This window comes from Ktedonobacter sp. SOSP1-52 (assembly GCF_016587395.1).
In genome coordinates, this window is sequence record NZ_BNJH01000003.1 from 1,355,001 (window position 1) to 1,470,343 (window position 115,343).

At 53.4% G+C, this 115,343-nt stretch carries 95 protein-coding genes and 1 rRNA gene (2 of these 96 cut by a window edge); 48 read left to right on the top strand and 48 right to left on the bottom strand.

The window, feature by feature from the left end:
* From JMJ16_RS31200 to JMJ16_RS31210, 3 genes are all read left to right on the top strand, one after another.
* Positions 1 to 351 (top strand): 23S ribosomal RNA (locus JMJ16_RS31200); it begins 2,616 nt to the left of the window's first position.
* 275 nt (positions 352 to 626) lie between these two features.
* Complete coding sequence (locus JMJ16_RS31205; protein WP_201387947.1) at positions 627 to 1,349, top strand: M24 family metallopeptidase; 723 nt, start codon at positions 627 to 629, stop codon at positions 1,347 to 1,349.
* Positions 1,342 to 1,815 carry a Xaa-Pro peptidase family protein gene (locus JMJ16_RS31210; protein WP_201387949.1) on the top strand — a complete coding sequence of 158 codons (474 nt, stop codon included), beginning with the start codon at positions 1,342 to 1,344 and terminating at the stop codon, positions 1,813 to 1,815. Before JMJ16_RS31205 ends, JMJ16_RS31210 begins: the two co-directional genes overlap by 8 nt.
* Positions 1,816 to 1,897: 82 nt before the next feature.
* On the opposite strand, the gene JMJ16_RS31215 is transcribed toward JMJ16_RS31210, so the two are convergent.
* From JMJ16_RS31215 to JMJ16_RS31280, 14 genes are all read right to left on the bottom strand, one after another.
* Positions 1,898 to 3,469 (bottom strand): (Fe-S)-binding protein, encoded by a 1,572-nt coding sequence (locus tag JMJ16_RS31215; protein ID WP_201387951.1) that lies wholly within the window; start codon positions 3,467 to 3,469, stop codon positions 1,898 to 1,900.
* Between the two features lie 39 nt (positions 3,470 to 3,508).
* The gene (locus JMJ16_RS31220; protein WP_201387954.1) at positions 3,509 to 4,600 is read right to left on the bottom strand and encodes an SAM-dependent methyltransferase; all 1,092 of its coding nucleotides are present in this window, start codon (positions 4,598 to 4,600) and stop codon (positions 3,509 to 3,511) included.
* Positions 4,597 to 5,931, bottom strand: a complete 1,335-nt coding sequence (locus tag JMJ16_RS31225) for an FAD-binding oxidoreductase (protein WP_201387956.1) — start codon at positions 5,929 to 5,931, stop codon at positions 4,597 to 4,599. The genes JMJ16_RS31220 and JMJ16_RS31225 overlap by 4 nt, the downstream gene beginning before the upstream one ends.
* A 99-nt stretch (positions 5,932 to 6,030) precedes the next feature.
* Positions 6,031 to 7,500: an FAD-binding oxidoreductase gene (locus tag JMJ16_RS31230; protein WP_201387958.1), complete on the bottom strand. Its 1,470-nt coding sequence runs from the start codon at positions 7,498 to 7,500 to the stop codon at positions 6,031 to 6,033.
* Between the two features lie 444 nt (positions 7,501 to 7,944).
* Entirely contained in the window at positions 7,945 to 9,126 is a 1,182-nt protein-coding gene (gene tnpB, locus JMJ16_RS31235; RefSeq protein ID WP_201387961.1) for an IS200/IS605 family element RNA-guided endonuclease TnpB, read from the bottom strand.
* A 280-nt stretch (positions 9,127 to 9,406) separates the two neighbouring features.
* Positions 9,407 to 9,589, bottom strand: coding sequence for a hypothetical protein (locus JMJ16_RS31240; RefSeq protein WP_201371909.1), 183 nt, complete (start codon positions 9,587 to 9,589; stop codon positions 9,407 to 9,409).
* A 21-nt stretch (positions 9,590 to 9,610) separates the two neighbouring features.
* A complete protein-coding gene (rsfS, locus tag JMJ16_RS31245) occupies positions 9,611 to 9,970 on the bottom strand; it encodes a ribosome silencing factor (RefSeq protein ID WP_201387963.1) in 360 nt (119 codons plus the stop codon).
* Between the two features lie 252 nt (positions 9,971 to 10,222).
* Positions 10,223 to 10,786 (bottom strand): 2-amino-4-hydroxy-6-hydroxymethyldihydropteridine diphosphokinase, encoded by a 564-nt coding sequence (gene folK, locus JMJ16_RS31250; protein ID WP_201387965.1) that lies wholly within the window; start codon positions 10,784 to 10,786, stop codon positions 10,223 to 10,225.
* Positions 10,787 to 10,844: 58 nt separating this feature from the next.
* The gene (locus JMJ16_RS31255) at positions 10,845 to 12,674 is read right to left on the bottom strand and encodes a serine/threonine-protein kinase (protein WP_201387967.1); all 1,830 of its coding nucleotides are present in this window, start codon (positions 12,672 to 12,674) and stop codon (positions 10,845 to 10,847) included.
* A 212-nt stretch (positions 12,675 to 12,886) separates the two neighbouring features.
* On the bottom strand, positions 12,887 to 13,702 hold the full coding sequence (locus tag JMJ16_RS31260; protein WP_201387969.1) for a PIG-L deacetylase family protein: 816 nt from the start codon (positions 13,700 to 13,702) through the stop codon (positions 12,887 to 12,889).
* Positions 13,703 to 13,833: 131 nt separating this feature from the next.
* Positions 13,834 to 14,817: an A/G-specific adenine glycosylase gene (locus tag JMJ16_RS31265; protein ID WP_201371914.1), complete on the bottom strand. Its 984-nt coding sequence runs from the start codon at positions 14,815 to 14,817 to the stop codon at positions 13,834 to 13,836.
* A 6-nt stretch (positions 14,818 to 14,823) separates the two neighbouring features.
* Positions 14,824 to 15,096: a hypothetical protein gene (locus JMJ16_RS31270; protein WP_201371915.1), complete on the bottom strand. Its 273-nt coding sequence runs from the start codon at positions 15,094 to 15,096 to the stop codon at positions 14,824 to 14,826.
* Positions 15,097 to 15,294: 198 nt separating this feature from the next.
* The gene (locus tag JMJ16_RS31275) at positions 15,295 to 16,056 is read right to left on the bottom strand and encodes a class I SAM-dependent methyltransferase (protein ID WP_201378804.1); all 762 of its coding nucleotides are present in this window, start codon (positions 16,054 to 16,056) and stop codon (positions 15,295 to 15,297) included.
* 162 nt (positions 16,057 to 16,218) lie between these two features.
* Positions 16,219 to 16,512: a hypothetical protein gene (locus tag JMJ16_RS31280; RefSeq protein WP_201387971.1), complete on the bottom strand. Its 294-nt coding sequence runs from the start codon at positions 16,510 to 16,512 to the stop codon at positions 16,219 to 16,221.
* 140 nt (positions 16,513 to 16,652) lie between these two features.
* On the opposite strand from JMJ16_RS31280, the gene JMJ16_RS31285 reads away from it, so the two are divergent.
* The 4 genes from JMJ16_RS31285 to JMJ16_RS31300 all read left to right on the top strand — a co-directional run bounded on the left by JMJ16_RS31285 (position 16,653) and on the right by JMJ16_RS31300 (position 20,482).
* Complete coding sequence (locus JMJ16_RS31285; protein ID WP_201387973.1) at positions 16,653 to 17,210, top strand: hypothetical protein; 558 nt, start codon at positions 16,653 to 16,655, stop codon at positions 17,208 to 17,210.
* A gap of 136 nt (positions 17,211 to 17,346) precedes the next feature.
* Complete coding sequence (galT, locus tag JMJ16_RS31290) at positions 17,347 to 18,255, top strand: galactose-1-phosphate uridylyltransferase (RefSeq protein WP_201387975.1); 909 nt, start codon at positions 17,347 to 17,349, stop codon at positions 18,253 to 18,255.
* Positions 18,256 to 18,259: 4 nt separating this feature from the next.
* Positions 18,260 to 19,537 (top strand): galactokinase, encoded by a 1,278-nt coding sequence (gene galK, locus JMJ16_RS31295; protein ID WP_201387977.1) that lies wholly within the window; start codon positions 18,260 to 18,262, stop codon positions 19,535 to 19,537.
* Between the two features lie 117 nt (positions 19,538 to 19,654).
* The gene (locus JMJ16_RS31300) at positions 19,655 to 20,482 is read left to right on the top strand and encodes a M55 family metallopeptidase (protein WP_201387979.1); all 828 of its coding nucleotides are present in this window, start codon (positions 19,655 to 19,657) and stop codon (positions 20,480 to 20,482) included.
* Between the two features lie 46 nt (positions 20,483 to 20,528).
* Here the strand turns inward: JMJ16_RS31300 and JMJ16_RS31305 are convergent, their stop codons facing one another.
* Entirely contained in the window at positions 20,529 to 22,544 is a 2,016-nt protein-coding gene (locus tag JMJ16_RS31305) for an FHA domain-containing protein (protein WP_201387981.1), read from the bottom strand.
* Positions 22,545 to 22,848: 304 nt separating this feature from the next.
* Here JMJ16_RS31305 and JMJ16_RS31310 point away from each other — a divergent pair, with 304 nt between their 5' ends.
* Positions 22,849 to 24,516, top strand: coding sequence for a glycosyltransferase 87 family protein (locus JMJ16_RS31310; RefSeq protein ID WP_201387983.1), 1,668 nt, complete (start codon positions 22,849 to 22,851; stop codon positions 24,514 to 24,516).
* Between the two features lie 86 nt (positions 24,517 to 24,602).
* Here the strand turns inward: JMJ16_RS31310 and JMJ16_RS31315 are convergent, their stop codons facing one another.
* The 4 genes from JMJ16_RS31315 to JMJ16_RS31330 all read right to left on the bottom strand — a co-directional run bounded on the left by JMJ16_RS31315 (position 24,603) and on the right by JMJ16_RS31330 (position 30,234).
* The gene (locus JMJ16_RS31315) at positions 24,603 to 26,327 is read right to left on the bottom strand and encodes a phospholipid carrier-dependent glycosyltransferase (RefSeq protein WP_201387986.1); all 1,725 of its coding nucleotides are present in this window, start codon (positions 26,325 to 26,327) and stop codon (positions 24,603 to 24,605) included.
* Between the two features lie 76 nt (positions 26,328 to 26,403).
* Positions 26,404 to 28,149 (bottom strand): glycosyltransferase family 39 protein, encoded by a 1,746-nt coding sequence (locus JMJ16_RS31320; protein WP_201387988.1) that lies wholly within the window; start codon positions 28,147 to 28,149, stop codon positions 26,404 to 26,406.
* A 210-nt stretch (positions 28,150 to 28,359) separates the two neighbouring features.
* Positions 28,360 to 29,457: an RNA polymerase sigma factor RpoD/SigA gene (locus tag JMJ16_RS31325; protein WP_201387990.1), complete on the bottom strand. Its 1,098-nt coding sequence runs from the start codon at positions 29,455 to 29,457 to the stop codon at positions 28,360 to 28,362.
* Positions 29,458 to 29,913: 456 nt separating this feature from the next.
* Positions 29,914 to 30,234 (bottom strand): DUF2171 domain-containing protein, encoded by a 321-nt coding sequence (locus JMJ16_RS31330; RefSeq protein WP_201387992.1) that lies wholly within the window; start codon positions 30,232 to 30,234, stop codon positions 29,914 to 29,916.
* Positions 30,235 to 30,708: 474 nt separating this feature from the next.
* On the opposite strand from JMJ16_RS31330, the gene JMJ16_RS31335 reads away from it, so the two are divergent.
* The gene (locus tag JMJ16_RS31335; protein ID WP_201387994.1) at positions 30,709 to 33,117 is read left to right on the top strand and encodes a valine--tRNA ligase; all 2,409 of its coding nucleotides are present in this window, start codon (positions 30,709 to 30,711) and stop codon (positions 33,115 to 33,117) included.
* A gap of 55 nt (positions 33,118 to 33,172) precedes the next feature.
* On the opposite strand, the gene JMJ16_RS31340 is transcribed toward JMJ16_RS31335, so the two are convergent.
* Positions 33,173 to 33,889, bottom strand: coding sequence for a zinc ribbon domain-containing protein (locus JMJ16_RS31340; RefSeq protein WP_201387996.1), 717 nt, complete (start codon positions 33,887 to 33,889; stop codon positions 33,173 to 33,175).
* Positions 33,890 to 34,140: 251 nt separating this feature from the next.
* Between JMJ16_RS31340 and JMJ16_RS31345 the strand changes: the two genes are divergently transcribed.
* On the top strand, positions 34,141 to 35,076 hold the full coding sequence (locus JMJ16_RS31345; protein ID WP_201387998.1) for a LysR family transcriptional regulator: 936 nt from the start codon (positions 34,141 to 34,143) through the stop codon (positions 35,074 to 35,076).
* A 70-nt stretch (positions 35,077 to 35,146) separates the two neighbouring features.
* Here JMJ16_RS31345 and JMJ16_RS31350 read toward each other — a convergent pair whose 3' ends face one another.
* Positions 35,147 to 37,444, bottom strand: coding sequence for an ATP-dependent helicase (locus tag JMJ16_RS31350; protein WP_201388000.1), 2,298 nt, complete (start codon positions 37,442 to 37,444; stop codon positions 35,147 to 35,149).
* Between the two features lie 361 nt (positions 37,445 to 37,805).
* Between JMJ16_RS31350 and JMJ16_RS31355 the strand changes: the two genes are divergently transcribed.
* Genes JMJ16_RS31355 through JMJ16_RS31370 form a run of 4 tightly spaced genes read left to right on the top strand, consistent with a single transcriptional unit; the run spans position 37,806 to position 41,373 of the window.
* On the top strand, positions 37,806 to 38,579 hold the full coding sequence (locus tag JMJ16_RS31355) for a hypothetical protein (RefSeq protein ID WP_201388002.1): 774 nt from the start codon (positions 37,806 to 37,808) through the stop codon (positions 38,577 to 38,579).
* Positions 38,576 to 39,430, top strand: coding sequence for an energy-coupling factor transporter ATPase (locus tag JMJ16_RS31360; protein ID WP_201388004.1), 855 nt, complete (start codon positions 38,576 to 38,578; stop codon positions 39,428 to 39,430). The genes JMJ16_RS31355 and JMJ16_RS31360 overlap by 4 nt, the downstream gene beginning before the upstream one ends.
* The gene (locus tag JMJ16_RS31365; RefSeq protein ID WP_201388005.1) at positions 39,423 to 40,295 is read left to right on the top strand and encodes an energy-coupling factor transporter ATPase; all 873 of its coding nucleotides are present in this window, start codon (positions 39,423 to 39,425) and stop codon (positions 40,293 to 40,295) included. Before JMJ16_RS31360 ends, JMJ16_RS31365 begins: the two co-directional genes overlap by 8 nt.
* 40 nt (positions 40,296 to 40,335) lie before the next feature.
* Positions 40,336 to 41,373 (top strand): energy-coupling factor transporter transmembrane protein EcfT, encoded by a 1,038-nt coding sequence (locus JMJ16_RS31370; protein ID WP_201388006.1) that lies wholly within the window; start codon positions 40,336 to 40,338, stop codon positions 41,371 to 41,373.
* Between the two features lie 524 nt (positions 41,374 to 41,897).
* Here the strand turns inward: JMJ16_RS31370 and JMJ16_RS31375 are convergent.
* From JMJ16_RS31375 to JMJ16_RS31385, 3 genes are read right to left on the bottom strand one after another with little or no spacing between them, the layout of a single operon-like run.
* Positions 41,898 to 42,608 carry a response regulator transcription factor gene (locus JMJ16_RS31375; RefSeq protein WP_201388007.1) on the bottom strand — a complete coding sequence of 237 codons (711 nt, stop codon included), beginning with the start codon at positions 42,606 to 42,608 and terminating at the stop codon, positions 41,898 to 41,900.
* Positions 42,559 to 43,689 carry an ATP-binding protein gene (locus tag JMJ16_RS31380; RefSeq protein WP_201388008.1) on the bottom strand — a complete coding sequence of 377 codons (1,131 nt, stop codon included), beginning with the start codon at positions 43,687 to 43,689 and terminating at the stop codon, positions 42,559 to 42,561. Before JMJ16_RS31380 ends, JMJ16_RS31375 begins: the two co-directional genes overlap by 50 nt.
* A gap of 39 nt (positions 43,690 to 43,728) precedes the next feature.
* The gene (locus JMJ16_RS31385) at positions 43,729 to 44,217 is read right to left on the bottom strand and encodes a FixH family protein (RefSeq protein WP_201388009.1); all 489 of its coding nucleotides are present in this window, start codon (positions 44,215 to 44,217) and stop codon (positions 43,729 to 43,731) included.
* Between the two features lie 766 nt (positions 44,218 to 44,983).
* Here JMJ16_RS31385 and JMJ16_RS31390 point away from each other — a divergent pair.
* Positions 44,984 to 46,219 carry a glycosyltransferase family 4 protein gene (locus tag JMJ16_RS31390; RefSeq protein WP_201388010.1) on the top strand — a complete coding sequence of 412 codons (1,236 nt, stop codon included), beginning with the start codon at positions 44,984 to 44,986 and terminating at the stop codon, positions 46,217 to 46,219.
* Here JMJ16_RS31390 and JMJ16_RS31395 read toward each other — a convergent pair.
* Complete coding sequence (locus JMJ16_RS31395; RefSeq protein WP_201388011.1) at positions 46,143 to 47,018, bottom strand: DUF72 domain-containing protein; 876 nt, start codon at positions 47,016 to 47,018, stop codon at positions 46,143 to 46,145. The two genes, JMJ16_RS31390 and JMJ16_RS31395, sit on opposite strands and share 77 nt — an antisense overlap.
* Before the next feature lie 248 nt (positions 47,019 to 47,266).
* Between JMJ16_RS31395 and JMJ16_RS31400 the strand changes: the two genes are divergently transcribed.
* Positions 47,267 to 47,662, top strand: a complete 396-nt coding sequence (locus JMJ16_RS31400; RefSeq protein ID WP_201388012.1) for a hypothetical protein — start codon at positions 47,267 to 47,269, stop codon at positions 47,660 to 47,662.
* 272 nt (positions 47,663 to 47,934) lie between these two features.
* Complete coding sequence (locus JMJ16_RS31405) at positions 47,935 to 48,861, top strand: C39 family peptidase (RefSeq protein WP_201388014.1); 927 nt, start codon at positions 47,935 to 47,937, stop codon at positions 48,859 to 48,861.
* A gap of 104 nt (positions 48,862 to 48,965) precedes the next feature.
* On the opposite strand, the gene JMJ16_RS31410 is transcribed toward JMJ16_RS31405, so the two are convergent.
* The 3 genes from JMJ16_RS31410 to JMJ16_RS31420 all read right to left on the bottom strand — a co-directional run bounded on the left by JMJ16_RS31410 (position 48,966) and on the right by JMJ16_RS31420 (position 52,219).
* Positions 48,966 to 50,078, bottom strand: a complete 1,113-nt coding sequence (locus JMJ16_RS31410) for a L,D-transpeptidase (protein WP_201388016.1) — start codon at positions 50,076 to 50,078, stop codon at positions 48,966 to 48,968.
* Between the two features lie 147 nt (positions 50,079 to 50,225).
* On the bottom strand, positions 50,226 to 51,026 hold the full coding sequence (locus JMJ16_RS31415; RefSeq protein WP_007904804.1) for an inositol monophosphatase family protein: 801 nt from the start codon (positions 51,024 to 51,026) through the stop codon (positions 50,226 to 50,228).
* 116 nt (positions 51,027 to 51,142) lie between these two features.
* Positions 51,143 to 52,219: a DNA methyltransferase gene (locus tag JMJ16_RS31420; protein WP_201388018.1), complete on the bottom strand. Its 1,077-nt coding sequence runs from the start codon at positions 52,217 to 52,219 to the stop codon at positions 51,143 to 51,145.
* Between the two features lie 187 nt (positions 52,220 to 52,406).
* Between JMJ16_RS31420 and JMJ16_RS31425 the strand changes: the two genes are divergently transcribed.
* Together JMJ16_RS31425 and JMJ16_RS31430 are read left to right on the top strand one after the other, a co-directional pair.
* Positions 52,407 to 53,732: a hypothetical protein gene (locus tag JMJ16_RS31425; RefSeq protein ID WP_201388020.1), complete on the top strand. Its 1,326-nt coding sequence runs from the start codon at positions 52,407 to 52,409 to the stop codon at positions 53,730 to 53,732.
* Positions 53,733 to 53,771: 39 nt separating this feature from the next.
* A complete protein-coding gene (locus JMJ16_RS31430; protein WP_201388021.1) occupies positions 53,772 to 54,170 on the top strand; it encodes a hypothetical protein in 399 nt (132 codons plus the stop codon).
* A gap of 74 nt (positions 54,171 to 54,244) precedes the next feature.
* Here JMJ16_RS31430 and JMJ16_RS31435 read toward each other — a convergent pair whose 3' ends face one another.
* Positions 54,245 to 56,665, bottom strand: coding sequence for a S9 family peptidase (locus JMJ16_RS31435; protein WP_201388022.1), 2,421 nt, complete (start codon positions 56,663 to 56,665; stop codon positions 54,245 to 54,247).
* A 287-nt stretch (positions 56,666 to 56,952) separates the two neighbouring features.
* On the opposite strand from JMJ16_RS31435, the gene JMJ16_RS31440 reads away from it, so the two are divergent.
* The 5 genes from JMJ16_RS31440 to JMJ16_RS31460 all read left to right on the top strand — a co-directional run bounded on the left by JMJ16_RS31440 (position 56,953) and on the right by JMJ16_RS31460 (position 61,270).
* Positions 56,953 to 57,699 carry a CBS domain-containing protein gene (locus JMJ16_RS31440; RefSeq protein ID WP_201388023.1) on the top strand — a complete coding sequence of 249 codons (747 nt, stop codon included), beginning with the start codon at positions 56,953 to 56,955 and terminating at the stop codon, positions 57,697 to 57,699.
* Entirely contained in the window at positions 57,689 to 58,363 is a 675-nt protein-coding gene (locus JMJ16_RS56155; protein WP_201388024.1) for a hypothetical protein, read from the top strand. The genes JMJ16_RS31440 and JMJ16_RS56155 overlap by 11 nt, the downstream gene beginning before the upstream one ends.
* Positions 58,246 to 59,715 (top strand): hypothetical protein, encoded by a 1,470-nt coding sequence (locus JMJ16_RS31450; RefSeq protein WP_255553255.1) that lies wholly within the window; start codon positions 58,246 to 58,248, stop codon positions 59,713 to 59,715. The genes JMJ16_RS56155 and JMJ16_RS31450 overlap by 118 nt, the downstream gene beginning before the upstream one ends.
* A gap of 488 nt (positions 59,716 to 60,203) precedes the next feature.
* Entirely contained in the window at positions 60,204 to 60,839 is a 636-nt protein-coding gene (locus JMJ16_RS31455) for an RNA polymerase sigma factor (RefSeq protein ID WP_201378732.1), read from the top strand.
* Between the two features lie 116 nt (positions 60,840 to 60,955).
* On the top strand, positions 60,956 to 61,270 hold the full coding sequence (locus JMJ16_RS31460; protein WP_201388026.1) for a hypothetical protein: 315 nt from the start codon (positions 60,956 to 60,958) through the stop codon (positions 61,268 to 61,270).
* A 262-nt stretch (positions 61,271 to 61,532) separates the two neighbouring features.
* Here the strand turns inward: JMJ16_RS31460 and JMJ16_RS31465 are convergent, their stop codons facing one another.
* The 4 genes from JMJ16_RS31465 to JMJ16_RS31480 form a co-directional block, all read right to left on the bottom strand.
* Complete coding sequence (locus JMJ16_RS31465) at positions 61,533 to 61,721, bottom strand: hypothetical protein (RefSeq protein WP_007904785.1); 189 nt, start codon at positions 61,719 to 61,721, stop codon at positions 61,533 to 61,535.
* Between the two features lie 29 nt (positions 61,722 to 61,750).
* Positions 61,751 to 62,260, bottom strand: a complete 510-nt coding sequence (locus tag JMJ16_RS31470) for a response regulator transcription factor (protein WP_201378729.1) — start codon at positions 62,258 to 62,260, stop codon at positions 61,751 to 61,753.
* A 196-nt stretch (positions 62,261 to 62,456) separates the two neighbouring features.
* Positions 62,457 to 63,242 (bottom strand): response regulator, encoded by a 786-nt coding sequence (locus JMJ16_RS31475; RefSeq protein ID WP_201378728.1) that lies wholly within the window; start codon positions 63,240 to 63,242, stop codon positions 62,457 to 62,459.
* A 298-nt stretch (positions 63,243 to 63,540) separates the two neighbouring features.
* Complete coding sequence (locus JMJ16_RS31480; RefSeq protein WP_201388029.1) at positions 63,541 to 66,264, bottom strand: PAS domain-containing protein; 2,724 nt, start codon at positions 66,262 to 66,264, stop codon at positions 63,541 to 63,543.
* 768 nt (positions 66,265 to 67,032) lie between these two features.
* On the opposite strand from JMJ16_RS31480, the gene JMJ16_RS31485 reads away from it, so the two are divergent.
* The 10 genes from JMJ16_RS31485 to JMJ16_RS31530 all read left to right on the top strand — a co-directional run bounded on the left by JMJ16_RS31485 (position 67,033) and on the right by JMJ16_RS31530 (position 83,219).
* Positions 67,033 to 67,437, top strand: a complete 405-nt coding sequence (locus tag JMJ16_RS31485; RefSeq protein WP_201388031.1) for a hypothetical protein — start codon at positions 67,033 to 67,035, stop codon at positions 67,435 to 67,437.
* Between the two features lie 150 nt (positions 67,438 to 67,587).
* Entirely contained in the window at positions 67,588 to 69,729 is a 2,142-nt protein-coding gene (locus JMJ16_RS31490) for a TOMM precursor leader peptide-binding protein (protein ID WP_201388033.1), read from the top strand.
* Positions 69,730 to 69,733: 4 nt separating this feature from the next.
* Entirely contained in the window at positions 69,734 to 71,746 is a 2,013-nt protein-coding gene (locus JMJ16_RS31495; protein WP_201388035.1) for a TOMM precursor leader peptide-binding protein, read from the top strand.
* A gap of 237 nt (positions 71,747 to 71,983) precedes the next feature.
* Positions 71,984 to 74,002, top strand: coding sequence for a hydantoinase/oxoprolinase family protein (locus JMJ16_RS31500; RefSeq protein ID WP_201388037.1), 2,019 nt, complete (start codon positions 71,984 to 71,986; stop codon positions 74,000 to 74,002).
* Positions 73,999 to 75,585 (top strand): hydantoinase B/oxoprolinase family protein, encoded by a 1,587-nt coding sequence (locus JMJ16_RS31505; RefSeq protein ID WP_201388039.1) that lies wholly within the window; start codon positions 73,999 to 74,001, stop codon positions 75,583 to 75,585. Before JMJ16_RS31500 ends, JMJ16_RS31505 begins: the two co-directional genes overlap by 4 nt.
* 194 nt (positions 75,586 to 75,779) lie before the next feature.
* Positions 75,780 to 76,574 (top strand): sugar phosphate isomerase/epimerase family protein, encoded by a 795-nt coding sequence (locus JMJ16_RS31510; RefSeq protein ID WP_201388041.1) that lies wholly within the window; start codon positions 75,780 to 75,782, stop codon positions 76,572 to 76,574.
* Between the two features lie 110 nt (positions 76,575 to 76,684).
* Positions 76,685 to 77,269 (top strand): hypothetical protein, encoded by a 585-nt coding sequence (locus JMJ16_RS31515; protein WP_201388043.1) that lies wholly within the window; start codon positions 76,685 to 76,687, stop codon positions 77,267 to 77,269.
* A gap of 421 nt (positions 77,270 to 77,690) precedes the next feature.
* Positions 77,691 to 80,462 carry a hypothetical protein gene (locus JMJ16_RS31520; RefSeq protein WP_201388045.1) on the top strand — a complete coding sequence of 924 codons (2,772 nt, stop codon included), beginning with the start codon at positions 77,691 to 77,693 and terminating at the stop codon, positions 80,460 to 80,462.
* A gap of 313 nt (positions 80,463 to 80,775) precedes the next feature.
* Entirely contained in the window at positions 80,776 to 81,447 is a 672-nt protein-coding gene (locus JMJ16_RS31525; protein ID WP_201388047.1) for a YitT family protein, read from the top strand.
* Positions 81,448 to 81,596: 149 nt separating this feature from the next.
* Positions 81,597 to 83,219, top strand: coding sequence for a hypothetical protein (locus JMJ16_RS31530; RefSeq protein ID WP_201388049.1), 1,623 nt, complete (start codon positions 81,597 to 81,599; stop codon positions 83,217 to 83,219).
* Between the two features lie 529 nt (positions 83,220 to 83,748).
* Here JMJ16_RS31530 and JMJ16_RS31535 read toward each other — a convergent pair.
* The 8 genes from JMJ16_RS31535 to JMJ16_RS31570 form a co-directional block, all read right to left on the bottom strand.
* Positions 83,749 to 84,186, bottom strand: a complete 438-nt coding sequence (locus JMJ16_RS31535; protein ID WP_201388051.1) for a hypothetical protein — start codon at positions 84,184 to 84,186, stop codon at positions 83,749 to 83,751.
* A gap of 186 nt (positions 84,187 to 84,372) precedes the next feature.
* Positions 84,373 to 85,923, bottom strand: a complete 1,551-nt coding sequence (locus tag JMJ16_RS31540; protein ID WP_201388052.1) for an ammonium transporter — start codon at positions 85,921 to 85,923, stop codon at positions 84,373 to 84,375.
* A gap of 501 nt (positions 85,924 to 86,424) precedes the next feature.
* Positions 86,425 to 86,655 carry a hypothetical protein gene (locus JMJ16_RS31545; protein ID WP_201388054.1) on the bottom strand — a complete coding sequence of 77 codons (231 nt, stop codon included), beginning with the start codon at positions 86,653 to 86,655 and terminating at the stop codon, positions 86,425 to 86,427.
* Positions 86,656 to 86,719: 64 nt separating this feature from the next.
* Complete coding sequence (locus tag JMJ16_RS31550; RefSeq protein WP_201388057.1) at positions 86,720 to 87,547, bottom strand: ACT domain-containing protein; 828 nt, start codon at positions 87,545 to 87,547, stop codon at positions 86,720 to 86,722.
* Positions 87,548 to 87,660: 113 nt separating this feature from the next.
* On the bottom strand, positions 87,661 to 89,241 hold the full coding sequence (locus JMJ16_RS31555) for an APC family permease (RefSeq protein ID WP_201388058.1): 1,581 nt from the start codon (positions 89,239 to 89,241) through the stop codon (positions 87,661 to 87,663).
* A gap of 463 nt (positions 89,242 to 89,704) precedes the next feature.
* Positions 89,705 to 90,496, bottom strand: coding sequence for a metallophosphoesterase (locus JMJ16_RS31560; protein WP_201388060.1), 792 nt, complete (start codon positions 90,494 to 90,496; stop codon positions 89,705 to 89,707).
* Between the two features lie 130 nt (positions 90,497 to 90,626).
* Positions 90,627 to 91,622 (bottom strand): serine/threonine-protein kinase, encoded by a 996-nt coding sequence (locus tag JMJ16_RS31565; RefSeq protein ID WP_201388062.1) that lies wholly within the window; start codon positions 91,620 to 91,622, stop codon positions 90,627 to 90,629.
* Positions 91,623 to 91,742: 120 nt separating this feature from the next.
* Positions 91,743 to 92,708 (bottom strand): LysR family transcriptional regulator, encoded by a 966-nt coding sequence (locus JMJ16_RS31570; RefSeq protein ID WP_236601756.1) that lies wholly within the window; start codon positions 92,706 to 92,708, stop codon positions 91,743 to 91,745.
* A 75-nt stretch (positions 92,709 to 92,783) separates the two neighbouring features.
* Here JMJ16_RS31570 and JMJ16_RS31575 point away from each other — a divergent pair, with 75 nt between their 5' ends.
* The 4 genes from JMJ16_RS31575 (at position 92,784) to JMJ16_RS31590 (ending at position 95,303) form a co-directional block, all read left to right on the top strand.
* Positions 92,784 to 92,954: a hypothetical protein gene (locus JMJ16_RS31575; RefSeq protein WP_201388064.1), complete on the top strand. Its 171-nt coding sequence runs from the start codon at positions 92,784 to 92,786 to the stop codon at positions 92,952 to 92,954.
* A gap of 273 nt (positions 92,955 to 93,227) precedes the next feature.
* Positions 93,228 to 93,641: a two-component system response regulator gene (locus tag JMJ16_RS31580; RefSeq protein ID WP_201388066.1), complete on the top strand. Its 414-nt coding sequence runs from the start codon at positions 93,228 to 93,230 to the stop codon at positions 93,639 to 93,641.
* Between the two features lie 145 nt (positions 93,642 to 93,786).
* Complete coding sequence (locus tag JMJ16_RS31585) at positions 93,787 to 94,629, top strand: polyphosphate kinase 2 family protein (protein WP_201388068.1); 843 nt, start codon at positions 93,787 to 93,789, stop codon at positions 94,627 to 94,629.
* A gap of 41 nt (positions 94,630 to 94,670) precedes the next feature.
* Positions 94,671 to 95,303, top strand: coding sequence for a DUF1684 domain-containing protein (locus JMJ16_RS31590; protein ID WP_201388070.1), 633 nt, complete (start codon positions 94,671 to 94,673; stop codon positions 95,301 to 95,303).
* A gap of 21 nt (positions 95,304 to 95,324) precedes the next feature.
* Here the strand turns inward: JMJ16_RS31590 and JMJ16_RS31595 are convergent, their stop codons facing one another.
* The 3 genes from JMJ16_RS31595 to JMJ16_RS31605 all read right to left on the bottom strand — a co-directional run bounded on the left by JMJ16_RS31595 (position 95,325) and on the right by JMJ16_RS31605 (position 97,148).
* Entirely contained in the window at positions 95,325 to 95,597 is a 273-nt protein-coding gene (locus JMJ16_RS31595) for a hypothetical protein (protein WP_201388072.1), read from the bottom strand.
* Between the two features lie 82 nt (positions 95,598 to 95,679).
* On the bottom strand, positions 95,680 to 96,330 hold the full coding sequence (locus JMJ16_RS31600) for a CYTH domain-containing protein (RefSeq protein ID WP_201388074.1): 651 nt from the start codon (positions 96,328 to 96,330) through the stop codon (positions 95,680 to 95,682).
* The gene (locus JMJ16_RS31605) at positions 96,327 to 97,148 is read right to left on the bottom strand and encodes a radical SAM protein (protein ID WP_201388075.1); all 822 of its coding nucleotides are present in this window, start codon (positions 97,146 to 97,148) and stop codon (positions 96,327 to 96,329) included. Before JMJ16_RS31605 ends, JMJ16_RS31600 begins: the two co-directional genes overlap by 4 nt.
* A 671-nt stretch (positions 97,149 to 97,819) precedes the next feature.
* Between JMJ16_RS31605 and JMJ16_RS31610 the strand changes: the two genes are divergently transcribed.
* The 3 genes from JMJ16_RS31610 to JMJ16_RS31620 all read left to right on the top strand — a co-directional run bounded on the left by JMJ16_RS31610 (position 97,820) and on the right by JMJ16_RS31620 (position 100,679).
* Positions 97,820 to 98,884 carry a sugar-binding transcriptional regulator gene (locus JMJ16_RS31610; protein WP_201388076.1) on the top strand — a complete coding sequence of 355 codons (1,065 nt, stop codon included), beginning with the start codon at positions 97,820 to 97,822 and terminating at the stop codon, positions 98,882 to 98,884.
* Positions 98,885 to 98,947: 63 nt separating this feature from the next.
* Positions 98,948 to 99,925, top strand: a complete 978-nt coding sequence (locus JMJ16_RS31615; protein ID WP_201388077.1) for a hypothetical protein — start codon at positions 98,948 to 98,950, stop codon at positions 99,923 to 99,925.
* A 241-nt stretch (positions 99,926 to 100,166) separates the two neighbouring features.
* The gene (locus tag JMJ16_RS31620; RefSeq protein ID WP_007904707.1) at positions 100,167 to 100,679 is read left to right on the top strand and encodes a YggT family protein; all 513 of its coding nucleotides are present in this window, start codon (positions 100,167 to 100,169) and stop codon (positions 100,677 to 100,679) included.
* 115 nt (positions 100,680 to 100,794) lie between these two features.
* On the opposite strand, the gene JMJ16_RS31625 is transcribed toward JMJ16_RS31620, so the two are convergent.
* Positions 100,795 to 102,303 carry an amidase gene (locus tag JMJ16_RS31625; protein WP_201388078.1) on the bottom strand — a complete coding sequence of 503 codons (1,509 nt, stop codon included), beginning with the start codon at positions 102,301 to 102,303 and terminating at the stop codon, positions 100,795 to 100,797.
* A 328-nt stretch (positions 102,304 to 102,631) separates the two neighbouring features.
* On the opposite strand from JMJ16_RS31625, the gene JMJ16_RS31630 reads away from it, so the two are divergent.
* The 3 genes from JMJ16_RS31630 to JMJ16_RS31640 all read left to right on the top strand — a co-directional run bounded on the left by JMJ16_RS31630 (position 102,632) and on the right by JMJ16_RS31640 (position 105,972).
* On the top strand, positions 102,632 to 104,314 hold the full coding sequence (locus tag JMJ16_RS31630; protein WP_201388079.1) for an ATP-binding protein: 1,683 nt from the start codon (positions 102,632 to 102,634) through the stop codon (positions 104,312 to 104,314).
* 86 nt (positions 104,315 to 104,400) lie between these two features.
* Positions 104,401 to 105,027 carry a bifunctional 4-hydroxy-2-oxoglutarate aldolase/2-dehydro-3-deoxy-phosphogluconate aldolase gene (locus JMJ16_RS31635; protein ID WP_201388080.1) on the top strand — a complete coding sequence of 209 codons (627 nt, stop codon included), beginning with the start codon at positions 104,401 to 104,403 and terminating at the stop codon, positions 105,025 to 105,027.
* Positions 105,028 to 105,063: 36 nt separating this feature from the next.
* Positions 105,064 to 105,972 carry a sugar kinase gene (locus tag JMJ16_RS31640; protein WP_201388081.1) on the top strand — a complete coding sequence of 303 codons (909 nt, stop codon included), beginning with the start codon at positions 105,064 to 105,066 and terminating at the stop codon, positions 105,970 to 105,972.
* 71 nt (positions 105,973 to 106,043) lie between these two features.
* On the opposite strand, the gene JMJ16_RS31645 is transcribed toward JMJ16_RS31640, so the two are convergent.
* Positions 106,044 to 108,599: an efflux RND transporter permease subunit gene (locus JMJ16_RS31645; protein WP_236601757.1), complete on the bottom strand. Its 2,556-nt coding sequence runs from the start codon at positions 108,597 to 108,599 to the stop codon at positions 106,044 to 106,046.
* A 540-nt stretch (positions 108,600 to 109,139) separates the two neighbouring features.
* On the bottom strand, positions 109,140 to 109,424 hold the full coding sequence (locus JMJ16_RS31650) for a hypothetical protein (RefSeq protein ID WP_201388082.1): 285 nt from the start codon (positions 109,422 to 109,424) through the stop codon (positions 109,140 to 109,142).
* A 465-nt stretch (positions 109,425 to 109,889) separates the two neighbouring features.
* Between JMJ16_RS31650 and JMJ16_RS31655 the strand changes: the two genes are divergently transcribed.
* From JMJ16_RS31655 to JMJ16_RS31665, 3 genes are all read left to right on the top strand, one after another.
* Positions 109,890 to 110,099 carry a helix-turn-helix domain-containing protein gene (locus tag JMJ16_RS31655; protein WP_201388083.1) on the top strand — a complete coding sequence of 70 codons (210 nt, stop codon included), beginning with the start codon at positions 109,890 to 109,892 and terminating at the stop codon, positions 110,097 to 110,099.
* A 71-nt stretch (positions 110,100 to 110,170) separates the two neighbouring features.
* Positions 110,171 to 111,556 carry a hypothetical protein gene (locus tag JMJ16_RS31660; protein ID WP_201388084.1) on the top strand — a complete coding sequence of 462 codons (1,386 nt, stop codon included), beginning with the start codon at positions 110,171 to 110,173 and terminating at the stop codon, positions 111,554 to 111,556.
* Between the two features lie 265 nt (positions 111,557 to 111,821).
* On the top strand, positions 111,822 to 112,397 hold the full coding sequence (locus tag JMJ16_RS31665) for a hypothetical protein (RefSeq protein WP_201388085.1): 576 nt from the start codon (positions 111,822 to 111,824) through the stop codon (positions 112,395 to 112,397).
* Between the two features lie 496 nt (positions 112,398 to 112,893).
* On the opposite strand, the gene JMJ16_RS31670 is transcribed toward JMJ16_RS31665, so the two are convergent.
* Positions 112,894 to 114,588 carry a DNA methyltransferase gene (locus tag JMJ16_RS31670; RefSeq protein ID WP_201388086.1) on the bottom strand — a complete coding sequence of 565 codons (1,695 nt, stop codon included), beginning with the start codon at positions 114,586 to 114,588 and terminating at the stop codon, positions 112,894 to 112,896.
* A gap of 260 nt (positions 114,589 to 114,848) precedes the next feature.
* On the opposite strand from JMJ16_RS31670, the gene JMJ16_RS31675 reads away from it, so the two are divergent.
* Positions 114,849 to 115,343 carry the beginning of a tyrosine-type recombinase/integrase gene (locus tag JMJ16_RS31675; RefSeq protein ID WP_201388087.1) on the top strand. The gene runs 519 nt beyond the window's last position, so only the first 495 of its 1,014 coding nucleotides appear in the window; its start codon is at positions 114,849 to 114,851; its stop codon lies beyond the right edge, outside the window.

Genomic DNA, 115,343 nt, shown 5'->3' on the forward strand with positions numbered 1-115,343 from the left:
GCTGTTCGCCCATGAAAGCGGCACGCGAGCTGGGTTCAGAACGTCGCGAGACAGTTCGGTCTCTATCCGTCGTGGGCGTCGGAAAAGTGAGGGGAGTCATCTTCAGTACGAGAGGACCGAGATGGCTTGACCGCTAGTGCGCCAGTTGGGGGGCCTCCTCCAGAGCTGGGTAGCTACGTCAAGAAGGGATAAGCGCTGAAAGCATCTAAGCGCGAAGCCGACCCGAAGATAACTTTTCCCACTCTCTAGAAGAGTCAAGATCCCAGGAAGAAGACCTGGTGGATAGGCTGCGCGTGGACGCCTGGTAACAGGTGGAGCGGAGCAGTACTAATGATCGTACGGCTTGTTTCCCATTCTGTTTCTTCATCAGTGAAGTGAGTCCTTGTGGTGTGAGTGAGAGCGGTCTAGGATCGGATCTGAGCACGAGTGAGAGGGCGAGCGGCACGGGGAGCAGGAGCAGGTCAGCGTGGCTCAGCAAAATTGAGGGAGTACTTCTTTGGCAGGTATCGACAAGAGCGTGATTTCATCAGCAGACACTTGATGGAGTCACGCTCTTTCTTTTTTTGATCTTGATTTCACCGTGATATACTGGAGCTACCATCTTACATCCCCAAAGGAGAGCTCCCATGACTGATGTGACTTTGCAACGTGAGAAGATAAATCAGGCAATACAAATTCTTGATGAGCTTCAGCTTGATTGCTGGCTGACTTTTGTACGTGAGACGGGTGAACAACCAGATCCTGCGCTCAAACTTATTTTTGACCAGGAGTTGACCTGGCATTGCGCTTTTATCTTGACGCGCACTGGTGAAAAGATCGCGATAGTTGCGCGCTATGACGATGACCTGGTTAAGCAGGGAAACCTGTACGATACCGTGATTACCTATACCGATAGCTTTGCCTCTGTCCTGGTTGAAACATTGACGCGGCTCAATCCTTCCTCCATTGCATTGAACTATTCTATCGATGATGTGGCGGCCGATGGCTTGACGCATGGCATGTACCTCCAATTAGTGGAAGCATTGAAAGCCACTCCTTTCCCAGAGCGTTTTACCTCCTCTTCTCCCCTTATCTCTCGCCTGCGTAGCCGTAAGACTTCCCAGGAATTGGTGCGTATGCGCCAGGCCATCCAGGAGACGTATGGCCTCTTTGACTTGATTACACGCTCCCTTAAAGCTGGAGTGACTGAGCGGGAGATTAGCGATCTTGTCCATGCTGAGATGGCGAGTCGCTCGCTGGGAAGCGCCTGGTCTTATGATAGCTGTCCAGGCGTTAAATTTGGCCCCAATACGCTCTTTGGGCATGGGAATACCTGGAAGAATCGAAATCGAGCCAGGATTCGTGGCTAGCGTCGATTTAGGGGTATCATATGAGGACTACTGCTCTGATCTCCAACGTATGTGGTATCTGCGCAAACCTGGAGAGCAGAATGTGCCCGAGGTTGTCTCCCAAGCCTTTGCCGCTGTTAAGGGGGCTATCGAGGCTGGCAAGGCTGTGCTTAAGCCAGGTGTTCAGGGGTGGCAGGTAGATGCCGCGGCACGCGAGTATCTCGTGCAGGCTGGTTATCCTGAGTACCAGCATGCGCTGGGACACGGCGTTGGTCGCTATGCTCATGATGGTGGACCCATTCTAGGGCCACGTTGGGCTCGTTATGGCGAAACACCCTATTATACGATTGAAGAGGGGCTTGTATTTACTCTAGAACTGGGTGTTATGACCGAGCGTGGATATGTGAGCCAGGAAGACGAGGTTATTGTCACAGCACAGGGCTGTGAATGGTTCTCACAACCTCAAAATGCGATTTACGTGGTTTAAGCGCTTGTTATAAAAGGGTGCGGCTCTGAGCGGGAAGGCTTAGAGTCGCACCCTTTGGCGTTTGAATCGGCCATGTGGCGGTTTATTTCTTACGCCTCCCTAGCAGGAATAGCCCCAGCAGAAAACCTAGCCCAATGCCTATGAGCAACGTCTGTCGCTGTTTCTGGCGCTGCCTCTCTGATGAGCGATGCTCCAAATTCGCTTGCTGGGCTTGGTCGTAGAGACCACCTTGTTGATATGCCTCGTCGAGAAGTTGAATAGGATGGACAACTTTCATGGCGAGGCCGCGCTGGCGTACTCCCATGTCGATCTGCATCATACATCCCGGGTTGCCTGTGGCGATGATCTCCGCGTCAGTCGCGGCAACATTATTCATCTTTCGCTCGAGCAGTTCATTGCCCATCTCCTGATTGACGATATTGTAGATGCCGGCGCTGCCGCAGCACCAATCGGCCTCTTTGAGTTCAGTCAGTCGTAAGCCAGGAATGGATTTGAGCAACTGGCGTGGTTGCTGCCTGATTTTTTGCCCGTGTGCCAGGTGGCAGGCATCATGATAGGCGACGGTCCGTGAAATCTCGCCCATTTGTGGATTGAGCGTGAGTCCAGCTAGAAACTCGCTGATGTCTTTTACCTTGTGGCTAAAGGTCTTTGCTCGCTCGGCATAGGCGGGATCATCGCGTAGCATGTGATCGTACTCTTTGAGGGTTGAGCCACAGCCAGCGGAATTGATGATAATGAAATCACAATTATACTGCTCAAAGGTGTCGATGTTGCGCCTGGCCAATTCGCGTCCGCGTGCAGCCTCGCCTCCATGTACATGCAACGCTCCGCAGCAATTCTGTTGAGGTGGCGTAATCACCTCGCAGCCATTGGCGGCCAGTACACGGATGCTTGCTTCATTGATATCGCGAAAAACCTGGTCCATAATACAGCCGCTGACGAAACCAACGCGATAACGCCTTACTCCGATTGCGGATGTTATCTCGGGGAGGAGATCAGGAAATAGGTCTCCCGAGGCCGAGTTCATGAGCTGTTCAGGAAGTTTCAGCTTGCCTTGAAATGGTGTGGGAAGCCCATTGGCCACATCGATGAGGCCTGTGTTGCGCGCAAGCTTCTGTAGCCCACTCCTTTGGTAGATCTTTAGCCCTGAGAAGACAAGCGTCGTTATCGGACGTGATGGGAGCATGTAGTCAAAGAAGAAGCGATGAAGCAGTTTACCAGCCACTGATCCCTGTGCATTGGGGCGCTCCTCTTCCGGCTCGGTTGCTGGAACAGTCTGGGTACGCGCCTCGGGCTGCTTGTCGGCTAGCTGAATCTGCTCGCGAGCCGCTTCAATCAGCTTGCCAAATTGCACGCCTGATGGACAAGCGGTTTCACAGGCGCGGCATCCCACACAGCAATTCATATGCTCAATGAAATCATCAGAGATGTCCAGGCGCCCTTCCGCCACTGCCTGCATCTGATAGATGCGCCCACGAGGCGAGTCCATCTCTACGCCCAATACTGCGTAGGTAGGGCAGGTAGGCAGGCAGAAGCCACAATGGATGCATTGACGCATCAGGTCATACGTGTGCGTATCGCGGCGCAATGGCCCCTCTGTGGGGGGAGTGGTCTCTGGATATGTCTCATGCCTAATGATCGGCTCTGATGCCATGAGGGGACCTCCATATGATGAAAAAAGGCGTGCATTCCTTTATCTACGCGTAGGAAGCGGCTGCGCCGCCGCAACGGTGATCTCTTGCCTGTTATGAAACAACTGGTGTGCTCGCACTATATTGAAGTGTTTACGCATCGTTTTCAAGGCTTCGTTCACTGTTTTGAGTGGGTTAATGGTCTCGGTTGCGTGAGGCAACTTAAACACACTGATAATAAAACCCTCTGGTCGTAACTGCGCTGAGGCTCGCACCAGGAGTCTCGCGGCTTCCCGTGCATCCATTTTCATATCATTGACGATCAGGTCAAAGCGCGTAAAATGCTTCAATTGAGCCTGGGCGTCGAGATAGCGTTCGGTATATCCTTGATAATGTTCGAGCCCTCTATAGGCGCGTAAGCGTGGATCCAGATTTGCTGGGTCGACAGCGACGACATCCAGTCCTGCGTTGAGCAGCAGGCGTGTCCAGCCACCTGGGGCGGCCCCTAGGTCTAGTGCCTTGCCTTGCTCGGGAAGCGTAATATGAAACACCTCCAGCGCTTCAAGTAGCTTAAACTCGGCCCGGCTGATTTGCTCATCTGTCTGGGCGTAGTGGCGCGCTCCTCCAGGCCAGCTGCTCAGGTTATCTTCGACGTTTGAGATACCGACGTAGCACTGGTGGGAAGCGCAGAGAAGAGAGACCACCACTTCGGGTTTTTTTATATCTTCGATGGCGCCTGTCTCTTCCGCGAACGCCATGGCTAATTCACGATTGAGCATGCCACTACTGTAGGGGCGTTTGCCCTGTTGTTTGTCCGTCTGAATAAAGCGTGTTTGTACGGCGAAATGAATCCCACGCTCGATGCGTGCAAAGCCTGGTAGCTCTGCTATCGCTGTGGCAATGTTGCCTAGATCCTGTTCACTATTGTGTAGCGCAACTATGTCCTGTACAGGCGCCAGGTGGCGTACAAAGATAAGCTGGGCCTGGCTGGCGCGTCGCATAAGTACTGCGCTATCAGGCACGCTACAGTGCAGGATGCCTGGCACAAGCTCTTCCAGAACTTCGATCTGTTTCTCTAATATGCGCAACTCATCTATGGCAGCCTGGGTAAACTCAGGCTGCGTTGTAATAAGCAAAGTATTCTGACTACTCACAATCCTCCCAAAAACCGTCCTTTAATAAATGTTTCCTGTGGATCAAACTGACTTTTGAGGCGCTGCATCATCGTGAAGGCGGCTCCAGGCTCGCCCCAGACATCAATATGTTGTTTCAACTGAGTTGGACAGTGCTCTATTACTAGACTACCACGTAGGGCTTGAACAGCGCTACGTAGCGCTGTCAGGGTGCCAACCAGGCGCGGTGTAGCATCGACAGGTTGGAGTTCTGTATAAACAATGCCGTTGCCAGCGTGCGCAATGTTGGTGGCCTCAAGATCATATTGGTGACAGGTTGAGGACAGTATACGCAGATAATGGGGTATTTGTGAAGGGAGGAGATTTATTTTGCAGGTAAGCGTTCCCTGTGTTTGTTGGCGAATAGTCTGCCAGAAGTGCTCTTGCGCGTGATTAGTAAGATCTTCTCCCAGCAGGGCATGTTGTCTACGCGCCAGGAGACGGGTCTCATTGATCTGCCGTTCTATGGTCGAGAGACTGCCCTCAAAATTTACGGCCAGAGTATAGCCATTCACAGGCAGGTTGATGCCGTGAAAGTCGCTCATGACGCTGGCTGCACCGCTATCAATTAACTCAAGGGCTGTAGGTGTGATTACTGAGCCGAGTAGCTGGGTAACAGTCTGCATAGCATCTTCTACATTGGTATAGGTCAACAGGAGTGTATGCTCCGCTGGTGGCAGGGGTTGGAGCTTAAAGTTCGCCTCAACAATAATTCCCAGCGTGCTTAGGGAGCCGATGAAGAGTTTATTCAGGTCATAGCCCGCGACATTCTTCACGACCCGTCCGCCGCTCCTGGCGATCTCTCCATTGGCTTGAATGACGCGTAAGCCAATGACGAGATCACGGGCTGTTCCATAAAGAAGGCGTTTAGGTCCGCTGGCATTGGCCGCGAGAAGCCCTCCAATAGTTGCCTGCTCAGCATGGGGTGGGTCAAGGGGTAATCTCTGCCCCTTACGTGCCAGCAAGGCCTGAAGGGTTGCTAGTGGCATGCCAGCCTCAACCCGGCAGGTCAAATCGCCCGCCTCATGCTCAAGGAGATGATCAAGCCTGGTTGTAAGCAAGACGGTATCAAAGGGGCTGGGAATGCCGCCGAGATGTATGTAAGTGCCGTTTCCACGTGCCTGTATGGTTCCCCCATATTGGTGAATAAGCGCGACCGCCTGGGCTGCCTCTTCAATCGTATCTGGTATGAGGATGAATTTTGGCGCAACGTCATCGACTGCATAGGTGTGTCGCTGCTCAGCCGCTTGTAATAGCGTTAAGCTGGGTAGATGTGTTTGCAGGCTCTGCGCGAGCAAGATGCTCTCTCCCATCAGTTTTTCAGCTCCTCATCAAAGAAATATGTGCAGGGTGTAGCGTCTGGTATGCGAGAATAAGGCATACCAGAGTAGTTATGGCTGGTGCTAGCGCTGTTAGAGTTGTTTCATGTCAGCGCAACGTCCTGGTAGGGGAAAGAGTTTTCCTGGATTGAAGAGCTGATCGGGATTGCAGGCCTGGCGAACCTGTTGCATGACGCGTAAGTCTGTGTCATTGAAGATAAGCGCCATTTCGGCCTGCTTTTCAATCCCTACCCCATGCTCACCTGTAATGGACCCACCAACGTCAGCGCATACCTGGAGAATCTCGTGTCCGGCCTGGCGCACGCGTTCAACCTCGCCAGGGATATGGGAGTCGAAGAGGATGAGTGGATGCAGGTTTCCATCGCCAGCGTGAAAGACGTTTCCGACTCGTAAGCCATAATGTTGACAGATCTCATTCACGCGCCGTAGGACATAGGGGAGCTGTGTTCGAGGTACCACGCCATCCTGCACATAAAACTCCGGGCTAATGCGTCCCACCGCGCCGAAGGCATTTTTGCGCCCAGCCCAGAAGCGCTGGCGTTCTATTTCGTCGGCAGCAATGCGTACCTGACGGGCGCGATGCTTTTCACAGATGGCGACGATCTGTTGTTGCTGCTCCTCAACACTTTCGTATAGTCCTTCTGTTTCTATCAGGAGGACAGCCGCGGCGTCCAGGGGATAGCCTGCGGGAGTATCAGCTTCAACTGCCTGCAAAATCACCTTGTCCATCATTTCAATGGCGGCTGGAATCACTCCGTGCGCGATGATCTCTGTGACCGTATTAGATGCATCCTGCATGGAGTCAAAGATCGCAACTATTGTCTTCACAGCCTCGGGCAGGTGAACGATGCGTACAATAATTTTGGTAATGATGCAGAGCGTGCCTTCAGAGCCGATGAGTAGACCAGTCAGATCATAACCAGGGGCATCATATGTCCAGCCGCCAACCTCGACGATTTCGCCCTCGGCAGTGACCAGTTCAACGCCCAGGACATGATTTGTGGTGACGCCGTAGAGGAGGGTGTGTGGCCCACCTGCATTCTCGCCCACGTTCCCACCAATCGTGCAGGAGCGCTGGCTACTCGGATCAGGGACATAGTAGAAGCCATGTGGATTAAGAGCATGGCTCAAATGCAGATTGACCAGCCCGGGTTGCACGACTGCGCGCAGGTTTTCGTAATCGACCTCTAGGATCTGATTCATACGCGTGAAAACTATTACGATTCCTCCATAGCGTGGAATAGCTCCACCGCTCAGGCCCGTCCCTGCACCGCGTGGCACAACGGGTATATGATAACGACGCGCACATTTGACGATGGCAGCTACGTCTTCGGTGCTGGCTGGAAAGACAACAACATCTGGCCGACCTCGTTCGATGGAGGCGTCATACTCATAGAGCGCGAGATCATAGGGGGAGTGGAGAACATGTCGCACACCAAGAAGCTGTGTAAGCTCTCTTACCAGCGCTTCTTTGGTTTCCGGAGTCACCCGTTCATAGACTGAAGCGGTGGTCCCGGCTGTTGGTCGTTCTGCAATACTCATAATCCCCTCCTTGCGGTGATGCTGCGTTGCAGGCAATAGAAGCGCTACACATGCACTCTCCTGCCATTTTCTAGCGTTACTCTGCTACTGTTTGTCTTCTTCGACTACATCCCTTGGATAGATGATACCATGCGCTCTCTAGCTTGTGAAGCTGAACAGTTGTAAGACAAGAAAATGGTAGTAGAGATGTGCTATCGCTTATGAAGCGTGAACATGCAATGTTTATTGTGCTATGAATTTACCCATGCTTATGATTGGTTTTTTTGTTGGGGATCAGATGTAGGTTGCTTCGCTGGACGTATTAGCCAGCGGCGTGCGCCCCAATATATGCCAGCCGCCAGGATAACTGTTAGCCCGCTAAGGAGAAGTTTGCGCGGCGTTGTATCAGGTGTCGTGGATGACATTGACATCTTCCCCACGGCTTGAGCCGGGGGATTCCTCGAGTCACCTCGAGGGTTTCCTGCTTCGCGGAGTCTTGCCAGAACGAGACAAAACCCGTCCAGGTCTTACAGCCTCTCCACAGGCATTGAGGACCGTGAGCCCCACGGACCTAATATTCTTGGCAGCGTTGATATCGCGGTCGTGGTGGACAGCACACGCTGGGCACGTCCACTGACGAACATCAAGTGCTAAGGAGTCGAGGAGGTGACCACACTCGAAACAGCGCTTGCTGGAGGGATACCACTTGTCAATTTTGACAAGATCTCGACCGTACCAGTCGGCTTTGTATTCCAGTTGGGCCACAAACTCACTCCATCCCACATCGCTGATGGCTTTGCTGAGGGTTGGATGCTTGACCATGTTCTTGACCTGCAAACTCTCCACGCAGATCGTTTGGTTCTCACGGATCAAGCGTGTAGAAAGTTTGTGCAGAAAATCACGGCGGCGATCAGCGATGCGAGCATGAATGCGAGCCACCTTGAGACGCGCTTTGCCTCGGTTCTTCGAGCCTTTTTTCTTCCTGGCATGACGGCGTTGGGCTTTGGCCAGGTTCTTTTCATCCTTGTGAAAGAACTTGGGGTTGCCTACCACTTCACCGGTCGAGAGCACCACAAAGGACTTCAAGCCAAGATCAGCGCCTACCGAGGTCTCGATGGAGGGCATGTGCTCAATCTCATCCTCAACAAGGATGCTGATGAAGTAGCGATTGGCACAGTCTTTGGAGATGGTCACACTCGAAGGGGTTGCCCCATCTGGCAGGGGACGCGACCATCTGATCTCAAGGGGTTCACTCATCTTGGCGAGGGTCAGGTGCCCATCCTTCCATGTGAAGGCACTGCAGGTGTATGTGGCAGATTGCTTGTTCCGCTTTTTATGGGACGTCGGATACTTTGCACGTCCCTCAAAGAAATTCAGAAACGCTTTATCGAGATGACGAAGAGCTTGTTGCAGAGGCACGCTCGAAACGTCATTGAGCCATGTCGTTCCCTCTTGCTTTTTCAGCTCGGTCAGCATCGTGCTCAGGTCTTTATAGTAGAGGCGTTGCTGTTCGTTGTAGTAGGCATCAGTCTTTTGGCGCAGCGCCCAATTGTAGACGAAACGACAACACCCAAAGGTACGAGCAAGCATATGCTGTTGTTCTGGTGTCGGGTATATCCGATACTTGAAAGCGCGTTTCTGTTTCATACTTACATGATAGCAGAAAAGATGTAAAAAATCAACCATTCCACATCCACCCCAAACAAGAAACGCGCCATTCATCCCCATGTCTAAAGAACAGGGGCCTTCTGGCGCGCATATGATGGTGCGTAGGAGTTGAATAGGAGAAATAGGTGTAAGACAGAAAAATCCATTAGTTATGGCATTGGACATAACTAATGGATTCAAGTTCTGCTTATCGCTGGAGGGTTCCTCGGACCAGGGTAGACGCTTGAGAAACCCCAAAAATTGAGAAAGAGCAGAGAAACTATTGGGAGAGGTATTTAAACGGCACCTTGTTTCTGTTGGGGAGGCGCGTATCAATGGCGCGGCGAAGTGCCCCTACGCTGCTTTCACCAAGCGTGAAGGCAATGATAGAGCCGATGATAAGCCCACAAATGCCGCCGAGGGCAATTCCTTCAAGAAACATGCGGTTGCGAAAAAATGTCATCGTCGTCACCTTTTCTAATTTTTATTGGAGGTACACAACTGTTTTGGCATCGCTCCAAAGTCGCTCCAATCGGTAATATTCGCGTTCTTTAGGTGCGAAGATGTGTACAACGACGTCGCCAAAGTCCAGGAGAATCCACCCTGTGTCTGCTGTCCCTTCGCGGTGCAGCAACCTGGCTCCTTGTTTTCCCAACTCCTCGTCAATTGTGCTGGCGATTGTCTGGATCAACCTGGGGTTGCTACCGCTACAGATGACAAAGTAGTCGGCAAAGACAGTAACCTCTCGAATATCGAGGAGTAAAATGTCTGATGCTTTTTTATCAGACGCAATATCGACTGCGGCTTTCGCTAACTGTGCTGGATCTAGCAGAACTCCCTCCACAAGTACTCCCTTGCTTACTTATAAATGACCCGACACGACGTAGGTCACACATGGTTTTCGCCTAATATAATTTCTATACGTATCTACCAGCCCTTGAGTTCACAACCAGGAAAAATAGGCGGTTCCTTTGGGTTATGGTAAAGACCAGTGACACTGTATTCGTGTATGGGTCCTTAAAGACCTACATGCCCTGGTACGAGTATATTCACATTGTATTTTGTATCCGCATTATAGCATGCTGGGCAAGGCTTGTTAAGTAGTGGGAGATCCTGGTGAGATTGAGACTGGTTGGTCGATGCGAAGAATGCCCTGCTGTGAAACCACCTCAAGTAATTCACTCATGTTCTTGCCAAGAGCAGGGTGCTTGAGGTCTGGGGCGATCTCGGCCAGGGGAGCCAAGACGAAGGCGCGCTCAGCGAGTCGCGGATGTGGAAGCGTAAGCCCTTCTTGCTGCCACTGCTCCTGGTCATAGAGGAGAATATCGATGTCAATGAGTCGTGGCCCGTTGCGAAACGTAGCCTGGCGACCTAGTGTCTGTTCTATGCCCTGGGTGGCCTGTAGGAGCTCTGGTGCGCTTAATACAGTCGTTCCGCTACAGGCCATGTTCAGGAATTTCGGCTGGTTGGCGTAGCCTACTGGCTCGGTTTCATAAACTGAGGAGATACGCTCTAATTGAACGTGTTCGCACAGGAGGCGCAAGGCATACTCCAGGTTGTGGATGCGCTCGCCCAGATTCGTGCCAAGCGCCAGGTAGACGTGATGCCTGGCAGGGAGGGCTGTACTTGCTGGTTGCTCTGAAAAATGTGAATGGGGCATGCCTGAAGAAACCTCGCGAACTCTTTCTATCTCCAATGTCGCATGTGTGGAGAACATGCTACTTCTCAAATATCCATAGATTGCGGAAGACGGCTTCGCTATCACTCTCCTGGTCGCTGCCGGTTAGGAAGCCAACCATCCCCGAGGTATAGGCGTTATCCACAACATTGGAAAAAATAAGCTGCTTATTGATGTAAAACGTAAACCGCGTCCCCTGCATAATTGCGAGCAGGGTATTAAGTTGCCCATACCCATTTATAATAGCACCTGAATGCGTCCAGTCAATAAGAGGTAGCCAGGTGGCCGGGTCGCTGCCATGGGCGCGGACAAAGCGGTATGAGCCTGTATTATTGAGTTCGAGCACATAAAATGACTGGCTCTCTGGTTGCAGGCGGAAGATAAGCCCATAGATGGTACCGCGTGATAGGCGAGCCTGGACCGTAATAGCCATGTTCGTAAAGGAGGGGGCATTCGTATAGCACCAGGCCAGGGCCCGGCTGGCGGCGTAGACATGATATCCTTGAGGCGTGAAATAGCACTGTTGACCATCATTGAGCCAGCCACCGCCTGGCGAGGTGAGGTCATGTGTATAGAGGATGGGACCAGCCCCAATATCTGAGGTAATACCGGCTGTCGCCTGGACACGTGCGCGTGCTGCCAGCGTTGCCTGAGCTGGATTGCCGCCTTGCAGGAATCCCTGCGAGGATTGGTTGGCGAGAGAGAACAGGGAGTTTGGTGCTGCCTGCCAGCGGATACTGTACCAGAACATAAGCAGTGGCAAGGCCAGGAGCAGGAGCAAGAGGCTAATGAGTGTGAAGAGGAGGGGGCGGCTAGGGCGATGTGCGTGGCGTAATTGGTTTGGTGAAGGCCAGCTAGCCATCGGCATCTGCAGGGGGAAGAGTGGTGTTGGGACCTCTGAGAGCACGAAATCTGGGTCCACTGGTGGCTGGAGCTTCGTTGTCTTCTTGATTAGTGGCGAGGCGTCCTCAGCAGGCTCTGTTGGCTCGGAAATAGTGAGCATGAGATCTGTTTGGGTGAGTGCCAGGGCATTCTCAAGCGAGCAGGTGGGTATCGCTTTTTGCAGTGCTTGTAGATAGGCGTTGGAAAAGGCACGTGCGCTCTGGTAGCGCTGCTCGGGATCCTTGGCGAGAGCCTGGAGCATGACGCTTTCGACGATGGTGGGGATGGCATCATTGAACTGGCTTGGAGGGGGAGGCGGGACCTGGATATGTTTTAAGGTGATGCCGACCGGTGTCTCTGCGCTAAAGGGAACGCGGCCGGTAAGCATTTGATAGAGAATGATACCCAGGGCGTAAATATCGCTGCGATAGTCGCTGATGCCATTAGACTGTTCGGGTGCCATATATTCAGGCGTGCCAACCGTCGCGCTGGAGTGGTTATAGGCGTCCGCCTCAATTTTGGCTTTCGCCAGGCCGAAATCGGCAAGATACGCGTACCCATCGGGACGCAGGAGAATATTGGATGGTTTGACATCACGATGCAGGATATCATGATCATGCGCATATTGCAGCGCGGATGCGATCTGATAGAGATAGCTGCCAGCTTCGTCAAGAGGGAGACGTTCACGATGATAGAGATAGTCGCGTAATGTGCCGCCTTCGATGAAAGGCATCACGAGATAATACCAGGGGCTTTGCTCGCCGAAATCGTATAGAGGGAGAATATGGTTATGGGAAAGCGCGCCAATTGCCAGGGCTTCGCGTTCGAAGCGACGGACGAATGGTTCATTACTCCCGTAGAGGACCTTGATGGCGACTCGCCGTTTGACACGACGATCAAAGCCTAAGTAGACCTCAGAGGTTGATCCTTGTGCTACACGCCGATGTAGCTCATATCTGCCGAGGGTTGTTCCTTCTATGCCCTTCATCTATCCACACTCCTGCTGTTCCCTCTTGTTCAAGTTGCGCTGCGCTGCGCGGTGCCAGATCGAGCATTTGGTATTCGCCGTTGTGAGGAAATTTTGCTGGCGATTGGCGGTGAATACGCCCGACTGGACGTTTTTCCTGTCACTCTTCAGGATACCACGCAAGGCCATGACAGGCGTTAGAAAACGCCTGTCAATAGCACAGATGAGTAAGTTTAGCGGCGGTAGGTCCAGTAGCGCTCCAGGTAAATGGTTTCTACGGGACGAATATTGTGCGTGTAGTGTGTCATGGCCTGGCGCATCTGCTCGGAGCCGCCAAAGTTCTGCTGGGTTTGTGTCGCGTATGCCTCAGCCGCCTCAATGCGCAGCTCAAGCATTTCTGACATCTCAACCAGGGTGGGTTCGAGCGGGAGGTCCAGCTCTTTCAAACGCGCGTCCAGGGCGCCGCTCTGGGTCACATAGGGGAAATCCTCGTAGAAGTAGACCTTTGCCCCGTGCTGTGCCAGGCTATCGGCCACGGATGCCACAATCTGGTGATCGACATGGCGTCCAACGCCAAGTGGCGCGTACCACACTGTATCGGGAAGGCGATTGTGCAGTGTGAGCAGGCCATTGAGCAACTGGCGCTCGATCTCGGCGTCGGCGGGATGTACATCACTACCCATCAATTGCGAATCGCTGTTGTAATAGGTTGGGGTGCCGCGATAGATGGCATCCTGGTAGTCGAGCCAGAGATAGTCGGTTGGGAAGAGATCAAGCGCCTTGGCATCCTCTTTACGGCGTATCTCAATAATGTCCTGGACCGTGGTTGTGCCACCAAAGCCGCGCTGGCGATGCACCTGTTGGGCGAAGGGGCTGAGGGTACCTGTGGTTGGGGCGCCGCCAAAAACGGTGATGACCAGGGGACGCAATCCGCTGCTCAACTGTACACCCAGTGTGCCTCCACAGGAGTAGACCACGTCATCATAGTGTGGTGAGAGAAAGATGTGGCGATGATGCGTTTGTATATCGTTCAAGCTTGTTAGTCGCAACTGCTCGTTCCTCCAAGTAAAATATAGTGCCTCTCAGAAAACCTGAGCGCGCGAGCGGCGTTAGTTTTCGTATAAGGAGACCGGCTCCAGGTAATGAATAAAACAGGTTTCTTTGGTTACCTACAGGTGGGTTAGGGTAAGCGGACTCCATCCTCTGCATAGTCGACCAGGCCGTCTTTTGCCAGACCACTCACCAGACGTTGTAGCCAGGGTTGGTCCGCATCGCTATACTCAGGCTTGATTTTTGGTCCGAGAAGAGTGAGCGTGATGCGCTCTCCCGCTGGCAACGAACGAAGCAGATCAACGATCCGCCCACGAAAGTAGCGATTGGTGCTTGTGAAGGGTTGGCTCTGATAACTGGTTTTCTTTTCCGCCACCTTGCGCATCTGTCGTAGAACCACGCCGGACGGGAAGAGGCTATGCTGGCTCATCTCCTGATAAGCTTTGCATGGCTCTTGTAGTGGGCATGCCATACAGCGCGGATTGTTACTTGTACAGATCGTTGCCCCCATATCCATCAGGGCCTGATTCCAGTTGTAGGCCTCGCCAGGTGGCAAGACCTGTTCCGCAAGCGCCAGCATAGCCGCGTCGTTCAATGCTGTCTCTGGCTGCTCAACACCAATGAAAATGCGATGGAGCACGCGGCGAATGTTGGTATCAACGGTGGCTACTTGCTTATGATAAGCGAAACAGGCAATGGCACCAGCCGTATAGCGGCCAATCCCTTTGAGAGAGAGCAATCCCTCGACAGTATCGGGAATACGCCCATCATACTGAGCCATAACCTGTTGCGCAATGGCTTGTAGGCGCACCGCACGCATGTTGTATCCCAGGGGAACCCACACGTTGATGACATCGGCGGTAGGAGCCACGGCCAGGTCTGCAAGCGTCGGGAACGCGCTCAGAAATTGTTGATATTTGGGCAACACGCGATCAACCTGGGTCTGTTGGAGCATTATCTCTGACACCAGAATCGCATAGGGATCGCTGGTGCGACGCCAGGGTAGATCACGTTGCTCTGCTGCATACCAACGCAGTAAGTCACTCTGAGCGCGTGTAATATGGTCAGGCGCGAGCTGAGAAGAAATAGATGAGGGCTGTGAATCCATGCTCATGCAGATCTAAACTTTGCTCTTCTGTGCGCTTGCTTCTGGTGACGATGCCTGGTCAGCACTGCGCTTGCGCGGCGTAATGTTGAAGAGCGTTTCGCCGCCCTCTTTCCAGCATTGCGCGTCGGGAGCAGGCAGGTTTTCGCACAAGACCCAGTCCCTGGCATCTTTGAGAACATGGCCCTTGACGCACTTGGCATACATAATGTGCTCGTTCAGGTCGGGGTCGCCCGGCTTGATGTTTGCTGAGGCAATTTTAGGAATGAAAAATCTACACCACGGCACGGCTAGGTACCTTCCTTAATTTTGATTAATTCCGATCCGAACACCCTGAGCGCGAAGCGCTAGGCACGCCAGTGCCGTTGGGTTTCGGAATAAGATCTGAATAAAGACACTTGAAACACCACCGCTCTATTCCTTCATTTGACTATGGTGGCACTGCCAATTATAACGCATTATGTTTGATAGCGTCTAGAGCACTCGTTATTGTGATGGTGTAGGTTTCTGGCTGACGATGACGAGCCGGCTATCGAGTGTCAGGGCGTTACCATCCAGGTCGCCATAATAGCCTGTGACCTGTAACCCTGCTTGATTGATCAGGCTGATGAGTTCGGTAAGTGTATAGATGCGTATGGATTGACGATGTTCGATGCGCTCGCCATTGGGATGAAGCAGGGTGATGCGGACGTTATTGCGGCTCTTGAGCAGATCGATCTCACGCTCTTCCATGACGATTAAGCCATTGTCGTAGCGAATCATACTTTGAGGGGTAAAGGCACGTACGACTCGTGGTTGGTAGACGGTTTCTAGCAGAAAGATGCCTCCGGGCGCGAGTGCTTTGTGAATCTCTTTGAGCACCAGAAGATCATCTTCTTCCTGCTCAAAATAGCCAAAGGAGGTAAAGATATTGATAGCTGCGTCAAAGGTGTCTTCATAGGGGATGGAGCGCATATCTTGCTGTAACCAGTCGATGTTGAGGTGTAGCCTGGCGGTCTCCTGGCGTGCTCGATCAAGGAGGGCCGCGCTAAGGTCTAGCCCGGTAACAGCATATCCGCGTTGCGCTAACGGGAGGGCATGGCGTCCATCTCCACAACACACATCTAAGATCCGCATGCCTGGCGTGAGGTGAAGTAGCGCTTCAATGGCACTGACCTCATGTTGGGTGCGAGATGCAGGTAGGAATGGGGAGTAGATCTGTAGATAGTCTTCGCCAAAAAACGTTTGGTACCAGGGCTGGCTACTCATGCTCAACTCCTTTGACCTGTGCTGGGTATGTCTGTTTGAAGGTGTCTTATACTAAATCTTCTACTAAGAATAAACGATCTTATATCCTCTTTTTGTGGGAACCACGTATCTACCTCTTTACAAGATGTCCTCAGCGTCTGCGATGCTTAGCAGGAGTAGCGCTTACGGCAAAAGTGTCAGGCGGACCCACCAGGTGCAGGCTTTGAAGGCAAGGAGGCCGTAGAGTACCCCCCACACTTCGTGCAGCAAGGCGTAGCTGGTGGCCATCGTGAGGAGGAAGAGCAGGGCCAGGCCAGCGGTTTGTTTCATGTATAGGGCGCGCTGGTAGCGGCGAAAGCCGCTCGGTGGCGAGTCGCGGAAGTGCCAGGTAATAATCCATAATCGGGAAAGTAGTACTATAATCCCAGTCGGCCCTATAATATGCAGGCAGAGCGAGAGCACTGAAAGATAGGACATCTGCGTCTCCTGGTTAGACCATGTGACGACTAATAGTATAGTAGAACGCGCAAACACGGCTGGAATGTATTATAATTGAGACGGCCTGAGAACCGGAAATGGGCCTGATTGATCTCTTATTTTGAAAGGCAGTTGTACGTGTGTTTGCAGAAGAATTAGTGGTGATAGATACTGACTCGGCATTATGGGAGGCGGTCAGGCCTTTGGTAGCCGCTGCGCTACGACTTGATCAACAGCAGGAGCCATCCTGGCATGGGTGGAATAAGGAGCAGATAACCACGTTCTTACGCACGCTCCCAGAGCACTGTACCCTTGTCTGCGGGGTATGGGATACGCTGACTGATGAAGAGGGCGATGAGCGCGAGGTGCTGGTGTTGGGATGCGTGTGCGAAGTGCAAAGGGGGGAGGTGCTGACGGTGAGGACGTTTGAGGCGCTACAGGACGAAAAGCTTCCCCCACTACAGGAGTTGGAACCGGGTTTTGAACACGCGCGTGAAATTATGCGCACCATAAAAGCCCAGATTGCTCCCGTGGCCTGGGCTTTGTTTACCGATAAGACGACCTGGGATGAATGGTTGCTGGCTGAGGGTAATGAGGGGGGCGTAGCCGATAAAAAAGCGCTACTTTCGCTCTTTGCCCAGCAGGGGCGCTGTGTACTTATGGGCAGCCTGGCCGCGCATCACTCTCATCATCCATAAATAGAGACTTGCTCCTCTGATAGGTGGTATGGTGGGTCGTGGCGGCCTGTGGCTGTTACGATCCACCATACTACCCATCCCGAGATATGTTGCACACAAGATTCATAGAATATAAAGCAAAGAATTTGGGAATAATATGGAACAGAAGACGCCTTTAATTTGGAATCCAATTCTACGGCAATATTTGGTGAATGCACCTCATCGTATGAGCCGCCGCGAAGGAACGACGCAATGCCCGTTTTGTGCTGACATTATCGAAGGGCGTGTAAGTGAGGATACGCAGGTATGGCTCCATCCAAATGATTTCCCTCCCTTGCAACCTCCAGTTGGTGAGGCGGTTGTAGTTATTTATAATCGCGACCACGAGAAGACCTTCACCCAGCTGACCGTGGATGAAGTGTTCGCGGTGACGAAGCTCTGGCGCGAACTATATAATGATTTCTCTTCGCGCTACCCGGCGGTAATGATCTTTGAGAATAGCGGTGAAGCTATCGGCCAGACGCAGCACCACCCTCATGGACAGGCCTATGGCGTCTCTGTCTTACCTCCTGTTCTGGAGCGTAAGTTGGAGACAACGGTACTCGAATACGAGGCTGGCCGCGGGTGCCCTTTCTGCCGCGTGCGCGATGAATTGACGGACACCGATTTTGAGGTGGCCCACAATGAGACCTGGCAGGCATTTTTGCCCCCCTATGTGCGCTATCCCTACGAGACGCATCTCTATTTGAAGCGGCATGTGCCTAGCCTGGCACAAGCAACCGATGAGGAACTGCGCGACCTCGCTGCCATGCTCCTGAAGGTCATTCGTGGCTATAACAATCTCTTCGATGGCGCGATGGCTCCGATGCCTTACCTGCTAGGTCTGCATCAATTGCAGGATGAGCGGTTCCACTTCCACGTTGAGATTCTTGCCATTGGACGTGCGCCGGGTAAGCTTAAATTTGCCGCCTCCTCAGAGTCTATCTGGGGCATGTGGACCAACGACTCCGCTCCGCAGCAGAAGGCGCTGGAGCTGCGACAGGCTATTGAGAAAGAGATGGAGTAGTAGCATGGAGAGAAAGCAGTATCCACAACCCGCCCTTGAGGCGGCCCAGAAGTTCGCTACGGTTTTCCAGGACGATGGCGTGTACGCGGGTCCGCTCAGTGCAGCCTGGGCGCCGGGTCGTGTCAATATTATTGGTGAGCATACCGACTATAATGACGGCTTTGTCTTGCCATTGGCGGTCGACCGTGTCTCAGCCTTTGCGGGCCGCACACGCCAGGACCAGGAGGTGCGCCTCTGGTCAGCGCATTTTGAGGAGTATGCGCAGTTTTCGCTTGAGCAACTGCCTGGCTCATTTGAGCAGCAGCGCCAGGGACTTCCCGGCTGGGCGCGCTACGTCCTGGGTGTGGTGGCCGAACTGGTACGCGCGGGCTTTGCGCTCAAGGGCTTTGATGCGGTTGTGGCTGGCGATGTACCCCTGGGTGGTGGCATGAGTTCTTCAGCGGCCCTTGAGGTGGCGACGGTCTATGCCTGTGCTCAGTTCTCGGGTGGGCAGCTCAAGATTGGCGATGGCGAGGAGAGCCGGTTACAGAAAATGGAGGTTGCGGCGCTCTGCCAGCGTGCTGAACACATTGCCTCTGGCCTGCGCTCGGGTATTCTGGACCAGGCGGCCTCATGTCTGGGGCAGCCCGGGCAGGCGGTCTTGCTGGATTGCCGCTCGTTTGCGTACCAGTATTTCCCCTTCTCTGACCCAGAGGTCGCGATTGTAGTCATTGATACCAGCGTGCGTCGTGAACTGGCAAGTACGGCCTATAATGAGCGTCGCCAGCAGTGCGAGGAGGCAACGAGCCTGTTGCGCGAGGCGATCTTGCGCGATGAGCCGGAGAACGCCCAGGCGCGCGAGATCAAGGCTCTCCGCGATATTACGCCTGAGCAGTTTGCACGTTACAAAGATCAGCTTCCTGAACTGCTACGTAAGCGCGCGGGCTATGTTATCGCCGAGGACGAGCGTGTGATGCAGGTTGTGGAGCTGTTAAAACGCAATGATTTTGAAGCTGTCGGCCAGGTGCTCTGGCAGGGCCACGCGGGCCTACGCGATGAGTATGAAGTAAGCTGTTCAGAACTGGATGCCCTGGTGGATATCGCGCATAGCGTTCCCGGTGTGCTCGGAGCGCGTATGCTGGGTGGTGGCTTTGGTGGCTGCACGATTAACCTGGTGCGTCAGGAGGCGGTCACCGCGCTGACGCAGGCCGTCGAAGAGCAGTATCCCGAGCGCACGGGACGCCAGGCCAGCATCGACATCTGTCGCGCGGCAGGCGGTCCCGGCATGGTAATCATGGAGTAAGCTACCTGCCTGGCTGTAGCCTGTCGAACGACGTCCACAGGTGCTCCGTGTTCCTCATGTTGCACGATGCGTGTGAAGAGGTGGCGCGGAGCACCTGGCTTTAGTAAGGGAGTTGCTATGAAGCTTTTTCTTTCGACCGATTTTGAGGGAACAAGTGGGATCGTGGCCTGGGAGCAGATCATCGAGGGCAATCCTGAGTACGCCCAGGGACGAAAATTGCTGACCGACGAAGTCAACGCTGTAATCGCTGGCGCTCAGGAGGCTGGCGCGCACGAGTTTGTCGTCAATGATGCTCATCATGCGATGCGCAACCTCCATCCCCAGGACTTGCTGGGGCGGGCGACCCTCATCACTGGTCGGCATAAGCCGCTGTATATGATGCAGGGATTGGATGCCTCCTTTGATGGCGTCTGTTTCGTCAGCTATCACGGTTCGATTGGGGCCGAGCGCGCGATTCTCTCGCATACCTATAATCCTGGGGCGATCTGGGAGGTGCGCATCAATGACGAGGTCGTGGGCGAGTCTGGTTTGAATGCCCTGGTCGCGGCGCATTATGGTGTACCTATTATTCTGGTGAGCGGTGATGCGGCAACCGCCCAGGAGGTGCAAACCTTTGCTCCCCAGGCTGAAACGGTCGTAGTGAAAGACTCCATTGGACGTTTTGCCGCGGTCAACCTGCATCCAGAGGTAGCCTGTGAAATGCTGTATGCAGGGGCAAAACGAGCTGTTGAGCAGCTCGCACAGACACAACCTCCCCATTTCAAACTGCCCGTCACGCTGGAGATAACCTTTCTGGTGGCGGACATGGCGGATATGGCGCTCTGGATTCGTGGGGTGGAGCGCGTCGGCCCCCGCACCGTGAAGGTTGTGAGCGAGCAACTGTTAGACCTCTACCGCACCTTTGTGACGATTGTCACTCTAACGCGCTCGCTAGTGGATCGCTAACGTTGAATTGTAGGGTCCAAGCTAGCTTGGACCCTACAACAACTCTCTAGGCGTGTTCGATTTCGACAAGAGGAGCTGTCTGGGGTGTGGTGACGCCAGCTTGCTGGAAGAGCAGGCTGTATCGGCCAATCTGGATATTGTCTCCGTGATGCAGGGGATAGCCAATGCCGCTGGTAAGCTTGCGTCCATTGATGAACACTCCTTTGGCGCTGCGCTGGTCGAAGAGCACAAACTGGTCATTGACACATTTGAGTAGCGCGTGGTGGCGCGAGGTAAGGTTATCTTGCTCCAGAAGAATATCGCTGGAGCCAGCGCGTCCCAGGGTGATGGTCTCGGCTGGCTCTAGCTCGATCTCTATGGGGGTAGCAGTGTAGGGCGAGGTGATGGTAAAGCGCGCTTGCGTTATTGCAACCTCTTCTTGTACATCTAATTCAGTGATAGGCTCTTGCTGGGCCTCGGGTTGAGGCTCATCCACTGGCTGGATGCCGGGTGGTGGCGTGAGCGGTGGCGTAGGAAGCGGTTGTGGGATATCTGGTTCCGGCTGTGGTAGCGTTACTGGTTCCTCGGGAGCAAGTGGCTCTGTGCGTGGCTCCTTTGGCTCAGGCACCTCGGTTGGCTCTGTGGGCAGCGATGGCTGCTGCGGTTGTGGATGCGTTGGCACCGGCTCGCTAGGCGTTGGCTGCTCAGGCTGTGGTTGAGGACGAACGGGTTCTATCGGCTTCTCAGGTGTGGGCTGTGTAGGTTGAGGCTCAGCGGGAATAGATGGCTCCTGTGGCTGAGGGCGAGTGGGTTCAGGCTCAACTGGTTTGGGTTCAGTTGGCGGTTCAACTGGTGGCTGGACTGGCTCTGGCGCGGCAGGAGGGATGGGCTGCGCGATATCTGGCTCGATACGTGGTTGTGGTTCAGGCTGCTGCTGTTGCTCTATTACCGGAGTAGCGCCTGGAGTGTGAGAAGATGCCAGCATCTCCAGGAGCGAAAGCGTATTTGATGTCTCAGCCTGTCTCATTGGTTCCAGTGGGGTGGTATGACTGGTTGGTGTGGTCTCCGACATAGGTGTAGCTAGGGGGGAAGGGGTGAGCAGCGAGGCCAGCAATCGCTCGAATTGAGAGGGTTCTGGCGCCGCAGGAATGATCTCTTCAGGTTGCTGTTCCTTGTCTTGCTGAGCAGCCTGTGCCTTAGCCTTCTCTGAAGCTGAAGCCGCGAAGATCTCTTTGAGCAGGTCGAGTGAAAGCACGGTTGTCTCAGGCATTTCAGCAGCGCCTTGCTCTGCATTGCCGAATTCGTTTGGTAAGAAAAGGGTGCCTTCTAGAGCCTGGACGAAGGCTAGCACAGTGGAATAGCGTCGCTCGGGGTTGGGATCGAGGGCACGGTGGAGAATCGTCTCTTGCTGTCTCGTAACGTGGGAATTGAGAGGGAGGAGCGAAGGTGGAATTTCAAACTGTTTCTGGCGCAGGACCTCCTGGGGGCGACCAATAAATGGGAGGCGGCCAGCTAGCCAGAAATAGAGCAGAATAGCTAAGGCATACTGATCGCAAGCGGGGCTATAGTGACGGTGCCACTGTTCTGGTGCCGCGGTTGCGGGTAGTAGAAGAGGCTGTAGACCTCCCACATGTTGCGCGAAGTAGGTAAAGCCTGCGTCCGCGACCTGGAGCGATGTGGTTTCCGTAGGGTTGGAGATTTCTTCATTGAGAAGGACATTGGAGAATGTGAGGGCACCATGGATATACCCATGCGTATGCAGGTTATGGAGGGCCTGTGCCAGTGGCACAAGCTGCTTGATCGCGACCTGTGGCAGCATTGGTGCTTGAAAGTGTGCTCGCCCTGCATCACCAAGCAGGGAGCCAGCCGCAAAGTAGGTGCGTGTGGCATACAGGCGCCCCTCGAAGTCGCCATAGTCGAGGAGGGCTGTGAGTTGTGGGTGAACAATCAAGCTGATATCTTGCATCTCGTGGAAGAATTGATAGCGAGCAGAATTGGGGAGCGCAGGCCATGGGTGCATGACTTTAAGCGTCACTATACATCCGAGATGGGAATCTTCTGCGGCATAGCTCTGGCTGATCAAGCTACCCCCAGGGCGCGCACAATACGATAGCGCGCAAACATCTGACCTTCTGCCAATTCTTGCATACTTTCACCTCACAATACGTATTCCAGTGCTATGAAGCATGGGGATATCGGTGCTCGGACTTATGCTTCGCGTCGTTATTGTAGCATACCATGCTCGCCAAGAATAGAGAGAGACTTGTAACACCCAGGATAGCCCAATGGTGGGAGTGCCTTGTCTTCAGGGATGGACACTACTATGCTGCCAGTGTGACCCGTCGATGATTGGAACGTCGTAGAAAGAAAAGATAGAGAAATATTCGATGGATACTGATATCTCACAAGAGAACGATGCTCAGCATGACTCTTCAAGCATACAGACTTCTTCTAATGCTCGGCGGGGGTGCCTGCTCGCTGATCCATGCGTTATTGCCCTGGGTGTAGCTGTAATCTTTTATGCTGCCTCGCTTACGCATCTTTTGCCGGGCGTGGGTATCTGGCATGCCGTGCTGGATATGGCTTTACTCATCTGTATAGGGACCTTGCTGCTCTATAAAGCCTACCAGGTTGCGCGTGCGCATGTATGGCCTGCCGGGAGGCGCCAACGCATGGTACTGGATGCCTGCCTCTTGCTCTTGATGGGTTCTCTTCTCTTCTACGGCGCCTCCTGGCAGATGTTCAAGGCCTATACCGATGCCGCGAAATACAATTGCTATGCTCTAGCTTTCTGGCAGGGCCTGGACGCGGTCAAGACCTTACCTCCAGCACAATGTGAGTTTATCTTTCGCCCGGTTACTTTTGACCAGGTAGCCGCGCCTCAGACACAGCAACATGTGCAGCAACCTCCATCTCTGTTAGACCAGGCGGAGCAGTATGGCGTTCCTGCCTCCTGGGTGCATCAACTGCGCGCCTGGCAGCCTACCTCGCAGCCCCTGCATACGCTGCCGAATGAGTATCCATTGCCTGTATTGCTGCCATTCTCGCTGGGGCTTTTAGCACCGCAGGGTTGGTACCAGGTTAGTTTTGCCATCTGGATGGTGTTGCTAGCAGGCCTGCTGTGTTATCTGCTGGCGCGCTATCGTTCACGGGAGGCGGCCCTCTCATGTGCCTTTTATCTCATTACCGGTTGCTGGGCGACGGCGGTGGGCCGTTTTGACCTGTTGCCAGCGCTGTTTACGTTGCTGGCGGTCGTCTACGCAGCCCGCTCGCGTTGGGGCTGGGCATTTGCCTACCTGGCCCTGGCCACGCTCTGTAAATTTTATCCAGTATTGCTCTTGCTTCCCTTCCTGCTCCAGCAGCAGCGCCTGGTGCAGGGGAACTGGCGTGCCTGGCAACGCTGGCTTCCCCTGGTGGTCTTTGGGCTTGTGTGCGTGGGCATTGTTGTGGTTTCACTGCTCTTCAGTGTGGAGGGAACCTTGAAGCCCCTGACCTACTTTGGTGACCGCCCAATCCAGGTAGAGTCGCTGCCCGCCTCGCTAATGTGGCTCACGAGCCTGGTCACGGGATTGCCCTTGACCTTCAAGTTTACGTATGGTTCCTTGAACATGTTTGGCTCGCCCGCGCAAATCATTGGTATTCTGAGTACGCCCTTGTTGTTGGTAGGCCTGGTGTACACCTACTGGCTGCAATGGCGAGGCAAGATCGATCTGGCGACCAGCTCACTCTTGACGCTCCTCCTGGTGATTAGTACTAGCAAAGTGTTCAGTCCCCAATACTTGATCTGGGTGGCGCCGCTGGTGGCCTACGTTGGCCAGACAAACTGGCGCTGGATGGTGTCCTGGGGACTTTTGGGTGTGCTGACAACCTTGATCTATCCCTACATCTATATCTCCGTCTCGTTGCAAGCGGTTCCCCAGCAGCCAATCTTCTTTCCCATTGTCACCATACGCAATTTTATTCTGGCTGGTTTTATTATTGCACTCCTGGTAGCAGGTCAACGCGAGCAGCTCTCTGCGCGTTCGCAGGAGCATTCACAAGCCGCGCTTTCATGATGTGGTGAGGTTGGATAGGTAGCAAGAAGGCCCGCGTCACATACAACGCAGGCCTTCTTGTCTCTCAGGTGGAGAATAGTGCTTTACTAGGCCTGGTGTGCGTGCTCTTCCTGAGTGGGCATTGCTGCCTGGGAGTGGCGGGGCCACCAGTAGTAGAGAACCAGGAAGGTAGCTAGAGGGGGGAGCAGTGTCGTCAAGAAGTCCCAGCCATTCCAGCGCCCAAAAGGTGAGATAGGAAAGAAGAAGAGGTAGAGGAAATGGATGGTCAGCGTAAATTGCAGGGTTGTACCCACCAGGGCGCGCGGCAGGCGACCACGCGCGGGTAGGCAGATGCAGGCCAGACCTATGACCCAGGTAATATACCAGGGGAAGAGCCAGGTGATGACGAGGTAGAGCAGCGATAGGAAGGCGATACAGGCCAGTGCCCATACTTGAATACTGGGTTTACGCCAGAGCGCGACCAGGCCTGCTAGCATCGAGGTGCCTATGACAATCACATTGATGATCCGCCAGACAACGGGGGTTGCCAGCACGGTAAAGATTGTGTAATTGACGCCCTCCTGCTGACTCTTGTTCCAGTCGAGCCAGCGGCCAGCGGCTTGCTGAATGGAGTTGTAAGATAGGTAGGAGGATGGTGGGGACGAGAAGCTCTTGATAATATCGGGAACGCTATGTCCCAGGCAGAAAGGCAGATAGAAACCGATCACCAGCACCGCGCAGAAGGCACCGCCAATGAGGATATCCCTGCCTGCCTCTAAGAGCTGACCCCGAAGCGCTTTCCCTTGTTGAGCCGCGGCCAGCATAGCCCGCCGCCCCATGAGTACGAAGAAGAGCAAGACCAGGGGGGCGCAGGAATACTTGATCAGGATCGCGATAGAGAAGCAGGCCAGCGCGGGCAGGTAGTCGCGTACCCTCAAGCGCTCTGTGAAGGCGCGTAGTTCGTGCTGTAGCCAGCAGTAGGCCCCCAGAAGGAGGAAGGTGACCATAACCGTATCGTTATGGCCGCCCAGGCCGTTCTCTTGTAGCATCAAGGGATTCCAGGCATAGAGAAGCATGCCCAGGGTGACTGTACGCTCAGGGCGTCCCAGTTTGCGAAGAATCAAACCCACCAGGAGAATATTACAGAGATTGGAAGCCAGTGCCAGGAGGCGATAGGTCAGCAGGTAAGACAAGATATTTGTGCCTGCCAGGGTTGAGACCAGTGTACAGATGAGTACCCAGAAAGGTCCATAGGCGCATGTGGCACCCCGCCAATCGTCATACAGATTGAGTTTATCAGGGTAGTTTGTGAGTAGATCAAAGTAGGGGCTGGCATGATAGGCTGAGACCAGTCGTCCGTAGCCAGCGTACACAAAGACATCATTGGAGAGCATAGCCGGCGTGAAGACGAAGCAGAGGCCAGCCAGGAGCGCAATTGTCATAATCCAGCGTTGAGTGACGCGGTAATTTGCCTGAGCGGGCTGGCGTGCAAACCACCAGGCGCTTATGCCATAGACAAGAAACGCGAGAAGGGTCGCGCCGATAAAGAACACCAGGCTGGTATTTTTCACTGATCTGGCAGGAGTGCCCACGAGATGGAGATCTGTTGGGAGCCAGGCACTCAAGCTGAGAAGTGCATTGATGAAGGGCGCGATCCCATTCATATGCTGTACCCCAACCAATCGTGAGAGGGGTGAGAGCATCAATACTGTGCAGAGCAGGAGCGCCAGAGCACAGAGGCCGAGTCCTCTCAGGGAGGGACTCGGCGGCGCCTTTACTTCTATACTGGTATTCGCTGTGGCCGGGAAATGTTCTGATATGGTTGAATGCATACGGTAAACAAACTCCTGGCTACATGCTCAAACGCAGATCGCTTTCTGAGTCGCTAGAGAGGCGACCTAGGGACGGTTAGCGCGAGAGAATGTAGCAGTAAATGGTATTGCCACCGGTGACGGTATGCACAATATGCGAGCGCCAGGGTTCGGGTATCGTATACCCGCGCTGTTGCAGGTGCATTGGCCAGACAAGGTAGTCGCTTTTGTAGGTGCGATCGGACGGGGTCACCGTCGAGAGGCTGAGCTGTTTGGGTAAATCCTGATTGTAATAGTACCAGCTCTGCTCATCCTGAGGGCCGCTCCCTAGAGTCGCTGAGGAGATCGCCACGAGACCAACCCTGGCAGGCCCTTTATCGTTGTCAGCCAGCCAGAGGACAGCATCGCGATAACCTGGATAGGCCACTTGCAGTGAGGCATTTTCGTTTGGGAAAAGTTCACTGGTATAGCCCTCAGCATCCGGAATAGTCACGAGGCCGATCAGGTGTGGAATTGTGAGGATGAGTACCATCAGCGCAATGGTGATTCCTGCACGAGCGTTCAAGGGTGTATAAGGGCGTACGAGCGAAATTTTCTGCTCATCGAGAGGTGTCCCATCTATCGCGACTGCCTGACTGCTTCGCTGCTTCCACAGTAGGGAACGGCGGTAGCGTAACAGGACTGCCAGGCCAAAGGCTCCACTTAGAGCGATAGGTGGCACCACTGGCAGATAGTAGTGTGTCCCTACAACAATATTTAGCAGGCCATACATCGCTACGGCGCTAACGAGCCAGATCGAGAGGAAGACCACGCTAGCTGCCTCCATCGGGGCAACGGTGTTTGGCGCGCGGTGATAGCGAACGAGTTTGACTATAGCATACACGATAAAGCCGAGCGCTGGCAGCGTCAGGAATACGCTGAGCTTGGCTCCCAACATGTAGAAAATGGTCCAGCGTGGCATATGCTCGTAGGCGGCTCCGGCCATAAAGGTGAGATGTCCATTTGAGGAGTGATTCCACTCAAAAAAGAAGCTTTGAAAGAGCTTCACAGGTGGATTGGTCCAGATGGCGGGATCGACGAGCAGGAAAACGAGTGGCGAGAGCAGCATGGCGCCAAGCCACCATTTCCACGGTAGTTTGCTAGCTTCGCCCAGGCGAGGACGTATGAAGAAGGTATAGTAGAGCGCATAGAGCACCATACCTGGCACCAGGAAGACGGCGGGATATTTGCTATCAGCCGCCAGCCCCAGGAAGACGCCCACCAGCAGATACATCCAGGGACGCTGGACCGCGTACCACAGCAGCAGGAAGGCGATGGTCGCGAGCGCGGTCATCGTCATATCCAGATAAGCCAGGGCGCTAAAATAGGCCAACCAAGGGCTGACCGCTAGGCAGAGCGCTGCCAGCGTGGCCACGGTACGCCCAAAGGGGCGGCGACCAAGCCAGTAGATAGCTGCGATCAGGAGCACGCCCATAACAATGCTGGGAACGCGCCCGGCCTGTAGCGTGGTGAGAGGATGTCCCAGGCGCGAGTTACACGCCAGAGTGAAGCCAATTAAGAGCTTTACCAGCGGCGGATGCTCGTAGTTGTAGTGCCAGGCTGGCGAGGTGAATTGGAGGTGGGTGAGGAGGGGGAAATAGACTTTTCCGCCCCAGATATAGACAATCTCGTCGGTAACCATGTCAAGCTGGTTCGCAAGCTGGATGCGTGGAATAAGCGCCACGATGAACAGAACGAGGACCACACAAATATCGATAATAGCAGGGCGTGTAAGCCTGAAACGCGAGGTGGTGCCTCTCTGGATCGTGCTCTCTTCCTGGCGTTCAGTGAGTTGTTTGATCATGCTTAGAAAGCCTCTCCGCCAAGATGTTATGTGTCAAACGAAGCGTGTTGATGTGCCAATGAGCAATTAAGAAGCTGTAGCCGTAGTATATATAGCATACTCTGGTAGTGTTGTCGAGCAAATAGCATGAAATACATACGACTGTAGGATGCGCAAGAGGGCGTCTGCACATGCAGACGCCCTCTTAATCCTGTTTTATACTATGACGGGTTAAACGCAGTCGTGAAGCGCTTGCGCGTTGGTGACACTGCGGAGCTTCATGAGCGCCACAACTTCGAGCTGGCGTACACGTTCTCTGGAGATACCGAGCTCTTTGCCCACCTCCAGCAATGTACGGCTGCGACCATCACCTATGCCATAGCGCAGCATCACGACTGAGCGCTCTCGCGGCGTGAGCACGGCCAGGGCGCGGTGGAGTTCTTCTCCAAGCAGGTGGCGCGAGGCTGTCTCGGCTGGCGCGGGAGTGGTATCGTCTTCGAGCGTATCGCCCAGCGAGTAGCGTGTCTCATCGTCAACGGGTGTGTCGAGGGAGACTGGCTGTTCGATAACTCCGAGCAAATTTTTGACCTCGTCGACCTCAAAATGACAGGCCTCCGCGATCTGCTCAGGCATAGGATCAAGCCCGTTTTCCTGGGAGAGCTGAGCGGAGATGCGGCGAATCTTGCGCAGGCGCGTTGAGACGTGTTCAGGGAGATGGATCATGCGCGATTGCTCGCCAGCGGCGCGGCTGACGGCCTGGCGAATCCACCAGGTGGCATACGTGCCGAAATGGCAGCCACGCTGGTAGTCAAACTTCTCAGCGGCGCGCATTAAACCCAGGTTACCCTCCTGGATAAGATCGATCAGGGGGACACCTGTGCTGGTGTAGCGGCGTGCAATGGAGATGACCAGGCGCAGGTTGGATTCGACGAGTTTACGGCGAGCTATGGTGTCGCCTGCCGCCGCTCTTTGTGCCAGGTCGATCTCTTCCGCGTGTGTGAGGAGTCCATACCCGCGAATGTCACGCAGGTAGCTCTGGAAGGCATCTTCAGAACCATTGGCCTTGGTACTGGTTACCCCACCGCGATGGGTATGTGCTGATGAAGTGCTATCCTCATCGCCCTCTTCGTCGTCGTCATCATCATCACTCAGTAGGGCTGCGATCTCGTCTTCCAGTACCACAAAATGGGGAAGAGATTCGGTTGTACGTTGCGCTGTAAGCGCCTCGTCAATCTCAATGCCCAGGGAAGTGGTGAATTCTGCTAGCACATCCTCGTGGCTAGAAAGCCTGGATCGGCGCTCATCACTAATAGGATTGGCAATTGCCATGCTTCCACGCTCCCTTCTGGAAATCTACCGACAAATCAGCGTCGGCTCCATGGCCCGGTCTACAAAATAAGCATTCAGCTTATTGTGGCAATCTTTGGCTTCTGTCTGTTTATCTATACGTCCTAAGTGTAGCCAATGCCGCTTGTTATTACATCAGGTAATTACCTTAAATCGAGTAAGGTTCTAACCGTATCTTGTAGGGAGATAACAGTAGGCAGTTTTGTGCCAGGTCCAGGAACCCACGGTTGCTTCCGTCGAGACTACAGCATAGCCAGAAAAACGGGATTTTGAGGTTCTATGCCTTAAGATGATTTTCCTGAAAGCAGGTTGCCTGATTGTGGTAGAGCGGGTAGAGAGATACGCCTCTTTTCGGGAAAGTGCAAAAAAACACCGGTCTGGCTGCTTGCTATACCGGACCGATGCTCTTACTGCATGTAGTATGCGGATTCAAAGAAATTATGCGCGATGGGTATTTAACGGATTATCGAGGTCAGTGCCGTGATCGTAGAACGTTTGCAGGGTGTCACCTGTATGCTCGTTGGGGCGCTGATCCCAGCGCATCTCTCTGGCCTCGGCCTTACTGACCATAAGATGGACGTTTTCCTCATCAATCGTTGAGATCACACTATAGGGAATATAGCGATCCTTGTGGAAGAGGAGCCCTTTCTGCACCAGGAAGGAATCATCATAGACATCTTCGACATGCCCCAGATCCTCATTCTCTGCGGAATATACTTCCATGCCTTTATGTATATTGTCCGGTGTCCACTGTGTCATGTGGCTTTACCTTCCTTTCTACTGTATGTAAATGTCACAATGCAAAAGTTGACCTTATTATCTGGCTATCTTGCCATATTCACGCGTTACGCACCAGAAAAGTTTCATTTCTCTTCGCTCCTGCCACTTGACTCAACCGTATAAGAGCGGTATGATAACCCTTGTAAACAAAATCTATAAAGTGACTGCGAACGAGCGGAGTAAGGGAAACGCGGATTGCCAGAGAAGAGAGGCCACCGGGTGAGAGCCTCTTTCAATTTAGTCCCCTGAACGTGGCTCGGAAGTCGAAGAACTGAGATGCCCAAAACGTGTAGTAAGTTCTTCCGGGGTGTGGCCCGTTATTGCTGCGCATAAGGATAGTCTGACCCTTGTCATGGTTGGGCGGGTCGACTATCGAATCAAGGTGGTACCGCGAGCGCTGCCCTCGTCCTTGTTTGACGGCAGCGGAATGTCTTTACCTGAAGGAGTACCACGATGAGCTTGCCCGACCGCTACAATTTTCGCTCCGCTGAGCCGCGCCTGGCGCAGTTCTGGCATGATGCCCAGACCTACGCTTTTCCGCCTGATGGCTCTGCGCCTGTCTACACGATTGATACCCCACCCCCTACCGTCTCTGGTGAACTCCATATTGGACACTGCTATTCCTATACGCAGGCTGATGTTATCGCGCGCTTTCACCGTATGCTTGGTGAATGCGTTCTCTATCCTATGGGCTTCGATGACAATGGTTTGCCTACGGAGCGCTTTGTTGAGAAGACCATCAAGCGCAAGGCTCTGGAGATGGAATTGCCCGAGTTCCTGGAGCAGTGTCATACCCTGATACACCAGACCGAGGAGCGCTTCGAAACGTTCTGGCGGCGCTTAAGCCTGAGCATCGACTGGCGCTATCGCTATTCCACCATTTCGCCGCAGGCGCAACGTACCTCGCAGTGGTCGTTTATTCAGCTCTACCAGGCAAAGCGTGTCTATGCGCTCCCGGCCCCCACCCTCTGGTGTCCCGAGTGCCAGACCGCAATAGCCCAGGCGGAAGTTGATGATACGACACTGTCAACGCGCTTCTCTACCCTGGCTTTTACGCTGGAGAATGGCACGACACTCCCTATTGCGACCACGCGCCCAGAACTGCTGTCAGCCTGTGTCGCCGTCTTTGTTCACCCTTCGGATGCGCGCTATGCTGGCCTGGTTGGGACACATGCTTCGCTCGCGAGCGCGTCTTTCGCCTCCAGAGAGCGTATTGAGGTTCCTATCCTTGCGGATGAGGCGGTTGATCCCGCCAAAGGGAGCGGCGCGGTTATGTGCTGCACCTTTGGCGATTCCACCGATGTTCGCTGGTGGCGCACCCATCAATTGCCGCTGCTGGCAGCTATTGGTCGCGATGGACGCATGACGGAACTGGCAGGACCACTGGCCGGTCTCTCTGTTCCACAGGCACGAAAGCGTATCCTAGAAATCCTGGCGGAGCAGGGATTGATCTTGCAGCAAGAGACAGTTGAGCATAACGTCGGCGTTCATGAACGCTGTGGTACGTCCGTCGAATACCTGCACACGCGCCAGTGGTTTATTCGTGTCCTGGACCAGAAGGAGCGTTTCCTTGAGGCCGGGCGCCAGATTCGCTGGACGCCTGCCTTTATGCAGGCGCGCTATGAGCACTGGGTCGAGAATCTGCAATGGGACTGGTGTATCTCGCGCCAGCGCTTCCTGGGCGTTCCCATTCCCGCCTGGGCCTGCCGGGCCTGTGGACAACTACTGCTGGCCTCGCGGGAGCAGTTGCCGATTGACCCGCGCACGACCGCACCCGAGCAGCCATGCTCCTGTGGCTCGACGGAGTTTGAGCCTGAACGCGATGTTATGGATACCTGGGCGACCTCGTCGTGCTCGCCTCTGATCATCGCGAACTGGGTTGATGATCCAGAGCGCTTTGCGCGTCATTTCCCGGCCAGCCTGCGTCCTCAGGCGCATGACATCATTCGAACCTGGGCCTTCTATACCATTGTTAAGGCTCTGTATCATACTGGCGAGATTCCCTGGCGCGAGGTCCTGGTCTCGGGCCATGCCCTGTCGGCGGAGCGCTCGAAGATCTCGAAGTCCAAGGGGAATAGCCACACGGGTGGACCACTGGAACTAGTTGAGCGCGAGTCGGCGGACGCGTTGCGCTACTGGGCGACCTCGATTAAGCCCGGCCTGGATACGCCCTTTAATCCCGAGCTGATCGCCAATGGTCGTCGCCTGGTCACTAAGCTCTGGAACGCGGCCCGCTTTGCCGCGCGTCACTTGCGGGAACTCTCGCCCGAGGAGATAGCTTCTACGCAAGAGCCGGCTGGACTCCTGCCAACGGATCGCTGGCTGCTGGCTCGCCTGGCGCAGACCATTGAGCACGCCACCAGGGAACTTATGGAGAACGACTATGCCGCTGCGCGTGCGGAGGTCGAGCGCTTCTTCTGGTCGGATTTCTGTGATAACTACCTGGAACTAGTCAAGGCGCGGTTGTATAACGATGAGGGCGAGCACACGCAGGCGGCCCGGTGGACACTTTATCAGGCCTTGCTGGCGGTTATAAAGCTGCTGGCCCCATATATGCCCTTTATCACAGAGGAGATCTACCAGGGCCTCTTTCAAGAGAGGGATGGTGCATCCTCGCTGCATCTCGCGCCCTGGCCCCAGGCGCCCATGTGGTGGCAGAATGCGCGAGCCGAGGCCGATGGGCAGGCGTTGCTGGACCTGCTAAAACAGGTTCGGCGCTATAAAGCGGAGCAAGGACTCTCGGTTGGGGCAGAACTGGAGCGATTGGAGTTGAATGTTCGTCCAGATCTCAAGGATATGCTTGAGGCCGCCCTGGTCGACCTCAAAAGCGCCACGCGTGCGCGGGAATTGATCTTCACCTAGCAAGAGGCATAGTGGCGGCATACCGTGCGCTACGTACGTAGCGCACGGTCCCTTCCTACAGGACAGAAGCGATCATGGCTAGTACGCCAAAGACCACTAATGTCCCTCCCAGGTAGATATCTTCAACCTGACCAGGGTTTGCTGCTGGCACTACAGTGCTCAAGCCTTCAGCAATAATGAGAACGATAAAACCAATGATCGTGATACCTAGAAAGGCCAGTAAACGTACCCACCACTTTAAACGTGGTTTTTTGTGCTTGATCATAATAAAGACAAGCGCCACTATAGCAACCAGGAAGAAAACTAAAAGAGCAACAATAGATATATCATTGCTAGTGAAGCCGGTTAGAAAGCCAAATACTCCCAGACTAGCCCAACATAAATTGAAGAGATAGAGCATAATACTCAAAATAATTCCACCAGTGGAACGTCCCTGTTCGATTGGAACTTGAGGATATATCGGGGTTGCGTAGTAAGGCGTTTGCATTCCCGCAGATTGTTGTGCGTAGAGAGGAGGTGCATAGGCTTCCCCTGAGCCATAAGGACTGTAGGAGGCTGGAGTTGTATAGACAGGTGTTTCCTGGTAATTAGGGGTAGTAGATATCGCATCTTGCGATCGCCTGGTGACCCCATACATCTCTTCTCGCTGATTGACCGTATAGAGATCATTATTGGCGGGTTTCTCAATAATTTGCCCACAGGCCTCACAATAAAAGGCGCTGAGATCGTTGGCTTTACCACAATGAGGACAGTTTCTCATATAGTGCGGCATATTTCCACGCGCTAACGTGGAAGGGGAGCCATCCTCCTGTTTACGTGTTTTTATGCATCAAAACATCTTCAGATGATATTTCTCATATGCCTAGTTGGTGCTAGAAATACTGGTTTATAAAAGCGTTCCCGGCATAATCATACACTGTTTAGTTCTCAATGTACAGCGAGAAACTGGTAATGGTTGCTTTTGAGGTATGATAAACAGGAACCGTTGTCTTTGCAGCGAACTAATTTGCATTTATCACAACCATGAATTTACAGAATCTACGTATCTTTTTGAAAGTCGCAGAGCTTGAACATGTGACGCGCGCGGCGGAGGAGCTTCACCTGAGCCAGCCTGCTGTAACCAAGATGATTCATAGTCTAGAGCAGGAGGTGTATCTGAAGCTCATTGAGCGCCAGGGGCGGCGCATCGCCTTGACTAATGCCGGGCGTGTGCTCAAGGAATACGCGCAACAACTCTTCTCGCTGGAGCGCGAAATGGAGGATGCCCTAAAGGAGTTGCGCGATGTCGAGGGCGGCGAGGTGCGCCTGGCCTTCAATCGCACGGCAGGTGTCTACCTGTTGCCGCTCGTTGTCTCGCGCTTTCGTGCCCGCTATCCGCAGGTGACGCTGCATATTTCTATCCTAAATTCACCTGAGATTGTGCAGGCCCTGCTCAACTGGCAGCTGGATTTTGGTCTTGTCGAGAGCGATACCTCGATCTGCCCGCCAGAGTTGCAGGTCGAGATGTCGACGAGTGATGAGCTGATCCTGGTGGTGGCACCCACTCATAAATGGAGCAAGCTTCAGGTCTTGCCGGTTACGGCGCTAAATCAGGGCGAATTGATCCTGCGCGAGGAGGAGAGCGTTATTCGAGTAATGATCGAGCAGGAGTTGGAGCGACACGAAGTTCAAATTCACTCCCTTTTTACCCTGACCGACAACGAGGCGGTAAAACAGATGGTCATAAGTGGCGTAGGCGCGGCGATTATCTCTGCCTTCTCGGTGCAGCGTGAGCTTATGCGTGGAGAACTGGTGCATGTTCCTGTGAGCAACCTTAATCTGCGTCCACAGCTTTGCCTGATGCGGCGTGCGGATCGACGGATCTCGCCCGCGGCTCAGGCCTTCTGCGCCGTGCTCTCGCCCATTCTGGAGCATGGCCTGGAGGCCATACGCGCCTCGACCTTCGAGGGTGGCAGGTAATATCGTGTATGTAGTGTTGATGGGGCAATGTCTGTGGCATTGCCCCATCAACACTACATACACTTTTTGCTTAGAATAAAGTTGGCATGCTTACGGCTGGTGGAGCTTTGGGTGGTTGCTCGCGTGGATCACCATCGCGTGTCATCAGGTAGGGATTGAGGATGCCGTCTTCGTCGGTGGGCTTGAGTCCAGCCTCATAGATGAAGCGGGATGCCTGGGCATCGCTACCGCGATAGCGCAGGAGAGAGGTCAGGAAGAGCAACTGTTGTGCGCGTGTGTAGGCAACGTAGGCCAGGCGGCGCTCCTCAGCGATGCCCGAGGTTTCAATCGGGCCATCCTCCGTCATGGTAAAAGAGCGCTTGTGCGGGAAGATGCTCTCCGTCATGCCCACGACAAAGACCACCGGCGCCTCCAGTCCCTTAGATTTATGCACTGTCATCAGGCTGACGCAGTCGCGCTTGTTCTTGCTACTGTCCTCGGCCTGTTCTTTAAGCTGGGCCATGGCCTGCAAGAAGTGGCGAATGGTATGGTGGCGCTGGGCGATCTCGGTAAGCTCTTCCAGCTCGTCGTAGCGCCCCTCAAGCTTGACCTCTTCGCGTGGCTTTGGTGTCTCCTCGTCTTCGTCCGCGTTCTCTTTGTGGCGGCTATCATAGTGCAGCAGATGGGTGTCGTAGGCGTATTCGCGCAGGAGCTTGATAGCCTCGGCTGGCCGATTGCGACACTTATTGCTGATACGCTGAATCAAGCCAACGAAGTCTTTGACGCCCAGCTGGAACTCAGAGGCGATGGTATAGGCCTGCTCTTCACAGAACTGTAACAGTGGCTGTCCCCCGGCAAATGAGGAGAGTGTGCCATAGAAGGTAGGCGTAAAGCGATGCGAGATCTTTCCTGTGCGTGTGAAGTACTCCCGAGAGGGGATATTTGCCACCACGCGGAAGGCCGCGTTCTGCTCGCCGCAGTGTACGGGCGTCAAAACGTCTTCGCGTCTGCGCGGATTGGGTGTCTGGCGCGATGCGAGAAAATCCTGGTAGATGCGCGTGCCATCGACCAGGGTCAGGAAGGCCAGAATGTCACGCGTGGTCTTGCGCTTAAAGAACGAGGAGCCGCCTACCGTGCGGTAGGGGACGCGGTGCCGGGCCAGGGCGATCTCCAGGTTGGCCAGGTGATGATTGGTACGCGCCAGCACGAAGATATCGCGATAACTGAGTTTATCCTGCTGGGTACGCCAGGTGCGGGCCAGCTCCTCAATGCGCGTCGCGACCCCGTCGGCCTCGCTCTCCTGGTCTGGGTAGGCTGTGACCAGTACTGGTGCACCACTGGGCAGTGTTGGGCGCAAGACCTTTTCGAAGCCGGGCGTGATATCATTTTTGCTGATCAGGGTATTTGCGGCTTCGAGGATCTGTGGCGTCGAGCGATAGTTGTGCTCGATGCGATAGATCTGCCCCTTGGGATACATGCTTTTGAACGAGAGGATCGAGGCCTCGGGGCTGGCGCCACGGAATTGGTAAATGGCCTGGTCCGGGTCACCAACGACGACCACGTTATGCCTGGGCGCGGCCAGGTACTGAATCAGCTTATACTGTGAGGGGCTGGTATCCTGTGTCTCGTCGATCTGGAGATACTGATAGCGATTCTGCCAGGTCTTGCGGAATTTGGGGCTGCTCTCAAGCAGCAACAGCGGAATATAGATCAGGTCTGAGAGGTCGTAGAGCTTCTCCTTCTGCTTGGTCTGCTCATAGCGCTCAAAAAACTCCTGATAGCGGGCCGCCAGTTCGGGCATGAGTCCCAGGTGGCGGCGGAAGAAGTCCTGTGATTGATCGGGCTGGATAAGCTCTTCCTTGGCCCGGTCGACTGCTGCCAGCACGTCGGTAATATTGACTTCCCAGTTCATGCCGCGTGAGCGATCGCTGCGCCAGGGGCGTACAATATCTTCGGCCAGCCATTGGCGTGGATCGCCGCTGATGAGGCGCTGGTTGAGTTCCTGTGGTTTAAGCTGGAGCTTCTCGCGTAGCATGACGTGTCCCAGACCGTGAAAGGTCACGACGCGGAGGGCCTTGAGATCTTTGATGAGTAGGCCCCTGGCTTTCAGGCTTTTGAGGGCGCGCTTCTCCATCTCCTCTGCGGCGGCGCGGGTAAAGGTGACACAGAGAATGGCCTCGGGGGCAACCCCGACATCGGCGATCAAGCGCACAAGGCGTTGCACGAGGATCGCGGTTTTGCCTGTGCCTGCCGCCGCGATAAAGGCCGCAGGACCATCTGTATGGGCGATGGCGGCCGCCTGTTGCGGATTGGCGACAAACTCTATCTTTGAAGCTGTTGTTTTCGAAGCTGTTGTTTTCGCTCTGGATTGTGCTCGCTGCGTTGCCATCCTACAAATTTCTCTTCCTATACTTACTATCCAAGTTATCTCTGTCACGGTTTTGTACTATAGCATGCCCCGCCAGTGATGGCAACGACGCATAGTACCGGGCGTCCCAGCAGGAAGCAGGCTCTCCGGGCCGTTTTTTAGGCGCTTTTTGTAGTCCTCCGGTACGCTAACAAAAAGGGCATTGCTTGAGAAAGCGTGTTTTGGGCGGGGATGTGAACTTTATCACTGCCCTCTTCTCTGCCTTTGACATATACTGGCTTCTAATGTCGCGTGTGCGTACTGCGTTGGTCGTACGGCCTTGTGTTCTGGCAAAAAAAGGCTACAATCAGAGAAAAGCAGTTTAATTAGGTATGTAAATTCTATGTTTCGAAATTTAAAAGCTATTGAAATCGCTGAGGGCGCCCTGTTGGCTGATGTCGCGGTTATCGCGCAACTGGCTGTGACTTATCTGCCCCTGGTGGGAGAGGTCTTTCGCAGCCTGATCTTTCTGGTCTTCGCTGTTCTGGTCTTGCGCCGTGGACTCTATACGGCCTGTTTTGGCCTGGGGGTCGCACTCTTCCTGATTCTGGTGTTGATGGGACCAGCGGCAATGCCGCTCATCTTCCTGGAATGTGTGGGCGGGCTTTTTTTGGGTTTTACCATGCGCCTGCGTCTCCCGCACTGGCTCCTCCTCTTCATTGGCATTACTTGTGGGGCTATGGCGTTTTACGGATTGGTCCTGCTGGTATTTGTGCTCTCGGGTCGTCCATTGGGGACGATTACCCATACCATTGACCAGCTTAACGCTAGCATGAGTCAGCTTGTCACGCTCTTCACAAAGCGATTGGGATGGTATGCCTGGTGGCAGCATACCTGGGCCACGCGTGCACAGGCGCTTGGACTCTGGTTAAAGTCGTACTGGTGGCTGACACTTTATCTTGTAATGTGCGCGATCATGCTCCCATTTGTGACGATTGTCTATACCTCTATCAACTTGTTTGTACGCCTGCTTGGCTATGATGTGCGCCCGTTCCCTGGACCACGGATTGAGCGTTTCGTGCGCAGGCTCCTTATGGGGGCCTTTAAGCTTGTGCGTGAGATGCTCTTACGTTTGCACAGCTGGAGAAGGCAGGAAAAGAGAGGAGAGGCCGCGTGAGAGAACAGGCATCATTTATTGACTTGCAGGGTATTTGCTATGCTTATCCAGCTTCTGGTGAGGCAGAAACTACAACCTCCCTCGCGCTCAATGAGGTCTCGTTGCAGATTGACCGTGGCGAATACGTCGTGCTCCTGGGTCATAATGGGAGCGGCAAGTCAACCCTGGCACGCCATTGTAACGCTTTGCTCTTGCCTGATGCCGGGCGTGTACTGGTGAATGGTATTGATACGCGTGATGAGGGGAAGCGGCGCTATGTGCGTGATAGTGTGGGCATGATCTTTCAGCATCCCGATAATCAGATCATCGCCACCATTGTGGAGGATGATGTGGCCTGGTCTCTCTCTGTGCGTGGTTTCTCGCGCCAGGAGATTCGAGAGCGTGTCTCTCAGGCACTTGAGGCCGTTGGCATCGCGCATTTGCGCCATTCACCTCCGCATAAGCTCTCCGGAGGGCAGCGTCAGCGCCTGGCAATCGCTGGAGTGCTGGCGCTTCGCCCACAGTGTATCATTGCCGACGAGGCGACATCTATGCTTGATCCGCTCTCCCGCCGCGAGATTACCCGCCTGTTGCATCAGCTTCAGCAAGCGTATGGTCTCGCTGTGATCCAGGTGACACACCTGCTGGAGGAGGCTGTACTGGCTGAGCGCGTGGTGGTAATGGAACAGGGCCGTATCGCGCATGAGGGGCAGCCCGTTGAGATCTTTCGTGACCTGGAGCATTTGCGGCGTTTGAAGCTGGCTATCCCTGAGCCGCTAGAACTGGCGCAGCGCTTGCGGTTGAGCGGTTTCTCTATCGCGCCCGAGGCCTTGACGCTGGAGGCCATTGCGCGGGAGGTAGCCCGTGTCTGAGCCGATTATTCGTGTACGTCAGTTGAAGCATATCTATCAAGCTGGCTCCCAGCCAAAGGTGGCGCTTGACGAGGTGAGCCTGGAGATTGCTCGTGGGAGCTGCACCGCCATCATTGGCGTCACGGGCTCTGGGAAGAGCACGCTTATCCAGCACTTTAATGGTCTGCTCTTTCCCTCTGCGGGCGAGGTCATCGTGGATGGCGTGAAGGTGATTGCGCGGGGCGTCGACCTGCGTTTACTGCGACAGCGGGTGGGGATGCTCTTTCAGTTTCCGGAGATGCAGCTTTTTGAGAAAACCCTCTTCGACGATGTAGCCTTTGGCCCAAGGCGGATGAAATTGCCATCCGCTGAGATAGAGGTGCGGGTGAACACGGCGCTTGAGAGCGTCGGACTCGCGCCCCAGCGCTACGCGAAACGTTCGCCTTTTGAGCTGAGTGGTGGTCAGCGGCGGCGTGCTGCCCTGGCTGGCGTCCTCGCGATGCAGCCCACGGTCTTGATTTTGGATGAGCCAACAGTAGGCCTGGATGCCGAAGCTCGTACCGAGTTCTATACCTATCTGCGCGAGGCTTCGTTGGAGCGAGGCATAACCATTATTCTGGTTTCACATGATATGACTGAGGTCGCGGCCCTGGCGGATAATCTGCTGGTCCTCCACCAGGGGAGACTGGTTGCCCAGGGAACTCCGCGTACGATCTTTGCCCAGGCGGATCAACTTGTAGGTTGGGGGCTGGCACCACCGCCGTTACACGAGCTCTTTGTCTTGCTGCGGCAGCAGGGGATTCCGCTTCCCATTGATGTCTATTCGCTCGAAGAGGCTTTTGCCTGGCTAGCTACACATAGCAAGCTCTCCCGCTCATCGTCGTAGTTGCCTCCAGGCAGGAGGTCCATGAGAGAAGAAAGAGATAATGCTACAAAATTTGCCGATTGGCGTCTATTATCCTGGTCAAAGCTTCCTCCATCATTTGCGAGGGCGTACCAAGCTAGTGCTGCTCTTCTGGTGTGCGATCTGGCTGTATATCGCGGAGACGCGTACATGGCATTTTGCGCCTTATATCGTAGGTATCATCCTGCTGGCTGCGACGATTTGCGCTTCAGGCATCGCGCCGCGCGCGCTCTGGTTGCGCATGCGCTTTCTCCTGCTGCTGTCCTTGCTCGGCTCACTTACGCTGCCCTTTGCCACCGTCGTCCCTAAGGACGATCGTGCGCTCTACACGTTGGGTCCCTGGCCTGTTTCTTATAGTATTGCCCTGAACGGGCTACTGGTTATCCTTGGCGTTTCCCTAGTCGTGGTGGCCTCTCAGTCTCTCCGCCTGTCTGCGGTACAGGCCTTCTGGCGGCGTCCATGGGTGAGGCGGCTCCGTTTTCTCGCCTGGGTTCTGCTGCTTGGCTCTCTGGTGGGTATCTGGCTGCTTACTGGTAGCGCCGGAACCCAGATGTTGGCGCTTGGGCCTGTGTTTGTGACGCGTCTGGGCGTCTGGTATGTCTTTGAGGTGGAAGGGCTATTGTTGCTCTATGCCTTTTCGCTGCTGATTATGCTCACGACCTCGCCGGTCATACTCGTTGAGAGCGTTACCAGCTTGATGGCCCCCTTGCGCCTGGTACGCTTCCCCGTTGATGATTTCGCCTTGATGCTGCTGATCGCGTTGCGTTTTATCCCGACACTCTTGGAGGAGATTGAGCAACTTAGTAAGGCACAGCAGGCTCGTGGAGCGTCACTGGCTGATGGAACCCTGGCCGGGCGCTTTCAGGGCTTTACCATGCTGGTTATTCCCCTGATGCGAGGTATATTTCAGCGCGCCAATGATCTCTCAACAGCGCTTGAGGCACGAGGATATGCCGTCGATGGCAAGCCGACCATGTTACACGAGACTGGATTGCGGGGAATGGATTATGTGACGCTTGTTGCTGTCCTGGCCCTGACCATTAGCTCGCTGCTGTTGTAGGTAGAGCGTGCAGAGTAAGAGGTATGCTCTCTGCTCGTTCAAGACAGCCACTGTCTATAGTTCTCCTGCCGGATTTGTGTATGTCGTTTTCTCAACCTGAAGTATTATATTCCAATGAATCTCAATCGTATCTTAACAAGTCGATAACCCGTTCTTCTACTCCATCGGCTACTATATGCCCTGGGGAACGAAATCGACTACATGCTCTATATATATGTAGCGTTTGTAGAGACGAATGATGCCCGGGTTAAGTACCGCTTATTTGCGCATCCTGCGTATAGGACTATCTATAAGCGATTGCTCCTCACTTTAATATGCGGGATGAAAACGTCAAATGATGTAATCATGTTGAGGTTTCAGATGAGCGGTACTGGTGAGCTGTCTTGGGGGAGAAAACTTATCAATGACCCGGCATCTGGGTCCCTGTTGGGGGCAATAGGAGAGAGTTGCGAAACGACTCTCTCCTATTGTGTTTTTGGCGGCCAGATGTCCTATAGAGTATCACTGGTTGGCCTAATTTCTGGCTAGATTTGAGGTGAGATCAGGCCATAGTGCAATGCAAAGCGCACCAGCTGGGTAATGTCATGCAATCCCAGTTTCTCCATCATGTTTGAGCGGTGGGCCTGCACTGTTTTGATGCTAATGACCAGCTTATCGGCGATCTCCTGATTGGTAGAGCCCTCAGCAACCAGCTTCAAGACCTCCATCTCACGCCCAGTGAGCGTTTGTAAGGCTTTGTCTAGCTTGGCCCTTTGGGGAGGGAGTGAGCCAGGTTGCTCAGGCGGATTCTGTGGCGCGACATAGGCGCGAATCAAGGCTTTAGCCAGACCTGGGTAGAGGAAGGCCCCACCTTGCGCGATAGTACGTACCGCGTTGCACAGTTCCGTGGGCGCCGCTTTCTTGACAATGTAGCCTGCGGCCCCTTTTTTGAGCGATTGGAGAAAATATTCTTCGCTCTCGTGCATAGTGAGCATAAGCACCTGCGTGCCAGGGGCCAGGGCGCGAATACGCTCGCAGGCCTCCAGCCCGTCGAGCTGAGCCATACTAATATCCATGACGACGATATCGGGCCATTGCTCCTGAACGAGCTTGATTGCCTCCAGGCCGTTACGGGCCTCGCCCACGACGCGCATATCGGCCTGGGCTTGCAGGAGGAGCGTTAAGCCTTGGCGTAAGAGGTCATGGTCATCGGCCAGGACAATACGCGTGATTCGTACTGGATTGCTCTGGGTCATAGCTTCTTCCTTCCTCCAGAATCTGTGGAGATGTCGCCTGTGCTGGCAGGGGGAGGCAGACATCGATATGGGTGCCCTGTTCTGGCTGTGAGCGCAGGGTTAGTGTTCCCTGGAGTAACGAGGCTCGTTCACGCATACCAACGACTCCCGAACCTGCATGCGCCCTGGCGGGATCATAGCCGCAGCCTTGATCGCTAATCTGGAGCAAGAGATGTTGCTCGGTCTGGCGCAGTGTTATCCTGGCCTTCTGTACCTGGGCATGGCGTGCCACATTGGTCAGGCTCTCCTGGGCGATGCGAAAGAGCGTCGTCTCGTAAAGCGGTGGCAGGGCATGAACCTCTTCGCTTATGCCCTCAAGCGTCAACCCAACCTCCAATTGGAGCCGTTGCGTGCTATCTTCAACTAGCCAGCGAAAGGCGGCTGCCAGCCCCAGGTCGTCCAGGACGCTGGGGCGGAGCTGTTGCGCCAGGATGCGTACTCCCTCAAGGGTCTCTTGCGTGAGTTGGTTCAGGTGTAGTAGGCCTTGCTCAAGCTGCTGCCGGGTCGCGGGGTGCATCTCCTGTTGGGGCAGGAGTTGAAGCTGCTGGCGCAGTAGCTCGTTATGAATAAGGAGTGCTGTCAGATTCTGCCCCGCCTCATCGTGCAGCTCCAGGGCGATGCGCCGGCGCTCATTCTCTTGTGTCTGGAGAATGAGGCGCGTTTGCTCTTGCCGTGTATGTTCCAGGCGATCAAGCATGGTATTAAAGGAGAGTGCTAGCTCGCCAATTTCGGTGTCTACATGCCTATCAAGAGGTGCTCGTAGTTGAGTCTCTCCTGCACTGATCTGGCGTATGGTCGCGAGTAGGCTAAAGAGGGGGCGGAAACTGAGGCGGAGGAGGATGAAGTTGATCACCACAGTTGTCAGGGTCGCCACGACGATAAAAGCAGTGTCTAGCAGGTAATGCGCGGATTCAAGGTTATGGCTGGTAACCCAGAAGCCGACCTGGGCCTCGCCCAGGAGCATGAAAGTATTGGCGAGAATGACTTTCTCGAAAAGTGAGAGTCGCCAACGTCGAACCTGCCGCACGAGAAAATGAATCACTGTCTGCTCGCTTCACATAGTATACTTTGGTGTTTGATGCTATATCTTGCCATAGTCTAGCATAGATTGATAGGCACGACTATATCCTGGCCTGTTGAGAAGGGAGAGCGCGTGCGAACCTGCTGATGAGGTATATGGGTCTTTTTCGACTTTGACATGCAGTATATAGGTAAGGGGGGCGAACCCATCGGCCTGTGTCTGAAAGGTGATCTCCCAGGTTCCCGCCATCGTCAGATACATATGTATCGCGTATTGGCCCGAACCCAACGGAGCGACGTGTGAACTAATGGGTTCCATCTGCATATTGGGCATCTGGGCGCTGGGCGTTACCTGCGCCTGGTTAATTGGCAGCCCTTGAGTATCTGTGAGATGAAGATGAATAAGTGCCGCATGGTTGGCGACCAGGCTCTCCTCACTAATCTGTACCTGGAGTTTGGCTGGAATAATCGCGGGTCGAAGTAGCGCCACGCTCAAGACGCCAACACAGACAAGAGCCAGGAAAAACCAGAAAAATGGTCGTACACGCATCTGCTAGAGATCCTTATCACTGTAGAGAAAATGAACGTTTGCCGTCTTCATTATCTATAACATAGAGATCTGTCCCTGTCTATTGGAGTAAGTCCCTATTTTTGCTTTGTTCCACCCTACATTGTAGCGCCGCAGGCGCGAATTTGTGAGTCCCCAATGAGAGCAAGGCTAGACTATTGCAGCTAATATACAGTGCAATAATCTAGCCTTTATCCACCTAACGCTCGATTGGTGAAACGGAAATAGAAGAGTGGTAGGGGCAGAAGTCGAGGATGGGCGAGAAAATTGCTTCTTGTGCAGTATCTACACCTTAGAAAAATAGACGAGGTAAGATTTGCCCAATACTGGTTGTTTGTTGAGATCACCCTGCCCAAGGGTATCCAATCAAGTTTCCGCTTTTATGCATCTATATCTTTCTCTGGTCTTAGGCTTAAACTATAAATAGATGATATAGCTAAATATTATATCGTTTAGCGGTGTTCTTAATGCAGCAATAAGGTTTTGCTTATTTTTCATTTTTGTTATATAATAAAAATAAATATGCATGCATCCTTTTATAAGTGTGTAACAGTTTTGCGTGACACACCGTGTTAGAGATGATAAAGAGAGATCAATGGTTCTCTCCTGTTCTCTTACTACCGGTGCTTGAGGAGGCAAGCATATTGTGTATACCTCGTCTGCCGGTTTCACCCGCTCCTGTTCATGGATGTTCTGAGGTGGTTGGCTCAACTTTGTAGTGCGTTGAACTGCCTGGAGAAATTATCATATGAACATCGTACATATTGCTCCCGCCTGGATTTCTATTCCACCTAAAAATTACGGGGGGACTGAAGTTGTCATTTATAACTTAATCGAGGAGCAGGTCGCTCAGGGACATTCTGTCACCCTTCTTGCTCCTGGTGATACCAAAACATCGGCACGCCTGGTCTCATTTTTACCTAAAGCGCTTGTGGAGGATGACGTACCCTGGTACGCTCATCTGAAGGCGTTCTATCATTTGCAAAAATCTGTTGAGTATATTCGTGAGCATACCTTCGATATAGTGCATATGCATCTCTCTTCTGCCTCTGATATGTACCTCCTGCCGCTCACCGCGAGCCTCTCGGTTCCCAGAGTTATGACGCTCCATAGCTGCTTTCCCTTTGACCGGGCAGGTGCCTATATTGGTGACGCGGACAGCTATTATATGGACTGGCTTGCCGACGTGCCACTGGTCGCCATTAGCGAGCAGGCGCGTAAAGAGGTTCCTTATGACCTCAAGTTTCTGGGTGTGATTCCTCATGGTCTGCCTATGCAGGTGTTTATGCCGACGACCAGCGAGCCAGAGCCATACCTGGCCTGGTTAGGACGTTTCGTTCCTGAGAAGGGGGCGCACCTGGCGATCGCTGCGGCGAAGGAGGTGGGGGTGCCACTGGTGCTGGCGGGCATTGTGGATCGTCACCTGCCAGAGGCTGTTCGTTACTTTGAGGAAGCGATTGAGCCTGAGCTTGATGGAGAAAGGATCAAATATATTGGTCCTGTCAATATGGAGCAGAAGCTCGACTTCCTCAGTCGCGCGAAGGCGCTGCTCAATCCCATTACCTGGGAAGAGCCTTTTGGTATGGTCATGCTTGAGGCAATGGCGCTAGGTTGTCCTGTCATCTCCTTTAGGCGAGGGGCCGCTCCCGAGGTGGTGCATCATGCCAGGAGTGGTTTCCTGGTCTCCAATCTTGAGGAGATGGTGCAATCTATAGCACATATTGAGGAGCTTGACCGTGCTCAGGTGCGCGCTCATGTGGGGCAGCATTTCTCGGTCAAGGTCATGGCTGAGCGCTATACGCAGGCTTATCGCCGTGCCATCGCGACCCATGTGCGCAACCATTGGACGCGTCCAGCCCTTGTGACATCTCCCATTGTTCATCTGCCTGTCTCTCCTACCTTGATGGCTAAAAGAGACGACCTTGCGTCGGCTGTGTTTCCGTCGCTGACGACTCAGTTTCCCATGGCAGAGACGGAAGCATGACGTGTGCCTTGATGCGGGTATAGAGTTCACGACAGATTGCCGGTGAGTGCTCTTCAAATGGGCAGTGGCAGAAAGCATAGACGGTTGTTCCCTGCTTGAGCCATGCGCCCATTTGTTGTGCCCACGTATCGAGGAAGGGGGCGTTGACCTCCATGCGCGGATGCCCGATATAGCGGACAAAGGCAAAGTCTGTAGTGTGAGCTATGTGTACTGGTAGATTGGGTTTGCGTTCGCGGGCCTGGAGCATCTGCTGCTCGCTGCTCGATCCTGTGCGTATCGGGCGTGTATCCATAACCACACGTGCTACCGCATAGCGCTGGAGCAACTCGTCCAGGGGCTGGGCATGGGGTGGTTTAAAGAAGTCGGAATGGCGCACCTCGACGGCGAGGCGTGCGTCTTGCGGCCAGAAGTCAAGGAAGTGTTCGAGTTGGGTCAGTTGCCCAGGACCAAAGGAAGAGGGCAGCTGTAAGAAGATAGGTCCCAGGCGCTCGCCCAGTCCGCGTATGCGCTCAAGGAAGTGGAGCGCGGCGCTCTTTTGCGCGTCGAGTGGCGCGCTATGGCTGATATCACGTGAGACCTTGGGGCAGAAGCGGAAGGTATCTGGGGTTTCCTGGCGCCAGCGCGCCACGGTCTCCTCGGAGGGCAATGCGTAAAAAGTTGTGTTGCCCTCAACGCAGGTCAGTCTTCTACTGTAGAGGCGTAGAAAATCGCTCGCGGGTGTCTTTGCCGGAAAAAAATCTGTTCCCACCCATGCTTTGTAGCCCCACATGGGACAGCCCAGGTAGAAGTGTGGTTCCATTGTATGTGGTCCTCCTCCCTTGCTTATGCTCAGCGTGTGTGTATGCTCTGGATGCTTGCGCATGCTTTGCCGGGTCAGTATAGCATATTTGCTTTATATTCTCTCGTTGACTTGTGTAAAAATGTCGGATTATTGTCGATTTCGCCTTGTACTTTCGCATCCTGGCTGGTAATGTTGTGTTTTGGTATTATTCGAGTATTTTGCTCTTTAACACGCTTGCTTTTGCGAAAGGTCCGGGTGCGCTTCCGATGAAATTGCAGACAATTCTTGATCCCGTTGAGGCCTCTCCTCCTGAGACCCAGACACAACCTCTGCGCCGCTCTGGCGGCTGGACCCCTTTTGCTCTTCCTCGTATTGGTCTCCATCTCCATAGCGACGGCGAACAGTTGCTCCTGGCGAACCGGACTGCTATCTCCTGGGTGATCTACCACAAATTTCACCAGCTTGGCGTTATCGATGCCGATGAGACGCTCTTGCTCTCCCTCCCCAAATATGGATCCTTGAGTGTACGTCCCCATGGGACCAATGATAACGCGGAGTTTCTGGTCCTACCCTTGCACCATACCATTCAGCAGGTGGTCATTTACAGACATACGATGGGTGCAAATATAGAAATCTATGATATGAAGGGCATGGCAATCTAAGGCATATTCCTCCACCGACAATACGAAAAGTTGCTACCGTTGCGTTCTTTTCTCAAGAGAAGGACTTGCTGTTTCTCCGAATATGGAAAGACTCCCATCATATGGCCGTTTTGGGGGATGGGTTAGTTATGTGGCGAGTACCTGGGCTATACTTATGGATGGCTAATTATGAATGTAAAGATTCAGGGAAAGCGTAACGGCGCATCTTTCCATGCGCAAGCAAGGATTCTTGCGCCCCAGAGATTCTTACAATATTAATGGGGTTTTTGTATATGTCGGCTGCTGCCATCACATCATTTCTGACTGTCGTGATGCTGTCTATTGTTGCTTTTGTTGCCGTGAGTGCCTGGCGTGACCATCAACGTAATAAGCAGATGTTTGCCGCGCAAAATCGCCTCCCGGCTCACCCCCTGGATCGCCACGTGACCGCTATTTTACACCTGCATGATGGGCAGATTGTCTCCGTTGAGAAGCCTACAGGCGCGCTCATGCCTGTTTCGAGGCCGTCGCCCTGGTATCAGCATCGTCGCTCGCTGGTTTCGCTGGGCGTGCTTGTGCTCTTTGTGTTGACACTCTTCGTGCAGACTGGGATCGCCGGCGGAAGCGTCAAGAGCTTCTCGCAGGGTCTGAGCCTGGGCCTGTTTAATACCTCCGCCAATGGCGATAAAGCGTATGAACCCACGAGCCATGGTATGCCTACCAGTGCTAGCTCGCTCCTGGTGCGAGTCGATTCGGCTGACGCTCATCAGTATGCCAACCTGTATCAACTCCAGGTCTGGAGCTACTCTTCCTGTTCAGGGATTGCCTTAGAGATGGTGATGAATGCCTATGGGCGTCATCTTATCGCCTCTGATGTGTTGACGCAGGAGCTAAAACTGGGGGTGTGGGACGTCAATCTTGGCCTTTTGCGCGAAGAGGGAATCGCGATGACTGCTGATAGCTATGGCTTCAATGCCAGCGCAGGTCGGACTCGCACCCTGCAACAGGTCATTGATAGCGCAAATAGCGGCGCTCCGGTCATTGTCAGCGTGCGCGATTCCTTCTATTTTCCAGGTGGTCACTTTTTTGTCATTCGCGGTGGCGATAGTCAGAATGTCTATATTGCTGATTCTGCTCCCTCAAACTTCACGCGTATGCCCCGTGCGATGTTTGTCGGAATGTGGCAGACCTTTAGCGCCGTGCTCACTCCACGCGAGTAGATATGCGCAGTGTATATCCCTTGCAGGGAATGCCTCTTATGAGAGAAGCGCCCTGGCAACCTTCAGGCTGCCAGGGCGCTTCTCTTTACTTGTATATTGGTAGATTAGTAGATGAAGACGCCGGTATATAACTGGACGAAGCCATAGACCTGGCTGGCGTTCTCCTTGGAGAGGTTGACGCAGCCGTGGGAGCCTTGGGAGGAGAAGGAGTCACCGCTATCGTCGGCGTGGGGGAAGTTCGTTCCCGGGCCATAGTTGACGCGCCACCAGCTATCGTGGATGAAGTAGCCTTCGCTATGGTACTGCATTGCGTAGTTGATGGGTGTGTCAGGATAATAGTCGGGATTTCCTGGTTTGACCCCTGATTTAAAGACGGTCGGCGCTTTTTTGCCCTCTACCCACCAGGTTCCTGGAGGGGTTGGCTTATTGGGACGCCCGGTCGTGACCAGGAAGGCCTTGACCAGCTTCCCATGGTCGTAGAGGCGCATAGCCTCTTCACTCAGTGAGACAACCACGACTTTGCTGTCCATCTTGTTATAGTGTTTGAGCATGTCCATGTCGCTCTGGTGGACCTGGTTGTAGGGTGTTTTGTCGGCGCTGGCTTTTTTCATTTCCTGAAAATTGTACAGGTACATCTGCTCATTCTCGATGGCCTGCTGGTAGTCAGCAACGTTCTTCGCGGCGTCCAGGTCATCTTGAATCCACCCACCAATCCCGTTGGAGCCATATTCAAAGCCCAGTGGGTAGTTTGTATTGTCGTAGGTGTCATGATAGCTATGCCCGTTGCCCCAGTCACTGACCTGTTTGGCCAGGTTCTGTTGCAGATTCTTACTCTCGGCTTTGAGCGCGTTGAGTTGAATGGAGGCAATCTGGCCGTTAAGGGTATTCAGGGCAGTCTGGTAAGCAGACGCCGATTTTGCGCTGTCGAGTGCCTGCTTTGATGCGCTAAATTGTTGGTCATATGTGGTGGTATCACCACCCGATTGTTTCATCAGGGTGATCCATTGTTGAAAGGTTTGCAGCTTAGTATCGCCTTGATTCTTGAGCGAGGCATCAACCGTTGGCGTGGAAATGCTCGTCCCCGTGGTCTGATTAGCGGAGTTGGGCAGGCTGCTACACGCGCTCAAAAAGAGCAGGCCAAGAACGATCACACCTGGAAGTAGCCTGGTGAGCCGTCTGTATCTCTTGTCTCGATGATGACGTTCTCTATTGTGCATGGCCCCCTCTATCTCTCTAGCCAGCCTATCTGGCTCTCATATAGAAATGCGTGTATATATATGAATATTCGTCAATGGGAGCGTATCTAATATGTCTGTATATACACAAGAGTACCTTTATCCTGTGAGGAAGAACAATGAACCACTTCACAATAATTTTGTGAGAATGGCCTCATGCAGCTCTTTGGTTCCGGCAACGACCAGTGAATAGCCCTCGGTCAAGTTCTGGATTGGACGCAAAGGGTTTCCCTGGTGATCGCTGACAACTCCCCCTGCCTCTAACACGATGCTGGCGGAGGCGAGGAATGATTCCCCCGTGACGACATCTCCCACATCTATATAGGCGTCGTATGTGCCGCTGGCGACATAGACGCAATCAATGGCTGTGCTTCCCGTACGGCGAATCTGACTGGTCGTAGGCGGCTTTGTCAGAAGATTGCGTACCACGCGTTCATCGCGCTTATCCAGGTTTAAACCCACCAGACTATGTTTAAGACTGGTAGCATGACTGGTCTGGCAGCGTAGGCCATTGCGGAACGCTCCCTTTCCACGCTCAGCCTGGTAGACGCTCCCATTAAAGAGATCTCCCACAAGTGCCCATTGGACGTGCTCGGGCACAACCGGGGCGTCAATAGGGAGGACTGCCATGGCCACGGCTGCGATCATAATGCCGCGCGCCACGTTGGTAGAGCCGTCAATGGGATCAATAATGATCCGATACTGGACGTTGTCGCTGGTGGAAAGGGTTTCGCGTTCTTCCGTGACGATTTCAAAGCCATGCCCACTCTGGATTAGACCTTCGATAATAATATCTTCCGCGTCCCGATCGAATTGCATGGTTGTGTGCTTTGAGGATTGGTGATAGACTCTGGCTCTATCCCGGTCAAAGCGTTCTGTTTGCGAGTAGTGTCGCACCTGGCGAAAAAGTTGCTCTAGCAATTCAAGCATGGCTATTTTTGTTATTCCAATTTCTGACTACGTACATAGAAACTGCCTATGTATGCTCATTATAGCATACGACCAGGATTAGCCTCTCTCTATGTAGTATCAAGCCATTGAAGATTTTAGCCGAAGTTGCTCTCTTTTGCTTGTAGCGTATATAGCCTTTTATAGGGGTAATGCAGCGTGTGTCGCTGGAGTCGCTGGCTGGTGGTGGTAATGGCCAGCTCACTCTTGTCGCAGGCAATCCATCTCCGTTTCAGGTGCTCCGCCACGATTGGCGTGACACCACTGCCACAGAAGCAGTCCATGACCAGGTCGTCCTCCTCGGATGAAGCCAGGAGAATGCGTTCCAGGAGCGCGGCGGGCTTCTGCGTGGCGTAGCCTGTACGCTCGGGATCGCGCTGGTGCAGATGGCTGATATCGCTCCAGACATCGCTGGGAGGAATGAGCGTATCTTCGCTATAGGTATAGAGCTTTCCCGCTGATTTGATTGTCCAGCTAATCTGTCCATCTGGCCCCACGATCTGGCGCATATGGTTGCGTTTCTGCGCCCCACGTCGTTCACCGATGCGCTCTTTATGGAAGCAATAGTCCCCGGACTTGGTGTAGAACAGGATAGTGTCATGTTTGCGCGTATAGTAGCGCCTGGTCTGTCCCCCGCTCTGGTAGTGCCAGATGATCTCATTTTTAAAGCCTCCCCCATTGCCCTGAACGTTGAAGCCAAAAATTTCATCCAGCATTACTTTAACGTAATGGCTGGTGCGCCAGTCGAGATGAAGGTACATGCTGCCAGCCGGGGCAAGGAGTTGATGGAGGGTCTGGAGAATGGGATAGAGCCATTGCAAGTAGGCATCAATGTCATTGTTCCAGGTATCGCTATAGGCCAGTTGCTCTTTGCGGCCAAAGGTGCGCCCGGTCATAAAGGGTGGGTCAATGTAGATGAGATTGACCTGGTCATGAAAGAGTGGGAGGAGAGCTGGCAAGATATCCTGGTTATCACCCCAGATGAGCCGATTAGACCATCCAGGCTCATTATTGACTTCTGATGTTTCGTCCATGGTAATCAACTCAATGGGCGGGCGCGAGGTCGCTAAATTGCTCCCCTCCGTGTCACTCGTTTGCTGCTGTTTCTTTTTCCATACCAGTTCGGCCATCTGCTCTTGCTCCTGCTCGCTATGCTGTTCTTTTTTTGCCTTCAAACTGTACCATATGTCGCCTGGCTTGAAAAGGATGAGAGAGGGGCTGCCTATAGCCTCTTTGGGCTATGTCTCTGCATAGATAGGCTGCGATATAGTGGCATACTCTGATATAGTTTGTATCGATGTGTTTATTGTTATGAGCTCCAACCGCTGAACTCTCTAAATGTAGATGTTGAGGTTATTTGCTATGCGGCGATCTCTCTCTCTGACGATGCTTATTTTGGCTGTGGGCCTGGTGTTGCTTCTAGCCGCCTGTAGCCCAAAGAGTGGCTCTGTGCCTTCAGGTATCCCCGATACTGGCAATGGTACTCCGGCCGTGCTTGTTTCGCCCACCCCCACGCTACAGGCGGCTTCTGCTGGCTCAAAGATTGGCTTCTATACCTTTGTGCGTCAGAATCAGCTCTGGATGGCGCTCAATAGCGAAAATGCGACTCAGGTAACCCATTTCGACTTCTCGCAGGCGCCGGAGGTGTTCTGGCAGTCTCCTGCCTGGTCGCCTGACCATAAACACCTTTCTTATCTCTTTAATGCTCTGCCCGCGGGTGTTGGTGGTGGTGGCTGCCCCGAGCCAGACTATACCGCTACCAGTAGCCTGTATGTGCTTGATACCAGTACCCAGCAATTGACGTCCATCACCCTGCCCCAGGTCGCGACAGATGCCAGGGCGGAGGGAAAACCTCGTAGCGATTCCTGGCAGTACGCCTTCTGGGAGGATGCGCAACATCTCCTGGCATGGTACAATGGCGTTACAGGAAAAACAAGCAATGATGCGGGCCTCTACCGCTATGATTTGCAGACGCATAGCCTGATTAAGGTCGTTTCGAGCGAGCAGCTTGGCGCAACCTCGCCTATCAATGCTCAGCAGGGGCAGTCGATGCTGCTCTCATTGCGCTATCGCCAGGGACAGCTCTATTATGAAACGGTAGAACAGCCTGGGCAGCAAGATAGCCACCTGGCGATTTATCGTCTGTCGGTCAATGACGTGGGCGCGCCGCGCCAGCAGGTCGTGGAATTAGGCAAGGAGACCTGGTGTGCTGGAGGACAAAGCAGTGCGCTAACTCAGCCTGGTTGGGATATCTCGCCTGATGGGACGAAGCTCGTTGTGCAGAAGATTGAGAACGGAACGCCGGGTCAGGAGGCCAGCTCGCTCGATATTGTGCCGGTTGATGGAAGCGCCACGCAAAAGGTATTTTCGCAGGCGCCTGCGACTTTTCTGGCCCAGAATGCGTTGCTGCGTTGGAGTCCTCAAGGTAACGCTGTTGTGGCCTCCGAGCGGCATCATATTACTGGTCAGGGGCCTTACCTGGTCTTCCTCGATCACCCGCAAGATACCCAGGCGTATGCGCCTTTCGTCTCAGGAGGTGTCTCCTGGCGCAGCGATGGGCAGGCCTTCGCGCTACAGAGCAGTGAGGCCGCCGAAGGTATGGCGCCCTCTGACGTCTACTTGTTTGCTCCTGGCGAAAAGAACGCGCGTCTCTTAGAGAAAGATGCCCGCGTGTTCTCCTGGGGATAAAAATTTTCTTGGGATAAAAAATTTCGGGGATACGTTCGCATGCAATTAGTAATTCTGTCTTTGCTCAGTATTATTGCATATATTGGTGGTTTAGTACTCATCTTGCGCATCTCTCCCAGGCTATTGGGCGCGGCCTTTGATGAGCCGCGCTTTATGGGGCTGGCCATTCTTGAAATCCTGGGTGCTATTCTGATGTTTGGCGCGGTGGTGATCACCTTCGCGGTCTTTAATGGCGCTTTTCCTATACGCGTCCTGGATTTTGTCTTCCTGGTAGGTATCTTTATTGTCTCGGCCAGGGTGGCTCTGTATAGTTTTCAGCCGCCGGCCCATATGTTGCGTCGCACGCACCGGGTCTCGCGCATTATTACAGCCGTCTTTGGTATCTTCCTGGCGCTAGCGGCCATCTTCTACGTCGTCCAACTCTTTACCGCCAGTTAATTAGTAGTAGGAGAAGCATAAAACGCCCGGCAGCCAGTGGCTGCCGGGCGTTTTATGCTTCTCCTACTTTTACCCTACAAAAAATGCTCGAACCAGGCGATGGTGCGGCGCAGGCGATCTAGTCGCTGCCTGGGTGTACCCACGGCTGGCCAATCCATCAGATGACCGGTGTTGGGATAGCGCACTAGTTGCACCATCTGCTTGCGCTTGCGCAACTGCACAAACAGCTGGATCGATTCGCTGGTGGGACAACGCAGGTCGTTCTCGGCATGTAAGAGCAAGAGCGGCGTCGTGATGCGCTCGACATAGGTCAGTGGCGAGCGCTCGCGCTGTAGCTCTGGGCTTGTGAGCGAGAGGTTGAACCAGAGTGTCTGATCCGAGAGCATGCCGGCGTGCGTAATATCGCTGATGCCGTTGCGGCTGACTGCAGCCTTAAAACGCCCAGTTTGCGTAATGGCCCAGTTTGTCATATAGCCGCCATAGCTGATGCCGCCGATACCCAGGCGCTCACCATCAATGGGTTCGTTCGCAATCATGGCATCAATCCCCGCCATGAGGTCCGCGAAGTCGGCGCCTCCCCAATCGTTGAGGACGGCGCGACAAAAATCTTCGCCATAGCCAGCGCTGCCTCGCGGATTGGGCGCCAGAACGGCGTAGCCGCGCCCCGCCAGGACCTGAAATTCATGGACATAGCTATCTCCCCAGGCCAGGGAGGGACCACCATGTGGCGCCAGGATGAGGGGAGCACGTCTCCCTTGTTCAAGCGTTGGTAGGTAGAGCCAGCCCTCGATTTCCGTCGTGCCATCGCCCCCCTTCCAGGTCACCTTTTTCGGACGAAGTAGCTGGCGCTGGCGTAGCAGTGCGTCGTTGACGCTGGTGAGCTTGCGTAAATTTCCGCCATTCCCGTCCATACCCCAGACATCGCCAGGGGTAAACCAGTCCGCGCGTACCAGGGCGATGGTCTGCCCATCGCGTGAGAGTTGGGGCGAGAGGTAGCGTCCATTACCGCGCGTGAGCTGTTCAATCGTATTCTTTGTGGGGTTAATGCGGTAGAGATGAATCTGTCCATGTGTTTGTCCTGGAACCAGGAGCGCTTGCCCATCCGGAGACCACTGAGGTGCTACGAGGTAGTCGGTGCGTAGCTCATCGATAATCCACATCTGAGAGTTGATGACCTCGGCTCCAGTGGCGGCGGGATGTGGTGTCTCCTGCCCATTGGCCGCGACGATCCAGGGGGAGATATTGCTCGCCTCTGTCTGGTCGGGTGAGCGCAAGTAGGCAATAGACCTGCCATCAGGCGACCAGGAAGGCATCTGGGCTAGCTCTTCCTCAGGCGTCAAACGGCGCAGTTGTCCTGTAGCCAGGGTCAGCACCCAGAGGGCCGCGCTCACGCTCAGGTCGGGATCCGCCCGGCGATTGGCGCTAAAGACGATCTCGCTGCCATCAGGCGACCAGCAAGCCTGGGCGAGATCGACTGGTTCGGAGGTGAGGCGGGTCGCCGTGCCGTCCAGCCCCAGCAGCCAGAGCTGTTCATGTCGACCATGCTTATAGCCTGAACCATCCCAATGGCTGGCTAGGCGCATCACGACATAGGAGGTCTCTTCTCCTTGTCCCGATCCTTGCTCGTCAGCAGCCTTCCAGGCGCTATGGGCGAGAAGTATCGCGCCATCGGGTCGCCAGCTATACGCGGAGACACCCAGGGGAAGATTACTCAGCTGGCGGGCCTCGCCGCCCCGCAAGGGGAGGAGATAGATCTGTGGTGTGCCCTCTCTATCGCTTAAGAAGGAGAGATAGCGTCCATCGGGCGACCAGCGAGGCGCGTAATCATGCTGTGTGCCACTGCTGACCTGCCAGGGAGACTGGGTCTTGCCACCCCTGCTCTCTACGATCCAGATGGCGCTGCTCGTGCTATTGGTCTCCGTATCGCATTGGAGCACACTAAACGCGATGCGTTTGCCATCGGGTGAGATCTGTGGCTCCCCCACTACACGTAATTGCGCCAGGTCCTCAATACTCATAAAGGGAAGGGCTGGCGTCGTGGGGGCCTGCTGCTCTTTGGGAGCAGGTGTAAAGGCTTCAACGGGAACGCTCACCGTTGCCGGGGTCTCTTCAGAAGCGCGCAGTGTGGGTGACACGGTCACCGCGCCCTCGTGATCCTCCTCCGGGGGGATCGTAGGTGGAATGGTGGCTGCTCCCGGTTGGGCTTGTTTCTCCTCTAGCTCTAGTGGTAGGTCGACATCGGTTGTGGGTTCTATTGGATTCTCTATCGTGCTTGCTGCTGCTTCTGTCACATCGTCCCTGGTAGAAGATGCTGCGTTCTCGTTTGCTGGGCGTTCGGGAACGGTGCTATCGCCCAGGGGATGGATGGTAACCTCGTCGACGTTGGGCTCGCCTTGAACGGGTTGCGCCGTATTGTGTGTCTGTGCTCCTGGAATTGTTGGATCATCGGATGCTTGTATAGGACGTGGCGTTGTATGTTCAGTATTTTCGGCCATTGGCTATTCCTCATCTCTTTAAAAATTTGCATCTCTATCTTCAGGATAGACGCGTGTAGATGGCTGCGTATGTAGCCTGGCGTGATAAAGTGTGATGTTCTTTCTCTACGCATATTTACGGTGGGTACACGAAGAAGTTGTGAAGAGTGGCTGGTTAATATGCTATGATACAAACTGTTTCCACCGGAGGTCGCTTTTCTCTATTTGGTTGCGTCTCTGTACTGTTGCCTCTCTCCGACTAAGGGGAGACTGCGTCGCCTCCGCTCTGGCGCGTAGGGAGGAAATAAATGATCGTTCGCGATATTATGTCTACCAATCTAACGACAGTTGCTCCAGATGCTACGCTTGCCCACGCTGTCAATTTGTTGCGCCAACATGGTTTCCACCATCTGCCCGTGGCGCGTGTACGTCATGTGGCCGACCCAGAGTCAAAGAGCAAGAAGAAGCATAAGACGCTGCTCTTGCTTGAAGGCATGCTGACCTCTCACGATATCGATATACAGGCGGCCCTCGCGCGCCAGGAAGCCTCCAGTAGAGCGCTGCAACGCTCCTGGCTTGAGCGCCGCGTCGTGGAGGTCATGCATCGTGCCTTGATTCGCGTGACGCCAACCACGAGCGTCCCCTCTGCCGCGCAGATCCTGGTTGAGCGAAACTTGAACTATCTGCCCGTGGTCTCCTATGAGCAGCTGGATAGTGAGAGTAAGACGGTCCTGGTAGGCCTGGTAACGCGTAGCGATCTCCTGGTGGCTCTCTCGCGTGCCATGGGGGCCTTTGAGCCAGGAATGCAGTTGACTTTGGCGCTGCCGCTGGGGGATATTACGCCCCTGGCGCGTTTCCTGGATATTGCCTCGCAGATGCATGTGCATATTCGCAGCGTGCTCGCGACCCCCTCCGAAGGTGGAGTGCCCTCCCTTGCCGTTGTGCGCCTGGGTACAATTAATCCAGCTCCCCTGCTGATGCGTTTGCAGCAGGAGGGTGTTCAATATGCATTTGGTGCTTCTCCAGCAGAAGGGGACATGATTCATGCCGAATGAGATCACGCCATCGACCAGCACGCAGGCAGACAACAACTCCACTCTGGCTCGCTTACTCTTCGATACAGAGGAGTTACGTTACAATTTTGGCCCTCAGCATCCCTTGCAGCCGGCACGCTTAAGCGCCTTGACGGATCTGCTGGAGTGCTCTGGTCTCTGGGATCCCAAGGACGAGCATACCTGTTTGCCCCTGCGCCAGGCTACTTATGAAGAATTGAGCCTGGTGCATGAGCCTGAGTATATCCAAGCCGTGCAACGCCTGAGCCAGCCGCTGGGGGACGAGAGCAACGCGAGCCAGCGTGAGGAGCGTCAGCGTCTGGAGCTGCGCTTTGGCTTTGGCGGCGATGACACGCCCGCCTTGCCCGGCATGCACGAGGTTGCCGCGCGCATTGCTGGGGGAACGCTGGTTGCGCTATCGACGGTGATGGGCCTGCCAGAGGGAGAGAGCTTGCCGGAGCAGGAGCGCCCCCTGCGCGTCTTTCATCCCTCGGGGGCCTGCATCACGCCTGGCAGGACCGGGCCTCAGGCTTTTGTGTCTATAATGACGTGGCCATTGCCATCGCGCACGTCCTGCAGGCCAGCGAGGCCAAGGTGCTCTACATCGATTTTGACGCCCATCATGGCGATGGTGTACAGCGTGCCTTCTATGATGACCCTCGCGTGATGACGATTTCGCTGCATGAGACGGGGCGCTATCTCTTTCCAGGGACTGGGGATGTCCTGGAGACCGGGAGTGGCAGTGGGCGCGGCTTCGCGGTCAATGTGCCGCTGGAACCCTTCACCGAAGACGACTCCTATATTGAGATGATGGAATCGCTACTCTTGCCGCTGGTGGCCTCGTTCTCGCCTGATGTAATTGTGACGCAACATGGTTGTGATACCCATGCCTGGGACCCGCTGACACACCTGAGCCTGACGATGCGTGGCATTCGTGCCCAGATCAAGATGGCTCGCCGCCTGGCGGATGCATATAGCCAGGGGCGCTGGGTGGCCGTTGGTGGTGGTGGCTATGCGCTCTATCGCGTGGTTCCGCGTGCCTGGAGCATGGTTTGGGCCGAGATGACGGGGCAGGAGCTGCCAGAGATGTTGCCCGAGCCGTGGGTTGAGCGTTGGCGTCCTATCTGGCTCGCGGTCAGGGAGGATGACGAGGCGGCGCAGTCGGTAATGGGGAAATCCTCCATGCCACACGACTTTCCGCTCACCTTTATGGACAGCGTGGAGCATTTTCCCGCCCAGCCACGCCGGATGTCGATCAGCAGCACCAATCGCCACACGGCGGCCCTGGTGCGCCACCTGGTGATTCCCCCCTCGGTGCGCCAGGCCTTCCCTGCTGGACGCCATCGCTCCCCCCTGGCGGGCCTCTTCGACCTCCTCCATCTCAATCGAGATCCTACGACCTCGCCCTCGCGTAGTCGCTCGTTGGAGACCCCTAGAGGCCCTTTACTCTTGCGTGACTTCTGCCCGGCCTCGCTGGTGGAGCGTTTGCGGCCCGACCCCGGCTTGCGCACCTTTGCGCGTCTGCCAGAGCGCGAGCATCAATTACTGCTCGATATTGCGCGTAGTCCCGATTGCGCGTTGACCCTGGCTCATACTCCCCTTGGGGCCATCGTAGGTCAGGTGACCATTGCCCCCGCCGATGAATGGTGGGAGGGCATTGAGAATCTCTACGAGGTCGCGATTGAAGTCAGTTCCGATTGGCGCGGTGCGGGTATTGCGCGCAATATGCTGGCTTTTGCCCTGGAACTGGACGCCCTTGAAGATATGATTCTCTTCGCCATTGGCCTCTCCTGGCACTGGGATACGGAGAGCCTGGGCATTTCTGTCTATCGCTATCGCGAGCTGATCTCGCGCCTCTTCGGCTCGCAAGGCTTTATCGAGTATCCCACCACCGAACCCAATGTCAGCATGGAGCCAAGCAACGTCCTGCTGGCGCGCATCGGCAAGCGGGTGGACAAGCGCACCGCGAACCAGTTCCTGAGCCGTTTACTAAGCTCGCCCAACCTCGCACGCATTTAACTTTTTCAGAAAACACAGCACAAAGCTTAAGCCCAGCTAGCAATGCTTAAGAATTGCTTGGCAGAGGCCTCTTCACACCGCTGAAGGGGCCTTTTTCTATCCTCCCAGCTTGCGAATAAACGTCTCTGTGTAACGGTGTAGCTAAATGTTCTAAGATGTGTTATTTGGCTGTCTTAGCACATCCGAAGTCTCGCAATAGTTAACGATTTGTATCTCTTTGGGATTGGCGCTTCGTACTATATGTAGTTATCTTGCAGTTCCAACCTCACCCCGCCCCTGGGAAAGCTTAGAGATCGCTTAAAGAACGATTAGAGGAAGATTAGGAATCGATTAAAATCTCTCTAAGCTTAAGCTTATGTGGTCTTAATGTTGTTAGTTTACGCTTAAAGTCGTTTATAGCAGAGTTTATAACCCCCCCAAATACTTGAATTCCCAACCTGAAGAGGCTACTCTATAGGGGACAAAGAGAAAGCGAGGTTGGAACAAGAATGCAAGTACGTGAACGCTCTAAATCCCAGGCGAAGAATGAAGCCGCTCAAATTACCGATGGTATGCTCGTCCAGCGCACAATGGCTGGCGATCAGACTGGTTTTGAAATGCTGGTCAGCCGCTATAACGTGGCGCTGTTTAACTTTATCTGCCATTGCCTTGGCGACTATGACCTGGCAAACGATATTCTTCAGCAAGTATTCTTGCAGCTATATATTTCCATGCCAAAGCTGCGTACTGGTGAGCCTTTGAAGGCATGGTTATTCCAGGTCGCGCGTAATCGCTGTCTCGATGAGCTGCGCCGCAAGCGTGCGATTCACTTCTCCGAGTTGGAGTCTTCCAGTGACGATGATGATCTTTCTCCGCTGGATATCATGCCCGACAATAGCCCACTGCCTGATGAGACTGCTGAACATAATGATTTGCAGCGCGCCTTGCGCCAGGCTATCGATAATCTCCCTCCCAAGTTTCGTTCGGTTGTCTTACTGCGTTATGCTGGTCAGTTGAGCTTCTCAGAGATTGGCCGTACCTTGAAAATGCCTGAGGCGACCGCGAAGACCTACTTCCAGCGTGCACGCCCATTGCTGCGCCAGGCACTTGCGCTCCAGTGGCAGACATTGAAGGCTACTATCTAAGCTAATAAAGGGAATTTTTAAAAATTAGATAAGAATGCTTGGAAATCTGAAACTCCTTTCTTATGTTGTTCGTGATATGCTTAGAAGCAATACATACGAACAAAGAGGGAGCAGATATGGACAAGCAGTCATTTGATAAAGATTTCTTCAATGCAGATATTGTAAATAATGTCGAGAACGCTGATGATTTCATGGCGGATGATGAGGTTGACAGGCTCTTTAGCCAGCTTGGGCAGATGGAGCCCCCAGTGGGGGTTATTGAGAATATTCTAAATACTGTCTCGCGTTTGCCTCTGCCTCAGTATCTCTCGGATGAGGACATCGAAGAGGCGATGAAGGCGCTACGCTCGTCGGAGCAGGAGCCTGAGGACTCGCTCCTGGCTTTGCTCGATGTCTTGGTGGCGCCTACTCCTCACCTGCAGCACTCATAGGTGCTGGCTAGAAGTAGGTGGGGTATGGGAAAAAGACCCAGACTAGTGCTGATTCGTTCGGGACCATGGATGCTGCCACATGCAGAAATTTCTTGCGGCATCCATGGTTTCTTTATTATGTTTTTGTGGTGTTTTTTTATCAATAACCAAAACAACCGGTTTCTAAGCCATTTCTAAGCTTTCTGCTCGAAGCTTGTCTATCTGGCTTTCTAGAAACCGGTTGTGTATCTGTTCCAGGCGAAAGCGCTGGTATATTTCCTCATCAAGCGATCTGGTCGCTCAACTTTCCAGTGACGACGAGCCAGCGAATAAACTCCAGACGACGCTTCGTAGCTGCTGCCTGTTGCTTCTCTTTCTCCGCGTGGAAGGCACGCAGTTTACTCAACTCTACTACTTCATTCTCAGCGAAACCACCCTTGCGCAGGATATCTCGATCTTCCTTGCGATCCATATGAACCTCCTTAGTGAAGAATCAATGGCTTACGAATTGGGGGCGACCATCAACATGCGCTGCACCTGTTTGAGGAGTGAAGGCATGGTGTACGGTTTTGCCAGGTGGTCGAGCGTCGCTCGGCTTTCTGCATGGTCTCGTAGCTGTTTGCGTACCCCCACAATCGCGCTTGTCGTCAGCAAAACCGGGACGTTGGCGCGGTGTCGCAGGAAGTGTAACACCTGCCAGCCGTCTAAACTGCCAGCCAGTTCGATGTCGAGTACGACCATATCAGGGAGACTGCCCTGCAAGAAAGCTATGGCATCCTCTCCATTGTGTACGGTGATAACAGTAAAGCCATGAGTTGCCAGGAAATTCGCTTCGAGGCTCGCAAGATCAAGATCGTCCTCAACCACTAAGAGATGCTTGAGAGGCTTTTGCATTGCCAGTACTTCTTTTGTCGGTTGGGCCAATACTTGTTGCAGTGCCTGTGCTCCTTTTGACAAGCTCACATGGTCGTCACGACCAGTTTGGTCACTCGCCGCTTGTATGTTGTGCATATCACTTGCATCCCGCTGAGGTGATGATGTACCGCTAGGCGGTGCGTCGACTGGTGCGACGCGGAGGCGCGAGTTCTTCTGCCTCCGTTTTTATAGTGTACCCGAAAAGGAGTGAGAAAGACGTAAAGATCAGGCGCGTTCTGTGAAAATGGTGTGAAAAAATATTGAAATGTATGCGGCTGCGCCTGATCTTGGTTTACGGCTGTGAGGGGGTACCCTGGGCCTCTGTTTCCAGGTTGCTTTCGGCATCGGGCGCAGGCACATAGTAGCCTACCCCCAGTTCATTGTGCAGGAAGCGTGGATTGGCTGGATCTGGCTCCAACTTTCGGCGCAGGTGACGGATGAAGGTACGCAGGTAGGTGTTCTCTCCACTATAGTCTGATCCCCACACGCGCTGTAGCAGTTCGCGGTGTGTGAGTACCTTACCGGGATGGCGTGTAAGCTCGCAGAGCAGGTCATACTCAGTTGGGGTGAGATGTACCTCCTGCCCATTGGCGATGACTTGCCTGCGGGCAAAGTTGACCTGGAGTCCATTCTGTCCACCATAGCTATACCCTGGACGCTGCTGCTCTGCCACCGCATTGTTGCGCAGTCGGTCCGTCTCCTCGCTCCGCCTGAGCGCGACGCGTATGCGCGCCAGTAGCTCGTTTAAGCTAAAGGGCTTGGTGAGATAGTCGTCGGCACCCATGTCCAGCGCCTTGATCTTGATTGGCTCCTCATCATGGGCCGAGAGGACGATCACGGGTGCCTTGCTCCATTCGCGCAATCGTCGCAGAAAGGTCAGACCATCCAGGGAGGGTAGCGACAGATCGAGCAACACGAGCTGGGGCTGGAAGATGGCGGCTACATCGATGGCTTGTGCTCCATCGCGTACGGCTTGCGTTTGAAAACCACGTGCCTTGAGCTGCGCAGTCAGAAAGGTACGCATCTGGGCATCATCTTCAATACAGAGTATACGCGTCTTTTTTTCGCTGGCTGCCATGTTGTGCTGTCCCTTCCCAGACCGGTATAACCTTGGTAGGGACCAGCTTTAGCGCGTCCGAATGCCATGTATGGCAGTGTGGCGCAAGCCGTTCTTTGTCTGGGAAACGCGTCCACCCCACGATGGCGAAACAGAAGCGTTTTTGGCTAGCGCCGAAGTGCGATTAATCGCCTTCGGACGCGCTAAAGCTGGTCCCTACCGAAAAAAACACCTATCGCTTGCATTGCAGATCGATTGAATTTACTAGGGTTCTTTCCACATTATTTTGTCAAACTCCATGAGCAGCGTCGGGTCACCTCTAATGTTTCCCTGCTGGCTGTGTCACGTAGAGCGGAAGCGTGAACGCGAAGCTGGCTCCCTGACCCGGGCTGGTGCGGAGTGTCAGCTTGCTACCATGGGCCTCGATGATGCCCCGGCTGATGTAGAGCCCTAAGCCCGTGCCAGGACTCCAGCGCGCGGCGCCACGTTTGCGTGTTGGGGTAGGCTGCTCCTGGGAACGACTGCGCATTGCAGCGAAGGTGTTAAAGCGCTTGAAAATGGCTCTCTGTAGCTCCTCGCTCATACCCGGACCGTGATCGGTGACGCGTAGGGTGACCCCTGTCGCGCCTCGCTGCTTCCCACCCCTGACAATTTCCGCCTCTAGCTGAATTATATCGCCATCCGGGGCGTAATTAAAGGCATTACTCAACAGGTTTGTGAGTACACTCATAATCAGCTCATAATCGCCTTCTACTGCTGGTACCTCTGGGGGGACCGTGATCTGTAACTGGCGGCTGGAACCCAGGATCAGGGCCTCCAGGCGTTCTTGCAGGTCTTCAAAAAGCTCTGGGATGATGATTGGCTCCTGGTCAAGTCGTAGCGCTCCCGCTTCCACCCGTGAGGCATCCAGAAAATGGTTGACCATACCTACCAGGCGCTCTACTTGCTCGTCTGCGGTTTGCAGATAGCCTGATTGTTCCTCCTGGGTGAGCTTGAGGTCGGGTGTCAGGAGTGCGCTCAGATGGGCTCGAATGTTTGCCAGAGGCGTCTTCAATTCATGGGCCATGGTATTGAAGAGATCTTCGCGCGCACGCTCCAGGGCCTTGGTCCGGCTAATATCGTGCATTACAACAACGGCGCTGGTGATGGCTCCCTCTGGTGAGAGCATTGGGGCCGCATTGACGAGCATACACGTGATCGAGCCATCTTCACGCGTCATATTCAACTCGGCCTCGCTGGCCTGCCCTTTGTGTAGTGCCAGGTACATAGGCTGTTCTTCATACGGCACCACTTGCCCGGTTGAGTTATACATGGTGACGCTACGTAGCAAGGTGTCATAGCAGAGGCCAATGGCGTTTTGAGCTGCCTGGTCTGGATCATCAAGAGGCTCCAGGGACAGGCCCATCTTTTGTAAGAGCTGGATGCCACGCTGATTGATGAGATTGATGTGCGTGTTCGGGGCATTGACGAGGAGCACGCCTGAGGGCATGCGGGTGAGCAGGAGTTGTAGGCGGGCATTGGTAAGCTCCTGGTGAGCCTTGGTTTGCTGAAGGGCTGTGTTGCGCTGGGCCAGTTCAGCGGTCCGTTTAATGACTTCGGCCTCGATGCGCTCCATGGCCGCAGCCTCTTCGCTGATGTCGTGGTAGACAATGATAAAGGCGAAGATATCGCCCGAGTCATCACGAATAGGCGTATAGGAGCAGCGCAGGGTGTAGCTCTCCCCACCAGGACTGATGAGCTTCATCTCATCGATGACGCGGTTGAGCGCGCGCTCCTCCAGGACGGCAATAAAGTCCTGGCTGGCCGTGACTTCGTGTGGCAGCAGTGGCACGCAGCGTGCCACCAGTTCCTGGATAGTGAGGCCCTGGATCTCCTCGCCCCAGCCAAAGAGCTGACAGGCCGCAGGATTGGCATCGGCCACGCGCCAGCGGGGATCAAAGATGACGATACCATCGGGAATCGCGCGCATCATATTCTGCTGCTGGTGTGCCTGGCGGTTCGCGGTCCTGGCCCAGTTCTCGATACCACGGAAGAGGCGCGCGTTATGAATGGCCAGCCCGGCCTGTTGCGCGAAGCGCTCCAGGAGCTGAACCTCCTCAGCGGGGAAGCCCCGGGCTCGCTTATGGTAGACCTCAATGGTGCCCAGGATGCTGCGGGTATTTATATTTATATCGGGTGTTGTCGCAGGCTGAGCCGGTGCGACGGTATCACCCTCGTAGGGAACATGAATGGGCACACACAGGGCGGAGCCAGGGCGGCGAGGCGTGCCATGATCATCGATCAACGGCAGCTCCAGCTCGGGCTGGGTACTGGTATTGGGGATGATCAGGGCGTGACGGCTCGCGGTTACCTGGGCCAGCAGGGTGTGCTGACTCTCCTCGGGACTCCACTTATAGGACATGGGGTGGATGCCCTTGCGGGCGGCGATGCGTATAAAGCGTAAAGGCCGGGCTTGCGCTTCAGGCGTTTGGGCCGGGCTGCGCTCTTCCTCTGTCGTGGCCTGCTCGGTGAGCAGGATCGCGCAGCGCTTGGCGCCGATCATCTCGTTCAAGGCTTGCAGGATGCCATCAAGCACCTGGGGGAGGCCCGTGGGACCGGCGATGACCGCCGAGATGTTATGAATCGCGTTCAAATGCAGGCGAGAGCGTACCTGCTCCGTCACATCCTCGAGCGTGATCAGGAGCATTGGCCGCGCCTCCTGCCCATCATAGGACACGTGCACATACTCTAAACCCACCTGCCAGTAGGTCCGTCCACGTGTCTCTAGCAGGCCCTCATAAGGGACCTCAGTGTAGCGCAGAGCGTGATGGGTATTGGCGACCTCTTGCAGACGTGGTAGGGCCGCTGCAAAGACTTCTGCGGGGAGAATCTCGCGTATATGTCGTCCACGCACCTCCTGATAGCTGCTCCATGGCTCGCTCATCAGCGTACGCAGGTAGGAATTGGCATAGCGAATATTCAGGGTATGGGCATCAAGCAGTGCGACCCCACTGGAGAGATGCTCCAGGATCGGCTCTAGTTGCATAGTTGGTACTAGTTCCATCGATTGGTGCTTCCCTGCTGCTTGTACTCCAGAGGCATACAATTGACTGTTGGTTTTCGGCTCCACACGCACCCTACCTTCCTCATCCACAACATGCTTGCTAAGAAGTTATACGAGCGCTCTACGAAATGTATAGGAAACAACAGTACAAAAGATGTCGCTATTTTCCCTTTCTCTGACACCTAAAAAATGGTATAAGCTAACCTGGAACTGTCGCATCTTCTATTGTACCATGAATACTCATGCCTTTGCATGGCATACTATGTACCTCTTGCTGCCGGCGAGCCATTCAACTTCTCCTCTCCCAGCATCTGCTGCCTGACTGGATCGCCAGGGAGGTCCATTGTGACAGCAATTTCACGATTCGAGAGCTGATTTTGAAGTATTAGAACGTGTTTGCTGGAGTAACCCCCCTTTGTGAATCCAAAAATAAATGCGAATCAATCGATTTGGTAGGTATAACCATACTTTTCTTGTAAGCGACTTATGGATGCCTAGTCGCGGAAGTTAACGCAGGGAACCTTTGAGCGAACTAACAGGCACCTACAAGCTCCAAGCAGGAAGGAAAACAAACTATGAAAAAAACAACTAATAACAATAGTTAGGCGCGAGAGAGAAAGCTTTCCGCAGGGAACCTTTGAGCGAACTAACGACCACTTACAAGCTCCAAGCAGGAAGGAAAACAAACTATGAAACCGACTAATAACAACAGTCAGGCGAGAGAGAAAAAGCTTTCCGAACAGCTTGTGGATTTTATAGATCTGACAGATGAAGATCTGGAAGAGGTTGAGGTTCCTGGAATTGGTCGTATTCAGGGTGCTGGCTGTGGTTGCCATGGCTGTGGTTGCCATGGCTGGAGTTGTGGAGGCTGTGGCTGGAGTTGTGGCTGGAGTTGTGGCAGCTGTGGAGGCTGGAGCTGTGGCAGCTGTGGAGGTTGGAGTTGCGGAAGCTGTGGAGGCTGGAGTTGTGGAAGTTGTGGAGGCTGGAGTTGTGGAAGTTGTGGAAGTTGTGGCAGCTGTGGCAGCTGTGGAAGTTGTGGCAGCTGTGGAAGTTGTGGCAGCTGTGGCAGCTGTGGCAGCTGTGGCAGCTGTGGCAGCTGTGGAGGCTGGAGTTGTGGCAGCTGCGGAGGTTGGAGTTGCGGAAGCTGTGGCGGCTGGGGCTAAGCTTGCCTGACCACAACAGGGAAAGTTAGCTGGCTCTGTATATATCAGGTAGCAGAGCATTGTTGAGATAACTTTCTCTCTAGAAATGGGATGCTTTTCAGTCCTTGTTCAGGATCTTAACGATCCTGAACAAGGACACCCACAAAGGGGAATGAAATCTATGTCAATGCGAAATATGCAGCCAACCTGGAAGGCAGATACTTACTGTGTCCCTCTGCCCGATGGCGTCTATTTACGTGGAAACAATAACCGCCTCATTCTGAAAGGAAAAAGCTTATATCTGCTCTTACAACAACTCATTCCCCATCTCGATAGCAATATGACACTTGAAGAGATAACAGAAGGCCTGGATGCAGATAGAAAACGGATGGTGACGAATCTGATCGAGAAATTGTTAGCCCATCATTTTCTTACTGATAGTAGCCAGGATCAGCCGCATACGCTTCACCCACTAGAGCAAGAAAGCTATGCGTCAAACATTGCTTTCATTGAGTCCTTTCAAACGTCGGCCGCCCATCGATTTGAAGCGTTTCGTGACAAGTGCTTTCTGCTTATTGGTGATGGGCCTGCTTGTGCTTTGCTCATCCAGGCCAGCCGCCAATGTGGCATAAAGAACATCAGCACAATCACAACGTCAGAAGACGAGCTTTTCCGCCAGGAAGCGCTGGCTTTGTGTGCAAGTGATGCTTCAGCAGGAGATGTGCATGTGATCGATCCTCTCCCATGGGCTAACGAGGCTGAGGTGCGCCATACTATCCAGGCTTACGACGCCATTCTTCACATTGCACAAAGCCCCATGCTAGCACACGCGCAGCTCTTAAACAGGCTGTGCATTGAGGAGGGGAAAACGCTGCTCCAGGCCATCACGGTTGATGATCATGCTTGGATTGGCCCGCTGGTATGTCCAGAGACTGATGCCTGCTGGGAATGCGCATGGCGACGCTTGCAAGCCAACCTGGCTGATGCAGACCAGCCTGCACACTATGAATTTCGCGATCTGCCACTGCCCTCTATTCGCCAACCTGCCGTCGCGCAGGGATCTAGCATACTTGCCAATCGACTGCTCTTTGACGTATTTCGGCATTTTACGCAAGCTAGCCCTACGGAAACTGGCGGAAAGATAAGCGTGTTTCACACTCAAACATTCGTGAGTGAAAGTCACACCTTTCTGCCGCACCCTCATTGTCAGGCCTGTCAATATACTACTGCCCAAACCGCATCGCAGTTCCTGGAGCGGATGCATAGCGTGCAGCAGCAGGAGCCAGTTGATCCGGACCGCTTCCTGGAAAAATTTGCTCATTGTGGTGATGCGCGCGTGGGACTCTTTACAGCGGTTGAGAACAGTCACTTTGTGAGGCTGCCTCTCGCAGTATATAAGGTCAAGATATCTCATTTCCTATCCAGGGAAGATCACCCGGAAACCCTCAGCGTTGTTGCGGCAAGCATAGACGCAAGAGGCGCGAGAACGCGTGTAGCGCAAAAAGCCTGTGAGCGCTATGCAGCCAATTGTGTGGACCAACGACGATTGCTTTCTTTTGAAGCGGTACAACAAGCGGCTTTGCCTACCATAGCATTCGAGCAATTGCTTGCTCTAAATGCGTCCTCTTCAGAAAGTGAGATGTGGACCTGGGCGCTGGATTTGCAGACGCAACAGGCCGCGCTTGTGCCAGCGATCTCTGTTTTCTCTTCTTCCTGCGAGCATGAGCGAGGGATTGGGTCCGGAATGACCTGGGAGGAAGCGATCTGCCAGGCACTGTTGGATTGGTGTTGCTACCTCACTGTTGCCCGATTGAAGACCGCACAGCAGCCATATCCCCGGATTGACCTTGAAAGGGCATGCTCAACTCCAGCAGGGGCCTACCTCTCTCGCCAGCTCAAAGCAGCAGGTGAGCAGATTACCGCTTACGATATCACTGGCCCATTAGGTGTTCCAACCTTTGCTGTGTGTGCCGGTGAGAAGGCCGTTGCATACAGCACACATTGCGATAGCGCTCAGGCCTTGAACAGGGGACTGGAACAGGCATTGCAGCAGTATCAGGCCACCTACTTTCAACAGCCTGCATACGCGCTAAGTCCTGTCCCAGATTTTGCGGTCAATCTGCGTGGTGACCAGGTGCTTGTGCCAGATTACACATTGCCAGGTGCATGGTCAGCCAGGAATGAGTGGTTATTACAGCAATTGCAGAAGAATGGTTTGCAAGCGTTTGTCGTGCTGTTGGATCATGATCCGGCCCTGACCCAGGTATTGCCATATATTGTGCGTGTGCTTTTAAGCGGAAAAGTGTCGCAGGAGGGGAGATAATCTCATGAGTGAGAAGCAGAACTACTCGATTGGGCTTATTGGGCAGGGACTCATCCACCAGCAGGTGAAGCGTCATCTTGAGAACACATATCAAATCATACCTTTGACGACAGAGAGTTCTTCCCAGCAATTAGCAGCGTGTAGCATCATTGTGTATTGCAGCGATACCTGGGCGCCTAGAACGCTTCGGGCGCTCAATCGGCGTTGTTTGCAAGCTGGTGTAGCGCTGCTTCCTGTGTACACGCAATTTGATGAAGGTATGCTTGGACCCTGTGTTGTTCCCCACAAGCAGGGATGCGTAAGCTGTGCCGAGCTACGTAAATTAGGGGCTGCGTCCTTTGAGGGTGATCGTGAGCTTCTGCACCAGTATCTCTCTCATGAGCGAGAACCAGTCGCCTCACAGCCCTGGCTCTCATCCTTCAGTCTGGAGACATTGGCAGCGCTTGCCAGCAGGGAAGTTGTCATGTATTTGCAGCAAGCAGGCCAGCTCCAGACGGAGAGTGCTCTGTTCACTCTCTCACTGGCAACGCTAGAGTGCCGCAGTCATGCGTTCCTTCCATTTCCTGCCTGTCCTGACTGTGGACAGCTTCCCAGCGATGAAGCTGATCAGGCAGTCATTGAACTCCAATCGCGGCCTAAGGCGGATGTGTTTTCCTACCGTATCAGTCAGCCATCGGCCACTCCCGAACAGATTCTCTCAACGTACGTTGAACCGCAGACGGGGCTGATCTCTACGCTTGTCGTAGAGAATGCAAATCTTTTGCCGACAACCTCATCGCATCTCTTCTCGGCTGGAGAGACAATGACCGGCACTGGTTGTACGTTACGCCCAGAGCAGAGCAAGGTGGTCTCCGTGCTTGAGGCCATTGAGCGTTATGCTGGCTCGCGTCCCAGAGGAAAACGCACCACAGTGCAAGCGAGCTACAACCAGCTCGTCCGAGACGGGCAATCGGTGCTTGATCCCACTGTCCTGGGACTGCATACTTCAGAACAATACGAGCAGCACAGGCAGACCCATGCCTGTCGTCAATTGATCCCATATCATCATGATCTGCTCTGCCGCTGGGTGTGGGGGTATTCCTTCCAGAGGCAAGCCCCTCTCCTCATCCCAGAACACTGCGCTTATTATAGTGTTCCCGCAAGCAAAGACAATCCAGTTTTTGCCTTCGAAATATCCAATGGTTGTGCGCTTGGGAATTGCCAGGAAGAGGCAATCTTCCATGGCATGCTCGAAGTAGCTGAGCGCGATGCTTTCTTACTCACGTGGTATGCTCGGCTCCAGGTGCCGCGCCTGGATCTGCGTTCGCTTGATGATCCTACGATTCGTTTGCTTATTGAACACCTTGAGTATCATTCAGGGTATACGATCCGCGCTTTTAATATCACCCTGGATCACGCGGTTCCCTGCGTCTGCTTGTTATGCGTCGATGAAAAAAATCGAGACGAGATGCCAAAGGCCTTTGTCGCGGCTGGTTCACACCCTCATCCTGAGCAAGCTATGTTGAAAGCACTGCGCGAGTTTGCCATGTTCCTGGCTTTTCCGCGCCGGTTGAATCAACACAACAGAGCCGAGGCCCTGAAGCTGCTCGCGGATTCGAATCTGGTGCGTAACATGGATCAGCACCCACTGGTATACTACCTCCCGGAGGCCTTTGAGCGGCTAGACTTTCTCTATCACACGCCACGCCAGCAAACCTTCCAGGAGGGATTTCGTGATTTTTATGTGCAACCGTCAGAGTGTCTGGACTTGCGCGAAGACCTGGAATCACTCACTAGCTACTATCTCAAGCGTGGTATTGATATTATGGTCGTCGATCAGACCGCGCCAGAACACAGTACTTGTGGCCTACACTGTGTGAAAGTGCTCATGCCTGGGATGCTTCCCATGACCTTTGGGCAGTCTAATCGCCGCGTTACCGGGTTCGAGCGCCTGCAGCAACTGCCATATACATTGGGTTATCAGAGTCATCCGCTGACAGTGGGCGAGATAAATCCCTATCCGCACCCATTTTTCTAGCGTCTGTTCTACCATCTCAAAGCAAAGAGGGCTGAATATGTATCGGCCCTCTTCGCTTTGTGTTTTGGGTTAATGATATTCCTTCTTAAAGAGACAATGTATGCAGTTGCTTGGCATATAGGTAACGGCTATTGCTGTTTGGTGGAGAACGTTGGCCCTTCGCCTGAGGTGCTCCTATGTTATATGCTATGGGTAAGATTTGCGGTACTCTAACCACCTGCTAAGGAGCTTGCATACATGACACACTTGCTGGTCGGAGTTGATACTGGGGGGACATTTACCGACATTGTGCTGTTGCGTGATGGCGGATTCAAAGTTCATAAAGTGCTCTCAACGCCCGAGGATCCCTCGCGAGCCATTCTTCAGGGATTGCGCGAGCTGGGTATTCTAGAGGATATCGAGGTCCTGGTGCATGGGTCGACTGTGGCGACAAATGCCGTTCTAGAGCAGAAAGGTGTCCCCACAGGCTTGATCACGACGGCAGGCTTTCGCGATATCCTGGAGATCGGCAGGCAGACGCGCCCCAGGCTGTATAGTCTGCGCCCGCAAAAGGTCCCTCCCCTGGTGCCTCGTGAACGACGCGTAGAAGTCAAAGAACGCTTAAATGAGCGAGGGGAGGTGCTTATCGCGCTGGATGAAGCCTCGTTGGAGCGCGCACTGGACGCCTTACAATCTGCTGGCGTGGAGGCTGTGGCGATCTCTCTCCTCTTTAGCTTCACCAATCCTGAGCATGAGCGGCGTGTGGCGGCGCGTGCGCGTGAGGTAGGATTCTATGTGTCAGCCTCCTCAAGCGTTTTGCCCGAGTTTCGCGAATATGAGCGCACGAGTACCACCGTTTTGAACGCCTACATCGGCCCCTTGATCGCGCGCTACCTGGAGCACCTGGAGCAGGAACTGTCCTCGCGTACCACATTGCGCATTATGCAATCTAATGGTGGCTCGATTTCAAGCGCGATGGCGCGGAGCGAAGCAGCCAGAACCCTGCTTTCGGGACCCGCCGCCGGTGTCGTTGGGGCCGCCTTTGTTGCGCAGGCCTCGGGATTCACGCAGACTATTTCCTTCGATATTGGCGGGACCTCGACCGACGTGGCCCTTATCAATGGGACCGCGACCGAGACAACCAATGGCATGATTGGAGGCTACCCAACCCGCCTGCCGATGATCGATATTCACACTGTGGGTGCGGGCGGGGGCAGCATTGGCTGGTTTGATACAGGTGGAGCGTTGCGTGTAGGTCCAATCTCGGCGGGGGCGAATCCCGGGCCTGCCGCCTATGGGCGCGGAGGAAGTGCCGCCACGGTCACTGATGCTCATGTTGTGCTTGGGCGCTTGATACCCGAGGCCTTTCTCGGAGGAACAATGAAACTGGATGCACAGGCTGCGCAGCAGGCAATGCAGGCCATTGCGGAGCGGCTGGGGGGATCAGTTGAAGAGGCTGCTCTGGGTATCATCCGTGTTGTGAACGCCAATATGGAGGCGGCCATACGCGTTATTTCAGTGGAGCGTGGGTGTGATCCACGCGATTTTGTCCTGGTGGCCTTTGGTGGCGCGGGACCGCTCCATGCCTGTGAACTGGCGAGCGCCCTGCGTATTCCACGTGTGCTGATTCCTACTGTCCCAGGCGTGCTCTCGGCGCTTGGAAGCCTGGTCGCAGATACATTAAAGGACTATGTACGCACAATCATGCTTCCCGCTGAAGAGGCTCAGGAAGTTGCGACCACGGTCCTGGGTGAGTTGGAGCAACAGGGACGCGAGGATTTAGCGCATGAGGGTATCGCTCCTGAAGATATACAAATCGAGCGCTACCTGGACCTGCGCTATGTTGGGCAGGCCTATGAACTGCTCATCCCCTATGGGTATGATGTGGCGCAGGCAGTGCTGGACTTCCATCGCATGCACGAGCAGCGCTTTGGGTATAGCGATAGTCATGAGCGAGTGCAGGTTGTAAACGTACGCCTCAAGGCGCGTGGGGTAGGTGATAAGCCCGCCTATGAGCGCAGAGAGGCTGAGGAACAGGTGGATGTGCGTCCGTTTGCCCAGCGCAAGGCTCTTTTCACGGGCGCGATGGGCGAGGCGCTCGCGTACGAGGTGCCGGTATACGAGCGCGCTTCACTGCCGGTGGGAGGCGTGTTGCAAGGCCCAGCGATTATTGTGCAATATGATACAACTACCGTCCTACCACCTAACTGGCGTGGCTCTGTTGATGTCGTCAACAACCTGGTGCTTGAGTACGTAGAGGAGGGTGAATCCGCATGATTGAGTCACGCAAGGTAACACCCATCAGCCTGGAGATCTTTCGCAGCGCTCTGACCGCCATCGCTGAGGAGATGGGAACCGTCTTGATGCTTAGCAGTTATTCACCCAATATCAAGGAGCGCCGCGACTTCTCCTGCGCACTTTTCGATGTGCAGGGGCGTTTGATCGCTCAGGCGGCTCACATTCCCGTGCATCTTGGCGCCATGCCCGACTCGGTTGCGACCGCGCTCACGACCTTCGACCATTTCGCCCCAGGCGACATTATTGCGCTCAACGATCCCTTCCTGGGCGGTTCCCACCTGCCCGATATTACCCTGATCACACCCATTTATGCCGAAATTCAGAACGAGTCATGTTTAATTGGCTTCGCTGCCAACCGGGCGCATCACTCAGACGTAGGCGGCATCTCCGCAGGTTCCATGCCACTTGCTAGCGAGATCTACCAGGAGGGGATCATTATTCCCCCGGTCAAGTTGTGGGAGGCAGGGCAGCCCAATCAGCCTCTGCTCTCGTTGCTCTTGCGCAATGTGCGTACGCCTGCTGAGCGCAGAGGCGACCTGGCGGCTCAGGTGGCGGCCAATCGCACCGCCGTTCGCCGCATGGAGGAAATGGTCGCGCGTTGGAGTCTGCCCACGCTGCAAGCGCATATTGAGGAGCTAATCGCTTATGCCCAGCGCATCACCTGCGCGACCATCGCGAATATGCCCGATGGAACCTATCGTTTCGAGGATTATCTCGATGATGACGGCATCGGCGAGGAATCAGTGAAAATAGCGGTGAGCGTGACCGTTAGCGGCGAAGCTATGACGGTCGATTTCTCAGAGAGTAGCTCGCAGGTGCGTGGGAATATCAATACCGTGGCGGCGGTGGCGAAGTCGGCGGCTTACTATACCGTGCGCTGCCTGATGCCCGAAGATGCTCCCATGAATCACGGAACATTTGCGCCAGTGACGGTCATCGCGCCCGCTGGAACGGTGGTCAATGCACGTCCTCCGGCGGGGGTGGCCCAGGGAAACGTTGAGACCTCGCAGCGCATTACCGATGCCATCTTTGGTGCGCTGGCCCAGGCGCTACCGGAGGCTATCCCTGCCGCCGGGCAGGGTACAATGAACAATATTACCGCCGGAGGGATTGATCCACGAACAGGCCAGCCCTTTGCCTACTATGAGACCATGGGCGGAGGTATGGGGGCACATCCTGAGCTGGATGGTCTCTCGGGCGCGCATGTGCATATGAGCAACACGCTCAATACGCCGGTAGAGGCCTTTGAATACGCCTATCCCATGCGTATCAGCCGCTATGAGCTGCGCGCAGGCTCGGGCGGTCAGGGAAAGCATCAAGGTGGTGATGGCCTTGTGCGTGAGATTACCTTTGAGGTATCCACCGATGTCACGCTACTCACTGAGCGGCGGCGCTTCGCCCCCTATGGCCTGCAAGGTGGAGAGCCGGGTCAGCGTGGCGAGAATTGTCTCGTTCACGAGGGGCAAGAGAAGCTTCTGCCGGGCAAGATCCATTTCCATGCGGCCCCAGGGGATCGTCTGACCATTGCCTCACCAGGCGGGGGTGGCTGGGGGGAACGCTAGCCCAGGAGGAGAGGAACGCGAGATCCAGGCGGGCGATGCCGTACTCTGGCCTGCTAAGATCGATCACACCGTCTGAACTGAGGAAGATTCCCTGGACGCTATCGTGATCGAAGTTTCTACAGAGGAATAACGTATAATAGGGCAAGACTGGTATACAAGAGCGTATAGTAGGCAGGAAGCGAGGAGACTTTACGATGAGGTTTGGTATCTGTGCACCCATGCGCGAGGTTGCCGCACTCAAAACAATTCCCTTTGATTATCTTGAGGAGAGTGTGCAGCGTTTTCTAGTGCCAGAGGCGCCCAGAGATGTTTTTCTGGAGCAGCTGCAGTTTGCGCGCACCTTGCCTGTTCCTGTTGAGACAGCCAATGTTTTCCTGCCCGGGGACCTGGCGTTGATCGCTACCCCCGTGCGACCTGTGGATCGCTCACGTATTGAGCGCTATGTGCAAACAGCCCTCCAACGAGCGGCGGAGGCCGGTATTCGTTTGATTGTCTTTGGCAGTGGCGTGGCGCGTGCCTGTCCAGAAGGTTACGCGCATAATGAGGCCCTGTCACAACTCGGAGAGTACCTGGAGCACTGGAATATCTGGGCCAGCAGGTATGGTGTCGAGCTTGTGCTGGAACCTCTGCGCTATGAGGAGAGCAATATCTTCAATACAGTCAGTGAAACAGAGGCTTTTGTCGCAAGCCTGAACGCATCGCATGTACGCTTGCTGGCGGATACATATCATATGGCCTGTAATGGTGAGGCTCCTGAGACCCTTACCCCCGTTGCTCGGAATCTCGCACATGTGCATGTGGCAGAACATGCGGGACGCTCAGCCCCGGGGCGCCATGGCGAGGATCTGCGCCCCTATTTTCGGGCGCTTCACCGGGCTGGCTATAATCATCGTATCTCGATCGAGTGCAACTGGGATGATTTCGCGGTGCAGGTCGCTCCAGCCTTTGAGGCATTGCGTGAGCAATGGGAGGGTAGCGTACATCGCTAGTGCAGCTTGATGCCCGAAACGTCATGCTTGGCGTTAGCAGTGCATGACGTTTCGGGCCCTGGAACTTTTCTGGCTCCGCTTCGTTGTATCTCCGAAGGAGGTGCATACATATGCGTCGTACATTTGTTTTCTTCTCTTTGTGTTTGCTTTGCGTGTTGCCATTAGGTATGGCTGCTTGCGGGAGTGGCGCTCAGCCAGGTTTTGGCTCAAGCGCCATGCCAGGGGAGACTCCAACTCCCAGCGAAAAAACTGCTACTCCTGGTGCGCCAACGCCGGTGCCTTCGCAGAAGACGCCTGGCGCTTCCACCTCTGTGGAGGTCATTGTCAGTAAGACATCCTACGCGAGACAGGAGGCAATAACGGTAACGATCTCTAATCGTTCTGCGCAAAGCATCTTTGCCGCTATCAATCCCTCCAGTTGCACGGTTATTCAGCTTGAGCGCCAGACCAGCGCGGGCTGGCAGGTGCAACGTCTCTGTGGTTCTTTCTCCGCAACAAGTATGCTTGCGATCACCGCTCAATCGAGTAAAACCATTGTGCTTAAACCCAGATTTCCAGGCATGCAGCCCGCAACAACGCCGGGTATGTGGACGGTGGGAACATATCGCGTTGTTCTGGCCTATCATCCAGCTCCAGATCCAGATACGATTGGTGGCGGAACGCAGGTTTCTTCACAGAATTTTGCGATCGCTTGAAAACATGTTCTTGCATATATATTGACATTGTTTAAACTTAACGGTATGCTTATAAACATGTAAGCAACAAAAGCATTTTCGTCGCTTTTGCTATTACTGATGTGCTTACATGGCATTTCCCTGTTCCCTTCACACTGCATAGGATGCAGTTCATCACACACGGCTCTGGGGGAGAGCCTGGTTCCCTTCCACTATACATACAACGTAACAAAAGCATATACGGACATGCGCATGCTTTTTGAGACAGCTATGTGCCAGGGCCGCGTATGCCTGGAGGGTGCATGGGGTCGTAGGGTATGGTCCGCGATGTATCCAGTTGATAAGACTATGTTCCTATCGTGCTGAGATACCTGACTGATTTCTGACTAAATAATCTGTGCTATCAGTCGTGTCCTCGCAAAAGCAAGGAGGTTTTTCGCGTATGTTTCGCTCCCATACATGGCGGCGCTATGTCATCGCGAGCATTTGTGCCGCACTTATGCTTTTTAGCACAACTGCCGCGTATGCCAGGCCAGTGCAGCCACATTACAATCACTTCCTCTATAACAATCCCGATGGAGATGCCCTGTATGAGGACGGTCCTGAGGGGCAAGCGGAGGCGGCGGCACAACAGTATGATGATCGTGCCTATCCACAAACGTACATCGATTATACGCGTGTCAACACTGCCTATAATGCACATCTTGCTGTTACCCAGCAGGTGATGCCAGCCAACATCAAGTCAAACAGTAACGGTGACTGGCAGCTTGTGGGTCCTAGCACTCCCCAGGTTGCACCTCAGGCTACCTACACTGGGCGCGCTACTGTTACATCTGGCCGCATGAATGTTATTTTAGTGGCCAACGACTGTAATGCTACGCTCTGTCGTGTCTGGGTTGGCGCTGCTGGTGGCGGCATCTGGTCAACTGAGAATGGCCTGGCTGCGAAACCCAATTGGACCTATTCTTCGGATGGCCTCTCCTCCAATGCGATTGGATCGATTGTGCTCGATCCCAATGATCACTCGGGACGGACGCTGTATGCTGGCACAGGCGAGCAGAACGGCTCAAGCGACTCCGAGGCAGGCGTTGGCCTCTTCAAATCGACTGACTATGGCAAGCATTGGAAACTGGTTGAGGGCAGTGTCCCGGCAGCCAAGGATCGCGCAATTAGTTCGGTCGCCGTCGATCCCACGAACGCCAAACATATCTACATTGGTACGGCGGTTGCGCGCCATGGCTCATCCGCGGTCAATGGTGGACGTTTTACACCTCCCCACGCGCCAGTTGTTGGCCTGTACGAGTCGCTCGATGGTGGTAAGACCTTTAAACTGGTCTTTAGCAAAGAGAGCGATACCGTCGACCCTTCTTCTCCAAACGGCAATGACTTCTTCCGTGGTGGTGTAAGCAAAGTGCGCTTCTATCACCAGGGCGCAACGACGCAGGTCTACTTCTCTGTCTTTGATTATGGCCTGTATCGCAGCAACAACGGCTCGTTTGAGCAGATCTTTGCCTCCGCTGGTCAGGGCACAGTTGCCAATAGCTCACTCTCACGTACCGAGTTCGCGTTGGCCCCCAATGGGAATAAACTGCGCATCTATGTTGGCGATAGCGGCAACTCTGCTGCACAGCTATACCGCGTCGATGATGCAAATGCGCCGGCCAGCACTTTGACGAATGGTACAGCCAATCCTGGCTGGCTCGACCTGTCAAACCAGAATGCTGGTACTCCTGGCTACTCATCGTACAACTATTGTGGTGGGCAGTGTACCTATGACATGCCAGTAGAATCTCCCGCCGGACATCCAGATACCGTCTGGATTGGTGGGCAGATGCAGTATGACGAGATCTTTACCACAACCCCGCCCTCCAATGGTCGCGCGGTTCAGCGCTCTACCGATGCTGGAGCTAGCTTTACCGACATGACCAATGATACCCAGAATCCTCCCCTGGGTATGCATCCCGACCAGCACGTCATCGCCTTCGCACCCAGCAATCCCGATATTGCCTTCCTGGGTTCGGATGGTGGCATCGTGCGTACAAGTGGGCAGTTCGCGGATACCTCCAGCGATTGCGCGAATCGCGGCATCTCGGGGACTGATCTGACGGATTGTCAAGCATGGCTGAAGGCGATTCCAACGCGCATTTACAGTCTCAACGATGGTCTCTCAACCCTTCAGTTCCAGAGCTTGTCGATCAACCCGAAGGATCCCAAACACGACCTGATTGGTGGTACTCAGGATAACGGCACCTTTGCCAGCACGCCATCAAACCTCTCCGTCTGGACACAGACCGTGGGCGGCGATGGTGGCAACTCGGTTATTGACGCTGGTAACCCCACTATTCGTATGCACACCTATTATGGTCCAAATGGCGACGTCAACTTCCGTGGCAATGATCCCAATGGTTGGGATTACTGGGCGGACCCGCTCTTCGCGAGTGGAGAGGCGGCTTCGTTCTATGTGCCTCTGATCGGCGATCCCAAGGTGAGCCAGACGATGTTTGTCGGCCTGGAGCACGTGTGGCGCACGCAGGATAGTGGTGGTCCCCAGGCGTACCTGGATCAGCACTGCAACGAGATCACAGGCGACTTCACGGTACAGTGTGGCGACTGGGTCCCACTGGGTCCCAACCTGGTGGACTCCACCTTTGGCACAGATAAGGGTGGCAGCTATGTGGTAGCCCTTAAGCGTGCGCCGAGTGATACGGGTACGCTCTGGGCTGCGACACGCCGTGGCCGTCTCTTCATCTCGACCAACGCCAATGCTCCCGCCGCTAACGTGACCTATACACGTATCGATACCTCGGCGCAGCCCAATCGCTTCATCAGCGGTATCGCGGTTGATCCGAAGGATAAGTATCACGCCTATATCTCCTTCTCGGGGTATGACGCGTATACTCCCAACACGACAGGCCATGTGTTCGATGTCCATTACAATCCCGCGACGGGCAAAGCATCGTGGAAGGATATCAGCGCTAACCTGGGTGATCAGCCTATCACGAACGTCGCCTATGACAGCGTGACCGGCAACCTTTATGCCGCGACCGACTTTGGTGTCGATGTCCTGCGTAATGGTAGCTCGCACTGGCGCACCGCCGCTAAGGGCTTGCCGATGGTGGCTGTGTATAGCCTGACCATCTCTGAGTCCGGACGCGTGCTCTATGCGGCCACGCACGGGCGCAGCGCCTGGCGGCTCAATCTCTCCAACGACTAAGTGACTGCCCTGTCAGTCAGTACCAGGGACCCGGTGCTCAATTGAGCGCCGGGTCCCTTTTTTATGGCCTAGGCTTCCTATTGGTTGGCACTGTGCTCTATTTATTGGCTGTTGTATCGCAGCCAGACATACTATAGGCTTTCTATAGGTATATGTGATGGAGTGAGGAAAATGCCTCCTGCATTTTCCTCACTCCATCACATATACTCAAACGAGCCACAAGGTGGCGAGAAGTCCTGAGTAGAATACATAAGAGAATGGATACTACATGCGGCATATCTTCTGGCGCTCTCTCTTTTCATGGAAGTATTTTTTGCGTTTGCTGGTGGTTATCGCTGGCTTATTCCTCTACGCGCTTGGCATCGTACTGACCTATCGCTCTGGTGTGGGACTAGACCCCTGGGATGTTTTTCACCAGGGCATTAGCAGGCATACTCCGCTCTCCTTTGGTATGGCCAATATCGTGGTTGGCGCGGCTTTGATTGTGTTGACGCTGGCGCTCAAGGTCTACCCCGGCGTAGGGACCATCTTGAATATGTTCCTTATTGGAACCTTCGTGGACCTGCTCTTGCGCTTCAATGTTATTCCAGATATAGGACATCTGGCGCTGTTCTGGCGCTTGCTCTGCAATGCACTTGGCGTAGGCGTCATTGGCCTGGGAACGGCCTTCTACATTACACCCCGTCTGGGCACGGGACCTCGCGATGGCTTAATGATGCGCCTGCACACCCTGACTGGGCTGCGCGTGGCGATTGTGCGTACCTCTATCGAGGTGTGTGTGCTGGTGATAGGGTTCCTGCTGGGCGGCACCGTGGGTATTGGCACACTCATCTTTGCCCTGGGCATCGGACCCGCGGTTGAGGGAAGTTTTTACCTGCTAAAGAAGGTTATGGCGTGGATGCATCTGGTTTCCCATACCAGGCCCGTGGCGCGGGCCCATATGGATGCTGTCGGAGAAAACGCGACCCTCTCGGGCGAAAAATAGGGCATTTGACCCATCCCTCTTGTTCTGCCAGGCTGTATGCTAAGAGGCGTAGAGTGGTAAGTATTGATGAGAGGCCATAGGTTGATGCATCTAACTATTAATCTAGATATGGCCGCGTTTGCAATAATCTTTGGACAGGAGGGCTCGTAATGGCTCGAAGCCTCTATCGTTTCTACTTATATGCGGTTGCCACGGCATTATTGATTTTTGCGATTACCGCCTTTGGCTCGCTGCTCTCGACTGGCCTCGCGTTTACGCCCCTGCGTGGCACATATCAGAGCATACCTACGCAGGCTCAGTTCGTGCAGGCTGTGAGTTATGCCTGCGTGGCGTTTCTCATTGCAGGCCTCTTAGGCGGCCTGCACTACTGGCTCATACGCCGTGATCTCCGGCAAGAGCCTCAGGCAGCACACAGTGCTATCCGTTCCTTCTTCTTGAACACGACCGAAGGGGTAAGTGTTGCCTTTGGTGTGCCATTGCTGGGTGCGGCACTCTCGTCGTTGGCGTCGACCTACTATAGCGGTGTCATCTTCATCTGGTCGTCAGCTCTCTCCTTCTTGCTTCTAGCCTGCCTGGTACATCTTGAGCGCCGACGCACTGGTGAGCCTACCGGACTCGCGCTCGTCTTTCAACGCATCCACATCTTCGGTGTGCAACTCGTTTTATTGTTCACTGTGACGGCCTTCTTCGTGTTGGTGCCCTCGATCAGAGAGGTGATCGATACACTTTTCTTTGGTGGCGCTGCCCAGTGTGGTGTGAGTTCCTCCTGCAATCCTGCCAACCCCTTCTGGCTACTGATCTCCTTGCTCTGGGTCGCGGGAAGCTGGATTTTTTACAGTTGGATGGCACGTCAGGATCGATCCCTGGTGACACGTTTGATCTTTCATGGCCTGGGCCTTGCCTATGGTGTGGCCTCCCTGCTGCGAGGATGTTTTCTGGCAATTGTTGTGCTGCTTCACCTGGGGTATAGAGATACTGTCCACCTGGCGCAGATTCTGGGATATCAGGGAACATATGATTTCTTCTCGCCCCTGGTGTTGGGGGTGCTTCTCATTGGCATCTATGTCTGGTCATTGAACAGTAGCATACGCCAGGAATTGATGCGTTTGGAAGTATTGCGCCTGACCATGCTGACGATTGTAGGAGCCGTCCTGGCGGGTGCGTTCTGGTGGGGGCTAGGGAGATTACTCTTTAATGCGCTGGAGATAGTGTTCCCAACCAATGGAGTGCTGGTAGATCACCAGGCGTGGTTTGAGTCCTGGGCATTGGTGCTCTGCGGGGCCTGCTATGTGTTGGTAGACTGGTATGTGCGCAGAGTATATAAACGGGATGGCGAACTGGTAGCGGGATCGCGTCGTGGGTATGTGCTCACCCTTCTGGGAGCAGGCGTCCTGGCGGGTGCGATTGGCCTGGCAGTGGTATTGTATACCGGTGTTACCACACTGCTTGGTTCAGCTGTGTCGAACTGGCAGCTGGCGGCGCAGGGAGGACTTAGTGCCTTCCTGGTTGGCGGCGTCCTGGTGAGTATCTATCTGCCAACCGCGCTTCGTGAGCATCTCTTCAAAGGGAGCGAGGTGCCACATGAGGAGAAGCCCTCTTCTGTGGTAGTTCAGCAACCCACGGGTGTGGTACCGGAAGAAGGTCATGAGGAACAGCCTGCTTTGTCGCAAGACGCGGCGATTGAAGCGATCCTGGATGCCTTGCTGGCCAACACGCTCTCGCGTGATCAAGCTGCTGCGCGTCTGCATGAGCTTATATACATGGGCAAGTAAGTAGTTACTCTGGAGCGAGACAAAGCCCTGATAGTGCATCTGGTCTATCAGGGCTTTGTCTCGTTAAGTTATGTTTCGGGTGAGCCGCCCAAGGAGCCTTAGGCATGCGAATAGTGGAGCGTCTCCACCTCAAGGGATGTCACTGTATGCGTATGTGGTGTGGTCTGCGTTTTAGGTGAGCAGTGTGGGCAATAGGAGAACAGAACCGAGCTATGTGGACGGCGCATTTTGCATGCGTGACGGTTGCAAATGGTATGCCCGCACTTGACGCAGGACTGAGTGTTCCACCAACCTAGCGATGCGTTGCACAGGGTACAAGACTTTTCATTATGCATGAGCTTCATGCCTCTGGCTCCTTTGACTGATTCTCAATCGGGATGATACGCCCGGCCAAACCAAACTCTGATCCATCCCTGGTAAATGATCATATTTCCGACTGCTCTAATAAGATATTAGCACACCCTAACAAAGACGTCAATATAGTGGTAATGATGAGTGGCTACTGGTTCTTCCAGGTCTGCTAGCCGTACTATTTCATATAGGCGAGGAGAGTGAGCCAACCAAGCGCTAGTAGGAGAAGAGCCTTAAGACTTTCGACGAGAATAAAAGCCTTGTGATAATAGGTGGTGGGGAGCGGATTACCTGCTATCGCCTGCTCGGCGCGGCGATTAAGGGCTGGACGCAGGCTCATTGATTGGTAGAGCACAAGGATAATGATGAGAGCAAGAAGGAGCGCCAGGAGAAGGCTGGGGAAGTGCAGAGCATAGCTGCCAATCAGGAGGACTGCCAGGAGAATTTCTATTCTATTGAGAGCGGTAAAGACCAGGCGCCCGATCCCAAGCCCCAGGGCCTGAGTAATGCCGGGTGCGCGGAATTTAAGTGGTGTTTCCAAAAAAGAGATGCCCAGCAGCAATCCCAGCCAGAGAAAGGGTAGCGCAACCTGTAATGCTTGAGCTATGTAAGCCATGAAAATATTTCCTTCGCGACTTTCTAGTCAATATCTGTGCTTGTTACTCCTCTATAGATTGTAGAGCAACAGCCAGCGGAACGCAAAGGCAAATAAGACATAGGGTGTCATGCCTGGGCGAGAACGTAAAAAAACTTCAGGGGGCCACAAGCCCCCTGAAGTTTAGCTGTGATCATGTATTGGAAGTTAATCTTCGCCTACACTGACAGCTTCGGCCAGTTCATGTTCCTCTGATGCTGGCACATGGCCGTTAGGACCCACCAGGGAAGGCGTCAGCCCCATCAGAGCATACTCAGGATAGGCGACCGCGCCGTGCTCGTGCAGGTCCAGGCCCTCAATCTCACCCGCTTTGGAGACGCGCAGCACGCCCACATATTTCAGCGCAAACATGAGGACAAGGGAGACAACCATGGTTGCCGCCACCACCGCGCCAGAGCCGATGGCCTGGTCGAGCAGTTGCGTGGCCCCGCCACCGTAGAAGAGACCTGTGACAACCGAACTGGTGTCGGCACCTGTGGGTGTCGGCAAACCGTATGCACCCGACGCGAAGAGACCAAGGGATAGCGTTCCCCAGATACCACAGGCGAGGTGCACAGGAACGGCGCCAATAGGGTCGTCGATGCGCAGGTACTCCAGGACATCAATGCTCCAGATTACGACGAGAGCGGCAATCGCTCCAATGAAGAACGCGCCAATAGGATCAACCCAGTAGCAGGGGCAGGTAATGGCGACCAGTCCACCTAAGAAGCCATTGACAGTGAGACCGAGATCCCATTTTTTCGTACGAGCATAGGAGTAGAAGAGAGCGACCAGTCCACCGCTACAGGCTGCAAGCGTAGTGTTGAAGGCGACGCGACCAATGCCAACGGCATCGAGCGCTGAGAGCGTGCTACCAGGATTAAAGCCATACCAGCCAAACCAGAGGATCAAGCCGCCAACAGCGCCGATGATCAGGTCATGTGGCGCAGGTGGGCCACCGCCGTCGCGCTTGAAGATGCGACCCAGGCGAGGACCAAGAGCGATAGCACCCGCTAACGAGATGGCACCGCCAATGCTGTGAACGACCGTCGAGCCAGCGAAATCGTGGAAGTTGAGGCCGACGAGCCAGCCATCAGGGCCCCAGGCCCAGTGACCAATGATCGGATAAATGAAACCAGTAACGCCAATGCTATAGAGGATGTCGCCCCAGAAGCCGCAGCGGCCGATCATCGCACCAGAGGTGATGGTCGAAGCCGTATCAGCGAAGGCGAACTGGAAGACCCAGAAGGCGAGCAGTGGCACACCCGTCGAAAGATAGGTGGAAGGGAGACCCATAAGGAAGAAGCCCTGGGTGCCGATAAAGGGCGTGCCAGGCTCGAACATAAAGGCGAAGCCCCAGGCCCAGAAGAGAATGCCACAGATGCAGGTGTCAGCGATGCCTTCGACCAGGATGTTGACCGATTCGCGAGAGCGTGCGAAGCCCGCCTCAAGCATAACAAAGCCAACCTGCATACCAAAGACCAGGAACGCAGCGACCAGTACCCATACCGTATTCACAGCATTTATTTCTGGTGTCATAGTCGGGGCGCCATGGACCGTTGCATGTACCACTGTTGGCAGGATCACCCACATTGCGGTGAGGACAAGAGCCAGGCCTAGCAACTTTCCAGTCATGAGGAGTGCGACGTTCTTACGAACGATTGGATTGCTTGCGTTTGTGCGCAAGCGCTCCCAGGTAGTGCGGAGAAGTTTCGTCATCTTGCAATAAGTCCTTTCACGCGAAAGACAACTTGAGTAAGAAATGTGCTCAATGCGAGCAGATGGCGAACGTACTCGGCGCTGAGTAATTATGGGCAGACCTGTGGGGGGGCTGCCACCAGGGAGGGAGTCTGTAAATATCGTCATTGATGTGCATCGGTTCTATGGATTAGTATAGAGCCTTTTAATTTATATTCTTAGATACAACTTGTCACAAATCGCTCGCCTGTTTTTGTGCAAATTTTACAAAAATAGACACTTTGCTGAGCTTTTCTTGAGAGAAAACACCTTTTTATTGAGCTTATATTTAGTATAAAGGCCTTTTTATTGAGAATTTCTTTATAAAATAGCCGGGCAATTTGTTTAAAATGCCCATATTTAAAATGCCCATATTTATATGCCTCCTATCCGAGTTGAAGAGGTTTCTATCTCAGATAGAGGCAGCTGCAGATCCAATGTATGGTGTTGAGTCGTAAGGTAGGAGGGAGCAGAGGAATGGCCTCAGGAGGTGCGTGTGTTCCCTTTGCGGTTCCACCAGCGGCGAAAGGCGACTATGGCCCAGATGCCCTCTACCACGCCAAATGGCCAGGTGCCAGCCAACCAGCCGTAGAGCGAAGAGGCCGCACAGGCACAGGCAAAGATCAGAACCCAGTAAGCGGCACGATGTTCGAGGGCATAAGAAAGTAGCATGATGCCCACAGCGCATGCTCCAAAGATCGTCAGCGTATCCATAGATTTTCGGGTCTCGTTTCTAGGAGGGTAGTAAAGTACGCTTGCCAGGATGCGTAATCCAAAGCTAGCGTTCGATGATATGTCCAGCCTGTTCTAACACCTGCAAGGCGCGTTCCACGTTCTCCTCTTTGACTAGCAGGTAATCAGTCGCATACGTTGCGATGGCCAGGACACTGATGTAGGCCTCTGCCAGGGGAATTGCCAGCGAGGCATTGACGCCCGCGATCGAGAAATCAAAGGCCCCGCGCACCTGAACACAGCGCCACCCACGCTCCGCTTCAATATCGCCAGGAACATTATCCTCCTGGCAGACGATAGAGAGCTCTTCGGGTGTACGTGTCAGGGAGACAAAATCGCCGAGCAGAGCCCAGTAAGGGATATGTTTATCAGGGTGGAACTGACACACAGCATATTTATCTGGGAGTAGTGAGAGATTGAGTTGCTTCATCGTTAACTGCGCTTGCTCCTTTATTGCTTGCATTTTAGCCTTTAACTGCATCAAGTTGCCGATTACAAGCGTGTTGGTCTTTTTGTTTCTGCCAGAGCGTCCACAGCGATAGCAGGCCGGGACGCAATTCTCGACGGTTGTTCCTCCTCCTTGTGGCAGTGGAATAATGTGGCTCATGACCTGGAAGGGTCGCTCCTGGCAGTAGGCACAATGCCAATTGAAATAGTGCAGAGTCGTAAGCCATTCAAGTAGTGTTAGCGTGGCCTGTGCCTGGAGCGAGCGTGTTTTGCATAATTGTCCCTCAAGGCGATCTATTTCACGGATAATCAAGAGATAGTATTCTTCTGTACCAGCGAGTTGGCGAATAGTCTGTACATGTTTACGCTTGCTCGTCATGACTCGTTCTGCGATGCAGAATAAGGCTCGCTGATGTTTTGGTCCCATTGATGTTTCCTTACATCTCTAGGCGCGTCCTTACCTGTATATTGTGACCCCTACCCCTTCGATCCCTCTATACACAAGGGGGCGAAGGGGCATACGAATGGTATTGAATGCTATTAGTCGCCGCTTGTCAGCGCGCTATCACCACCAGCTTCGAGTACAACATCACTGCTGTTAGCAAGGCTCGCCTTGTGGTCCTCTGGATAGAGGATGGGAATACCTTTGACGAGCTTGCGAATGTAGAGATAGGCGAAGCCAACAACTAGCCAGAGGAGTGAGAAGGCTCCTGCGATAATCGTGTCTGTCTGCGTGGTACCACCACCAGCGATGGCGAAGTAAAGCACGCCGATCAGCATAGCGATATTGAGCAAGGCTCCCAGCCCTGGGAAGATAAACGTTGTAAGGAAGTTGCGCCCCATAGCACCAGCAAAGGCGACGATGCAGATGAGGCAGGTCATGCCATAAAGTAAGAACGTGCCGATATTTGAAATGAGTGTTACCTGAGTGAGATTGTCGATGTTGAGCACACCATAGGCGCCGATGACCGCTGAGATCACTGACAGGACGATCACACCGACGTGTGGTGTGCGGTATTTACCATGCAGGAAGCCGAAGACCAGGGGAAGCTCTGTATCTTTTCCCATTGCGTAGGTTACGCGAACGCCTGTGTTGAGACAGGAGAGCGCGGTACCGATGAGCGCGATAACAGCTGTAGCGGCCAGGATCACCGCGAAAGCCAGTCCATTGCCACCGAGCATCTGGTCGCCAATGATTTTCGCCATGTCCCCAATGGGGGCCCCAGAGGCGAACGCGGCGTCAAAACCAGTCTTGCCAGCGGCATGGTAACCCGTGTTGATAAAGTAGTTTGCGGCGAAGTACTCCAGGAAGTAGAAGACAACCGCCTGAATAACCAGGGAGAGCAGGACGCCACGCGGAATATCGCGTCCAGGATTCTTGGACTCGGCAGCCAGGGCCGTCGCCGATTCAAAGCCGACAACCAGCAAGATGGCGATAGTGGATTGCTGAATAAGACCTGAGAGGTCATGTGGCATAATTACGCTCAGTGCGCTGGTGTGCAGATAATGCACTGCGGGATGCTGAGCACGATAGATAATGGCAAGTACAGAGAAGGTGACAAGGGCGACGATCTGAATCACGTTGATGACGATATTGGCCAGTGTCGAGCCAGTCACGCCAACATAGGCGATGGCGCCGACGATTCCGGCGAAGACCACACAGACCAGCACCTCTTGCCAGGGTGCGCCAAAGTCGGGATAGAACGTCTGGATAATGTAGGTGATAAGCAGGCCCATGAAGGCCACCATCACGCCCGGGTAGATCCAGTAATACAGGTGAGAAGCCCAGCCAACCAGGAACTTGCTCAGGCGCGCGAACTTGAAGTGTCGATGCTCTTCTTTATGCAAGACCGAGGCTTCAGCGAAATAATACGAGCTACCAGCACCTGCTTCAGGGTAACGGTTCGCCAGCGCTGAGTAAGCGACGGCTGTGAGCAAGGCAATCGCAGTTGCAATGAAGACTGAGGCCCACATGTTCATTGCGGAGGAGGGATTGGCTTGCAACTGATAGGTGGTCCAGAGGAAGGCTCCAGGCGCGATAAGCGCCATGGCGTTGATCGTGACACCGGTGAGACCAAGGGTCGGTACCATTTTGACTTCGCTTGGGTTTTGAGCTGCCATGTCAGACTCCCTTCTTAAACTGGTTTGAACCGTGCATATGGCGTCATTACCATGGAGAGGGGCCGTCTTTGCTCACCTGGAGAGAGGTTCGCGTCCGGTGCGTACCTGTTCCAAATCTTCTTCTCCGAACCCCCTGAGCGCGCGTGTCCCCGAATGGGGGAAGCGCTAGGCACGCCAGTGACGTTGGGGTTCGGAATAAGATCATATCTCTTAGAGCAAAGTATATGAATTTTCTGGCAGAGATACTATGTGTAAAACAGAAAATTTTAAGCGTGATTTTTGTGCATCTTACACAAAAATCACGCTTTTCTTGAGCGCCCTTTGAGGCGAGCCAGTTCTTCTTTGCGCGAACTTCGAGCCTCTCAGCATAGCAAATAGTCAATTTGTACAGAGGGCAATAAGTCGGGAAAATAGGAGATTGGCCCGCTTCTATGGCTGGTGCAGGCCAAGGTGTTGGTATCTATTAGAGTTGGTGTACAAAGCCTCGCCCTCCAAAATAGAGGCCACCGTCAACATTGATGCAGCAGCCACTTGCATAGATCCAGGGATGCTCAACCTTTTTAGGGGAGCAGCCAAGCATAAGGTGAATTGGCGTATGGCCATGGAGGAGTTGCTTGCCACCATAGATGCCTAAGAGGCGGCGTGCGAACTCCTCGCCGTGCTGGACATGGAGAAAGGCGCCACGCCTGGCGAAATCTTCCAGCATTTCCTCCCAGGCCAGGGCATCGCTGTGGCTTAGCAGCTTGCGAAAGGTGATATTGACCTCGTCGATGGTGCGCCCACATTTAAGATAGAGGGGAGCGTCGGCGTGCAGCAGAAGGGTCTCATCTACGATGGCCATGGCGGGCAGGTGCGCCATCCAGTCGAGATGGCGCAAGGTTAAGCTGACGATATCTTTCTGATTGCCTCCATTGCGTTTCCAGCGTGTGAGAAAGGTGCTTCCTAGCCCGGTTGAGCGTCTGCCGAAGCGGTAGGCTGCCAGCAAGAGCATCTCATGATTGCCCAGCAAAGAGGCCACGGTGCCGCCTACGGCAGCGGCCTCGCCCTGGAGGCGCATCACGAGGTCCAGCACCTCAACACCCTGGGGGCCCCGGTCCACAAAATCGCCCATAAACCAGAGGGTCGCATTCCCTCCGCACCAGGCGTGATGTTCATCAATTAATTGTGCCGCCTGTAGCAGTTTAAGCAGCGACTTGAATTGTCCATGAATGTCGCCTATAACATAGACTGGCGGTGATGCATCGGTAGGTGCCATAGATTGGGTCTTGTTGCTCCTGATTTTGTATACTGAACTGTCTGACGCTGCTAAAATACGCGTCTATATATTAATGGTACGAGGCCCATCGCGCCATTACATGTAAACGCGTGCTTTAGCAGCGTCGTGCCTAATGCTGGGCATTATGTACAAATTGTACAAGGAAACCAAGCGCGATGATCACCACAAAGATGGCGAGAATGATCAGTGTCGCAGTAAGCGCGGTCCGGCTGGACTGATTGAGTTTGGGCGCCTCTGGCTCATAGGGGACCGGTTGAACCTCTTCAAAGTTGCGCAGGTCGTGATAGAAATCGCGTATCGATTTGTAGCGCTTCTCCGGATCACGGCGAATAGCGCGCATGACCACCGTTGCCAGAGCGGGTGAAAGGTCCGGGTTCGCGAGAAGCAGTGAGGGAGGATCCTGCGAGACATGCTGATTGATGATAGCGAAGACATTCTCTCCCTCGAAAGGTGTATGGCCGCAAAGCATTTCGTAGAGCATGATGCCAACCGCGTAAATATCAGAGCTGGCGGTGCCACGCTCGCCTTTGAGTTGTTCGGGTGACATGTAATCAGGTGTGCCTACGGTTCCGGAGAGTCCGCGCCAGGTCACACGGCGCGCCCCCTCGAGTAGGGCAATGCCAAAATCAATAATTTTGATGTCTCCATCGTCTGTGACCATGACATTTTCAGGCTTTATATCCCGGTGAAAGACACCCTGCTCATGGCAGTAGGCAAGCGCATCGCAGAGTTGAAGCGTAATGTGAAGCGCCTGGCTGGTTGGCATTGGTTTGTCCTCTTGATCCTCCAGTAGCAAGCGCAGCGTCTGCCCTTTGATATACTCCACAACGAGATACTCTTGTGAACGTTTCTCATCTGTATTGAGCAGTTCCTGTACCGAGGGATGATGCAGCCGGTTCCCGATCTCTGCCTCGCGTCGATAGCGTTCAAAGACCGCGACATTGCCAATGAGATCTTCGCTAGGAAATTTAAGAACCACGTCGCGCTGATCGGAGAGATCACGCGCGAGATAGACCCGGTTCATCCCACCATGACCCAGCATGCGAATAATTTCATAATGATCAATACGCGTGCCGGGTTTATAGGCTGTGGTCATGCGTGCCATCGGCCTTTCTTCAATACGATCACGATCAACTTGGGACCTGCGACGCTAGTATAGCATATCCCTAATTTAAAGGAATAGAGTGAGACCAGGGAATATGCCTAAAAATTTCTTGAGCGTATTTTACCTTTTTTCTGACGCGATGGCGAGACCACCATGTGGAGAAACCGGCTCTTGTAGGACTTCTCGCGCAACGTTGAGGAAGGATTGAATGGCAGGCGAGAGCCATTTCTCTTTATGCCAGAGCATTTGTGTTAGCACCTGAAAGTGTTGCTCCCCCCACTGGAGGGCGATGAGCTTCCCCTGGGTGATCTCTGTCTCGACCACAAGCGACGGCAGAAAGGCGATGCCCATGCCTGCTATCGCGCATTGCTTGATGGCCTCGACAGTGGTAAACTCCAGGTCGGTCACGGCGTCGACGCCAGCAGCATGGAGTGCGCGCTCAAAGACATTGCGGTAGGTGCATCCTTTCTCGGTGAGGAGAAATTGTTCGCCTCGAATATCTTCGGTCTCTACATAGTGTTTGGCCGCCAGGGGATGATCGGGTGAGACCAGCATTAGCAGGGCTTCCTCTGCGAGCGGCTCGCTTTCAAGCGCGCTGGAGCGCACCTGGTCCTCGAGGACAAAGGCAACATCGATGCTTCCCTCGTGAATGCTCTGGCGTTGGTCCAATGTTGGACGAAAGATCAGGCGCGAACGAGGAAACCTGGCACGAAACTGCTGAAGCACTCCGGGTAAGCGATAGGTGCAGAGCGATTCAGGCGCGCTGATCGTCACGGATCCAACTGGATCTCCATCCTCCATAACCGCGCTTCGCGCCTCATCCACCAACCCCAGAATTTTTTCACTATAGAGGAGCAGCTTCTTCCCTGCCTCAGTAAGTGCCACGCGTTTCCCCAGACGATCAAAGAGCTTGACCCCCAGTTCCTCTTCCAGGGCTTGAATCTGTGTTGTGACACTTGACTGCACATAGTTAAGGGCGATGGCGGTGCGGCTGAAGCTGAGCGTATGCGCCACCATGCGGAACGTGGTGAGTTGGCGTACATCCATGCTGGTTTTCCTATCGTTTTTATCGATGATAGATATCAAAAACGTTTCCTTGACTTGATACTACCACTATATTACACTTATGACAAGGATAAATTCTTATATGCGCATGGAGACATGCAGAAGGATGAGAAGGTTATGGATGCCGCTTTTGTCTTCTTCTTTTTCTTGTTTTTAGGAATTGCTGCCTATCGTTGGGGCACAGATAGCCAAGAAGGACTGAATGGCCTGGAGTGGGAGCGACGCGCGCGCTACTGGGCCACGCACCTGAGATGCAGCCATGAATAGCCTGGGTATACGATGTCGCTTGCCACGGTCACAATAATGGCAATACATCAGGTTGTGTATAGAAGAAGAGACAAAGCATCATCAAACCGATGCTTTGTCTCTTCTTCTATGATTCTGTTAAGAGCACACTTTTGTAGAAGAGGTGATAACAAGAGGCGTGTAGGCATGGTATACTCTAGGGCGTAGGTGTATTGCCATCAATAGACTTGTGTTCTGGAGTAGAAAAAGCCTGAAATCTATTTGTGCGTAGCATATTTGAGAAATGAGGCCTCTATGCCTGCTCGTATCCTCGTCATCAATGATGAAGAGTCAATCCTGGATCTGTTTCGTATGATTCTGGAAAGTGAGGGTTATGAGTTTTGTTCGTCAACTGAGGCTATAGAGAATGTGACCGCAGTCGAAGAACTTGATCCCGACCTGATTATTCTGGATCTGAAACTGGGTATGCAGGAGGAGGGGTGGCTGACGATGCAGAAGATACGCATGTATCCGCCAACACAGAAAATCCCCATCATTCTCTGCACTGCGGCGCTTGAAGAGGCTCGTGAGCAGGAAGAGACTCTGCAAGACAAAGGGATCCCTATTATCTACAAGCCCTTTGATGTGGATGAATTACTTGAAGTGGTACAAAGGATGCTACCTTTTCCAGACACAAAATCTCCTTCTCGCAAGAAACAAGCCCCATAGCCTTGAGCTTGCCTCTGCGTATTGGTGAAGATGTCCTCCTGCTACGCAACGTTTCCCTGTGGCCGACCGTGTCAAGGCATAGAGAACGGAAATCATGTTCTCTGGTATGCGCATATCCTCTAGAGCAGAAAGATGGATGAAAGCTATGAGTAAGGATCTTTTGTGGAAGGTCAAAGAAGGCGATCACGTCAAGCTCAAGGACTATGACCCCGACCACATTGCAAGCCAGATTGATCGTGATGCAGCCGAGAAGCAGTTGCAGAAACTGAGCCAGGAACTAGGAGAGCTCCAGGAGCTGATGACGGCGGCGCAGAAGCATAGCTTTTTGATGATTCTACAGGGGATGGATACCAGTGGTAAGGACGGCACCATTCGTCATGTGTTGAGCTCCTTGAACCCCCAGGGGTGCCAGGTGCATTCATTTAAAGCTCCTTCGCAGGATGAATTGCAACATGATTTTCTCTGGCGTGTCCATCAGCATGTACCACCCAGGGGCATCTTCGGAGTTTTTAATCGCTCACACTACGAGGATGTGTTGGTAGTGCGCGTACATAATCTTGTGCCAGAGGACACCTGGCACAAACGCTATCATATCATTAATGCCTTTGAAGAAATGTTGACTGAGAGCGGTACTATCGTGGTCAAGTTTTTCTTGCATATCAGCAAAGATGAGCAGGCCAGGCGTCTAAAGGCGCGTGAGGACGAGCCAGAGAAGTCCTGGAAGCTTAACGTTGATGATTGGAAGGAGCGACAGTTCTGGGGGGATTACCAGGAGGCGTATGAGGATGCCTTGGGCAAATGTAGCACGAAAGAGGCACCCTGGTATATTGTGCCCGCCAATCATAAGTGGTATCGTAACCTGGCTATTGCCCAGACGCTGGCAGATACGCTGAAGTCATATAAGGACGAATGGCAAAAAGATTTGCTAGCGCGTGGTCAGCGTGAGCTGGAGGCTTTAAAGCAGATGCATGCCCATGCAGAGAAATAGCCCTGCCAAGAACAAAAAATAAAGCATATAGAGGGTTGTCTATGTATCTTGATTTGTATGATTATCGTTTGCGTGTCCAGGCCGTATACTGTGAGCGGAACCAGGCTATACTGACTGGAGAGGATGCAGAGATGGTATGGCGGCGTTTTCGCCAGAGCCGCGACGCACTCTTTGCCCAGCACTCACAGTCGGCGCTTGATGCTGAACAGCGTCGTGTCTTCTCCGGCTTGCGGTACTTCCCATACAATCCTGCGCTCCGCTTTGCGGTCACGATTGAGACTGATGTCGAGCCACAGCGACAGGTCATTACGATGAGCAGTACTGAGCAAATGACCATGCTCACGGTGGGACGTGTGCGTTTCACCGTTGAGCAGGAGCCGGTAACGCTGTATATCTACTGGCTCGATATCTATGGTGGCGGCCTTTTTCTTCCCTTCCGAGACTTGACCAGCCCTGAAGAGGCGTATGGCGGTGGACGCTACCTCTTTGATACCATCAAAGGGAGCGACTGGCTGCCTGTGCCAGGGAAGACGCACCAGCAACAAATCATGCTCGACTTTAATTATGCGTATAATCCATCCTGCGCTTACAATGACGCCTGGATGTGTCCTCTCGCGCCCCGAGAGAATCAATTGCGCGTGCCTCTACGCGCAGGCGAACTGCGTTTTAAGTAAAAGAGCATCTGTGCGCAGGGCCTAGGCGCTTATACGCGTCAGACCAACGGGGGTCGCAGGAGTTTTGTGTAGCTCAACACAGGATTGCTGGACAATGATGAGTCTGGCCTCACCATCGATGATAATGGAGAGTTCATAGAGCGCGGGGGACTGAGCAGTCTCGTTGATAGTGTGTAGTATTTGCACATTGGGATAGATTTCGGCCACAGAAAAATAGGTGCTATGGCCGTAGATATCGCTGAAGGTCATGGAACGACGAAATGCAAGCGCATAAGTATCCTTGGTAGATGGCATGAGTTGAGTCCTCCTTTGGCGAAAAATAGACAGTTAAGAAATGTATCTGCCTTAAACATCGGAAGCGCGTAGATATCCTGGTCTAGCTATCTTGTTGGCTCGGTACAGAGTCGCCGGGTAACTGGTAGACACCTTTGCGGTAGGCCCGGGGATTATGTTGTCGTAACCAAAGTTCAACGTAGCCAATGGGGAGCGGTTCGGTAGCGAATTCCGCGATAAATGTGTAGAGTTGGGTGCGTGCCTGACGCGTATCCGCCTCCTCTGAACACTCGATCTCGGCTTCAAGAAAGTCGCCCAGGCCCGAGACATGATCCACACAGAGTTGGACCGAGTCCAGGCTATACTGCCGGCGCGTATTCTCGATTCGTGCCAGTTCCACCAGGTTGTTTTCCAGCCGGGCGGCCTCCCAGGTGGGCGTAGGGTTCCAGGTGGGAAGAAAATGGTTAAAGAGTTCGTTCATCGCCGCCGCTTGATCGGGCTGTGGTTGGAGTGCAAAAGCACGCTCAGTACTCTGAATATGGGCTTTCTCCGCCTGTTCATTGAACTTAAGCTCAAGCTTTTGCTGGTTGCGTACTCGCAGGAAAACCGCCCTCTGGAGCAGGTCCCAATCAGGTGTATCGTAGTAGACATCGACATTGTGGATGTGCCGCTCGAAGCGGGCCTCGCGTAACCTGGCTTCAAGCAAGGGCCGCGCTTGAGGCGCGACAGCGCATTTTACTTCAACTTCAATCATGCCACTGCCCTCCTCTGGCTCAGGCCCGCCATGGCATCAGCCGATGAAGTGTACACCGTTCCCTCTTTCTTCTCAATGAAGGTTGCGAGCCTTTGGAGGCGTGCCTCGTCTTCATAACGGGTCCATTCCGGAGCGTGCGCGGACCAGGAGACGGTTGCTCTCCGGCTGGGTACCTGTGTCAGTACCTCGGGCGGAATGAAACGCGCGAATTGTCCACGGTCATCGACGTAGAGCGGCCCAAGCACAAAGCCATCACAGCCTGCTAGCAGAGCCTCGGCCACCAGGCGCTCGTATTCAAGGTCTGGAATATGGGGAAGGATAGGGCGTACAGCGATAAAGACAGGAATGCCAAGGCGTTTCAAGCTAGCAACGGTCTGCATACGCTCGGCAGGTGAGGGGGTATGAGGCTCGACAAGCGGGGCAGAGTCCCAGCAACTGACAGATACCAGCGCGCTTAAGGTTGTATCATACGCTTCCATCTGGCTTTGAATAGCGGCTAATCCCTCTAGTGTGGTGGCGTTCATCGCGCCCTTTGTGCTGAAATTAACATCTTTACCGTAAGTGGCCAGTCGCCCTAGCATAGCTATTCCTCGCTCGGGACGTGCGAAAGGGTCGCCATCATAGCCAAATTGGATTGTATCAAAGGCAGCTTCGTGCGCGAAAGCATCAAACTGTGTAAGAACTTCCTCTGGATCTACACGCGAAAGTCCAACCTCACCACCACGCGTATAGCAGTAGCGGCAACCAAAGGGGCAGGGCTCCCCAACCGGGACAAGAACGCGATTCTTTTCAACTTTGAACATGATGCGCTTCTTCATAAATAACCCCTTTCAAACTCACCCCTACTCGCGATTTTGGGTATGTCATACTATGGACCTGACAAGCGTAAGTGCGCTTGTAGACGTATGACATTCTGGATATTTCTTTAACTCTCCCAGTAAGAGTATAACATAGAATTGTTAATTAGAATACAATTTATGCTAAATTGTAAATTTTGTAGCATTTGCGCAAATGATAGGATGATTCCGAGGATAGTCTTAAACCGGCTTTTTTAAGGCAGTTGCTATAGGTGCAGGAAATCTGCATTTGCTGTTTAATATATGTTTTCACGAAGACATATGTAAGCTATTGCCTGTGCAGAAAATACTTGTAAACGAAGTAGTCGATTTGAGGCTATTGTTTACGCCTGCTCGGGAAAAGAGCGACTGTTGTGTTTTTGTAAAAGATAGTTGCTATGTTCTTTCTAATGATGCATAGTAGCAATATGTAGCCTTATGTAGAAAAGAGTGCCCTTGTCATGCAAAGTTGCTAAAGAAAACATTTTGAGAATACATATGTTAAATACTTGCATTGCCTATGAATATAGAGTATGCTCTTCTTGCAATATAAAAGCTAGATGTTTGTATGCTTCGCTATATCCACCCCATAGTCTGGCCATGTTGCTCTGAGATATCAAAACCCGGTTCATATGGAAAGGAATTGAGATGCTATGCCAGTAGATGGGCCACAAGTAGGCGGTTCCGAGGCGAGGTTACTCGGTGACGAGCGCTTTCTTCGTAGAGTTGCATATCTCTACTATGAAGAGGGAAATTCTCAAGAGGTGATCGCTGAGAGGGAGTATTGCTCCAGGCAGACCGTAAGTAAGGCACTCCAGAAGGCTAAAGAGCGAGGCATTGTGCGTATTTCGATTGTGCCCGATCTGCGCGCAGGCTTTTTGCGGAACCTGGCGCGTGATGTGCGCATAGAACTGGGACTGGAAGACCTGGTTCTTGTTCCGGGTCGCAGCTTTGATCATCTGAAAGAGTGCCAGTCGTCCTTTGACGAGGTTGTGATTGAAATTACAACCGCGGCGGCTGATTACCTTGATCAGCTTTTGAAAGATGGAGATAAGCTGGCTATCTGTGGTGGTAAGACATTTATGCGCAACGTGGAGCGATACCTTAAACCAACGAAGCTATTACCCAATCTCGATGTTGTCGCAACGATTGGTTTCGTCCAAGCTCACACTACCTATGGCGATGCGAACTTGATCGCGCATGATATTGCGGTTGCTTATGGAGGAAGACATACCTGGTTTTGTGCAGGGGCATTTTTCCCCAATGCCACACCTGATTTTAACTTAGATGGATTTAAGGCCCTGATTCGACAGTATCCTATGCTAGATGACGCCTATTCGCTGTATGAGGAGGTCTCGATTTTTATGTTGAGTGTCTGGCCTCCTCACACGAATGATGATGTTGTCACGCACGGTATTATCTCTCCGGAACAGATGCAGGCCATGGATAATCTCCATCCAGTGGCTGATATTAACCACTGGGTGTTTGATGCCAAGGGACGCTGTATCAATGAGCTTATGGACTCGCCTCCCTATTACCTTACAGGGTTTGAGATTCCTCGCTTAAAGGAGGTATTACAGGGCAGCGGCAAGAAGTCGATTCTTGTCGCTGGCGGCGGTCCAGACTATATTCCCGCCATTCGTGCCGCTTTGAGAGCTGGTGTGGCTAACATCTTAATCACTGACCATGTGACCGCCCAGCTTTTGTTGGAAATCTGAGTACGACATACCCACCCAGGCTATATAAAGGATGCGGCAAGCTGCTGTATTGAAGAGCATACCTTGCCGCAATATAAGCTGATGGAACATATACATATACCCCCACTTTATTGTCCCTTTGAGCCGCGTGTCAGCCCGCATGTCCAGATTGTCCAGGACCATACACAGGGCTGGGTGCAGCATTTCCGTCTGCTGAAGGATGAGGCTACGCGCCATTTCGCAGCAGCACGGATGGGTTGGCTCGTCGCGCGTTGCTATCCCACGGCGACAGTGGGTGAGCTCTCGTTGCTTGCTGATTGGCTCACCTGGTTGTTTCTTGTGGATGATCTTTTTAGTGAAGGGGCGATGAGCCAGCACCCAAAACAAATACAGTTTATTATGAATGAGTTTATTGTCACTCTTTACGGCATATCCGCGAATTTTAAGAAACCATTAACGGAAGCGCTGCATGATCTCTGGTCGCGAACAGCACAGGAGGCGACTGCACCCTGGCAAGCGCGCTTTAAACGCCACCTGGTCGCCAATTACTTCGCCGGTACATGTTGGGAGGCGGATAATCGAGCGCAGGGGCGCGTGCCGGACGTGGACACATATATTGAAAATCGTCGGAGCTCTAGCGGTATGCTCATGGGGATCGACTTTATTGATTTTGTGGAGCGTATCTCCTTTCCAAGTACTTTGCGCTTGAGTGATGCTTTTCAAGCGACCCTGCGCATGACAAACAATATTGTGTGCTGGGCTAATGATATCGTTTCTCTGAGGAAGGAGATAGAGCATCATGATGTCAATAATCTGGTGCTCGTGTTGCAACATACCTATCAATTGCCTTTACAGGATGCTATAAATATAACATCTGAAATGATAGAGAGAGAGACGAAGGATTTCCTCCTGGCTGAACAGCGGCTGATTACGCATTTCCCCCTCTTTGAGGAGCAATTGCAACACTATACCGCAGCACTGCGCGCATTGATACGAGGAAATCTAGACTGGTCGCTTGAAACTGCACGCTACTTACAAAAAGAGTCTACCGTCGGGAAATGAGGGATAAGGTGGCGAAGAAAGTCCTCCGGTGGTACCCGAGGTTTGGGTATGTGAGCAATAACAGGCTGAAGCGTTATACTGAGTAGACAGGGCTAGATTCGTCTGTCTGGCAGATGTGCTTGAGAGTCTGAACGCAGGTACGTTTCGTAATAATCTTATGGAACGGGTTTTCTGTGTTTTGTTCTGTCCGCGATATTTAGAGTGGTAGCAGGCTGATTGAGTTCCAAGGAGGAGACATCGTATGAGTAATCAACCTTATGGGTCGGATCCACGATATCCGCAGCAAGGTTATCAACAGGCTCAAGAACCAACGGAACCTGTCTATGATGAGCGAGTGTACAGAAGAAATGAAGGCGATGGCTATGTCCAGAGCCAGCAGGAGCGTTATGTCGGACCCAATCAGGTGGAGCGGCGCGAGGAGGTCTACGTTAATCCTGATGTGCAGCGGGCCAAGATGCGCTATTGGGTGGCGGCAACCATCTACTTTATCCTCAGCGTGCTAGAAATTATCCTGCTTTTGCGCTTTATCTTCCGCCTGTTGGGCGCCAATGAATCTAACGGCTTCGTCAAGGGGCTGTATGATCTAAGCTATGTCTTTATGGGACCTTTCAAAGGCATTTTTAGTGATCCATCTTTTGGCCAGGCGAGCATGTTCGAGATCTCAACACTGATTGCGATGCTCATCTATGCCCTGATTGCCTGGGGCCTGGTGGCGCTGAGCCGGGTCGCGTTGGGCCCCACGGTACGCGCTTAAAGAACTTCTCACCACTATGTGGCTTGCAGGGTGATGAAACGAGGGGAAATATCTTCAGTATTTCCCCTCGTTTCATCACCCTGCTCAGCGTCGTAGACGCTGAGAACATCTCTTTTTATTTGACTTCGATCGTATCTAGATATTTTGGGGCCCTTCGGGCATGAGTACCTTGCTCAAAGGCGTAGGCGAGGCGGATAAGGGTTGCTTCGCTGTAAGCGCGGCCCATAAAGGTCAGCCCTACGGGAAGCTCAAAGACAAAGCCTGCCGGGACGGTGATCGCGGGGTAGCCCGCCAGGGCCGCGGGCTGAGAGCTTCCACCGAGTGGATGGTCTCCATCGATGACATCAATGCACCAGGCGGGGGCACCTGTGGGCATGATCAGGGCGTCCAGGTTATACTGTTCCATAATGGCATCAATCCCCTCCTGGCGCGAGAAGCGGCGATTCTCCTCCAGGGCGTGCAGATAGGTAGAATCATCCAATCCCACTGTCTCCTGGGCGCGCAGGAGTATTTCCTGTCCAAAATAGGGTAATTCCTCGGTGGCATGAGCCTTGTTAAAGGCGATGATCTCCTCCAAGCTGCGCACGGGGCTACTTTCGAGATCTGCCAGGTAGCTATTAAGGTCGGCCTTAAACTCATGCAGCAAGACGATCATCTCGCTTTGGGACTCGCTCATCTGCTTGGCTGTGGGAATATTGGCGGGATCAATAATCTCAGCTCCCAGGCTCCGTAATTGCTCGATAGCCTCTTCAATAATGGCGTCCGCCCTGGCGCTATAGCCAAAATAGACATCGCGTGCCACCCCAATGCGCGCTCCCTTTAACCCATTGCCATCGAGGAATTTCGTGTAGTCAATTGCCTCTGGATGAGGATTCTCGTGACTTGTCGGGTCGAGCTCATCGGGGCCGGTAATGGCGCTTAGAAGGGCGGCGGCGTCTGCGACCGTGCGCGCCATTGGACCAACTGTATCCTGGCTATGCGCGATAGGTACCACACCCGCGCGGCTGGTCAGACCGACTGTTGGTTTGATGCCGACAAGACAGGAGACGGCTGAGGGACAGAGGATAGAACCATCGGTCTCAGTTCCCAGAGCTGCGGTGGCCAGGTTTGCAGCAATGGCCGTGCCTGAGCCGGAACTGGAGCCACAGGGTGTGCGATTGAGCACATAGGGGTTGCGGGTCTGACCTCCTCGGCCACTCCAACCACTGGAGGAGGCGTCTGAGCGAAAGTTGGCCCATTCGCTGAGGTTGGTTTTCCCCAGGAGAATGGCTCCCGCTTCGCGGAGTTTGCGCGCCACCGTTGCGTCGCGACGTGGGCGTGATCCAAGCAGCGCCAAGGAGCCAGCGGTGGTCTCCATCTGGTCAGTGGTAGCGATGTTATCTTTGAGCAGGATGGGAATGCCGTGGAGTGGACCTCGTGGCCCCGTGTTTCGGCGCTCCTCGTCAAGCGCATCGGCGATCTCAAGGGCCTCGGGATTGATCTCAAGGACAGATCGCAGGTGTGGCCCCTGCTGGTCAAACTGCTGGATGCGTTCGATATAGTCTTCGGTTAACTGGCGCGCGGTGAGGCGCCCGGAGCCCATGGCGGCTTGTAGCTCGGCAATGCTTGCCTCTTCCAATCGCATATATACCCTTTCTGCACGGAGGAAGTTTGATCTCTTTGTGTATATATGCTCTGGAAAGCGTGTTCCTCACATTGGCTAACATACGAATAAGCTTAGTACTTTGAAGGGGGAAACCAAAATGGCTAGGCAAGGACCTTAATCACTATCCTGTGAATAAAAAATGTCGAGAAAGCTTTATAACATAGTAGTTGACCTTTGCATCAGTAGTGTGGTGCCCTTCTGTTGATTCGAGTGCATAAAAGCCCTTTGCTTATATGCCTGATCTTTTTGCTGAGAGTGCGCATATATGCTTCAGTGTTAGCTTATTATTCCAGGGAGTGAACCACCCATGTCTACCCAGATTAAGCAGGAGAGAATGCCAGATTTTCGTCAAGAGATACCACCTGAAACTGATAAATTGTTGGTATGCTCCGCCTCGCCCGCTTTCAAAGTGCGTGTGCCCTGGACTGTGCGCCTCAAAAATTTTCTCCAGTCTTCTTCATTCTCACCCGAATGGCTTCCTCCCTCCTTACAATCTCCTTTTGTTGGGTATCTTCTGGCGGTGCTGCTCCCTATCTTGATGGTTGGGTGTGTGTACCTGATTACATGTTTTTTGCCTTCGTTTCGCTTTGCGAGCGCTCCCATTATCCTGGCCGTTGTTCTCATCTCATTGGGTTGGGGAACGCTCGCCGGTTTGCTTGCTACCCTGGTGGGGACGCTCGCATTGACAATCTTAGTCGTTCCCTCGCTGATGCCACTGACCTTTGATCATGATGAGTATGTCTATAGCGCGATTATGTTTACAATTATTGGCATCAGCTTGAGCCTACTTACCAGCCAGACTCAGCATGCCCGTCGGCAGTCTACAAGAGCGCAAGTTTCCGCTGAATCTACCAGGGGCTTTCTCTACCATATCCTCATGCATGCGCCGACTCCTATTGCGGTTGTGAGCGTGCCTGAATATCGTTTTGAGTTGATCAATTCCCATGCCTCTCGTTGCTTTGGCATGTGCGCCTCCACGATTCTTGGGAGATCGGTAGGTGAGGTCATTACGCATGATGATATTCACCAGGTTATCCCGGCTCTCGATTGGGTTCAGAAGACTGGGAATGAATTATCCCTTCAGGAGCGCCCTTTCTTTGTTGATCTACGTTGTGATGGCAGGCGTGTGAAGCAGTACTTTAATATCTACTATCAGCCGATGTTTAGCCTGCAAGGCGCGCTGGATGGCATTATCATCTTTGGCGTGGATATAACTGAACAGGTAGAAGCGCGGCAGAAGATTGAACAGCTACTCTCCCAACTCGATAGCTTTATCGGGGTGGTGGCCCATGAATTGCGTACGCCTTTAACTGCTACCAAGACCAGTCTGCAAATCGCGCAGCGCAAATTGAAGCGCACATTCACAACGCAACCGCTGCCGGGCGTCTCTCTGCAAAAAAATGAGGTGTTGGGCGTGTTAAGTAAGAATCTCATGCGGGCGGAGCAACAGGTGGACCTGCAAAATCGCCTGGTAGGAGATTTATTGGACGCGTCCCGTATGCGTTCTGATCGCCTGGAACTGCATTCCAGGCACTGCGACATCACACGTATTGTTCAGGAGTGTGTCGATGTACAACGTGAGCAACACCCCCAACGTGTGCTGACATTGAAGATGCCCTCAACTCAGGATATCTCGATCATGGCCGATCCTGACCGCGTTGGACAGGTGGTGACGAATTATCTCACCAATGCGCTTAAATATTCCGATGCGGAATACCCCGTCGCGGTTGAGGTCACGTTGGAAGGGACAGATGTGCGTGTCTTTGTAAGTGATCAGGGGCCGGGCCTCCAGCCGGAGCAGCAGGAATGTCTCTGGGACCGCTTCTACCGGGTGCCGGGTATTCATGTGCGTAGCGGTTCCGGTATTGGCCTGGGACTGGGTTTGTATATCTGTCGCTCTATCATGGAGCGCCTGGGAGGAACAACAGGCGTGCAAAGCCGTCCAGGTGAGGGTTCGACCTTCTGGTTCACGTTGCCTGTGAGTGCGTAGTAGGCAGGGTGGCAGGAAATATGATACGCTGCTAGCATGGCCATTCGATATATTAAATGTATCATCGATATTGTGAGGGGGGAAGTATGTCAACTGTTCTTGAACATATCTTACGGAGTCGCCTGGTCGCCATTGTGCGCCTGGATCACTATGAAAATGCCTTAGATATCGCTCGCGCGCTCCTGGCGGGTGGCGTCACCGAGATTGAATTCACGCTGACCGGTACGGGTGCCAACCAGGCCATTACCGAGGTGCGCTCGACCCTGGGCGAGCAGGTGCGTATCGGTGTTGGCTCGGTACTGGAGGCTCGTGCGGCTGAAGAGGCGATTGCCGCAGGGGCGCAATTTGTGATTACACCTGTCGTTGTGCCTGATGTCATTGTCGCTTGTAAAGCGGCTGGAGTTCCTATTTTGTGTGGAGCATTGACTCCAACCGAGGCTCTAAACGCGTATCGCGCGGGAGCTGATCTCATCAAAATTTTCCCCGCACGCGTAGGTGGACCACAATATATTAAGGATATCCTGGCGCCTCTGCCGCAGTTGCGTGTCGTTCCAACTGGTGGGGTTAGACCGGAGAACGCGCGCGCCTACCTGGATGCGGGCGCTGTCGCCGTCGCCATGGGCGGCAATCTCGTTTCGGCGAAGGCGGTTGCGGTCGGCGACTGGAACTATATCACGGCCCAGGCACGTGCCGCCGTCGAGTCGGTGCGCTAAGATGGGGCACTGTTGTGATGGTAAAGGGAGCGTCTCATGTATGATGTGGTAACGCTTGGCGAGTGCATGGCCGTGCTCTATCCCACCGAACCAGTCCCAATGGATCGCGTCTCCACGTTAACGCTTGATATCGCGGGGGCTGAATCGAATACGGCCATTGGCTTGAGCCAGTTGGGACATCATGTGCGTTTTGTGAGCCAGGTGGGCAATGATTCGCTTGGACAGCGTATTCGAACCGCGCTGGCGCAAGAGGGTGTGGATACCACATATCTCTTGACTGATTCGGACGCCCAGACAGGCGTCTTCTTCCGCGAGTGGCTACCAGATGGGGCAAGGCGTGTGCAGTATTATCGACGTGCCTCCGCCGCCAGCAGGCTCAGCCCCGAGCACCTGAAGCCGGAGATGTTCGCGGGCGCACGTATCGTGCATATGACAGGTATCACTCCCGCGTTGAGCGAGACGTGCGCAGCCAGCGTGGCACACGCCATAGAACTGGCACATGAGGCGGGTGCGCTGGTCTCCTTTGATCCAAATTATCGCGCACCTCTATGGAGCGTGGAGGCTGCACGCGTGGCTCTTCTTCCGCTCATGGCCCAGGCTGATATCCTGCTACTGGGCCACGAAGACGCGCATGCCATCCTGGGAACGCATAATGAGGAAGAGGTGCTTGCCCCTATGCCAGGTTTTCGCGCCCAGGTAGTCGTATTGAAGCAAGCCGAAAAAGGGGCCTGCGCCAGGGCAGGGGAGACATGTGTCATGGTTCCCGCGACACCAGTGGCAGAGGTTATTGACCCGGTAGGCGCGGGCGATGGCTTTAATGCGGGTTTCCTCTCGGGTTGGCTACGTGGTTATGCGCTTGCTGATGCCTTGCGCCTGGGGGCACGGGTGGGCGCGCAGATCGTCTCCCAGACAGGCGACTATGTACACAGTCGCGATAGGACCTAGTCAGATATTGTCAGGTATTTAAAAAAGGGCCCTCGAAGCAGACCTGCTTCGAGGGCCCTTTTGTGTTTCATTTAGTGAACGGCTGCTACCTCAGGTGAAGTAGGTGTTTCGTCGATGACTGGGGCTGGGGGAGGCGTGGGGGAGCCGGAGCGACCACGCGCACTCTCCGCGATGACATAGAGCGTCGGAACCACGATCAGGGTCAGGATGGTTGAGGTCGTCAGACCACCGATGACCACAATGGCCAGCGGGCGAGAGATGAAGCCACCCGAGCCTGCACCACCGATACCCAGCACCATTGGCATCAGAGCCAGGATGGTCGCGATAGCCGTCATCAGGATGGGGCGCAGACGATGGCGTCCACCCTCAACAATCGCTTCGCGGGCCGTCATCCCCTGCTCGCGATACTGGCGTACCAGGTCAAGCAAGACGATGGCGTTAGTGACCACGATACCGACCAGCATCAGGAAGCCGATGAGCGCTGCGGCGCCCAGAGGGGTGTCAGTTGCCAGCAGAAGAATGAGTGAGCCCGTTGCGGCAAAGGGAATCGAGATCAGCAGGATAACAGGCTGCAAGAGGCTACGGAAGGTCACAACCATGATGACGTAGACTAGCATGATCGCGATGAGTACTGCGAGCCCCAGCTGACGGAAGGTATCGGCTTGATCGGAAGTAATGCCACCCAGGGAGACCTTGGCGCCGGAAGGCACGCTCAGCTTGTCCAGGGCCTGCTGCACGTTGGCACTGACTGCGCCGACATTGCTATCAGTCACAGTCGCATTGACTGTGGCTGTACGATTGCCATCGATATGCGTGATCTGCGTTGGCCCATTGACCTGGGTCACCGTCGCGATATCCCCGATCTTGACGCTGCCAGTGGTCGTGGGGATGCTCAGCGTTTTGATCGCGTCGATATTCGAGGCGGGATTGCCCACGAAGAGATCGACATCCTGCTGGCTGCCATTCACAGTGATATGCGTCACCGTCGAGCCAGAGTAGACCAGGCGGATGTTCTGCGCGACCTGGATGGGGGTCATGCCGATTTTGCCAGCCTTGGTCGAATCAACCACAATATTGTATTGCGGAGAGGCCGAGGTCAGACTGCTGGTGATATCAGCCAGGCCCGAGATGTTTGAGATGCTGTCTTGGACCTGCTTGGTAGCATCATTGAGCGTCTGATCATCGTTGGCCTGAATATTGATGGCGATGCTGGAATTCGTTGGACCCGAGTTGCCCGCTGAAACTGTCAGCGTACCCAGGCTTTTATCCGTCTCCAGGCGGTCGCGGAGATTTTTCTCAAAGGTGGTCTGATCAATACCATCTTTGGTTACGATGGTGAAGCTAATGGCGTTAGAGCCACTACCACCAGAGAGTGATGAGAAGCTACCCGCGGAACCAACGGTTATCTGGTAGGTTTTGATGTCGGAGAGATCGGAGATGGATTGCTCGATCTGCTTGGCGATTTCATCACTCTTATCCAGGCTCGTCGCAGGTGGGAGCGTCAGGCTAACGCTATAGGCTCCCTGATTGGATGAACCAAAGAGGTTCGTTTTCAGTCCGCCCGCAAAGACAAATGAGACGACCAGTAGCGCGATAGCGGCAACGACCAGGACGGTGCGCTGCCACCAGGCACCCGTGACCCAGCGTATAATTGCCACATAGGCGCGTTCAAGCCAGGAGTCAGAATGCTTTTTGACTTTGTGCTTTTTGGCGAGTGTCTCAGCTTTAGGTGCCTTGAGGAACCAGTAGGCTAGAACAGGAATAACGGTTAGCGCCACTAAGAGCGAGGCCAGCAGGGCGATGGTCACTGCCACCGAGAAGGAGCGGAAGAACTCACCAACCAGGCCGCTCGTAAAGGCGATGGGGAGGAAGACCGCCACAGTCGTCAGGGTCGAGGCTGTTACCGCGCCTGCGACTTCTCGTACGCCGTTGAGCACGGCGCTTTTCTTCTCCTCACCCTCTTGCAGGTGACGATAAATGTTCTCCAGAACGACGATCGAGTCGTCCACCACGCGTCCTACGGCGATGGTTAGACCACCGAGTGTCAGGATATTGAGAGTATATTGGCCAATAGAAAGACCTATCAAAGCAATAACGATGGAGAGCGGAATGGAGACCGCGGTCACCAGCGTCGAGCGCAATGAGAAGAGGAAGAGCAGGATCACTACGATGGCGAAGAAGGCGCCGATCAGGCCCTCGCGCGTCAGGTCGTTCACCGACTGGGTGATAGTGGGAGCCTGGTCAGAGATGACCGAGACCTTCGCGCCATGCCCCAGTTTATTCTGGAGAGCGGTGATGTCCTGATTGACGGCCTGTGAAATCGAGACTGTATTGCCGCTCGTGGTTTTGACCAGCGAGATGCCCAGGCTGGGTTGCCCATTGGTGCGTGTGAGCGAGGTCGAAGGCGAGAGATCCTCTTTCACCGTCGCGACATCTTGTAGCTTGACTGGTTTAGCGGGCGCGAAAGTCTGTGTCGTGTTCGCACCAGGGATGGTAAAGCCCCCGCCCGTGCTCGTACCTGGAATAGTAACTGTGCCGGGGAAGCTGGAACCTGTAGAGGCCGACTGGCTGCCAACGACCAGGTTTTTCAGGTCGTCCAGCGAATTAAGGGTGTTGCCCGCGGTCACTGGAGTTAATTTACAGTGAAGTCACTGGAGAGAAGCTAGAGCGCCTTATCACGCTCCTAGAGCGCATAGCTGTGTAGTAAGCCAAAGGCGACGTAGAGCACGACCAGGGCGTATGCAAGAGTGTGTACGTCCTCTCTTTTTGCCTACTTTATAGGCCCCTTATCCCCTCCTATCGTGGTGATACATAGTATTATTAGGGGGTTTTATGGGCCTTTATTGCTGGCTTCCTGGTGTCTGTTTATAACCCTGGTCTAATACATATCAGAAGGCCCCATACCATAACCCCCGCCTACAGTTGCGCTACGTCGTTCCTTCTCCCTCTCCCATTTATCTATAATCGGCTTAACGATGCTATCAAAGACCTGCGTTAAGTTGGCATAGTTGCGCATGAAACTGATATAGCTCTCTAGGCTGTTGATGTATACGTAGTGCTGTGTACCTTGCCCTGATTCGAAGAGCAGAGCATAGGCTTTGTCGGCACTAGACCATGCAGAGTCTTTAGGGCCTGCGTAGGTCTGGCGTCTTAATGCAAGGGCAGGATTAATTAGTGGAAATTTTCTTATGGCTCGTAGCACGCCTTTTGGAAAATCCGATAATAACAAGCATAATCCCTAATACAAAGCCAAGTAGTTCAATGCAAATTGGGTTACTAAGTACTAATATTGCTGGTAAATCTTGTGAGGGGCCACGATGTGCTGGAATATATACCAGATTAAGCCAAAACAAGCCATAGATAAAAGCGACTATACTTGCAATAGTAAAAATACTACCCAAAAATATAAATGTGCTCCCTCTGTTCTTAGAAATATTTTCTGGATTGCTCATTTATAACCTCCAGATGCAAACACTTATTAATATCAGAAAAGGTTAGCTAGAAAGCTTCTGTGCAAACCAGAAACGAATGATGAGAAACTTTCTCTAAATAGAGTACACTCTTTATTTTTCTAGTCGTGATACTGTTCTGTCGCCTTTGCGATAGTGCTAGAGCACATGTTGCCACGTGAATATACTAGCCCCTCGCTATACGTCCAGTAGTGCTCTACAGCTTCCTTTTTCCTGGTCACTGTTACATTCCTCCCTTTGTCTCTTCATAACCTATAGCGCTATTATACTACGATATGTATTGGTAGGGTATGTTTTCGAGAGTAGGGCGTGTATGTGTACGGATTGGCTTATAAGCCGTTGGAAGTCGTTTTTTAACGCCATCACGTGAAAGGTGGACAGAAGTAGGTACTACTATGTTACAATGGTAATACATTGTTGTAACATTGTTAAAAAACGGGGGAACTTATGGCAACGACAGAAGAGAAGACGATCACAGCCAAGGCCATCGATAGGGAGCGTTACTACTCTCTTATGCAGGTAGCGACGTTTATGGGTACGACACGTCAGACGATACACCGGCATGTGGGGGCTGGCTCTATACCAGCTATGAGGGCTGGTAGAGCCTACATTGTGAAGGGCAGTGACGTATTGGAGATCATTGCACAAAGAGCCTAGGTTGTGGTGTGGATAGAAAAATAGCCCCCCTATTGGCGTAGGTGTGGGCTAGTGGAGTGGAGGTTATTACATTGAACGACAACATTATACATGCACTTGTGGTGCAAAGTAAACTGGCTGGCGATAGGTCTATTGCTGTATCGCTCTACAGTGACCTGATTGATATGCACCCTCTCTTAAAAACAAATGAAGGCTACAAGCGTACTACGGGGTACTTCTTGCTAGGGCCTCACTTTAGAGACGAAGATACAGGCTATGTTCTGTATCCTTCTACAATGATAGCTCAGCACATGGGAGTGCCTTACAAGCACGCTAACACGACCCGCCATCTAGACGACTATAAGCGCGATATAGCACCGTCGCTTGAATATTCGGGCTACTCCAAGAAGGACAAGAAGTGTCGCGCTATTCTCGATACAGGCATGACAGAGCTTATTGACGCTGTTCTAGAAGAGAAGCCAGAGAAGAAGAAGTACTTTTATTCTGGTGTGGTAGCTAACGAGAAGAATCAGCTAGCCCTTGATAAGCAAGTACATCAGGAGGCTAAACAGCAGGCGTTTTTTTACTCCGACCAAAGGCTTATAGCTGGCTACCTACATAGGCACCCCTTCTCGACGTTTAAACGACCTGTAGAGGAAAACTACGAAGAGGCGAGAGCACTTGCCAGGACAGCAGGCATGCCAAAGCAAAGAAGGCACTTACTACTCCAGTTACAGGCGACACGGGATAACCCCAAACCGTACTACTATCCTGTTGAGAATAACGCACGCATCTACAGCCAGAGTGGGCTTATTCTCATGCCTAAAGAATTGAGGCGCACCCTATGGCCTGGTCTATTCGAAGGCGATTTACAATCAGCGCAAGCCGGTATCATGGCTACATTATGGGGCGCTAACCTAACGTCGCAGATATTACAGGATGACGTTAGCTTATGGGACGAATTGATGAATCAAATGGGCATCGTACCAGAGCATAAGGCGAGAGCGAAGCCAATTGTTAAACAAGGCTACTATAGCGTAGGTTATGGTATGAAGACAGGTGACGTAAATAGGAAGGTTGGCACTGAGCTAGGGAAGGTGTACATAAAGCGGCAAAAAGATATGCGCTTTTCCGATAGCGCTATCATGACTGATCTTCTCCAGGCTAGAGAGCGAACAGAGGCGCGTATTCTGAAGGAAGGTGGGATGTATGGCGCGTATGGTTGGATGCCCTACTATGGGCAAGCTATGCCCTCGTTTCACTCCCATGTACTCCAGACCTACGAGCTAGCCATTGTCGCAGAATGCTTTAAGGTAGCGTCTGACAGCCAAGACTTCCGCATTATGTATTACCAGTGGGATGGCTTTAGCTTCTCAGTAGCGCCAAGTAGGGAGAAGCGTGTTGTTACCAGCTTACAGAATGCAGTGCAGAAGAAAGCTAGGGAATATGGTATCTATACCAAACTAGTAGTAGAGTAGAAGGTAGCGCAGGAAGGTAGAAGGTAACAACCCCCGTATGATCCCCGTTAAAAATGGGTAAATTGGCTTCTAAGGCCAAAGGAAGGCGTTTTGATTTTTCCCAACTTCGTACAAAATGCCAGCTAGCAAGGTTTTATAGACGCGCATCGATGTGATGTGTAAACGGCCTAGAAGGTGCTGTAACACCCCTAGGCCCTACCCTGAACGATTAGACTACAGGGCAACGTTTATTATACGCCCCTGTAGACAGAGGGAGCAAGAAAACATGGTCGTTACTCAATCCTATCTCTCCAAAGGTATACAGTGGCTCGAAGAGCGTTTAGTAGAGTTATCCTACCTGTTTCTTATTGTGGGATTTTGTCTGGGTACAGTAGACCTCTTCACACAGGGTACGCTGATGAGTAATAGCCTCATGACTTATCTTTGGGCCTCCACTCAGGCAGTAGCTATAGACGGGTCATTCTTCGTCAAACACAAGAGATTAGCTTTAGCCCTGTACAATAAATCGTGGGGCACTGCCTTGGCCTACTTGCCCATATGCCTACTTCTTTCGGTTGTGGCATGGCTGGTAAATGACGTTCAGTCTATGGCTGATGTACTGAAGATAACCCCCATAGAGTCGATACAGAGGCTAGGGTTAGACCTAGCAACTTTGACCCATGTAAGGGGCGCTCTGGTGGTCTTAGTCGCTATATCCATAGCTGTAGAGAACGCGATTAGTAAGGCTGTGGGGGGTCAAAAAGACCAAGTTAACAGCTCAAAGCGTGGGCCCTGGTCTGGTGCACGCGAAGGGCCAAGCCAGTGTACAGGAGGTTGGCCCTGTGGAGTTGGAAGGGGCTGAAGAGGTAACCCTGTTAGGGCCAAGCAAAGACCAGGGTACAAGCTCGGAGGCGCAAGGGCTAAGCCCAAAGGAGCAAGGGCTAAATGACCAGGGGCCAAGGGGCCAAGCTACAGACGACCAGGGGCCAAATGCAGAAGGCCAAGGGCTAAGCAGTGTAGACCAAGAGGCCAAGACACGACGTAGCCCAATGACCACAGAGGCTATCAAGGTATACGACGCCTATAGCAGCCTTCTAGCTAAAGGGGCCAAGCCGACAGCCTCACTTATTCAGGCAGAAACGGGTGTATCCCTGAACACTGCTAAGAAATACTTACGTGAAATTAGAGAGAGAGAGGCTGTGTAAATAGCAGAAGATACGCTCTTGCCTCTCCTATGGGTGGCTACGTGGCTGTGTGGGGTGAGGAGAGGGAGAGCGTTTTTATATAGAGAGCCCCTAGATTTTTATTTTCTAGGGGCTTTATTTTGTTTTCTTCTTTGGTCAGAAAAACAAGCTATTTTAGCCCAAATCTAAAAGTTGCTGTTCTGCACTAGCTTGTTGTACTTTTTGAGCTTGCTTGAATGTCCCGAATTGAGGCGGCATCTTGACTTTAGCCCCTTGCAATAGTTCGCTGATTGAGAGGATTTGGAGTCGTGGGTACTTTTCCCCCCACCCTGGGGAATAATAATAACCAGCGCTTAAGGCTTCTGTAAGCATGTCACGGGTGGGAGCTTCAAGCGTTAAGAATACTCCAATTACTGCTTTTTCCCTGGTTATAGTACCAACGAGGTCACGAATATCCCCTGATTTTACATGACCCGATTTAACTTGTACTAATACCCGCTTTGCTTTGTTGCTGCTATCATCTACAAAGGCAATGACTCCATCAATCCCTTTATCACTTCCTTTTTTGCCTACCTTACTTCCTTCTTGCCCTCCCAAGGGTCTAGCACGTATGAGTGATAAAGCCCACCATTGGAACTGGTATCTATCATCTTTTGCCAGTTGTTTGGCTGCACCAATATCGGTTGGCTCTCCTACAACCTTAAATTTAATTCCTGGGTACATTGCCTCTAATCGGTACTTTTGCAATGCTATACTCAGATGCGTAATATCTATACCTATCCATTTGCGATCTAGTTTCTGCGCGGCAGCAATAGCAGTGCCACAACCGCAAAAGGGGTCAAGCACTATATCACCTGGGTTACTACTAGCTGATATGATGCGCTCCAACAATGAGATAGGCTTTTGCGTTGGATAACCTAGTAGTTCCGCATCAGTCCCTCGTATTTGTGATATATCTGTCCAAACATCCCCTAATACTGCTCCAGGTTGTTCATCAAGATATCTTTTCCGCATAATACGCCCTTCAATGCTTGAAGGAAATATAAGTAGACCCTTCTCGTCTAATTCACACATCTTCTCGTATGATACGGCCCACCCGTTTCGATGAGGTTTATAGCCCTTATAGTCATACATCAAATTGGGGCGAGGGTTGGGACTACGCAAATCACCTGTATTAAAGCGGCGTGCTTCTTTAGGGATTTCTTGGGTTTCACGTTCTTCTTTGGTCATACGGCGAATTGAACCGTCAGGAAATTCAAGATACTGATACCAATCGTGAAGGGTTTTTTCCTGGAAGCCAATATGCTGTTTATTGAATATTGCTTCCTTACTTTTTGCATAAAAAATAATATGGTCGCTAAGTGCTCCAAACTGCTTCTTTACATCATTGTGGGCGTCTGCCCTCTTCCAAACAATAAAATTACGAAAATTCTGTGTACCAAAAATGGTGTCAAGTATCATCCTCAAATAATGGCTTGCAGTTGGGTCACAATGAAGATATAAACTTCCTGTTGGCTTAAGGGCACGATGCAATTCTACAAGTCTTGCTGTCATCATCACAAGATAGGCCATCATCTGGTTAGTACCTATGGAGTTGTGTAGTGCCTCTATCATTGAGCTTACATGTGGAGCGGCCTCAGTCACTAGATTATCATAGGTCTGTGATGCTATATGGTTCCAGTGCCATGTATCTTCAAAGGCCGTGATTTGAGATTCACTATCTTGACCACTCTCGTCTTTGAAAAGAACATTATAATTTCGGCTGGAGTTGAATGGAGGATCTAAGTAAATCAAATCAACTGAATCATCTTTTATATATTGACGCAATATATCAAGGTTATCTCCATAGAACAAAGTATTATCTTCCATGATAACCCCCTTGGAGGATGAAGGCCTTACAAAGCTTTGTAACGCCCCTCTGATTAATAATTTCTACTTATTCACTTATTTTAGATAAATAAATCGCAGAATGCAATGATATCTGTATGCATCTTATGGAGGTTAAGAAACAAAGAGGATAAAAGCTCTTGTTTTGGTATTATGACTGTGCTATAATCTCTTCTATGAAGTTCTGATTATTAAAAGGAATCGGTACTCGAGAACGTAAGACAGAGAGGGAAGGATACCTAATGGAGATGCTACCAGCCACACTGAACAATGCAGAGATCGTAGAGGTTAATGCCCCCCAAAGCATAGGGGAGCTAGCCAACCTGATAGCGGGTAAGACAGCACATACCAACTACAGCGCTACCAAAGCAGAGAACACTTTGAGACGACAGAAGGCAGACTTAAAGCTGTTCTTTCAATTCCTAGAGATAGCGCAGTATGAACAGCCTATAAGCGCCTTCCTGGTTACTGGTGAGTGGGGGTTATGGAGTGGAATTACGTATGGGCTGGTAGAGGCGTTTGTGCATTGGCAGGAACAGCAAGGTTATTCTATCGGTAGCATTAATGTAAGACTAGCGACGGTTAAAACCTATTGTGGTCTAGCCCATAAGGCAGGAGTAATAGAGCATACAGCCTATGCTTCTATCAGGCTGGTAAAGGGCTTCTCTCATAAAGAGGGCGTGCATCTCGACAAAAAGCGTGAGGTAACCAGAGTGGGAGAGAAAAAAGAGAGCGCT

Coding starts and splice junctions, on each gene's coding strand:
- JMJ16_RS31425 (WP_201388020.1), top strand. CDS start 52,407: ATGCGGCGATCTCTCTCTCTGACGATGCTTATTTTGGCTGTGGGCCTG.
- folK (WP_201387965.1), bottom strand. CDS start 10,786: ATGCCCCATTCACATTTTTCAGAGCAACCAGCAAGTACAGCCCTCCCT.
- JMJ16_RS31520 (WP_201388045.1), top strand. CDS start 77,691: ATGTTTCGCTCCCATACATGGCGGCGCTATGTCATCGCGAGCATTTGT.
- JMJ16_RS31390 (WP_201388010.1), top strand. CDS start 44,984: ATGAACATCGTACATATTGCTCCCGCCTGGATTTCTATTCCACCTAAA.
- JMJ16_RS31650 (WP_201388082.1), bottom strand. CDS start 109,424: ATGAGCAATCCAGAAAATATTTCTAAGAACAGAGGGAGCACATTTATA.
- JMJ16_RS31480 (WP_201388029.1), bottom strand. CDS start 66,264: ATGGAACTAGTACCAACTATGCAACTAGAGCCGATCCTGGAGCATCTC.
- JMJ16_RS31510 (WP_201388041.1), top strand. CDS start 75,780: ATGAGGTTTGGTATCTGTGCACCCATGCGCGAGGTTGCCGCACTCAAA.
- JMJ16_RS31400 (WP_201388012.1), top strand. CDS start 47,267: ATGAAATTGCAGACAATTCTTGATCCCGTTGAGGCCTCTCCTCCTGAG.
- JMJ16_RS31460 (WP_201388026.1), top strand. CDS start 60,956: ATGGACAAGCAGTCATTTGATAAAGATTTCTTCAATGCAGATATTGTA.
- JMJ16_RS31670 (WP_201388086.1), bottom strand. CDS start 114,588: ATGGAAGATAATACTTTGTTCTATGGAGATAACCTTGATATATTGCGT.
- JMJ16_RS31265 (WP_201371914.1), bottom strand. CDS start 14,817: ATGAGCATGGATTCACAGCCCTCATCTATTTCTTCTCAGCTCGCGCCT.
- JMJ16_RS31610 (WP_201388076.1), top strand. CDS start 97,820: ATGCCAGTAGATGGGCCACAAGTAGGCGGTTCCGAGGCGAGGTTACTC.
- JMJ16_RS31385 (WP_201388009.1), bottom strand. CDS start 44,217: ATGCGTGTACGACCATTTTTCTGGTTTTTCCTGGCTCTTGTCTGTGTT.
- JMJ16_RS31595 (WP_201388072.1), bottom strand. CDS start 95,597: ATGCCATCTACCAAGGATACTTATGCGCTTGCATTTCGTCGTTCCATG.
- JMJ16_RS31410 (WP_201388016.1), bottom strand. CDS start 50,078: ATGCACAATAGAGAACGTCATCATCGAGACAAGAGATACAGACGGCTC.
- JMJ16_RS31550 (WP_201388057.1), bottom strand. CDS start 87,547: ATGGGACCAAAACATCAGCGAGCCTTATTCTGCATCGCAGAACGAGTC.
- JMJ16_RS31625 (WP_201388078.1), bottom strand. CDS start 102,303: ATGCGATTGGAAGAGGCAAGCATTGCCGAGCTACAAGCCGCCATGGGC.
- JMJ16_RS31320 (WP_201387988.1), bottom strand. CDS start 28,149: ATGATCAAACAACTCACTGAACGCCAGGAAGAGAGCACGATCCAGAGA.
- JMJ16_RS31635 (WP_201388080.1), top strand. CDS start 104,401: ATGTCAACTGTTCTTGAACATATCTTACGGAGTCGCCTGGTCGCCATT.
- JMJ16_RS31540 (WP_201388052.1), bottom strand. CDS start 85,923: ATGACGAAACTTCTCCGCACTACCTGGGAGCGCTTGCGCACAAACGCA.
- JMJ16_RS31505 (WP_201388039.1), top strand. CDS start 73,999: ATGATTGAGTCACGCAAGGTAACACCCATCAGCCTGGAGATCTTTCGC.
- JMJ16_RS31275 (WP_201378804.1), bottom strand. CDS start 16,056: ATGAGTAGCCAGCCCTGGTACCAAACGTTTTTTGGCGAAGACTATCTA.
- tnpB (WP_201387961.1), bottom strand. CDS start 9,126: ATGAAACAGAAACGCGCTTTCAAGTATCGGATATACCCGACACCAGAA.
- JMJ16_RS31325 (WP_201387990.1), bottom strand. CDS start 29,457: ATGGCAATTGCCAATCCTATTAGTGATGAGCGCCGATCCAGGCTTTCT.
- JMJ16_RS56155 (WP_201388024.1), top strand. CDS start 57,689: ATGCCGAATGAGATCACGCCATCGACCAGCACGCAGGCAGACAACAAC.
- JMJ16_RS31495 (WP_201388035.1), top strand. CDS start 69,734: ATGAGTGAGAAGCAGAACTACTCGATTGGGCTTATTGGGCAGGGACTC.
- JMJ16_RS31620 (WP_007904707.1), top strand. CDS start 100,167: ATGAGTAATCAACCTTATGGGTCGGATCCACGATATCCGCAGCAAGGT.
- JMJ16_RS31430 (WP_201388021.1), top strand. CDS start 53,772: ATGCAATTAGTAATTCTGTCTTTGCTCAGTATTATTGCATATATTGGT.
- galK (WP_201387977.1), top strand. CDS start 18,260: ATGGAGAGAAAGCAGTATCCACAACCCGCCCTTGAGGCGGCCCAGAAG.
- JMJ16_RS31240 (WP_201371909.1), bottom strand. CDS start 9,589: ATGACATTTTTTCGCAACCGCATGTTTCTTGAAGGAATTGCCCTCGGC.
- JMJ16_RS31435 (WP_201388022.1), bottom strand. CDS start 56,665: ATGGCCGAAAATACTGAACATACAACGCCACGTCCTATACAAGCATCC.
- JMJ16_RS31215 (WP_201387951.1), bottom strand. CDS start 3,469: ATGGCATCAGAGCCGATCATTAGGCATGAGACATATCCAGAGACCACT.
- JMJ16_RS31405 (WP_201388014.1), top strand. CDS start 47,935: ATGTCGGCTGCTGCCATCACATCATTTCTGACTGTCGTGATGCTGTCT.
- JMJ16_RS31415 (WP_007904804.1), bottom strand. CDS start 51,026: ATGCTTGAATTGCTAGAGCAACTTTTTCGCCAGGTGCGACACTACTCG.
- JMJ16_RS31560 (WP_201388060.1), bottom strand. CDS start 90,496: ATGGCACCTACCGATGCATCACCGCCAGTCTATGTTATAGGCGACATT.
- JMJ16_RS31665 (WP_201388085.1), top strand. CDS start 111,822: ATGGTCGTTACTCAATCCTATCTCTCCAAAGGTATACAGTGGCTCGAA.
- JMJ16_RS31255 (WP_201387967.1), bottom strand. CDS start 12,674: ATGAAGGGCATAGAAGGAACAACCCTCGGCAGATATGAGCTACATCGG.
- JMJ16_RS31225 (WP_201387956.1), bottom strand. CDS start 5,931: ATGGGAGAGAGCATCTTGCTCGCGCAGAGCCTGCAAACACATCTACCC.
- JMJ16_RS31535 (WP_201388051.1), bottom strand. CDS start 84,186: ATGGCTTACATAGCTCAAGCATTACAGGTTGCGCTACCCTTTCTCTGG.
- JMJ16_RS31490 (WP_201388033.1), top strand. CDS start 67,588: ATGTCAATGCGAAATATGCAGCCAACCTGGAAGGCAGATACTTACTGT.
- galT (WP_201387975.1), top strand. CDS start 17,347: ATGGAACAGAAGACGCCTTTAATTTGGAATCCAATTCTACGGCAATAT.
- JMJ16_RS31545 (WP_201388054.1), bottom strand. CDS start 86,655: ATGGATACGCTGACGATCTTTGGAGCATGCGCTGTGGGCATCATGCTA.
- JMJ16_RS31605 (WP_201388075.1), bottom strand. CDS start 97,148: ATGAAGAAGCGCATCATGTTCAAAGTTGAAAAGAATCGCGTTCTTGTC.
- JMJ16_RS31345 (WP_201387998.1), top strand. CDS start 34,141: ATGAATTTACAGAATCTACGTATCTTTTTGAAAGTCGCAGAGCTTGAA.
- JMJ16_RS31455 (WP_201378732.1), top strand. CDS start 60,204: ATGCAAGTACGTGAACGCTCTAAATCCCAGGCGAAGAATGAAGCCGCT.
- JMJ16_RS31230 (WP_201387958.1), bottom strand. CDS start 7,500: ATGAGTATTGCAGAACGACCAACAGCCGGGACCACCGCTTCAGTCTAT.
- JMJ16_RS31600 (WP_201388074.1), bottom strand. CDS start 96,330: ATGATTGAAGTTGAAGTAAAATGCGCTGTCGCGCCTCAAGCGCGGCCC.
- JMJ16_RS31640 (WP_201388081.1), top strand. CDS start 105,064: ATGTATGATGTGGTAACGCTTGGCGAGTGCATGGCCGTGCTCTATCCC.
- JMJ16_RS31565 (WP_201388062.1), bottom strand. CDS start 91,622: ATGGCACGCATGACCACAGCCTATAAACCCGGCACGCGTATTGATCAT.
- JMJ16_RS31580 (WP_201388066.1), top strand. CDS start 93,228: ATGCCTGCTCGTATCCTCGTCATCAATGATGAAGAGTCAATCCTGGAT.
- JMJ16_RS31375 (WP_201388007.1), bottom strand. CDS start 42,608: ATGACCCAGAGCAATCCAGTACGAATCACGCGTATTGTCCTGGCCGAT.
- JMJ16_RS31500 (WP_201388037.1), top strand. CDS start 71,984: ATGACACACTTGCTGGTCGGAGTTGATACTGGGGGGACATTTACCGAC.
- JMJ16_RS31355 (WP_201388002.1), top strand. CDS start 37,806: ATGTTTCGAAATTTAAAAGCTATTGAAATCGCTGAGGGCGCCCTGTTG.
- JMJ16_RS31350 (WP_201388000.1), bottom strand. CDS start 37,444: ATGGCAACGCAGCGAGCACAATCCAGAGCGAAAACAACAGCTTCGAAA.
- JMJ16_RS31575 (WP_201388064.1), top strand. CDS start 92,784: ATGCAGAAGGATGAGAAGGTTATGGATGCCGCTTTTGTCTTCTTCTTT.
- JMJ16_RS31440 (WP_201388023.1), top strand. CDS start 56,953: ATGATCGTTCGCGATATTATGTCTACCAATCTAACGACAGTTGCTCCA.
- JMJ16_RS31630 (WP_201388079.1), top strand. CDS start 102,632: ATGTCTACCCAGATTAAGCAGGAGAGAATGCCAGATTTTCGTCAAGAG.
- JMJ16_RS31590 (WP_201388070.1), top strand. CDS start 94,671: ATGTATCTTGATTTGTATGATTATCGTTTGCGTGTCCAGGCCGTATAC.
- JMJ16_RS31470 (WP_201378729.1), bottom strand. CDS start 62,260: ATGCACAACATACAAGCGGCGAGTGACCAAACTGGTCGTGACGACCAT.
- JMJ16_RS31485 (WP_201388031.1), top strand. CDS start 67,033: ATGAAGATCTGGAAGAGGTTGAGGTTCCTGGAATTGGTCGTATTCAGG.
- JMJ16_RS31310 (WP_201387983.1), top strand. CDS start 22,849: ATGGATACTGATATCTCACAAGAGAACGATGCTCAGCATGACTCTTCA.
- JMJ16_RS31300 (WP_201387979.1), top strand. CDS start 19,655: ATGAAGCTTTTTCTTTCGACCGATTTTGAGGGAACAAGTGGGATCGTG.
- JMJ16_RS31465 (WP_007904785.1), bottom strand. CDS start 61,721: ATGGATCGCAAGGAAGATCGAGATATCCTGCGCAAGGGTGGTTTCGCT.
- JMJ16_RS31335 (WP_201387994.1), top strand. CDS start 30,709: ATGAGCTTGCCCGACCGCTACAATTTTCGCTCCGCTGAGCCGCGCCTG.
- JMJ16_RS31585 (WP_201388068.1), top strand. CDS start 93,787: ATGAGTAAGGATCTTTTGTGGAAGGTCAAAGAAGGCGATCACGTCAAG.
- JMJ16_RS31370 (WP_201388006.1), top strand. CDS start 40,336: ATGCTACAAAATTTGCCGATTGGCGTCTATTATCCTGGTCAAAGCTTC.
- JMJ16_RS31655 (WP_201388083.1), top strand. CDS start 109,890: ATGGCAACGACAGAAGAGAAGACGATCACAGCCAAGGCCATCGATAGG.
- JMJ16_RS31515 (WP_201388043.1), top strand. CDS start 76,685: ATGCGTCGTACATTTGTTTTCTTCTCTTTGTGTTTGCTTTGCGTGTTG.
- JMJ16_RS31315 (WP_201387986.1), bottom strand. CDS start 26,327: ATGCATTCAACCATATCAGAACATTTCCCGGCCACAGCGAATACCAGT.
- JMJ16_RS31530 (WP_201388049.1), top strand. CDS start 81,597: ATGGCTCGAAGCCTCTATCGTTTCTACTTATATGCGGTTGCCACGGCA.
- JMJ16_RS31555 (WP_201388058.1), bottom strand. CDS start 89,241: ATGGCAGCTCAAAACCCAAGCGAAGTCAAAATGGTACCGACCCTTGGT.
- JMJ16_RS31205 (WP_201387947.1), top strand. CDS start 627: ATGACTGATGTGACTTTGCAACGTGAGAAGATAAATCAGGCAATACAA.
- JMJ16_RS31340 (WP_201387996.1), bottom strand. CDS start 33,889: ATGCCGCACTATATGAGAAACTGTCCTCATTGTGGTAAAGCCAACGAT.
- JMJ16_RS31280 (WP_201387971.1), bottom strand. CDS start 16,512: ATGTCCTATCTTTCAGTGCTCTCGCTCTGCCTGCATATTATAGGGCCG.
- JMJ16_RS31395 (WP_201388011.1), bottom strand. CDS start 47,018: ATGGAACCACACTTCTACCTGGGCTGTCCCATGTGGGGCTACAAAGCA.
- JMJ16_RS31330 (WP_201387992.1), bottom strand. CDS start 30,234: ATGACACAGTGGACACCGGACAATATACATAAAGGCATGGAAGTATAT.
- JMJ16_RS31475 (WP_201378728.1), bottom strand. CDS start 63,242: ATGGCAGCCAGCGAAAAAAAGACGCGTATACTCTGTATTGAAGATGAT.